The sequence below is a fragment of the Bradyrhizobium sp. TM233 genome, assembly GCF_036247965.1.
Taxonomy (GTDB): Bacteria; Pseudomonadota; Alphaproteobacteria; order Rhizobiales; family Xanthobacteraceae; genus Bradyrhizobium; species Bradyrhizobium ottawaense.
Genome location: NZ_BTIG01000022.1, coordinates 1 through 114,011, shown reverse-complemented (window position 1 = coordinate 114,011; position 114,011 = coordinate 1). Strand labels below are relative to the sequence as shown.

General features: G+C 63.6%; 66 protein-coding genes. 11 read left to right on the top strand and 55 right to left on the bottom strand.

Translation table 11 applies throughout. From position 1 onward, the window contains the following. From AABA86_RS30235 to mdeB, 5 genes are all read right to left on the bottom strand, one after another. Positions 1-461 (bottom strand): biotin carboxylase N-terminal domain-containing protein (locus AABA86_RS30235; protein WP_338309398.1); only part of this gene is annotated, 461 nt, incomplete at its 3' end. Positions 462-469: 8 nt separating this feature from the next. Further along, the gene (locus tag AABA86_RS30230; RefSeq protein WP_338309397.1) at positions 470-1,999 is read right to left on the bottom strand and encodes an acyl-CoA carboxylase subunit beta; all 1,530 of its coding nucleotides are present in this window, start codon (positions 1,997-1,999) and stop codon (positions 470-472) included. A gap of 17 nt (positions 2,000-2,016) precedes the next feature. After that, complete coding sequence (gene lpdA, locus AABA86_RS30225) at positions 2,017-3,732, bottom strand: dihydrolipoyl dehydrogenase (RefSeq protein WP_338309396.1); 1,716 nt, start codon at positions 3,730-3,732, stop codon at positions 2,017-2,019. 8 nt (positions 3,733-3,740) lie between these two features. Then, complete coding sequence (locus tag AABA86_RS30220) at positions 3,741-5,021, bottom strand: 2-oxo acid dehydrogenase subunit E2 (protein WP_338309395.1); 1,281 nt, start codon at positions 5,019-5,021, stop codon at positions 3,741-3,743. Between the two features lie 17 nt (positions 5,022-5,038). Then, complete coding sequence (gene mdeB, locus AABA86_RS30215; RefSeq protein ID WP_338309394.1) at positions 5,039-7,717, bottom strand: alpha-ketoglutarate dehydrogenase; 2,679 nt, start codon at positions 7,715-7,717, stop codon at positions 5,039-5,041. A gap of 371 nt (positions 7,718-8,088) precedes the next feature. Here mdeB and AABA86_RS30210 point away from each other — a divergent pair, with 371 nt between their 5' ends. Further along, positions 8,089-8,949, top strand: coding sequence for an AraC family transcriptional regulator (locus tag AABA86_RS30210; protein WP_173015766.1), 861 nt, complete (start codon positions 8,089-8,091; stop codon positions 8,947-8,949). A 72-nt stretch (positions 8,950-9,021) separates the two neighbouring features. On the opposite strand, the gene AABA86_RS30205 is transcribed toward AABA86_RS30210, so the two are convergent. The 12 genes from AABA86_RS30205 to AABA86_RS30150 all read right to left on the bottom strand — a co-directional run bounded on the left by AABA86_RS30205 (position 9,022) and on the right by AABA86_RS30150 (position 20,354). Then, entirely contained in the window at positions 9,022-10,245 is a 1,224-nt protein-coding gene (locus tag AABA86_RS30205) for an ABC transporter substrate-binding protein (protein ID WP_028140593.1), read from the bottom strand. 77 nt (positions 10,246-10,322) lie between these two features. Continuing rightward, entirely contained in the window at positions 10,323-12,188 is a 1,866-nt protein-coding gene (locus AABA86_RS30200) for an AMP-dependent synthetase/ligase (RefSeq protein WP_338309393.1), read from the bottom strand. Between the two features lies 1 nt (position 12,189). Then, complete coding sequence (locus AABA86_RS30195; protein ID WP_007594449.1) at positions 12,190-12,969, bottom strand: enoyl-CoA hydratase/isomerase family protein; 780 nt, start codon at positions 12,967-12,969, stop codon at positions 12,190-12,192. A 16-nt stretch (positions 12,970-12,985) separates the two neighbouring features. Beyond that, a complete protein-coding gene (locus AABA86_RS30190) occupies positions 12,986-14,119 on the bottom strand; it encodes an LLM class flavin-dependent oxidoreductase (protein WP_338309392.1) in 1,134 nt (377 codons plus the stop codon). Positions 14,120-14,286: 167 nt separating this feature from the next. Further along, positions 14,287-15,078, bottom strand: a complete 792-nt coding sequence (locus AABA86_RS30185; protein ID WP_338309390.1) for a creatininase family protein — start codon at positions 15,076-15,078, stop codon at positions 14,287-14,289. A gap of 4 nt (positions 15,079-15,082) precedes the next feature. Then, positions 15,083-15,877 (bottom strand): enoyl-CoA hydratase/isomerase family protein, encoded by a 795-nt coding sequence (locus AABA86_RS30180; RefSeq protein ID WP_338309389.1) that lies wholly within the window; start codon positions 15,875-15,877, stop codon positions 15,083-15,085. 75 nt (positions 15,878-15,952) lie between these two features. Continuing rightward, positions 15,953-16,672 carry an ABC transporter ATP-binding protein gene (locus AABA86_RS30175; protein ID WP_338309388.1) on the bottom strand — a complete coding sequence of 240 codons (720 nt, stop codon included), beginning with the start codon at positions 16,670-16,672 and terminating at the stop codon, positions 15,953-15,955. Then, positions 16,665-17,390 (bottom strand): ABC transporter ATP-binding protein, encoded by a 726-nt coding sequence (locus AABA86_RS30170; protein WP_028140599.1) that lies wholly within the window; start codon positions 17,388-17,390, stop codon positions 16,665-16,667. The genes AABA86_RS30175 and AABA86_RS30170 overlap by 8 nt, the downstream gene beginning before the upstream one ends. Next, complete coding sequence (locus AABA86_RS30165; RefSeq protein ID WP_338309387.1) at positions 17,387-18,418, bottom strand: branched-chain amino acid ABC transporter permease; 1,032 nt, start codon at positions 18,416-18,418, stop codon at positions 17,387-17,389. Before AABA86_RS30165 ends, AABA86_RS30170 begins: the two co-directional genes overlap by 4 nt. Beyond that, positions 18,402-19,271 carry a branched-chain amino acid ABC transporter permease gene (locus AABA86_RS30160; RefSeq protein ID WP_338309385.1) on the bottom strand — a complete coding sequence of 290 codons (870 nt, stop codon included), beginning with the start codon at positions 19,269-19,271 and terminating at the stop codon, positions 18,402-18,404. The genes AABA86_RS30165 and AABA86_RS30160 overlap by 17 nt, the downstream gene beginning before the upstream one ends. A gap of 114 nt (positions 19,272-19,385) precedes the next feature. Next, the gene (locus AABA86_RS30155; protein ID WP_018316668.1) at positions 19,386-19,910 is read right to left on the bottom strand and encodes a flavin reductase family protein; all 525 of its coding nucleotides are present in this window, start codon (positions 19,908-19,910) and stop codon (positions 19,386-19,388) included. A gap of 90 nt (positions 19,911-20,000) precedes the next feature. After that, on the bottom strand, positions 20,001-20,354 hold the full coding sequence (locus AABA86_RS30150; RefSeq protein ID WP_183233617.1) for a VOC family protein: 354 nt from the start codon (positions 20,352-20,354) through the stop codon (positions 20,001-20,003). A gap of 675 nt (positions 20,355-21,029) precedes the next feature. On the opposite strand from AABA86_RS30150, the gene AABA86_RS30145 reads away from it, so the two are divergent. Both AABA86_RS30145 and ribB read left to right on the top strand, forming a co-directional pair. Further along, positions 21,030-21,587, top strand: a complete 558-nt coding sequence (locus AABA86_RS30145; RefSeq protein WP_240536499.1) for an Lrp/AsnC family transcriptional regulator — start codon at positions 21,030-21,032, stop codon at positions 21,585-21,587. 142 nt (positions 21,588-21,729) lie between these two features. Next, on the top strand, positions 21,730-22,806 hold the full coding sequence (ribB, locus tag AABA86_RS30140) for a 3,4-dihydroxy-2-butanone-4-phosphate synthase (protein WP_338309384.1): 1,077 nt from the start codon (positions 21,730-21,732) through the stop codon (positions 22,804-22,806). Here ribB and AABA86_RS30135 read toward each other — a convergent pair. Further along, positions 22,765-23,523: an AraC family transcriptional regulator gene (locus AABA86_RS30135; RefSeq protein ID WP_338309383.1), complete on the bottom strand. Its 759-nt coding sequence runs from the start codon at positions 23,521-23,523 to the stop codon at positions 22,765-22,767. The two genes, ribB and AABA86_RS30135, sit on opposite strands and share 42 nt — an antisense overlap. Positions 23,524-23,737: 214 nt before the next feature. On the opposite strand from AABA86_RS30135, the gene AABA86_RS30130 reads away from it, so the two are divergent. Then, positions 23,738-23,989, top strand: coding sequence for a hypothetical protein (locus AABA86_RS30130; RefSeq protein WP_338309382.1), 252 nt, complete (start codon positions 23,738-23,740; stop codon positions 23,987-23,989). 249 nt (positions 23,990-24,238) lie between these two features. On the opposite strand, the gene AABA86_RS30125 is transcribed toward AABA86_RS30130, so the two are convergent. The 14 genes from AABA86_RS30125 to aceE all read right to left on the bottom strand — a co-directional run bounded on the left by AABA86_RS30125 (position 24,239) and on the right by aceE (position 45,864). Then, complete coding sequence (locus tag AABA86_RS30125; protein WP_338309381.1) at positions 24,239-25,027, bottom strand: hypothetical protein; 789 nt, start codon at positions 25,025-25,027, stop codon at positions 24,239-24,241. A gap of 95 nt (positions 25,028-25,122) precedes the next feature. Beyond that, positions 25,123-26,793 (bottom strand): PHA/PHB synthase family protein, encoded by a 1,671-nt coding sequence (locus AABA86_RS30120; RefSeq protein WP_338309402.1) that lies wholly within the window; start codon positions 26,791-26,793, stop codon positions 25,123-25,125. Between the two features lie 163 nt (positions 26,794-26,956). After that, on the bottom strand, positions 26,957-28,333 hold the full coding sequence (locus tag AABA86_RS30115) for a sigma-54-dependent transcriptional regulator (protein ID WP_338309380.1): 1,377 nt from the start codon (positions 28,331-28,333) through the stop codon (positions 26,957-26,959). Beyond that, entirely contained in the window at positions 28,323-30,164 is a 1,842-nt protein-coding gene (locus AABA86_RS30110) for a sensor histidine kinase (RefSeq protein ID WP_338309378.1), read from the bottom strand. The genes AABA86_RS30115 and AABA86_RS30110 overlap by 11 nt, the downstream gene beginning before the upstream one ends. 49 nt (positions 30,165-30,213) lie before the next feature. Then, on the bottom strand, positions 30,214-31,218 hold the full coding sequence (locus tag AABA86_RS30105) for a cytochrome d ubiquinol oxidase subunit II (protein WP_338309377.1): 1,005 nt from the start codon (positions 31,216-31,218) through the stop codon (positions 30,214-30,216). Continuing rightward, on the bottom strand, positions 31,215-32,606 hold the full coding sequence (locus AABA86_RS30100) for a cytochrome ubiquinol oxidase subunit I (RefSeq protein ID WP_338309401.1): 1,392 nt from the start codon (positions 32,604-32,606) through the stop codon (positions 31,215-31,217). The genes AABA86_RS30105 and AABA86_RS30100 overlap by 4 nt, the downstream gene beginning before the upstream one ends. A 76-nt stretch (positions 32,607-32,682) precedes the next feature. Beyond that, positions 32,683-34,005, bottom strand: a complete 1,323-nt coding sequence (locus tag AABA86_RS30095; RefSeq protein ID WP_338309376.1) for an NAD(P)/FAD-dependent oxidoreductase — start codon at positions 34,003-34,005, stop codon at positions 32,683-32,685. Between the two features lie 50 nt (positions 34,006-34,055). Further along, on the bottom strand, positions 34,056-36,332 hold the full coding sequence (locus AABA86_RS30090; protein WP_338309375.1) for an NADP-dependent malic enzyme: 2,277 nt from the start codon (positions 36,330-36,332) through the stop codon (positions 34,056-34,058). A gap of 47 nt (positions 36,333-36,379) precedes the next feature. Then, complete coding sequence (gene phbB / locus AABA86_RS30085; RefSeq protein ID WP_212246819.1) at positions 36,380-37,105, bottom strand: acetoacetyl-CoA reductase; 726 nt, start codon at positions 37,103-37,105, stop codon at positions 36,380-36,382. Between the two features lie 122 nt (positions 37,106-37,227). Further along, positions 37,228-38,400, bottom strand: a complete 1,173-nt coding sequence (locus AABA86_RS30080) for an acetyl-CoA C-acetyltransferase (protein WP_212246821.1) — start codon at positions 38,398-38,400, stop codon at positions 37,228-37,230. A gap of 46 nt (positions 38,401-38,446) precedes the next feature. After that, positions 38,447-39,790 (bottom strand): dicarboxylate/amino acid:cation symporter, encoded by a 1,344-nt coding sequence (locus AABA86_RS30075; protein ID WP_338309374.1) that lies wholly within the window; start codon positions 39,788-39,790, stop codon positions 38,447-38,449. 42 nt (positions 39,791-39,832) lie between these two features. Then, positions 39,833-41,566, bottom strand: a complete 1,734-nt coding sequence (gene lpdA / locus AABA86_RS30070) for a dihydrolipoyl dehydrogenase (RefSeq protein ID WP_338309373.1) — start codon at positions 41,564-41,566, stop codon at positions 39,833-39,835. 18 nt (positions 41,567-41,584) lie between these two features. Next, positions 41,585-43,153 carry a dihydrolipoyllysine-residue acetyltransferase gene (locus AABA86_RS30065; RefSeq protein ID WP_338309372.1) on the bottom strand — a complete coding sequence of 523 codons (1,569 nt, stop codon included), beginning with the start codon at positions 43,151-43,153 and terminating at the stop codon, positions 41,585-41,587. A gap of 23 nt (positions 43,154-43,176) precedes the next feature. Continuing rightward, positions 43,177-45,864, bottom strand: a complete 2,688-nt coding sequence (gene aceE / locus AABA86_RS30060) for a pyruvate dehydrogenase (acetyl-transferring), homodimeric type (protein WP_445083433.1) — start codon at positions 45,862-45,864, stop codon at positions 43,177-43,179. A gap of 634 nt (positions 45,865-46,498) precedes the next feature. On the opposite strand from aceE, the gene lipA reads away from it, so the two are divergent. The 7 genes from lipA (at position 46,499) to AABA86_RS30025 (ending at position 55,161) form a co-directional block, all read left to right on the top strand. Next, on the top strand, positions 46,499-47,467 hold the full coding sequence (gene lipA, locus AABA86_RS30055) for a lipoyl synthase (RefSeq protein ID WP_338309371.1): 969 nt from the start codon (positions 46,499-46,501) through the stop codon (positions 47,465-47,467). 872 nt (positions 47,468-48,339) lie between these two features. Next, positions 48,340-49,164 carry a metallophosphoesterase family protein gene (locus AABA86_RS30050; RefSeq protein ID WP_212246826.1) on the top strand — a complete coding sequence of 275 codons (825 nt, stop codon included), beginning with the start codon at positions 48,340-48,342 and terminating at the stop codon, positions 49,162-49,164. Positions 49,165-49,170: 6 nt separating this feature from the next. Beyond that, entirely contained in the window at positions 49,171-50,337 is a 1,167-nt protein-coding gene (locus tag AABA86_RS30045) for an ABC transporter ATP-binding protein (protein WP_338309370.1), read from the top strand. Beyond that, entirely contained in the window at positions 50,334-51,263 is a 930-nt protein-coding gene (locus AABA86_RS30040; RefSeq protein ID WP_212246828.1) for a carbohydrate ABC transporter permease, read from the top strand. The genes AABA86_RS30045 and AABA86_RS30040 overlap by 4 nt, the downstream gene beginning before the upstream one ends. 50 nt (positions 51,264-51,313) lie before the next feature. Continuing rightward, a complete protein-coding gene (locus AABA86_RS30035) occupies positions 51,314-52,138 on the top strand; it encodes a carbohydrate ABC transporter permease (protein WP_212246900.1) in 825 nt (274 codons plus the stop codon). 28 nt (positions 52,139-52,166) lie between these two features. Next, positions 52,167-53,471, top strand: coding sequence for an ABC transporter substrate-binding protein (locus tag AABA86_RS30030; protein ID WP_338309369.1), 1,305 nt, complete (start codon positions 52,167-52,169; stop codon positions 53,469-53,471). A 70-nt stretch (positions 53,472-53,541) separates the two neighbouring features. Next, on the top strand, positions 53,542-55,161 hold the full coding sequence (locus tag AABA86_RS30025; protein ID WP_338309368.1) for an inositol monophosphatase family protein: 1,620 nt from the start codon (positions 53,542-53,544) through the stop codon (positions 55,159-55,161). 7 nt (positions 55,162-55,168) lie between these two features. Here AABA86_RS30025 and AABA86_RS30020 read toward each other — a convergent pair whose 3' ends face one another. The 23 genes from AABA86_RS30020 to AABA86_RS29910 all read right to left on the bottom strand — a co-directional run bounded on the left by AABA86_RS30020 (position 55,169) and on the right by AABA86_RS29910 (position 113,589). Next, positions 55,169-55,546, bottom strand: coding sequence for an NUDIX hydrolase (locus AABA86_RS30020; protein WP_038946233.1), 378 nt, complete (start codon positions 55,544-55,546; stop codon positions 55,169-55,171). 41 nt (positions 55,547-55,587) lie between these two features. Then, entirely contained in the window at positions 55,588-56,607 is a 1,020-nt protein-coding gene (locus AABA86_RS30015; protein ID WP_028145350.1) for a zinc-dependent alcohol dehydrogenase, read from the bottom strand. A gap of 148 nt (positions 56,608-56,755) precedes the next feature. Continuing rightward, positions 56,756-57,703, bottom strand: a complete 948-nt coding sequence (locus AABA86_RS30010; RefSeq protein WP_338309367.1) for a sugar-binding transcriptional regulator — start codon at positions 57,701-57,703, stop codon at positions 56,756-56,758. A 97-nt stretch (positions 57,704-57,800) separates the two neighbouring features. Continuing rightward, positions 57,801-59,330 (bottom strand): alkaline phosphatase D family protein, encoded by a 1,530-nt coding sequence (locus AABA86_RS30005; RefSeq protein WP_338309366.1) that lies wholly within the window; start codon positions 59,328-59,330, stop codon positions 57,801-57,803. After that, the gene (locus tag AABA86_RS30000; RefSeq protein WP_338309365.1) at positions 59,327-60,088 is read right to left on the bottom strand and encodes a glycerophosphodiester phosphodiesterase family protein; all 762 of its coding nucleotides are present in this window, start codon (positions 60,086-60,088) and stop codon (positions 59,327-59,329) included. Before AABA86_RS30000 ends, AABA86_RS30005 begins: the two co-directional genes overlap by 4 nt. Positions 60,089-60,097: 9 nt before the next feature. After that, the gene (locus AABA86_RS29995) at positions 60,098-61,018 is read right to left on the bottom strand and encodes an ABC transporter permease subunit (protein WP_338309364.1); all 921 of its coding nucleotides are present in this window, start codon (positions 61,016-61,018) and stop codon (positions 60,098-60,100) included. A gap of 4 nt (positions 61,019-61,022) precedes the next feature. Further along, positions 61,023-61,976, bottom strand: a complete 954-nt coding sequence (locus tag AABA86_RS29990) for an ABC transporter permease subunit (RefSeq protein WP_338309363.1) — start codon at positions 61,974-61,976, stop codon at positions 61,023-61,025. Positions 61,977-62,056: 80 nt separating this feature from the next. Then, entirely contained in the window at positions 62,057-63,388 is a 1,332-nt protein-coding gene (locus AABA86_RS29985; protein WP_338309362.1) for an extracellular solute-binding protein, read from the bottom strand. 167 nt (positions 63,389-63,555) lie between these two features. Beyond that, positions 63,556-65,181 (bottom strand): FGGY-family carbohydrate kinase, encoded by a 1,626-nt coding sequence (locus AABA86_RS29980; protein WP_338309399.1) that lies wholly within the window; start codon positions 65,179-65,181, stop codon positions 63,556-63,558. 22 nt (positions 65,182-65,203) lie between these two features. Further along, positions 65,204-65,932, bottom strand: a complete 729-nt coding sequence (locus tag AABA86_RS29975; protein WP_338309361.1) for an SDR family oxidoreductase — start codon at positions 65,930-65,932, stop codon at positions 65,204-65,206. A gap of 27 nt (positions 65,933-65,959) precedes the next feature. Next, the gene (locus AABA86_RS29970; RefSeq protein WP_338309360.1) at positions 65,960-67,216 is read right to left on the bottom strand and encodes a sugar ABC transporter permease; all 1,257 of its coding nucleotides are present in this window, start codon (positions 67,214-67,216) and stop codon (positions 65,960-65,962) included. Then, positions 67,213-68,037 (bottom strand): ATP-binding cassette domain-containing protein, encoded by an 825-nt coding sequence (locus AABA86_RS29965; protein ID WP_338309359.1) that lies wholly within the window; start codon positions 68,035-68,037, stop codon positions 67,213-67,215. Before AABA86_RS29965 ends, AABA86_RS29970 begins: the two co-directional genes overlap by 4 nt. Positions 68,038-68,097: 60 nt before the next feature. Then, entirely contained in the window at positions 68,098-69,171 is a 1,074-nt protein-coding gene (locus AABA86_RS29960; protein WP_212246904.1) for an ABC transporter substrate-binding protein, read from the bottom strand. 200 nt (positions 69,172-69,371) lie between these two features. Beyond that, on the bottom strand, positions 69,372-70,256 hold the full coding sequence (locus AABA86_RS29955; RefSeq protein WP_152103146.1) for an AraC family transcriptional regulator: 885 nt from the start codon (positions 70,254-70,256) through the stop codon (positions 69,372-69,374). Between the two features lie 1,002 nt (positions 70,257-71,258). Next, a complete protein-coding gene (locus tag AABA86_RS29950; RefSeq protein ID WP_338309358.1) occupies positions 71,259-103,790 on the bottom strand; it encodes a tandem-95 repeat protein in 32,532 nt (10,843 codons plus the stop codon). A 433-nt stretch (positions 103,791-104,223) separates the two neighbouring features. Next, positions 104,224-104,742: a hypothetical protein gene (locus AABA86_RS29945; RefSeq protein WP_212246851.1), complete on the bottom strand. Its 519-nt coding sequence runs from the start codon at positions 104,740-104,742 to the stop codon at positions 104,224-104,226. Between the two features lie 101 nt (positions 104,743-104,843). Continuing rightward, positions 104,844-105,458 carry a toxin-activating lysine-acyltransferase gene (locus tag AABA86_RS29940; protein WP_212246853.1) on the bottom strand — a complete coding sequence of 205 codons (615 nt, stop codon included), beginning with the start codon at positions 105,456-105,458 and terminating at the stop codon, positions 104,844-104,846. Positions 105,459-106,411: 953 nt separating this feature from the next. Beyond that, entirely contained in the window at positions 106,412-107,068 is a 657-nt protein-coding gene (locus tag AABA86_RS29935; RefSeq protein WP_338309357.1) for an imm11 family protein, read from the bottom strand. 80 nt (positions 107,069-107,148) lie between these two features. Further along, positions 107,149-107,484 (bottom strand): toxin-activating lysine-acyltransferase, encoded by a 336-nt coding sequence (locus tag AABA86_RS29930; RefSeq protein WP_338309356.1) that lies wholly within the window; start codon positions 107,482-107,484, stop codon positions 107,149-107,151. Beyond that, entirely contained in the window at positions 107,481-107,888 is a 408-nt protein-coding gene (locus AABA86_RS29925) for a hypothetical protein (RefSeq protein ID WP_338309355.1), read from the bottom strand. The genes AABA86_RS29930 and AABA86_RS29925 overlap by 4 nt, the downstream gene beginning before the upstream one ends. Before the next feature lie 9 nt (positions 107,889-107,897). Next, on the bottom strand, positions 107,898-109,361 hold the full coding sequence (locus tag AABA86_RS29920; protein WP_338309354.1) for an HlyD family type I secretion periplasmic adaptor subunit: 1,464 nt from the start codon (positions 109,359-109,361) through the stop codon (positions 107,898-107,900). Beyond that, positions 109,358-111,502 carry a type I secretion system permease/ATPase gene (locus tag AABA86_RS29915; RefSeq protein ID WP_445083496.1) on the bottom strand — a complete coding sequence of 715 codons (2,145 nt, stop codon included), beginning with the start codon at positions 111,500-111,502 and terminating at the stop codon, positions 109,358-109,360. Before AABA86_RS29915 ends, AABA86_RS29920 begins: the two co-directional genes overlap by 4 nt. 1,334 nt (positions 111,503-112,836) lie before the next feature. After that, on the bottom strand, positions 112,837-113,589 hold the full coding sequence (locus AABA86_RS29910) for a hypothetical protein (RefSeq protein ID WP_338309352.1): 753 nt from the start codon (positions 113,587-113,589) through the stop codon (positions 112,837-112,839). Positions 113,590-114,011: the final 422 nt, after the last annotated feature.

Below are 114,011 nucleotides of genomic sequence, written 5' to 3'. Positions count from 1 at the left end.
GGATAGCCGATCTCGTCGGCAATCCTGACCGCGTGCTTGTCGTCCTCGATGACGCCGAGATAGCCGGGGACGGTCGAGACCTTGGCCTTGGCCGCCGCCTTCTTCGACTCGATCTTGTCGCCCATGGCCGCGATCGCGCCCGGGTTGGGGCCGATGAAGACGATGCCTGCGGCCTCCAGCGCGCGCGGAAACGCCTCGCGCTCGGAAAGGAAGCCGTAGCCGGGATGCACGGCCTCGGCGCCGGTCTTGCGGCAGGCCTCCACGATCTTCTCGATCAGCAGATAGCTCTCGGCGGCGGCCGGCGGGCCGATCAGCACGGCCTCGTCGGCCATCTCGACATGGAGGGCGTCGCGGTCGGCTTCGGAATAGACCGCAACCGTCTCAATTCCCATGCGGCGCGCGGTCTTGATGACCCGGCAGGCGATTTCACCGCGATTGGCGATCAGAATCTTCTTGAACACAGCTCTTCCTACAACGGCAAGTTGTCGTGCTTCTTGGCCGGAATTTCCATCTTCTTGTCACCCAGCATGGCCAGCGCCCGTGCGATGCGGTGCCTCGTTGCATGCGGCATGATGACGTCGTCGATATAGCCGCGCTCGGCGGCGATGAAGGGCGACAGGAAGCGGTCTTCGTATTCCTTGGTGCGGGCCGCGATCTTGTCGGGGTCGCCGATGTCGCTGCGGAAGATGATCTCGACCGCCCCCTTGGCGCCCATGACCGCGATCTGCGCGGTCGGCCACGCATAGTTCATGTCGGCGCCGATCTCCTTGGACGCCATGACGTCGAAGGCGCCGCCATAGGCTTTTCGGGTGATGATGGTCACCAGCGGCACGGTGCACTGCGAGTACGCGAACAGGAGCTTCGCGCCGTGCTTGATCAGGCCGCCATATTCCTGCGCGGTGCCGGGCAGGAAGCCGGGAACGTCCACAAAGGTGACGATCGGGATGTTGAAGGCGTCGCAGAAGCGGACGAAGCGCGCGGCCTTGCGCGAGGCGTCGCTGTCGAGCACGCCCGCCAGCACCATCGGCTGGTTGGCGACGAAACCGACAGTACGGCCCGCGATACGGCCGAAGCCGGTGACGATGTTCTTGGCAAAACCCTCGGCGATCTCGAAGAAGTCGCCCTCGTCCACGACTTTCAGGATCAGTTCCTTCATGTCGTAGGGCTTGTTCGGATTATCGGGGATCAGCGTGTCCAGCGACATGTCGACCCGCTCGATGGAATCGAAGCTCGGCCATTCCGGCACGCCGTCGGTGTTGTTCGCCGGCAGGAAGTCGATGAGACGGCGCATCTGCAAAATCGTCTCGACATCGTTCTCGAAGGCGCCGTCCGCAATCGAGGAGCGCGTGGCGTGCACCGAGGCGCCGCCGAGCTCTTCGGCGGTGACGACCTCGTTGGTGACCGTCTTCACGACGTCGGGGCCGGTGACGAACATGTAGCTGGTGTTCTTCACCATGAAGATGAAGTCGGTCATGGCCGGCGAGTAGACGTCGCCACCGGCGCAGGGGCCCATGATGACCGAGATCTGCGGGATCACGCCCGAGGCGAGCACGTTGCGGCGGAACACGTAGGAATAGCCGGCGAGCGCGGCGACGCCTTCCTGGATGCGGGCGCCGCCGGCATCATAGAGGCCGATGATGGGCGCCCGCGCCTTCATCGCCAAGTCCTGCAGCTTGGTGATCTTCAGCGCGTGGGTCTCGGACAGCGAGCCACCGAACACGGTGAAATCCTTGGCAAAGACGAAGGTCTTGCGGCCGTTGACGGTGCCCCAGCCGGTGACGACGCCGTCGCCCGGCACCTTGTTCTTCTCCATGCCGAACTCGGTGGAGCGGTGCTCGACGAACATGTCCATCTCCTCGAACGAATGCTTGTCGAGCAGCAGGTCGATCCGCTCCCGCGCGGTGAGGCGGCCGCGCGCATGCTGCGCGTCGATGCGCTTCTCGCCGCCGCCGAGTTTGGCACCGGCGCGACGTTGTTCAAGGGCTTCGATAACGGACATCGATTGGGCCAACTGATCTACCGCTTTCTGGCGATTGGAGGCAGGTCGGTGCAAATGCCCTCATGGACTTCGGCAGCCATGCCGATCGTCTCGCCGAGGGTCGGATGGGGGTGAATGGTCTTGCCGATATCGATAGCGTCAGCCCCCATTTCGATCGCGAGACAGATTTCCCCGATCATATCGCCGGCATGCGGTCCGACGATCACGCCCCCGACGATGCGACCGGTTTCGGCGTCGAACGACAGCTTCGTCATGCCATAGGACGCGCCCGACGCGATGGCCCGGCCGGACGCGGCCCATGGGAATTTTGCCGAACGGATCTTCCCTCCGGATTCGGCGACATCACGCTCGGACTTGCCGACCCAGGCGATCTCAGGATCGGTGTAGGCGACATTGGGGACGATCTTCGCCGTAAAGGCCGCCGGCTTCCCGGCCGCTACTTCCGCGGCGACGTGCCCCTCGTGAACGGCCTTGTGGGCCAACATCGAACCGCCGACGACGTCGCCGATGGCGAAGACGTTGCGCGCCGTCGTTCTCATCTGCTCGTCGACCTGAATGAAGCCGTTCGGATCGACTGCAACGCCGATCCGTTCGAGGCCGAGTTCGCCGCTGTTAGGAACGCGGCCCGCAGATTGCAGCACGAGATGGTAGGATCGCGTCTCAACTGACGCGCCCGTGATAGCAACCGTCACGCCGTCGGGCGTCACCACGGCAGTCGATACGCTGCTTTCAAGGTCGATATGCTCGAAGCGATGCGCGTTGCGCGAACGCCAGATCTTCACCGCGTCGGCATCCACGCCCGCCAGGATATCGTGAAGCCTTTCGACAAGATCGATCTTGGCGCCGAGCGCGCTGTAGACGGTCGCCATCTCCAGCCCGATGATCCCCGCTCCGATCACGAGCATGCGGCCCGGAATGCTTCGCAGCGCGAGCGCGCCGGTCGATGTCACGACCCGCTCGTCCTTGGGAAGCACCGCCAACTGCACCGCGCGCGAGCCCGTCGCGATGATACATTGTCCGAAATCGATCTGCTGCGAGCTCGTCCCGTCGCCGGCAATCTCGAGCCGCGTGGCGGAGACGAATTTCGCGGTGCCGCCGATCACCGTGACGCGGCGCGCCGCCGCCATCTGGCTCAGCCCATCCGTCAACTTCGTGACGGTACCGTCCTTGAAGGCGCGCAGCCCCTGCAGATCGATCTGCGGCGCACCGAAGCGAATGCCCATATCGGCGATCCGCTCGGCTTCCTCTTTGACGGCCGCAACATGAAGCAGCGCCTTCGACGGGATACATCCGACATTCAGGCAAACTCCGCCCAAGGTGCCGTAGCGTTCGACGATCGCGGTCCTCAGTCCAAGATCTGCGGCCCGAAACGCTGCTGAATAGCCGCCCGGCCCGCCTCCGATCACGACAAGATCGTAGCGCGTATGATCTGTTGCGCGCTGGCCAGCATCGGCCTGATCCGCCGAGACCGTCTCGCCTTGCGCGACCGCTTCGTCCGACGCCGACGCCGTGCCAATCATGGAGCCTTGAGACACCTTGTCTCCAACGCGCAGCGAAATGCTCGTGATCACCCCTGCAATCGTCGACGGAATCTCCAGCGTCGCCTTGTCGGATTCCACGGTGATCAACGCCTGCTCTCGCGCGACGACGTCGCCCGCCCTGACGTGGACCTCGACGACTTCGACGTCTCGGAAGTCCCCGATGTCGGGGACCCGGATCTCCTCTGTCCGCATCTGCGTCCTCACAATGCGAAGCGCCGCAGATCGGAGAGCACCGACGCGACAAAGCTCAGGAACCGGGCTCCGGCCACGCCGTCGACGACCCGGTGATCCCACGACAGACTCAGGAAAAGGACGAGCCGCGGTTCGAATTCGCGCCCATTCCAGACTGCCTCGGTGGCGGCACGCCCGGCTCCGAGGATTGCAACCTCGGGCGCGTTGATGATGGGCGTAAATCCCTGACCGCCGACGCCTCCCAGAGACGACACCGAGAAACAGCCCCCCTGCATGTCGCCCGACGCGAGCTGCCCTGCGAGCGCCTTGTCGGCGAGCGAGCGCATCTCCGCGGCGATCTGCCGAAGGCCCTTCTTATCGCAGTCCCGGATCACCGGCACGACCAGACCTTTCGGTGTGTCGACGGCGAATCCGATGTGGACGTAGTGCTTCAAGATCAGCTCATCACCATCGAGCGAGGAATTGAAGCGCGGGTATTTCTGCAGCGCCAAGGCCGCGGCCTTGATCAGCAGCGACACCATGGTGAGCTTCGCCGTGTCCTTCGCGGCCTCGGCATTGGCGAGTTGACGAAAGGCTTCGGCGTCGGTCACATCCGCTCTGTCGAAATTCGTTACATGGGGAATGACGCTCCAGTTGCGCGAGAGGTTCGTACCGGTCAGCTTCTGGATCCGTGTCAGCGGCAGGCGCTCGACCGCGCCGTACCTCTCGAAATCCACCTTGGGCCAATCGACCGGGGCGCCGGGCTCAGGCGCCGTCGCCGGTCTCGATCGCACCAGTCCGTTGACGAAGGCCGCCACATCCTCGCGCAAAATCCGGCCCTTGGGGCCTGTGGGCACGACAGAGTCCAGCGTCACGCCGAGCTCACGCGCCAAAGCGCGGACCGACGGCGACGCATGCGCCGCCCCGCTAAGCTGCGGCTGCTGTGCACGTGCTCGCGAGTCATCGACTGGAGCCACGGGCGCCGGCCGTGACAGCGCCTCCTGCTGCGAGATCCGTTGCTCCACCTGCGGTGCCGACGCAGTCGCCGGCGGAGGCGCGGTGGATTCGCCGCGCCCTTCGAGGACCATCAGAACCGAACCTTGAGAAACCCGCACCCCGACGTCGATCATCAGTTTGGCCACCGTGCCTGCGGCCGGGGATGGCACCTCCATCGTCGCCTTGTCGGACTCGATCGACAGCAACGGCATGTCGATCGTGACCTCGTCGCCGACCGACACATTGATTTCGACTATCGGAACATCCTTGTAGTCCCCAATATCTGGCAGAACGACTTCAATTGAACGAGACATGCGCGCTCCGCCCTCTCTCAGCGCGACCAAGGCGATGCAACGCCGGTCGGCAATTCGTAGCTGGCGATGGCTTCGGCGACCTGCTCACGCGCCACTTGACCCAATTTTGCCAGCGCCGACAGCGCCGCAACGACGATCTGCTTGCGATCGACCTCGAAGAACGATCTCAGCGCGGCGCGTGTATCGCTGCGCCCGAAGCCGTCGGTGCCCAGCACCGTATAGGGCGCCTCGATGTAAGAACCGATCAGTTGCGGATACGCCCGGACATAATCCGATGCCGCGACGATCGGCACCTTGCCGCCCAGGCATTGTACGACGTGGCTCTCGACCGGGGTCGACAGTGGCGAGAGCCGATTAGTTCGCTCCACATCGCGCGCCTCCCGCGCCAGCTCGGAAAAGCTCGTTGCCGACCAGACTTCACAGGCCACTTTCCATTCGCTTTGCAGCATCGCTGCGGCGGCGAGCACCTCCGGGAGAATGGCGCCCGAGCCGACCAGCCTGATCTTCGCCGGCCCGTCAGCGCTCGGCAGAACCCGATAGAGACCCTTGATGATGCCGTCGCGTGCATCGTCGGGCATCGAGGGCTGCGCATAGTTCTCGTTCATCGCCGTGAGGTAATAGAACTCGTCGTTGCCCTGCTCGAGCATCGACCGCATGCCGTGATCGACGATGACGGCCACCTCGTAGGAGAATGCCGGATCGTAGGCCCGGCAGTTCGGAACGGTCGCCGCCATCAGATGGCTGGACCCGTCCTGATGCTGCAAGCCTTCGCCGCCGAGCGTCGTCCGGCCGGCCGTCGCCCCGATCAAAAAGCCACGCGCGCGCTGGTCCGCCGCCGCCCAGATCAGATCGCCGACCCGCTGAAAGCCGAACATCGAATAGTAGATATAGAACGGCAGCAACGGGAAGTTATGGATGCTGTAGGAGGTCGCCGCCGCGGTCCATGACGAAATCGCCCCCGCCTCGGTGATCCCCTCCTCCAGCAATTGACCGTCGATCGCTTCCTTGTAGTACAGCATCGAACCGGCATCTTCCGGCTCGTAGAGCTGTCCCGCCGGCGAGTAGATGCCGACCTGTCTGAACAGGTTCGCCATTCCGAAGGTGCGGGCTTCGTCGGCGACGATCGGGACGATGCGCGGGCCGAGCGTTTTGTCCTTGAGCAAATTGGTGAACAGCCGCACGATCGCCATCGTGGTCGACGTCTCCTTGCCGTCGCCGCGCAGCGCGAACTCCGCGTAGGATTGCAGCGGCGGCACCGGCAGCGCCGCCGAAGCGCGTCGCCGCGCCGGCATGTAGCCACCGAGTGCCGCGCGACGGGCGCGCAGGTACTGAATTTCCGCGCTGTCTTCCGCAGGCCTGAAGAATTCCAGCTCCTCGACTTGCTCGTTGCTGAGCGGCAGGGCGAACCGGTCGCGGAACGCATACAGCGCGTCGACATCGAGCTTCTTGGCCTGGTGCGACGTCATGCGCGACTCGCCGGCGCCGCCCATGCCGTAGCCCTTCTTGGTCTTCGCCAGAATGACGGTCGGCCGACCCTTAATGTCCTTCGCGGCGGCAAAGGCCGCGAACAGCTTCTTGAAGTCGTGGCCACCGCGCTTCAGGCCGTCGATATCCGCGTCCGACATGTGCGCAACTAGCGCCCGGACCTCGGGATCCTCGCTGAAGAAGTGGGCGAGGTTGTAGGCCCCATCCTTGGCGCCGAGCGTCTGATATTTGCCATCGACAGTGTCGGCGAATTTGCGCAGCAGCGCATGCTTGCTATCGCGCGCGAAGATATCGTCCCAGTCCGATCCCCACAGCACCTTGATGACGTTCCAGCCGGCGCCCTGGAAAAGTGATTCGAGTTCCTGAATCACCTGCCCGTTGCCGCGGACCGGCCCATCCAGGCGCTGCAGGTTGCAATTGACGACGAAGGTGAGGTTGTCGAGATTTTCCCGCGCCGCCAGGGCGAGCCCGGCGATCGATTCCGGCTCGTCCATCTCGCCGTCGCCGAACACACCCCAGACGTGGCGACCAGCCGTCTGCACCAGGCCGCGATGCTGCAGATACTTCATGAACCGCGCCTGGTAGATCGCGCTGATCGGCCCAAGGCCCATCGACGCCGACGGCACCTGCCAGAACTCCGGCATCAGCCAGGGATGCGGATAGGACGACAGACCGGGGCCGCTCAGTTCCTGGCGATACAGCTTCAGATTTTCGTCCGACAGTCGGCCTTCGAGATACGCTCGTGCATAGACTCCGGGGGACGAATGCGGCTGGAAATACACCAAGTCGCCCTCCGACTCGGAGCTTGACGCGCGAAAGAAATGATTGAAACCGACTTCGAAAATCTCCGCGGCCGAGGCGTAGCTGGCGACGTGCCCGCCGAGCTCCCCATAGGCCTTGTTGGCACGGACCACCATCGCGAGCGCGTTCCAGCGAATGATCGCCGTCAGGCGGGTCTCGATCGCGATGTCGCCGGGGTAGGGCTTCTGCTGCTCGAGCGGAATAGAATTGCGATAGGGCGAAAACGGCGGAGAGTCCGGCAGAACGCCGAGCTCCTTCGCGCGCCGATCGAGCGCAGCCAGGATGTATCGCACGCGCTCGGCACCGGCGCTGTGGTGGAGCGATCCAAGCGAGGCGAGCCAATCGGCGGTTTCGACCGCATCCTGATCGGCGTTGACGGCCTTGCGTGGCGGATCGATGTGTGCAGTCATGCGTCGGGCTCCGAGAAAGCCCGCACTTGGTAGCATCGGGTGCTATGGCACGTGCTGCTGAATACGGCCGCGTTCCGACGGATTGGTCGGCTCCGGCGGGACGCCGAGGCTAGCATCGCAGCATTCTCTGCTGTTGGTTTAATCGGGCGAGTGATCGAGCCGTCGGCCGCCTGACAGGTGCTCCCGCTTGGTCACGGCGCAGCATGCCGCATCGCTCAGCGCTCACGCCGCAGTAGCGGGCATCTTGTCGCAGATCAGCGAACTCGACGGCTCGCCGCGACTAGTGACCTGACCTTTCAAAACAGCTAACCTCGGCTAGCAGCAGGATCTGCATCAAGGCTTGACTGACTTGACGAATTGGCAGGATTGAAATGCCGCCCGAGACCGAGTTCGATCGCGATTTTGCGCGAATGGATCTGCCCGATCTTCGGATCAACTATGATCCTGTCGATCCGGATCAGTTCGATCGTCCCGTCACTTCATTCTGTCTCGAAACCAGCAAAGACAACGACGACCTGCCGCTGCACTCACACCGCAAAGGCCAATTGGTCGTCGCATCTCACGGCTCGGTGATGTGCCGGGCGCCCGGCGGCTTGTGGATCGTGCCTCCGCAAGGCGCGGTATGGATCCCGGCCGGCGTGCAGCACAGCAATTGCGTGGCCGATTTCGGCAAACTCTACACAGTGTTCATCGATCCGCAGGTCAGCATGCTGCCGCGGACCTGCTGCACGCTGATGATCACGTCGCTGGTGCGGGAATTGATCCACCGCCTCTCGGTGTTCCCACCGCTCTATCCGCTGGAAGGACCGACCAGCCGTCTCGGCCGGGTTTTGCTCGACGAACTCGTGCAGATGTCGACGACGGATGAAATGTATTTGCCGATCTCCCCCGACGCCCGTCTTCAACACCTCGCGACCTCCTTGTTGAATAATCCGGGCGACCGCAGCACGATGGACGAAGTCGCCTCGCGCTACGCGATGAGCGAGAGTACCTTCGCACGCTTCATAGCCAAGGAAACGGGGATGACCTTCGGGCGCTGGCGCCAGCGTCTCCACATTCTGATCGCCATGCAACGCCTCACGGCGGGCACTTCGGTCCAGGCCGTGTCGCTGGAACTGGGGTACGAAACCCCCAGCGCGTTCATCACGATGTTCAAGAAGACGATGGGAAAGAGCCCCCGCCGCTTCCTTGCCGAGCGGTCGCGCCTGATTAATTCGGACAGTTTGCCCTAGCTCGCACGTCCCTGCCTGGGCACTTGACGACCGCGACCCCGCGACGCTTTCGCGGGGCCGCCCGTAACGACGTCAGCGTTTGCTGTAAGGCGCAAGCGGATACTCGAGCGACGCTTCCGCAATGGCCTTTGGAGCCACCACCCGAGGCCTGCCTTTCAAACCCTGCAGCATCACCATCGAACAGTGGATGTTCTGGCCGGTCTCGTCGAACTTGGTGTTGTCGCCGTACATCAGGATCGGCTTCATGTCGGTCTTCTTGAGCGCGCCGTGAATCGCCGCCGACTCCGGCGAAGCCGCCCGCGTCACGGCGTCTGCGACGATCTGCACCGCCTCGAACGCGCAGCCCGCATTGGCATCGAACCAGTCGTTCGGGTAGTCGGCCGCGAACATCTTCATGATCTTGTCGGTCTCGGCGCCCTTGGGATTGAGCCACAACGCCGACAGAACCGGACCGTCACCATACTTTCCGAGCGCGTCGTGATACGCCTTGTCGGACACGCCGTTGGAGTTGGGCGAAAACACCATCTTCGGGTCCCAGCCCTGCTTGATGCATTCGCGCGCGATCATGATCGCGTCGTTGACGCGCGTGACCGAGATCAAAGCATCGGCACCCGACGCTTTCGCCTTGGCAACTTCCACCGACAGATCCTTGGCCTTCTCGTCATAGGCAACGTGCTGCGCGATCTTGAGCGGAACATCCACTTCCTTCCACGCCTGATCGATGCTGGCCGCCGTCGACTGCCCCATCGTGTTGTTGAGATGGAGAACGACGGCGCTGCTCGGCGGATCCTTCAGCGTGCCGAGCACGGACTTCAGCTCGGCCAACGATTGCCGCACGATGGTCAGCGACGTGGGGTAATAGCGGAACACCTGGGTGAAGCCCTGTGAAGTTACCTGGGTGGCGCTCGCGATGTGGACCACCATCGGCACCTTGGCGGCCTCGCAGGCCTGCAGCGCCGAAATGGTGGCACCGGAATCCCACGCGCCGATCAGCACGGTGCAGCCCTGCCGGATCAGGCTCTCGGCGGCAATCCGGCCGTTCTCCGGACGGCTTTGCGTATCGGCGTGAACGATCTCGATGTCGAGGCCGAACTTCTCACGCGCGAATTTGGCGCCGAGATCGATGCCGCGCACGCAGGCCTGACCGGGAAACGCCAGCACGCCGCTGCTGGGCATGATCGCTCCGACTTTCACTTTCGTGTTCGCCGCAAACGATGGCCTTGATACCAGGCCTACCGCAATTCCCAATCCGCTTCCGACAATCGTCCGCCGCGTGATTCCGCTTCGCTTGGTCATCTCGATGTCCTGTTGCTGAAGGAGTGAAATCTTATCTCGACTGGTAGCTTCGTACGCTTTGGGACCGACCGCCGACCTCAAAGGCCCATCTCGGCCTTGATCAATTCTTCCTCGGTTTCGTCGTAGAGCGACGCGATCAGCGACTGATAGCGCTCGTTGATCTGCTTGCGACGCTTCTTCCGCGTCGGCGTCATCACGCCGTTCTCGAGCGACAGCTCCTCTGGCAGAATGCGGAACGCCTTGATCTGCTCGGCTCGCGCCAGCCTTCCGTTGGCCTTGCCGATCTCCGCCTCGATCAGCCGGTTGACGATCTCGGAGCCTGCCAGGTCCGCGTAACTCGCGATCTTGTCGTCGCGCGACTTCGCCCAGTCCATTGTGGCGGTGGCATCCACTTCGATCAGGGCGGTGAGATATTTTCGCCCCTCGCCGATCACAGCCGCCTCGGAGATGAACGGGCTGTGCCTCAGCTCGTTTTCGATCTGAGTCGGGCTGATCGATTTGCCGTTCGACGTGTTGATGATCTCCTTCTTCCGGTCGACAAGCTTGAAGGTTCCTTCCGGCGACACTTCGACGATGTCGCCGGTGTAGAGCCAGCCGTCGCGAAGCGCCGCTTTCGTCTCGTCCGGCTTGTTCCAATAGCCCGCGAACAATCCCGGTCCACGGACGATCATCTCGCCGTCCTGGAGCACGGCGGTTTCCCACGCCGGATCCGGCAGCGGGACCCCGACGTTGCCGGCCTTCGGCCACTCCGCCATCTGCACCAGATTGGCACCGACCAGTTCGGTCTGGCCGTAGCACTCCTTGAGCTGCAAGCCCCACAACTGCCACAGCGACATCAGCTCGGACGGCATCGCCGCCGACGAGGTGAACGCGACCTTCAGTTCGTCGAAACCGACCTCCGCGAGCAGCGGCAGGAACACTTGCTCGCGGCAGGCCGCGAACAGTTTGGAGACGAAGGCATCCTCGTGGCCGCGCTGACGGTCTTCGAGCGCCCTGCGCGCGATCGTCACGGCAAGCGTGTAGTTCTGATCTCCCGCTTCCCCGGCGGGATGCACCTTGCTGAGGATCTGTGTCGCAAAGCGCTGGTAGAACCGCGGCGGCGCCATATAGTAGGTCGGCTTCACCTCTTTGATCGTCTGGGCGAAGTCCGCGGTCGTCTCGCCGAAATATGGAACTGCGTCGGCGATCAGCGGCAACGTGGTCGCCTGCCCGCGCGCCACAGTGTGCGACATCGGCAAATGCACGACCACCCGGTGCTCCTCTTCGTGCATGCTGGGGCCGAACAGGGTGATGCAATGAACGCCGGCGAGAATGGAAAGGTGCGTCAGCATGGCGCCTTTGGGGTTTCCGGTCGTCCCGGACGTATAGCCGATGCTGACGACATCGGACGCCTTTGCTGTCGCGCTCTCCTTCTGCAGATAGTCATGCGCATCGACATCGTGTGCTCCAACAAAGTCGGCCAGCGACTTGATCGACGCCGAGGCCTCGCCGGTCCAATCCGGGTCGAGCACGATGATGCCGCGGAGCTGCTCGGCCCGACCGGAGGCGAGCACGATGCGAAGCTGCGGCTCCCCGCCGACGAACGCGAACTTCGCGCCTGAATCCGTGAAGCAGTAAGCCACTTCTTCGGGTGACGAGGTGAAGTAAACGCCCACCATGACGCCGCCGGCGCACATCGTGGCCATGTCGGCGATCAGCCATTCCTCGGACGAATCGCCCATGATCGCGACCCGATCGCCGCGCTCGAGACCAGCACGCCGCAGCGCGCTGGCCAGGTTCACGACACGCTGCGCATAGGCGCCCCACGTCATGGCGGTCCAGGCGCCGTGACGCTTTTGTTGCAAGGCGATCTTGTCGGGCCGCTCCGCGAGTCGCGCGGCCAAAAGCTGCACGACGGTCGTATCCGCCAACTGGGCGCCGGATGTCATCTCAGCGACGTTCATCTCAGCGCTCCGCGAAACGCTTGCGCTTGGCCGCGAATGCGGCAACCGCCTCGGCCCGCTCGGGCGACTTGAACGTCAACATCTCCAGCGCCGCAGAGGTGTCGAGCAGCAGGTGGGCGTACTGCTTGATGATCTTGTTGACGCTGTACTTGGTCCACACGATCGATTCCTTCGGCCCGCTTGCCAGCAGTTCGGCGTATTCGATCGCGGCATCGAGAACGTTGCCGTCTGCGACCACCTCGTTGATCATACCGATAGCAGCCGCTTTCTCGGCGGAGATGAATTCGCCGGTCATCAGATAGTGCTTCGCGCGTACCGGCCCCATCAGCAGCGGCCAGATCACCGCGCCGCCATCGCCCGCGACGACGCCGGCATTGACATGCGTGTCGGCGAAACGGGCTGTCGAGCTCGCATAGATCACGTCGCAGAACAGCGCGAGCGTGGCACCCAGGCCGACCGCGACACCGTTGACGGCCGCGACGATCGGCACTTCGACTTCCAGCATGTTGCGGATGAGGTGGCGACCGCTGCGCGTCGGGGACGGCAGCGTTCCCTTATCCAGCGACTTCTGATCGCCACCAGAGCAAAATCCGCGGCCCGCACCGGTGAGAACGATCGCGTTGACAGAACTGTCGTGATCCAGCTTGACGAAGACGTCTTCGAGCTCCTCGTGCATCTCCCAGTTGATCGCGTTGAGGATCTCCGGGCGGTTCATCGTGACGATCGCGACGCCAGTGGCGCGCTGCTCGACGATCAGGTACTTGTAGCCGTATTGCGACATTGATTTCACCGTTCGATTACTGCTTCTGGGTCCGCATCAGCCGGATCTGCCCGAGAATCTCCTCGGTCGGCCGCACGACGTTGTTTCCGTCGTTGAAATGCGGGATGACGTAGCGACCGACCATGTCGATCGCCTCCATGATCTTTTCGTGCGGGACGGAGTCCATGTGCAGCAGCACCTCGTCGATACCCATGGCCTCGAACTTCTCGATCTGACGAATGACCGTATCGGGGCTGCCGCACACCGTCGTGGCCGACTCGTTGACCAGATAGTCCCAGTCGTTGGCGGCGCGCTCCATCGACGGCACGCTCTCCCCCATGTATTTGTAGTCGTCGGCAATCGCCGCGAGACGCGGATAGGCATCGGTCGAGATCTTGGCATAGTGCATTAGCGGGCCGGCATAATCCGCCTTGGCCTGTTCGTCCGTTTTCCCGATGCCGATGAACAGCGGAATGCCGATACGCGGACGCTGCAGCGGTCCCTCCGCGTCGCACTTCCAGTTTTTTTGATAGGAGTCGATCAGCTTCTGCTGAGCTTCCCAGCCCTGATAGATGTTGCTGCTCATCACGGCGAAGCCCTGCGAGGCCGCCCAGAGATGACTGCGCTCGCTGGTCGCCGCGATCCCGATCACCGGATGCGGCTTCTGCAGCGGCTTCGGAACCAGCTGGCGCGGAGGGATCTGGTAGTACTTGCCGTCAAACGTGAAAATGTCCTGGCGCATCGCCGTTTTCAGCAGCGCCAGCCCTTCTTCCATCTGCGCCAGCGTTTCGTTCGGATCGACGTTGAACGCCCGCATCGCGATGGTGGTGTTGGCGCGGCCGCCGTAGAATTCCATGCGGCCGTTGGACAGGATGTCGGTCACGGCAAGCCGCTCGGCCGAACGCAAGGCGTGGTTGATGCGCTGCGGCATCAGCGTCACCGCCGCGCGCAGCTTGACGCGCGACGTCACCGCGGCCAGATAGCCGAACACCACTTCGGGCGCCGAGCTCGAGATCCCGCCCAGTGCCACGTGCTGCTCGGAGAGCGCGACGCAGTCGAAGCCGACCTTCTCGGCCAGACGGACTTCGTCGACCAGTTCGTGAAGCCTGCGCGAGTAACTGTGGCCGACCTGGGTTTCCTGTTCAGACCAGAACCCAAACGTAAGTGCCATGTCTCAATCCTTTTAGCTTGCGAGATGGCACAGGGTTTCATAGGCGTGGCGATATTTTCGCCCGAAAGCCGCGTTGCGTAGTAACGCTTTCCGAATTTTATGCTGTCAGCATTCGCAACATGGCAGACGCCCCGGGAAGCTTCGCCACGCAGCGGACGGGCTGACCGTCAACGGCGGGCGCTGGCGGCTCCGGCCTCGCTATCGAAGGTCTTGATCAGCAACTCGGCGACCGCCGCGAGGCACGCTTCGCCGATGGCGTAGCTCGAGCCGATCGGACTTCCGATCACGCCGTTCTGCGAAACCGATCGGATGCCGTTCTTCCACATCAGTTCGAGATCAGCCTCCGACAAGCCGCCAAGATGGCCCACCTCGAAGCGGTCCGGTCTGACGCTGTCGGGCCTAATGACCATCATCAGCGACGTCTCGGCGATGTCGGCGTGGCCGCCGACGGCCAACACGTCTCCTCCGGCTTCGCGCACCGCATCGCGCCACGTGTCGATCCATTTCGTCGAGTCGAAGAACGCCAGGATCTCGACATCCGAGGGGACAGCCTCGCGCAAGCGACCGAGCATGTCCTTCAGGACCGGAAAATTGCCGATGTGACCCGAGTGAATCAGCATACGCTTGAAGCCGTGCCGCGCCAGGCTTGTGCAATAATCGACACAAATCGCTTCCAGCGTCCCCGGCCGTAGCGAGATCGTACCCGCGAATGGCAGATGGTGAGACGAGCAGCCGACCGTGATGGTCGGCGCCACCAGCGTGTTGCCGCGGCTGCGCGCGATCCGCTCGGCCAGAGCATCGGCATGATCCGCATCCATGCCCAAAGACAAATGCGGCCCATGCTGCTCGACGGCCCCCAGCGGGATCACGACCGTCGTGCACCCATCGGCCAGCGCCGCGGCGACTTCCTCGTGGCTCATCTGCTCCAGATAGATCTGATCGGGATATCCGCGCGTCATCGGCTCAACCCTTACTGTTCTTTGATAAGAATCTCGCACGCGCTTTGGTTGAGCTCTCGGCTGTGACATAGGCGTCGAGGTCGGCCACGGTCATTTTTTCGAGCGCCTGATCGCTCATTTGCGCGGTGAGGTTGAGCGATCGCTTGATGGCATGGAACAGCTTGCGGTCTTTCTGCCGCAACACGCCGCACACGTCTCGCGCACGGGATGCGACCTCCTCGGTCGGGACGATCTCGTTCACGGCGCCGATCGCCACGGCGCGCTCCGCGCCGACGAGCTCGCCCCAGTACAGCAGCTCTTGCGCCGCCCGCACGCCGAGCTTCTCGACGGCCCGGCGCATGCCTTTGGTCACCGGTAGCAGGCCATGGTTGATTTCCGGAAATCCAATCTTGCACGCCGCATCGGCCACAACATAGTCCGCATGCAGCAGAAACTCCAGGGCGCCTCCGACCGCATAGCCGCGGACGGCGCAGACGATCGGGCCCGGATAGTTCTCCATCGCCACGAGGAGTTCGTGGAAGAACCGGATGCGCGGCCTCGCGACGTCGATCCCGACGACTTCCTTGATGTCGCCGCCTGCGCTGAAGAAGCGGTCGCCGCTTCCGGTGAGCACGATGCCGGGCGGATTCTCGTCGTCGGCAAGGCGCCGGATCGCCTCCAGCAACTCGACGATGAGTTGCGCATTCAGCGCATTGGCCGGCGGCCGGTTCATCGTGATCGTGACCAGGTCTTGATCACGCTCGATCAGGAGAGAAGTGGCAGTATTCATCAATGAGACCCAAGCGAGAGGCGGCTGCAACAGCCGGGGAGCGGTGGACCGAACGGCGGCGAGACGAGAGCCGCAACGCCCGACGCCTCGCCGAGACGGCGCGCCTCACAATCCCAGATAGGCGCGCTGGACATCGGGGTTCTCGAGCAGATCGCGGCTAGATCCATGCAACACCACGGAGCCGTTCTCGAGCACATAGCCGCGGCTGCTCAGAGCGAGCGACTTGGCGACATTCTGCTCGACGAGAAGGACCGTGATGCCCTGCTCGTTGAGGGATTTGACGACGCCGAACATCACATCGGTCAGCGCCGGCGACAGTCCGATCGACGGCTCGTCGAACATCACGATTTCTGGCTTCGACATGATCGCCCGACCGATCGCCAGCATCTGTTGCTCGCCGCCGGACAGCGTGCCGGCGAGTTGGTCGCGGCGCTCGCGAAGTCGCCCGAACAGCTGATAGACGGAATCAAGCGTATTTGCCAGGTCGTGCCTGGCCCGCTTCAGCGAGCCGCCGATCAGCAGATTGTCCTCGACGGAGAGCGCACTGAAAATCTGGCGGCCCTCGGCGACCTGAGCGATGCCCATTTCGCAGATGTCCCACGGCGGTAGCCGCGAGATTTCGACTCCGTTGATCCTGACGGAACCGCGCGACGACGGCACGATCCCCGCGATTGATCGGATCAGAGAGGTCTTGCCGGCGCCGTTGGCGCCGACCACGCAGATCAGTTCACCCTTGCCGATGCGGAGCGACACGCCGTTCAGCGCATTGGAGCCGTCATAGGCCACGCACAGGTCGTCGACTTCGAGAAGCGCGTCGTCAGGCATGGAAACCGGCTCCCAGATAACTTTCCAGCACCGCAGGATCCGCTACCACCTCTGACGGCTTGCCCTCGGCGATCTTGGCGCCGTGGTGTAGCACCACCACGGTCGACGCCACTTCCATCACGATCCGCATCACGTGCTCGACCAGTAGGATCGTCAGTCCACCCTCGGCGAGCCGGTGCAGCACGCCGACGACGCCTGCCGCTTCGGTCGGACGCAGCCCCGCCATCACTTCGTCGAGCAGCAGCAACTTGGGGCGAGTCGAGAGCGCCTTCGCCATCTCGAGCATCTTGCGATCGGGCAACGTCAACTGATCCGTCCGGGCATTCGCCTTGCCGGCGAGCCCGACATTTTCGAGCGACTCATACGCCTTGTCCCGCGCCTCCTTGACGTTCGTCGTCCAGCTGAAGGCGCCCACCATGGCATTCTCGAGCACCGACATATCTTTCATCGGTCGGACGATCTGGAAGGTGCGCGCAATGCCCATGCGGCACACCGCTTCGGGCGGCTCGCGCTCGAGCGAACGCCTCTCGAATAGCACCCGCCCGGCGGTCGGTCTCAGCGCCCCGGCGACGAGATTGAAGCAGGTGGTCTTGCCGGCGCCGTTCGGCCCGATCAGGGCGGTGATGCGGCCTGCCTGCAGTGAGAAGCTGACGTCATTGACCGCGACCAATCCGACGAACGCTTTGGTCAGGTTCTTCACTTCGAGCAGCGCGGTCATTCCTCGACCTTCCGCAATTGTGAGATCCGGCCGCGCGCCGGCAGCTGGATCGCCTCGTAGAGCCGGACGATCGCCGGCCAGATGCCGTCGGGCAGAAACCACACGACCAGGATCAGCACCGCCCCGTAGGCGACGCTGTTCAGTCCGGGGAGCCCCAGGCTGTCGCCGAGCGCCCCCATGGCGTGATGCAGCGGGATCGCGGCCATCGAGCCGACCAGCGGGCCGAACGCAGTGCCCAATCCGCCGACCACAGGGCCGATCAGTACGTCGACCGAGATCGCCATGCCCATGATCGAATCCGGAAAGATCGCACCCTGCACCAAGCCCAGCACGCCGCCGCCGACCGCGGCCGTCGCGGCCGATATCGAGACCACCAGCACCTTGTGGCGAAACGTCCGCACCCCCAGTGCGCGGGCGGCCTCTTCGTCGTCCCGCATCGCCCGCCAGACATAGCCCCAATAGGACTGCGAGATCAGCTCCGTTCCCGCGACGCCGATGGCCGCAAGCGCGAGCGCGACGAAGTAGTAGAACCGCGCGTCACCGCGCAGCATCCCGAGGTCCATCGTGCCGCTCGGCGCCTGATAGAACAGGCCCTGCATGCCGCCGACATAGTCCCACCCGCCGAACATGATCCGGGCGAATTCGGCGGCTGCGATCGTGAGCAGCGCGAAATAGATGCCACGGACCTCGAAGCGGAAGCTCAGCCACGCCAGCACCGCGCCGACGAAGCCCGCAATCACCGCGCCCAGCAGCAGACCGATCCACGGGGTGACGCCGTATTTGATGTTCAGGATCGCCACCGCATACGCACCGATTCCAACGAACAGCGCGTGACCGATGGACAGCTGCCCGCCGATCCCGAGCATCAGGTTCCACGATTGTCCCATGAAGGTGAACAACAGGACGATCGTCAGAAGTGAGATGACGTAGGCGTTGGACATGCCACCCACCACGGCCAGGGCGGCGAAGACCAGAGCGCCGGCACCCCAACGCTTGGTGTCGCTGGCTTGATCAGATGTCCTTTGCACCGAAAAACCCCCTCGGACGGAAAATCAGGATGATGATCAGGAGCGCGTAAGGGAGTGCTGTTTTCATCGACGGCGTGAACATCAAGGCCGCGATCGCTTCGGCGACCCCGATCGTCAGGCCGCCCAGAAGAGCGCCACCGAAGCTGCCGAGACCGCCGACGATCACCGTCACGAAGGCCAGCAGCGTGAAGTCGACGGCGAGATAGGGCTGCGCATCGAACAGCGGCGAGATCAATGTGCCGGCGACGCCAGCGCAGGCGGCTCCGATGCCGAAGGTCACCGCATAGACCCGAGGGATATTCAGCCCGACCACCAGTCCGCCCAGTCGATTATTGGCGGCGCCCCGCAGCGATCGGCCGAATGCGGAATACTTCAGATAGGCTCCCAGTGCGGCGATCAGCAGTCCGGCCGTAGCGGCCGCCTGGATGCGGGCCCAATCCAAGGTGAGCGGTCCCACGCTCACGGTCTGGAAGGACAGCTGAGACGCCGTCGGCCGCGGATCCGGACCGAACGACATCAGCAATACGCCGCTGAAAAGCAGTGAGAGGCCGATGAAGACGATGAACTGATAGTGATGCGGCCGATTGACGAACCGCTTCACGACGAGCGTCTCCAGCAGATAGCCGAACACGAACATGACGACCGCGGCGATCGCGGCGGCTACAACGATCGGGACGTCCCAGATTCGAACAGTCCAGTATCCGATGTAGATCCCGAACACGACCATCTCGCCATGAGCGAAATTGACCACGCGCATGACGCCGAAGATGATCGTGAGACCGAGCGCGACGAGCCCGTAAACCAGCCCGATGAGCACCCCGCCGGCGATGACATTGAGCCAGAGCGACAGCATCAGCGACCGACCGCTGATGGATGCGCGATGGAAAGTCTTCGTCTTCCTTGCATGCTGATCGGATCCATCTTGGCTGTAACGGAAACTTAGCGGCGTCGGACGTCGTCCTGTGTTTCAGACCGCCTTTGGCGCGGCGAAACATCCGTCGATGTAGACGAGCGACTCACATCCGGCCCTCGTGGTCTGAGCCACCACCTCTCCGGTGAAAATGGTGTGACTACTGTCGCTGTAAGCATTCACCACGCGGCAATCGAAGCTGCAGACCGCGCCGACCAGACTTGGTGCTCCGGTTTTGAGATCGCACCACAAACCGTCACCGAAGCGGATATCGCCCTTGCTGCCGTCCTGCCCGGAAAACTTGAGCGCCAGATCGCGATGCTCGACTCCTAGAATATTCCAGCAGAACGACCCACTGCTGAGAATGATGTCGTGCGCACCGGCAGATCGATTGACGCAAACCAGCACGCTGGGCGGAGCCGCCGACAGCGAGCAGCCCGCCGTCAGTGTCAGACCATGGCGGTTCGGCGCCCGGCCTGTCGTGACGATCGACACGGTGCCCGGCACGCTGCGCATCGCAGCACGGAATGCTGCGGCATCGAGTGGGCTCGTTTCGGACAGCGGCGGTGTTGCGGACGGCATGGCTACGACCCTTGGATTCATGGGATGGATGCGCCCTCTTTGTCTGGTTGTGAGTCCGGGCATGCAGCGCTGCCCCGGTGAACGTCTGAGCTATCCGGCTGCTTGATAGAACTGGATGACGTTGCCGCCCGGATCCCGCACCTTCACCGCACGGCCGTGACTTTCCATGTCCCGGACCGCGCCGACTTGCGCCCCCATGGCTGCGGCACGCTCCATGGCGGCATCGAGGTCATCGACATCGAAGACAAGAACGGCATCTTGCAGCTGGTCCGAGACCGACTCCGTCGGTCCGGCGACGCAGAACGCAGCCGCATCGCTCACGAACTGGATCCACTTGCCGGGATCAGCGAAGCGCACCTTCAGACCCAGGCCTTCGTAGAACTCGGCCAGGCGTCCAGGATCGTTCGCTGTCAAATAGACTTGCTTCAGTTTCACGCTCGACATCCAAACCGTCGCTACCCAAGTGCGATCGTGGGTGGATAGTCGCCCGAGCCTCTCAGCATTACTGCTTGAACAACGCCTGTCACAGAAGCTTCATCAGCATTTTATGCTGTAACGACTTGTCGAGTCGCTAGATCCAACTCTGCATCCGGCCGATCTTTGCCATTTTCTGGTTGACGAGGTGGGCGTCGTTGCTGCCGAACCTTTTGTCTCGCGCAACGCCCGCGGCGTGGTCAGCGACGTGGGACCGGGGCCACACGCGACGACAGGCGGTTGTACGAAACAGGGCAGCTCTCGACATCGATCTCTTCTGCACGTCCCGTCAAGTGACATGGGGAGCCAATCGATGGAGCGGCGGGCATTACATCTTGACCGAATCCGTGGATCAACGTCGGCCTGCATATCGCATAGGCAAAAAATGTTTCGGAAGTAGGCAACTAACCTCCTGATCGCAATGCACAATGCAAAGGTTGACGGTTTTTCGATACAAATCGACGATTTGTCGAAATCCCACAAGCGCAATTGCGGTTAGCTTTTACCACGCGATTGTCATCACCGCGCAAACGACGGTGATACGCGCCGCAGAAGACTGCCATACTTGGGAGATACGCGATGTCGACAACCTCTCTCGACAGAATAGATATCAAGATTCTCAACGAGCTCCAGCAGAATGCGAGCTTGACCAATGTCGAGCTCGCATCACGCGTCAATCTCTCGCCGTCGCCGTGTCTGGCACGCGTCAGAACACTCGAAAAACTCGGCGTGATCGATCGACGGATCGCCCTTCTCGATCCCGCCGTGCTCGGCATTGGTGTAACGGCTTTCATCCAGATCAAGCTGGAAAAGCAGGTCCAGACGTCCCTCGAGAATTTCACCCGATCCATCGACCGGCTGGCCCAGGTAATGGAATGCTATCTCATGACCGGTGAGAGCGACTACATGCTCCGCGTCATGGCGGCCGACATCGAAGATCTCGAAGACCTGATTGTCAACAAACTATCCCGCATTCCCGGCGTCAGCAGCATTCGATCAAATCTGGCCCTCAAGCGCATTTCGCACAAGACCGTGCTGCCGATCGACGCCAATCGGCCGGTCACCGTCAAGGCTTGCGCCACCCCCTCGCGCCCTCTGGAGCGCTCACCAAGACCCCGATACGACCCAACCGGTCCTTTGCTGTCCGATGCGCCGATCGGGCTCGACACCAATCGTCCCAGCTACAGCGTGGAAAGGCTATGAGGCGCCCCGCCATGGGCTCCGGCCAGTTGGCAATAATGGTGAAGTTAAGATCGGCAGAGTGCTCGATCGGCGCTGCGAGCCTGACAATCCGCACACGACCCAACGCGAGCACCCGTCGGTTCCAGCGAGCAGAGCGACCGAGATGACGGGATCGATCGAAGCGGCCCTGCAGGCGCTCGCCGACGGCGAAATCGTCGTGGTCACCGACGACGACGATCGCGAGGGCGAAGGGGACCTCGTCGTTGCCGCCTCGCGGTGTACGGCTGAGAAGATGGCCTTCATCATTCGCCATACATCGGGAATCGTCTGCGCTCCGATTACCCTCGAAGACGCGAGACGCCTGCGGCTTGACCCGATGGTTGTCAACAACGACTCGGCTCACACCACGGCTTTCACCGTGTCAGTGGACTACCGGCCGGATAACGGTACGGGCATCTCGGCCGAAGAGCGGGCCTCGTGCTGCCGTGCACTCGCCAACCCCAACGCCGGCGCCGGCGATTTTTGCCGGCCGGGACACGTTTTCCCGCTGATCGCAAAAGAAGGGGGCGTACTCATGCGCTCGGGTCACACCGAGGCCGCCGTCGACCTGTGCAGACTGGCAGGTCTCGAGCCGGTCGGTGTCATCAGCGAACTGATGAACGACGATGGCTCGGTGATGAAGGGTCCGCAAGTCGCGGCGTTCGCCGACAAGCACAAGCTGAAACAGGTCACCATCGCAGACCTCATCAGCTTCCGGCAGGCCCGCGAGACGCTGATCGAGCGCGTCTCGAGCGTCACGGCGGAGAGCTCGATCGGCCCGCTCCAGGGCTATTCGTATCGCTCGCCGTTCGACCCCATTCATCACGTCGCCTATATCTACGGAGAACTGGGCGACGGCACCAACGTCCTCACGCGCTTCTACAAACCCAACATCCTGCGCGATTTGTTCTCGGGTCAGGAACAGGCCAAGATGAACGTCATTCTGCAACGCTTCAAGGATAATGGCAGCGGCGTGCTCGTCTATCTGCGCGACGGCGCGGCGGGCGTTCCGCCTGCGCCGCTAGGCCCGATCGGTTCGCGCGAAGACGACCGCAATCGGCAATGGCGCGAGATCGGCGTCGGCGCCCAGATCCTGCGGGATCTCAAGATCAGCTCCATCCGTCACCTCACGTCGTCGACGCATCACTTCAAGGGGCTGTCAGGCTTCGGCATCGAGATCGTCCGAAACGAAGCGCTCTAACTCCAGCCATCGGCGTTTCGAAAGTCCATTGAGCGCGTCCCGCACCTCAGGCATCCGGCGAAGCTTGCAGTTCGTCTCGCGGCAGGTCTCCCCCGGGCCAGTCTGGCCGGCCTCGCGCTCGGAGAAGTAGCGCGCCGGCGATTTGCCAAGCGCCTTCTTGAACATGGTGATGAACGCGCTCACCGACTCGTAGCCGAGCGCCTCGGACACAGACTGAACCGTGTTGCCAGCAGACAACTTCTGGATGGCGACGATGATCTGAAGCTGCTGACGCCAGCGACTGAAGGTCATGCCGGTCTCGGCGAGCACAATGCGCATCAGCGTCCGCTCGCCGAGCGCGACGGCTTGCGCCCACTCCGCCACGGTCCTACGGTCGGCCGGATTGTCCATCAAGGCATCGGCGATCATACGCAGTTTCGAACTCCGCGTGATCGGAAGATGCAGCCGTTCGGTCGGCATGGCGATCGATCTGCGCGGGCGGGCCGTCGGGATCGTAGAGCGGGGCAGCGTCGCCATCCGATGGATCAGCTCGTGCAATAGCCGTGAGATCGACAGCGTGCAGCATTCCTGCGGCACGCTCGCCGCATCCATGTCCACATAGAGAAACAGCAGGCTGGCGCTGCCGCTGACGCGATTGCTGTGGGGCATGCCGCCGGGAATCCAGACGCCGCAGCGCGGTGGGACCATCCACGGGCCGCTCGGCACTTCGCACGTCACACGCCGCGCCGGGCGAGGACGAGCTGTCCCTTGCGATGGATGTGAACCGGCAGTTCGTCCGCCTGCTCCCGGGTATCCACCATGCCGGCCACGATCGGACGGTCCAAGATGTCGGGCTCGGTCGACCACAAGCTCGTTTACGATCCGTCCAGCCTACTCATGCTATTGTATGCGCATGGCCTGCCCGAGAAGCGCCCTAGAGTGCGAGATTGCCATGTTGCGACAAACGCTGAAATGCGCGCTTCTGGCGATGGCTATCTTTAGCAGCGCCGCCCTGCTTCTCGCCATGCATCGGCCCAGGCCCGCAAGAGAGGACGCCTGTGTGCACCTGACGCCGCCAAGCCGTAACCAGATTGCGATGAACATCATGTCGCCGAGCAACCTCGACAATACTGGCACTCCACAATCCGAAGCTTCTCGGCACTCGTCCACCGCCGCCGCCGTTCAGGACCAGATAGAACCGTAACCGTCGTCACGTTTGCTCATTTGCTTGCCAATTAATGAGCAAATCATCTCACCCTCAAACACCATCGGGGAAGACGGCCTTCACCGGAGGCTTACCCGGCATCCTATGGCCAACCGTGACCAGGGCGAGAGCGAGACCGCCGGGAATGGCATTCTGAAGGATTCCGGGCGGTCGCCAGATTTCAGCACGCGAAGGCTCGAGACCTCCAATGTCTGGAATTGCGACATCGGATGATCGTCATCCCGCTTCTCAAGCATGCCAAGCCGCCCCGATTGCGTTTCGCAGGCCTGCGTCGTTTGGAGCGACGGTATTACCCGGTGAGGTCGGATCAAAGCCCGGGTTGCTTGCCGAATAGATCGCCATCGCCTGCACCAGTTGCGAGACCTGGCTGTCAAGGTTGAGGCCTCCAGCCGAGATCTCCTGGAATTGGTTGGCGCTGCCCGAGAACCAGCCCGTGGCGGTCACGCTGGTGTTGGTTCCCAGGATGTCGATTTTCAGGTCGTTGCCCGACTGCAGGAACCACAGGTTGTGGTCGGTAATGCCTCCGGTGAAATCGAGATCGTTGGTCTTGCCGGCCTGGGCCGCGATCGTGATCTGACCGCTGCCCGTGGTCGCGAGATAGGTGTTGTTGGTATTGCCGTAGCTGTCGGTCACGCTCGCAAGGATTGCATTGTTGGCCTGACCCGGCAGCTTCACCGAGGTCGAGAAGGCGCCGTTGGACTGCACGACCGCCGTTCCAATGGCGTTGCCATTGTCGGTCAAGGTCACGATCTGTCCGACCACCGCCGCCGCACCGCCCGTCGCAACGGTGCCGGAAACGGTCTGCACCCCGGTGTTGCTCGGCACCGGCGCGCTGGTGATGCAAGGCTCGGAGGACGATATTTGCATGAATTGGAAGCAGAAATCGCTTCTCCGGATTCTCAATGCACACGTCAGACGGAGGCCGAGGTGTGCATGTGCAGTCAAAGCGCTTCGCTCGCACTTTTCTGGGGCAACCCTCAACAACTTATCGATGTCGCCAAACGGTACGAAGAGCAATCCATCATCTAATGATGAGGTCGCCTCGCTCAGCGATTGCTCGAACTGCCAGCTCTTCCGAGATCTTCCAATCGCTCCATGACCGTTCAGCGAAGTCAGTTTGCCTTCGCTTTCACATATCGGCCTGGTGCCACTTCCCCCGGAGGATAGAGGTTGCTGCCGAGTTGCGTCCGGGCGGGCACCTGATCTTCAGCCCACGGCTTGAGCCACGCGATCCAATCGTTCCACCAACTGCCTGGCTTTTCGTCAGCGCTCGCAAGCCACGCCGCCGGGTCTTCGCATCGCTTGTCCGACAGCCAATAGCTTCGCTTGTTCTTCGACGCAGGGTTGATCACGCCGGCAATGTGCCCACTCGCTCCGAGCACGAAGCGGGTGTTGCCACTGAACAGGCCTGTGGTGCGATAGGCCGATCGCCACGGCACGATGTGATCTTCAACGGTCGCCAAGACATAGGCAGGCAGGTCGACTCGCCCCAGATCGACGGACGTGCCGCACATCGTCAACTGGTTCGGCTCCCGAAGTCTGTTCTCCAGATACATGTTCCTGATGTACCAGCAATACATCGGCCCCGGCAGGTTGGTCACGTCGGCGTTCCAGAACAGAAGATCGAAACGCTCAGGCGATTTTCCCTTCAGATAGTTGTTGATCACGTTCGGCCAAATCAGCTCCTTGGAACGCAGGGTTTGGAAGACGAACCCGAGCTCCGAGCCGCGGTAAATGCCGCCGTTGCCGATGGTCTGCTCGCGCTGCCGCACACCCTCCTCGTCTACGAACACGCCGAGGTCCCCCGGTTCGCGGAAGTCGAGCATCGTGGTCAGCAACGTCACACTGGCGACCGACTCGTCGCCGCGCGTCCGCAGGATCGCCAGCGCAGATGACAGAATGGTTCCTCCGACGCACCAGCCGACCACGTTGACCTTGTCGGCACCCGAGATCGAGCGGGTCACCTCGATGGCGCGCATGGCGCCCTGCCCGACGTAATCGTCCCAGCCAAAGTGCCCGCACGAGGCATCCGGATTGCGCCAGGAGACCATAAAGACGGTCAAGCCGTGCTCGACCGCAAAGCGGACGAAGGAGTTGGCCGGTTGCAGGTCGAGGATGTAAAACTTGTTGATGCATGGCGGCACGATCAGCAGCGGCCGGGCCGTCACCTGCTCGGTCGCGGGTTCATACTGAATGAGCTGAAACAGCTCGTTCTCGAACACGACCGCGCCTCTGGATGCGGCGACGTCTTTTCCGACCTCGAACGCCTCCTCGTCCGTGATCGTCAGGCTGCCTCGGCCGAGATCAGCCATGAGATTGTCCAAGCCGGCCTTGAGGCTCCGCCCCTCGCTGTCCGTCGCAAGCTTTATGACGTCAGGATTGGTGGCGAGAAAATTAGTCGGGCTCATCGCCTCGACCAGCTGGCACGTGAAGAAGCGCAGCCGATGCTTTTCCTTCTCGTCGAGATCGAGTGCTTCGACGAAGTCGACGCAATAGCGCGCATTGAGTAGATAGCATTGCTTGAGCAGGCTATAGGTGGCATTGTCCCGCCATTCCGTCGCGTTGAACCTGCGATCGCCGCGCGCGGGCTCGATTCCTGCTTCGCTCTGGACGCCGGCGGCCGATTTGAGGACATGCTCGGTGAGCTTGTACAGCCGCATCATGTGGTCCGCCTGCAATTGAGCGAGGCCTGACGAATTCAGAGCCGGGCCGGGATCGGCCCCGTTACGATCGCCCTTCGGCGCCCATCCGAGCGAGCGCCACAGGCTTTCACCCGCCTTCATGAAGCCCTCGACAAATTCGTCAGGCATGTTGAATGGCCGATTCATGGCGTTCCTCGCTTGGCAAGATTGATCGGTTCGTTGACGTCCGGTTTTTGGGCCGCTTCTGTCTGGCGCCCTTTGCCCCCGCATGCACCGAGAGCTTGCCGTCTCATCCGCCGCGGCCTCAGGATCCGGAGCGGACGGTCGCGCCCTCCCTGATTCCGTCGACATTGACGCAGAGGCGCTTGATCTTGTCGTACAGTGTCTGCTTCGGAATGCTCAGAAGGGCAGCCGTTGCCTGGACGTCGCCTTGCCTGCGCCGCAGCGCATCCTCGATGATCGATCGCTCGATGTTCTCCAGTTGCCGCGGCAATGACATATCGGAGGCGCCGAAGCCCGACTTGTTGATCGACTTGCCGTCGAGGACACCGAGCACGAAACGGTCGGCGACGTTACGAAGCTCGCGCACGTTGCCCGGCCACGAATAGGCCAGGAGGTGAGACATGGTCGGGTCGTCCAGGATCGGGGCGTCGCGCTCGAAACGCCTGGCGGCATCCAGAGTGAAGTGCTCGAACAGCAGCGGGATGTCTTCCCGCCGTTCGCGCAGCGGCGGCAGCTCGATGAAAGCGACGCCGAGGCGATAGTAAAGATCGGCACGAAACAGCCGCTTTTCGCTGAGCTCTAGCAGATTCACCTTGCTCGCGGCCACGACACGGCAATCTACAGCGATCGGCTTGTTGGTGCCGACGCGCTCGATCGAGCGATCCTGCAGCGACCTCAGCAACTTGACCTGCACGCTGAGCGGCATGCTTTCGATCTCGTCGAGGAACAGCGTTCCGCCGCTGGCGTATTCGATCTTTCCGATCCGCTGACGCGTGGCGCCGGTGAACGCGCCGACCTCGTGGCCGAACAGCTCGCTCTCGACCAGCGATTCCGGCAGGCCGCCGCAGTTCACCGCAACGTAGTTGCCGCCGCGGCGGCCGCTATGATTGTGCAGGCAGCGCGCCACCACATCCTTGCCCGTCCCGGTCTCACCATAGATCGTGACGTCGACATTGGTCGCAGCCAAGGTGGAGACCAACCGGCGCACCTCCTGGATCTGCGGCGACCGACCGAGCAGGCTGGCCTCGATTCCCTGGCGGTCCGCCAAGGCGGATCGCAACGATCGCACCTCGAGCGTCAGCCGCCGCTTCTCCGCCGCCCGGCGCACCACCGAGATCAGCTGCTCCGAGGAGCAGGGTTTCTCGATGAAGTCATAGGCGCCGGTCCGCATTGCCTGCACGGCCATAGAAATATCGCCGTGACCGGTGATCAGGATCACCGGCAGATCCTGATCCAGCCGACGCAGATCAGACAGCCAATCGAGGCCGCTGCGCCCGCGCAGGCGCACGTCGCAGACCACGACAAAGGGCATGTCGGCGCACACGGAGCTGTGGGCGGTCTCGACCGAGGCAAAGCCCGAAACGGAAAATCCCGCAAGCTCGAGCGCCTGGACCCCGCCGATCCGGACGTCGTCATCATCCTCGACATAGATCACGCCGATCGATTGGTCATCGCCCATGCGGAGCCGCCTCTGTAATCTCAGCCAATGGAAGGGTCACAACAAATTCGGCGCCGCTCGGCGTCAGGTTTCGCGCATGCAGTTCGCCACCGAACGAGCGTGCAATGTGGTTGGACAGCATCAGGCCCAGCCCAAGCCCCTTGCCCGCGGGCTTGGTCGTCACGAACGGCTCGAACATGCGCTGCAGGACGTCGGGGGCGATCGCGGGCCCGCTGTTGCTGATCGCAATGCGGCAGCGCGCGCTCTGCGCCTCCTCCCTGCCCGCCCGGACCAGGATCGACTTCGGCTCGACATTCTCCACCGCATCCAGCGCATTCGCCACGATGTTGCACAACAGCTGCTCGAGCCGCGTCTGATCGGCGATGACGCAGAGTTTTGCGTCAATGTCCGTCGCGACGGCAACCCCGCCCTCCTTGACTCGCCCGGACAATATTTTGAGCGATTCAGCCACGGCCTGCTCAACGGAAACCGCGCCAAGCGGGCTGCTCGACTTATATGCGAACACCCGCAACTGGCCGGTCAGGCGTCCGAGCCGCCGCACCAGCTCGCCAATGCGGGTGAGATTTCCACGGGCATCTCCGATTGATCCGCGGTCGACCAGCAAGACTGCATTGTCGGCGGCGGTCTGCAAGGCCGCCAACGGCTGGTTCAGTTCATGAACGATGCCCGCCGACATCTGGCCGAGCGCGGCCAGCTTGCCGGCATGAACGAGTTCATCCTGCGTAGCGCGCAATTCGGCTGTGCGCTCCTGCACCCTGGTTTCGAGCATGTCGTTCGCCGCCTGCAATGCGGCCTGGCTCGCCAACCGCTGCTTGATCTCTCTGCGGCGTTGCTCCACAAGTCCAAGCGCCAGCAGCGCGACGAGGGCGGCTAATCCCGATATGACCCCGATGACGAGCGCAGTCTGCCGTATGGGCGCCTCGTCGTCGAGAAGCACGAGTTTCCACAGCCCGCGGTTGATCGGAAGCTCGCTGACGGTATAGGCGGTGCCGTTCTCCGCGGTGATCCGTGCCGTGCCGTTCTCGGACTGGGCGACGAAGGTCCATCCGAGCGGCGCAAGATCGTGGTTTCCGTAGGGCTTGGATCGCGCGATGTCATCGCGCGTTTGAACCGACAGCGGCTCCATCGGGCGATAGCGCCACTCGTCGCGAGAGGCGAGTATCGTGACCTTGCGCTCGTCGACCAGTAGAATGTCGTTGTCGATGTTGCGCCACGCCCTCTCGAACGAATCCAGATTGACCTTGACGGTCGCGATCCCCTTGGTCGTCCCGCTGTCCTTCAGGGCATAGGACAGATAATAACCGGCGCGCGCGGTGGTGATACCGACACCGAAGAATGCACCGCGACCGTTCGCAAGCGCTTCGCTCACGTAGGGACGATACGACAGGTTTTCGCCGAAGGGTGTTCCGGGCTGGTCGAAATCGGCCGCGGCCAGGGTCGCGCCGGTGACACCGAGGACGTAGAGGTTGTCGGCCCCCGCCAGCAGGTTGATCGATTTCAGATAGAGGCTGACGGCTTGCTGCAACGCGGGATCGCCGGGCGCCTCCAGCAGCCGGAACACGCCGGGGGACGTCTCCAGGAGAGACGGGAGATACTCAAATCTCGAAAGATGGCCGTCGAGTCTGGCAGCCTCGACGGCCAGCCGCTGCTGGGCCGCGGTGTGCAGATGGTCCAGTCCCCGGCGGAACATGACCGCATATCCGAGCCACGCCGCGGCGGCGACCAACGCAAGGGCAAATGCACCGCGAATGAACCAACGCGTGGAAGCAGGCGCCACCGAACCAACCTCGGCAGGCTCCTTGACGTTCACCAGGGATGAGAGCTCCGCCATCTTGTGAACCAGCACAAACCCGGGAGCGCCGGCAATTGCGGCAGGCCACTCACGCATAGTCTAACTCTATGGTCTTGCCCCGGAATACGCGATAGGAAAATCCGGTGTAGGCGATGATGACCGGCAGCGTCACGCAGGCCCCGATCAGTATGACTCGGAGCGACTCCGGACTGCTGGCGGCCTGCCAGACCGTGAGCCGGTCGATCACGACATAGGGGTAGATGCTATAGCTGAGACCAAGGAAGCTCAGGAGGAACACGAGCACCAATAGCGCGAAAGGCAGCCAGCAAAGCGCGCCGCGCACGGCCGGTGCACCCAGCAGAAGGCGGACCGTCAGCAGCGCGACGCTGGACGTGATCGGGATCGAGGCCACCGCGATCATCGCCGGCAGGGTGAACCACCTGATGCGGACCGTCTCGCTGATCCACGGCGTTGCCATCGAGATCAGGATCAGACCGAGAACCATGGGTGCGAAGGCGATCTTGCTCCACTCGATCGCCTTCTCCTGCAGTTCGCCATGCGTCTTCATCACAAGCCACGTCGCGCCGAGCAGTGCATAGGCCATCGGCAACGCAATTGCGATTGCGCCGGCGAAGATCGGATAATTCCAGCCTTCGCCGAACCCGCTGATGTAGCGGCCGAGCATCCAGCCCTGGCATACCGACGCCAGCATCGACCCGGCGATGAACATGCGATCCCACATCGCCTTCCGGTCGGCCTTGGCCTTGACCCGGAAATCGAAAGCTGCACCGCGCAGGATCAGGCCGACCAGCATGAGCGCGGTCGGCAGGTACAATTCCGACAGGACCAGTCCATGCGCCTTTGGGAAGGCGACGAGGAGAAGGCCGACGCCGAGGACGAGCCAGGTCTCATTCGCATCCCAGAACGGGCCGATCGAGGCGACCATGGTATCCCGCTCGTCCGGCGTCGCCCGATGCATCAGCATGCCGACCCCGAGATCGTAGCCGTCGCTCACGACATAGACGAGCAGCGATACGCCCATCAGTCCGATGAAGATCAGTGGCAGAAGCTCGTCGAAGGACATCGACATCATGCGAACTCTCCGCGGCTCTGATAGCGAAGCGGATCCTGTGCAAGGTCCTCCGACGTGACCGCCGCCGGACGCTTTTCCGGCTTCTCCGACATATATTTCAGCACGCCGACATAGGCCACCAGCAAGCCCACATAGAGGGTCACGTAGATGACCAGGGTCAGCGCGATGCTCGCCGATGGAACGCGCGAGGCGACCTCGCTCGTTCGGATCAGGCCTGACACGATGAACGGTTGCCGTCCAATCTCCGTGACGTACCATCCGGCGATGGTTGCCACCCATCCGGCAAAGGTCATTCCCGCGAACAACTTGAGCAATGGCCGCGGCATCAGGGAAAACTCCCAACCGTCGCGCCAATGCCTCCAGAGGCCGACCCAGCTGACGAGCAACATCAGGATGCCCGTTCCCACCATGATCCGGAACGACCAGAACAGCGGCAGCACCGGCGGATGGGCCGATGGAAACTCGTTCAACCCCTTGAGCTCCCCGTCAGGATCGTGACGGAGGATAAGGCTCGCGAGTTTCGGCACGGCCAGTTCGAAATAGTTCGACCGGGTCGCATCGTCGGGAATCGCGAACAGAAGCAGCGGCGCGCCGCGCGTGGTTTCCCAGATGCCTTCAACCGCCGCGATCTTCTGCGGCTGATACTTGAGCGTATTGAGCCCGTGAAAATCGCCCGCCACCATCTGCGCCGGCGCGGCCAGGGCCGCGAACACGAGCCCGGTTCGCAGCACCCGCGAGGCGCTCGCCGTCGCGACGCCCTTGAGGAGCTGCCAGGCGCTGATCCCGATCAGCAGGAACGCGCACGTCAGTGACGACGCAAGCACCATGTGGACGAAACGATAGGGAAAGGAGGGATTGAAAACGATCTCCAGCCAATTCCGTGCATGGAACTGGCCGTCGACAATTTCGTATCCCGCCGGTGTCTGCATCCAGGAATTGAGGGCGAGGATCCAGAACGCACTCATCAGAGTGCCCAGCGCCACCAGAAAGGTCGCCCCAAGGTGAATTGCTTCGCCGACGCGGCGGTGGCCGAACAGCATCACGCCAAGAAAGCCCGCCTCGAGAAAAAAAGCGGTCAGCACCTCATAGCTCAGCAACGGGCCTGCGATATTGCCGACCCGCTCCATATAGCCCGGCCAGTTGGTGCCGAACTGGAAGCTCATGGTGACGCCACTGACGACCCCGAGCGCAAATGTCAGGGCGAATACCTTGGTCCACAGCCGATAGGCGCGAAGCCAGTCCAGCTTCTGCTGTGGGTCGGTTGCGCGCAGATGCTTCAGGCGGAAGAACAGCAGCACCCAGCCCAGGGCGATCGAGATCGATGGAAATAGAATATGAAACGTGATGTTCGCGGCGAACTGGATACGCGCAAGGAGCACAGCGTCCATCAGCATCCCCTCCGGGCTCGAGCCGGCGCCGGGTGCGCAACGGCCGACACGACATCCATCTCCTTCGCGACCGCAATCAATGAAGCTTGACGTGCGGCTCGGTCCGCCGGGTGATCAGGCGAGCCAGCGTGTCGAGCGCCACCTTGGCCGGACCATGCAGGGCGTATTCGTGCATCTTGTAGAGCGACAGGTACATCATCCGCGCGAACAGCCCCTCGAAGACCAGGCTGCCGCCCACCAGCGCCCCCATCATCGAGCCGACCGTGCTGAACTCGCCGAGCGAGACCAGGGATCCGAAGTCCCTGTAGCGGTAGTCCCTCAGCGCTTCGCCTCGCAGATGCCGCGGGATCTGGGAAGAGAGATGCGAGGCCTGCTGATGGGCCGCCTGTGCGCGCGGCGGCACATTGCCCCGCTCGCCCCATGAGCAGGCCGAGCAGTCGCCGATGGCAAAAATGTTGTCGTCGCGCGTGGTCTGCAACGTGGGCCGCACCACCAGCTGGTTGATGCGGTTGGTTTCGAGCCCGGCAATGTCCTTCAGGAAATCGGGCGCCTTGACGCCCGCGGCCCAGACGATCAGTTCGGCGGGAATGGTTCGCCCGTCCGTCAGGCTGACGCGGTCGGACCCGACTACGGACACCTTGGCGCCGACCAGCAGATTGACACCCAGCCTGAGCAGCAGTTTCTCCGTCTCCTTCGAGACGCGTTCCGGCAATGCGGGAAGCACCCGATCCGCCGCTTCAATCAGCGTGATCCTGATGTCCTTCTGCGGATCGACCTGATCGAGGCCGTATGCCACCACTTCGCGCGTCGTCCGGTGCAATTCCGCCGCAAGCTCGACACCGGTCGCACCGGCGCCGATGATCGCGACCTTCAACTGATGTTCGCCGAGCGCTGACGATTGGGCATGGGCGCGGATGCAGGCATTGACCATGCGTTCGTGGAACCGCTTGGCATCGACCTGCGATTCGAGCTTGATCGCGTGGTCCGCGACGCCCGGCGTGCCAAAATCGTTGTTCTGGCTGCCAATAGCCATGACGAGGATATCGTAGTCGAAGCTCCGCTTCGGCGTCACCTCGCGCCCTTCGCCATCGAGATAGGGCGCCACCAGCACTTGACGCCGCTCCCGGTCGATCCCGATCATCTCGCCGATCCGGTAACGAAACCCGTGCCAGTAGGATTGCGCGAGATAGTCGACCTCGTGGGCACCGATATCCATGCTGCCGGCCGCGATCTCGTGCAGCTTCGGCTTCCAGACATGCGTGCGGTTGCGCTCGATCAGCGTGACGTCGAGCTTGCCCTTGCGGCCATATTTGTCGCCGAGGCGGGTCGCGAGTTCCAATCCTCCCGCCCCGCCTCCGACGATCACGATCCGGAGCTTTCCCGATTGCGCCTCACTCATGATGGCCTCGCCCGATCGCGTTCACAGTCCGCCCAATCGTGTCCTTCCGATCAGGCTCTCTCCGACACCGCATCCGCGGCTGCGACGGCAGCCATGTTCACGATGCGGCGGACGGTCGAGGATGGCGTGAGAATGTGGGCGGGCTTGGCCGCGCCGAGCAAAATGCCGCCGACCGTCAGCCCCTGCCCCGCAGCCATCCGCAAAAGATTGTACGAGATGTTGGCCGCGTCCAGATTGGGCATCACCAGCACGTTCGCCGGACCGACGAAACCGGAATCGGGAAACTCGTGGTCACGCACCGACTGCGACAGCGCCGCGTCGCCGCGCATCTCGCCTTCCACGGTCAGATCGGGCGAGCGCGCGCGGATGATCGTGCGCGCCTCCCGCATCTTGTGCGCCTCCGGCACCGCCGAGCTGCCGAAGCTCGAATGCGACAACAGCGCCACTCGAGGCGTGATGCCAAATCGCCTGACTTCGGCGGCCGCCAGCAGCGCGATGTCGGCAACCTGCTCGGCAGTCGGATTGAGATTGCAATGCGTGTCGCAGATGAACAGCTGATGCTGCGGGAGAATGAGCATTTGCATTACGGCGAGCGTCCGCACGTCGTCCCGCGTTCCGATCACGTTCTTGATCGCCGCCAGGTGATCGGCGGTTCGCCCGATCACTCCGCAAAGCATCGCATCGCCGATCCCGCGCTCGAGCAGGATCGACGCCAGCACCGTCGCATTGCTCCGCGTCTCCGACAGCGCGAGGGCCGCCGATACGCCATCGCGCCTCCTGCGCGCATGATACACGTCAGCGCATTTGGAATAGACCTGCGCATCGTGCGGATCGATGATCTCGCAGTCCTGGCCGGGCCTGAGCCGGAGACCGAAAGCCTTGATCTGCTGTTCGATGGTGGCTGGCCGGCCGAGCAACAACGGCTTCGCGATCCGCTCGTCAGCGATGACCTGTGCTGCCCGCAGCACGCGCTCATCCTCGCCTTCGGCCAGAACGAGGGATTTTCCGCTCCCCTTCGCCACCGAAAACACCGGCTGCATCGCATTGCCGGACTGGTAGACAAAACGGCTCAGCTTCTGCCGATAAGCGTCCATATCGGCGATCGGACGCCTTGCAACACCGGTATCGGCGGCCGCCTTTGCCACCGCCGGCGCAATCATCTCGATGAGACGTGGATCGAACGGCTTTGGAATGAGATAGTTGCGCCCGAAGCGAAGGTCCTCGCCCTTGTAGGCGGTTGCGACCACCTCAGGAACCTCGGCCATGGCGAGGTCTGCGAGTGCGCGGACCGTCGCAAGCTTCATCTCCTCGTTGATGGTGGTCGCACCGCAATCGAGCGCGCCACGGAAGATGAACGGGAAGCACAGGACGTTGTTGATCTGGTTGGGATAGTCCGAACGCCCCGTGCCGATGATCGCATCGGGACGAACCGCCAGCGCGTCTTCCGGCATGATCTCCGGAACCGGATTGGCCATCGCGAAGATCAGGGGATCGCGGGCCATCTTCTTGACCAGGTCTGATGTCAGCACCTTGCCGGCCGACAGTCCGAGGAAGATGTCCGCATCCTGGATGATATCGTCCAGCTTCCGCGCATCCGTCTTCACGGCATAGCGCGCCTTGTTGTCGTCCATGCTTTCGGTACGGCCGGCATACACGACACCCTTGGCGTCGGTCACGATGATGCGATCGCGGCGCAATCCAAGGCTCACGATGAGATCGAGGCAGGCGAGCGCCGCAGCACCCGCGCCGGAGCAGACCAGCTTGACCTCGGCGATGTCCTTGTTGACCAGCTTCAGCCCGTTGAGGATCGCGGCTGCAGCGATGATCGCGGTGCCGTGCTGATCATCGTGGAAGACGGGTATCTTCATCCGTTCGCGGAGCTTCTTCTCGATGTAGAAGCATTCCGGCGCCTTGATGTCCTCGAGGTTGATGCCGCCGAAGGTCGGCTCCATCCGCGCGATCGTCTCGATCAGCGCATCGGGATTCTCCTCGGCGAGTTCGATGTCGAACACGTCGATGCCTGCGAACTTCTTGAACAGACACGCCTTGCCCTCCATGACCGGTTTTCCGGCCAGCGCGCCGATATTGCCGAGTCCGAGCACGGCGGTGCCGTTGGTGACGACGGCGACGAGGTTGCTGCGGGCCGTCAACACGTCCGCTTGCAACGGATCCTCGGCGATGACCAGGCAGGGCTCGGCCACACCAGGTGAATACGCCAGCGCCAGATCGCGCTGGGTGGCCATCGCCTTGGTCGGCACCACGGAGATCTTCCCCGGCGTCGGCAGGCGATGATATTCGAGTGCGGCTTCCCTGAGATCCTGGTCCATCGTGTTCCTCGACTTGATTCTTCGGTTCGGGAGGCCGGCATGCGGCCTCAGATCATGTGCTGGCCGCCATTCGCCGATATCGTCGATCCCGTGATGAAGCCGGCATCGTCGGAGGCGAGAAACACCACCGCGCGCGCGATCTCCTGCGGTTCACCCAGACGGCCGACCGGAATCTGGGGCAGAATGTTCTTGGCCACGATCTCCGGACTGATCGCCTTGACCATCTCGGTGGCGATATAGCCGGGGCAGATCGTGTTGACGGTGATGCCGGCGCGGGCGCCCTCCTGGGCCAACGCCTTCACGAAGCCGATGTCGCCGGCCTTGGCAGCGGAGTAGTTGACCTGGCCCATCTGGCCCTTCTGGCCGTTAATCGAGGAGATGCAGATCACGCGACCGAACTTGCGCTCGCGCATGCCTTCCCACACCGGCCGCGTCATGTTGAACAGCGAGTTCAGATTGGTGTTGATGACCGCGTACCATTGCTCCGGCGTCATCTTGTGGAACATGCCGTCCTTGGTGATGCCGGCGTTGTTGACCAGCACATCGACCGGCCCCAGGTCGGCCTCGACCTGTTTCAAGCCGGCGACGCAGGCCTCGTAGTTCGAGACGTCCCATTTGTAGACGTTGATGCCGGTCTGACTCTTGAACTTCGCAGCTGCCTCGTCGTTACCGGCATAACTCGCCGCCACCTTGTAGCCGGCCGCCTTGAGTGCGACCGAGATCGCCTCGCCGATGCCGCGCGTTCCGCCGGTCACCACCGCAACTCTGGACATGATTTCCTCCTGATCCTGATCGGTTATTCTTCTGCCGGCGCACGGCCAGCCGATGTCGTTCGCGGATGGTGTGGTGCCGTCCGCGTTCATTCTGCTCCGGCGCTTATGGCCGGTGTTCTCTGCTACCGTTCGACCGTCAGGGCGACGCCCATGCCACCCCCGATGCACAACGTTGCAAGCCCCTTCTTCGCACCCCGCTTCTGCATCTCGAACAGCAGCGTCGTCAGCACGCGGGCGCCAGACGCACCGATCGGATGACCGATGGCGATGGCACCGCCGTTCACGTTCACGATCGAGGGATCCCAACCCATGTCCTTGTTGACGGCGATGGCCTGGGCCGCGAAGGCCTCGTTGGCTTCGACGAGATCGAGATCCCCGACCTTCCAGCCGGCCTTTTCCAGTGCCTTGCGCGAGGCCGGGATTGGCCCCGAACCCATTACCGCCGGGTCGACGCCGGCGGTCGCCCAAGAGACGATTTTTGCGAGCGGCGTCAGGCCGCGCTTGCTGGCTTCCTCCGCGCTCATCAACACCAGCGCGGCCGCGCCGTCGTTGAGGCCCGACGCGTTGCCCGCAGTCACCGAGCCTTCCTTGTTGAAGGCGGGCTTAAGTTTGGCGAGAGCATCCTGCGTCGTGCCGGCACGGATATACTCGTCCTGGTCGACGACAACGTCGCCCTTCCTGGTCTTGACGGTGACGGGAACGATCTCGTCCTTGAACCGGCCGCCCTTTTGCGCGTCCTCGGCCTTGTTCTGCGAGCGGGTGGCGAAAGCGTCCTGCTCCTCGCGGGTGATCTGCCATTTGGCGGCGATGTTCTCCGCCGTGACGCCCATGTGGTAGCCGTGGAAGGCGTCCATCAGGCCGTCCTTCAGCATGGAATCGACGAATTTGACGTCACCCATCTTGGTGCCGCCACGCATATGCGACAGATGCGGCGCCATCGACATCGACTCCATGCCGCCGGCAACGATGACCTTTGCGTCGCCATTGGCGATCTGCTGCAGCCCAAGCGCCACCGACCGCAGACCCGAGCCGCAGAGCTGGTTCATGCCCCACGCTGTCTTCTCCTGCGGAATGCCGGCCGCCATAGCGGCCTGCCGCGCCGGATTCTGCCCCTCACCGCCGGACAGCACCTGGCCCAGGATGACCTCGTCGACATCTTCAGGCGAGACCTTCGCGCGTTCGAGGGCACCCTTGATCGCGACGGCTCCGAGCTCGTGCGCGGTCAGCGATCCAAGTGCACCGTTGAAGGAGCCGACCGGCGTTCGCGCGGCGGACACAATCACCACATCAGTCATGACCATTTCCTCTTGTCTGTCTGTTAAATCTCTCGCAATCCAATCGCTAGATGCCCCTGCCCTCTGCTACGGCGGTCTCGAAGTCTGTCGGATCGATGTCGCGCTCGAGACCGACACGCAGCTTCTCGCGATCGAGCTCGCCCTCCCACCAGGCCACCACCACGCAGGCAACACCGTTGCCGCAGAGATTGGTCAGCGCGCGGCATTCGCTCATGAACTTGTCGATACCGAGCACGATCGCCATGCCGGGAAGCAGCTCCGGCCTGACGGCGGCGAGCGTGCCGGCCAGCGTAATGAAGCCGGCACCCGTGATCCCCGATGCGCCCTTCGAGGTGAGCATGGCAACGACGAGAATCGTCAACTGCTCGCCGAAACTGAGCTGCACGTTCATCGCCTGGGCGATGAACAGCGTCGCCAGCGTCATGTAGATGTTGGTGCCGTCCAGATTGAAGGAGTAGCCGGTCGGCACGACGAGGCCAACGACCGGCTTGGAGCAGCCGAGGCGCTCGAGCTTCTCCATCATCTGCGGAAGCGCGCTCTCCGAGGACGACGTGCCAAGCACGATCAGCAATTCATCCTTCAGATATCGGAGGAACTTGAAGATCGAGAATCCGGCGAAGCGGGCGATCAGACCAAGGACCACAAAGACGAACAGGAGCGCAGTGACATAGAAGGTTGCGATAAGCCCAGCGAGATTGCCCAATGCCTGCGGACCATATCGCCCGATCGTATAGGCCATCGCACCGAACGCACCGATCGGGGCCGCCTTAACAATGATCGAGATGACGCCGAACATCGCGTGAGCCACGTCATCGATGAACGCCCGCACGGTATGGGCGCGCTCGCCGAGCCCCATCAGCGCAAAGCCGAACAGGATTGCAAACAGCAGGACCTGCAGGATTTCTCCCTGCGCAAACGCTCCCACGACCGTGTCCGGGATGACGTGCAGGACGAAATCGATCGACCTCATTTCGCTCGCCTGCTTGGCGTAACCCGCGACAGCAGCGGCGTTGGATTGACCCTGAAAGCCTGCTCCAGGCTGCGCCACATTGCCGACGATCAAGCCGAGTGCCAGTGCAAGCGTCGACACGATCTCGAAATAGATCAGCGCCTTGATCGCGACCCGACCGACCTTCTTGACTTCGGAGATATGGGCGATGCCGGAGACGACGGTACAGAAGATGATGGGCGCAATCACCATCTTGATGAGCTTGACGAAGCCGTCGCCCATCGCCTTGATCCACTCGTTCTTGCCGAGTTCGGGCGAGACCCAACCGACGATAATGCCGAGCACGATAGCTGCGAGCACCTGAACGTAGAGCACCCGGTAAAATGGCTTCTTCTGCGTCACGGCCTTCTTATCGACCGTCGCACTGGTCGCTCCAGACATTATGTCTCCTCCCTCATTTCGCTGCGTTCCGCGCGGGCAGTCCTACTTTTTCTTCTGCGGCGGCAGATCGGTGCAGTGGCCCTCAAAGACCTCCGCCGCCATGCCGATGGACTCGCCGAGCGTCGGATGCGGATGAATGGTCTTGCCGATATCCGCGGGCTCGCAGCCCATCTCGATCGCGAGACAGACCTCGCTGATCAGATCGCCCGCATGTGTGCCGACGATGCCGCCGCCGATAACGCGTTGCGTCGCCGTGTCGAACAGAAGCTTTGTGAAACCCTCGTCGCGACCGTTGGCGATGGCGCGGCCGGAGGCTGCCCAGGGGAAAACCGCCTTGCCGAACTTGATGCCTTCGGCCTTGCACTGATCCTCCGTCTTGCCGGCCCAGGCGACTTCGGGATCAGTGTAGGCCACGGACGGAATCTGCCGCGCGTCGAAATAGGATTTTTCGCCATGGGCGACTTCCGCGGCCACATGACCTTCATGCACGGCTTTATGGGCCAGCATCGGCTGCCCGACGATGTCGCCGATCGCGAGAATATGCGCCACGTTGGTCCGCATCTGCCTGTCGACGTCGATGAATCCGCGATCGGTCACCGCGACACCCGCCTTCTCGGCGCCGATCTTCTTGCCGTTCGGGCTGCGGCCGACCGCGACCAGAACCAGGTCATAGAGTTGGGGCGCCGACGGCGCCTGCTCGCCCTCGAAGGAGACCTCAATCCCGGCCTCGGTGGCCTTCCCACCGACCGTCCTGGTCTTCAGCATCACCTTGTCGAAGCGACGCGCGTTCATCTTGTCCCAGACCTTGACCAGGTCGCGGTCAGCGCCCTGCATCAGGCCGTCGAGCATCTCGACCACGTCGATGCGTGCGCCGAGTGTCGAATAGACCGTCGCCATCTCCAGCCCGATGATGCCGCCGCCGATCACCAGCATGCGCTTCGGGATCGATGTCAGCAGCAGGGCGCCGGTCGAGTCGACGATGCGCGGATCCTCGGGCAGGAACGGCAGCTTCACGGCCTGGCTGCCGGCGGCGATGATAGCCTTGGCGAACTTGATCGTCTTCTTGCCGCCTGCCGAGGTAACCTCGAGATGGTGCGGGTCGAGGAAGGCGCCGACGCCGGTCACGACCTCGACCTTGCGGGCCTTTGCCATTCCGGCAAGACCGCCGGTCAGCTTCTTGATCACGCCGTCCTTGAACGCACGCAGCTTGCCGAGATCGATCTGCGGCGCGCCAAAGGAGATTCCGTGGTCCGGGAGGTGTTTGACCTCGTCGACGACGGACGCCGTATGCAGCAGCGCCTTGCTCGGAATGCACCCAACATTGAGGCAGACGCCGCCGAGCGTGTCGTAACGCTCGACCAACACGGTCTTCATGCCGAGATCGGCGGCTCGGAAGGCGGCGGAGTAGCCGCCGGGACCGGCGCCGAGCACCAGCATGTCGCATTCCATATCCGCCTTGCCGGAATGGAATGCCGCGACAGGAGTCGCTGCCGGTGCCGCGGCGGCGGGGGCAGGCGGCGGCGTGGCCGCAGCGCCCGCGGCTTCCAGCATGAGGATGACGGCCCCTTCGCTGACCTTGTCGCCGACCTTGACCCTGACCTCCCTGACAACGCCGGCATGCGAGGACGGAATCTCCATCGACGCCTTGTCGGACTCGACCATGATCAGGCTGGTGTCGACCGCGACGGTCTCACCGGGCTTGACCATGACTTCTATCACCACGACGTCCTTGAAGTCGCCGATATCAGGCACCTTCACTTCGACCTGCTGAGCCATGCTGCCCTACTCCCGATCTCAGAACAGCACGCGCCGCAAATCGGCGAGCACGCTGGCGAAATAGACGTTGAAACGTGCGGCCGCCGCACCGTCGATGACGCGGTGGTCCCACGACAGCGACAGCGGCAAGGTCAGGCGTGACGTCCAGGTCTTGCCGTCAGGCGAATGCTGCTTCCAGTATCCCTTGCACACGCCCATGATCGCGACTTCCGGCGCGTTGATGATCGGCGTGAAATAGATGCCGCCGATGCCGCCGAGCGAGGAGATCGAGAAGGTGCCGCCCTGCATCTGGTCTGGCTTGATCTTGCCTTCGCGCGCAAGCTTGGCGAGCGCGTTCATCTCATTGGCGATGTCAGGCACCGATTTCTTGTCGGCATCGCGGATGACGGGCACCATCAGGCCGTTCGGCGTGTCGGCGGCAAAGCCGACGTGCCAGTAGTTCTTGTAGACCAACGTGTCGCCGTCGAGGCTGGCATTGAATTCCGGAAACTTCTTCAGCGCCGCGACGGCTGCCTTCACCATGAACGGCAGCAGCGAGAGCTTCACGCCGCTCTTCTCCAGCTCCTTGTTCATCTTGACCCGGAACTGCTCGAGCTCGGTGATGTCGGCCTCGTCATGGGTCGTGACATGCGGGATGACGACCCAGTTGCGATGCAGATTGGCTGCCGAAATCTTCTTGATGCGACCGAGCTCCTTGCGCTCGACCGGGCCAAATTTTGCGAAATCGATCTTGGGCCAGGGCAGCAGATCGATGCCGCCGACACCGCCCCCGCTTGCGGGCGCAGCCTGCGGCTTGGCGGCGGACGCCCCGCCCTTGGCAACGGCCTCGACGTCTTCGCGAACGATACGGCCGTGATTACCGGAGCCTTTGACCTTGCCGAGATCGACACCCATCTCGCGTGCCAGCTTGCGCACCGCCGGTCCGGCATAGGCGAGCGCAAAGGCCCTTTCGTCGACCCCGCCGACTTGCGCCACGGGAGCCGCTGCGGGCGCCGACGACACTGCTGCAGGCGCAGGCGCCGCAGAGGCGGCCGTCGTGGACGCATCGCTGGTCGCGAGCACGAGAATGATCGCGCCCTCGCTGACCTTGTCGCCGGTCTTGACCTTGATCTCGCGCACGGTCCCCGAGAGGGGCGCCGGCACTTCCATCGTCGCCTTGTCGGATTCAAGCGCGATCAGCGGATCCTCAGCCTTGACGCTGTCGCCGGGCTTGACGAAGATTTCAATGACCGGAACGTCCTTGAAGTCGCCGATATCCGGAACGCGCACCTCGGCGACACCGGCCGGCGCGCTAACCGGCGACGGCGGTGCGCTGACGACGGGGCGAGTCTCGACCTGCTCGGCGCCCGCGCCCTCGAGCTGCACGATCACCACGCCTTCGCTGACCTCGTCGCCAACCTTGACGACCACGGCCTTCACCACGCCATCGCGCGGCGACGGCACTTCCATGGTTGCCTTGTCGGATTCCAGCGCAACCAGCGGGTCCTCCGCCTTCACCTTGTCGCCCGGCTTGACGAATACTTCGATCACCGGGACGTCCTTGAACTCGCCGATATCCGGAACTTTGATGTCGATCAGACCACTCATCGCTCTGCCCTCGGCTCCCTGGCTCAAACAGTCCAAGGCGCAGCGCGCCCGGCATCGATTTGATATTTGGCGATGGCCTCGGCCACGATTGCGGGCTTGATCGTCCCCTCATCGGCGAGCGCCTTGAGCGCCGCGACCGCGACGTAGTGCCGGTCGACCTCGAAGAACTTTCTAAGCTTCACGCGGTAGTCGCTGCGGCCGAACCCGTCGGTGCCGAGCACGACGTAGCGACGCCCGGCCGCCTGGACATATTCCCGGATCTGGTCGGGGTAGTTGCGCATGTAGTCGGTGGAGGCCACGACCGGCCCTGGATGTCCCTTGAGCTGCGATTCCACCCAGCTCTCGCAACGCGGCTCGGTCGGATGCAGCAGGTTCCAGCGCTCCGCCGCCATGCCATCGCGGCGTAGCTCGTTGAAGCTGGTTGCGCTCCAGACGTCAGCGGTCACGCCGAAGTCTGCCTTGAGCAAATCGGCGGCCGCGATCACCTCGCGCAGGATCGTGCCCGACCCGACAAGCTGGACGCGGAGGCCCTTCTTCGCGGTCTCGCCTCCGTTCTTCAGGAGATAGAGTCCCTTGAGAATCCCCTCCTCCGCCCCTTCGCCTGCATCGGCAAGCGCGGGATGCGGATAGTTCTCGTTCATCAGGGTGAGGTAGTAGTAGACGTCCTCCTGCGCCTCGTACATCCGGCGCATGCCTTCGCGGACGATCGTCACGACCTCATAGGCGAAGGTCGGATCGTAGGAGATGCAGTTCGGGATGGTCGCGGCGAGCACGTGGCTGTGGCCGTCCTCGTGCTGCAATCCCTCGCCGTTCAGCGTAGTCCGGCCGGCGGTGCCGCCGAGCAGGAAGCCGCGGGCCCGCATGTCGCCCGCAAGCCAGGCGAGATCGCCGACGCGCTGCAAGCCGAACATCGAGTAGTAGATGTAGAACGGGATCATCGGCACGTTGTTCGTCGAGTAGGACGTCGCCGCAACGATCCAGCTCGACATCGCGCCGCCCTCGTTGATTCCCTCCTGGAAGACCTGTCCGCTCTTGTCTTCGCGGTAGTACATCAGCTGATCGGCGTCCTGCGGCCTGTAAAGCTGGCCGACCGACGAGTAGATGCCGAGTTGCCGGAACATGCCCTCCATGCCGAAGGTGCGGGATTCGTCCGGTACGATCGGCACGATGTGCTTGCCGATCACCTTGTCGCGCACGAGCGCACCGAGCAACTGCACGAAGGCCATCGTCGTCGAGATCTCGCGCTCGCCGGTGTTTTCGAGCAGCCGCTGGAACGTCGAGAGCGGCGGAATTTGCAAGAACGCGGATTTCCGCCGGCGTTGCGGTAGGTAGCCGCCGAGCTTTTCGCGCTGCGCCCGGAAATACTTCATCTCCGGACCATCTTCCGGCAGCCGGAGGAAGGGCACCTTGGCCAGGTCCGCGTCGGCGACCGGCACCTGGAAACGGTCACGAAAGCCGCGCAGCGCGTCTTGCGTCATCTTCTTCGCCTGATGGGCGATCATCTGGCCCTCGCCGGACTCGCCCATGCCGTAGCCCTTGACGGTCTTCGGCAGAATGACCGTGGGCTGGCCCTTGTGGTTCACGGCCGCGGTGTAGGCGGCAAAAACCTTCTCGGGATCGTGGCCGCCGCGCGCAAGCTGCCAGATCTCGTCGTCGCTCATGTCAGAGACGAGTTGCTTGGTTTCCTCGTACTTGCCAAAGAAGTGTTCGCGAATGTAGGCGCCGCTCTTGCTCTTGAAGTCCTGGTATTCGCCGTCGACGCATTCTTCCATGAGCCTTAGCAGCAGCCCACTCTTGTCCTTCTCCAGCAGGCGGTCCCAACCCGAGCCCCATAGCACCTTGATGACGTTCCAGCCCGCACCGCGGAAAACACTTTCGAGCTCTTGCACGATCTTGCCGTTGCCGCGGACGGGCCCGTCTAGCCGCTGGAGATTGCAGTTGATGACGAAGATCAAATTGTCGAGGTTCTCGCGGCCGGCGAGCGAGATCGCGCCGAGCGATTCCGGCTCGTCGGTTTCGCCGTCGCCCATGAACGCCCAGACCTTCCGGTTGGACGTCTCGGCCAGCTTGCGGTTCTCGAGATATTTCAAGAACCGCGCCTGATAAATCGCCATCAACGGCCCCAGCCCCATCGACACCGTCGGGAACTGCCAGAAGTCCGGCATCAGCCAGGGATGCGGATAGCTCGACAAACCCTTGCCGCTGGTCTCCTGCCTGAAGCTGAGGAGCTGCTCCTCGCTCAGTCGCCCCTCAAGGAAGGCGCGCGCATAGATGCCGGGGGAACAGTGCCCCTGCACGAAGATCAGGTCGCCGCCATGGGTCTCGGTCGGTGCGTGCCAGAAATGGCCGAAACCGATGTCGTAGAGCGTGGCGGCAGACTGGAAGCTGGCGATGTGGCCACCGAGCTCCGAGCTCTCCTTGTTGGCGCGCAGAATTATCGCCAGCGCATTCCAGCGGATGATGGAGCGAAGCTTGTGCTCGATCGCGCGGTCGCCCGGCAGCGCCGGCTGCTGCTCTAGCGGGATCGTGTTGCAATAGGGTGTCGTCAGCGACTGCTCGATCTGAAGGCCACCGCGTCGCGCGGCGTCGAGCATCGTATTGACGACGAACTCCGCGCGTTCGTTGCCGCGGTGCCCCCGGACCGCCGACAGGGCATCGAGCCATTCCCGGGTTTCCTGCGGGTCCTGATCGTGAGCGTCCGCGATCGTCATTACCTTCTCCATTGCATGCCAAGCCGCAGTCGCGTGCCAACGTTCATTGCGGTCCGCATTCATGCGGACACGCGCAATGCCGATCGGGTGATGTCCCGGTCGTTTCAGGTGATGGGTTGTGCGTTGGCTGGCATCTGAACGTCCCCTCGCGCTGCATGTTCTGAAGCTGTCGCTTCTTTTGGCAGATGCTTAAGCAGCATTCATGCCAGACCGCGAAAGAGAACGGCATTCGCGTCGATGTCGTTCAACTTGCTCGGTTTTACCGGGCGGGTCGGAGCCCCCCGCCCATGCATCCGGGCTCGATCCGTCTGAAGCTCCGGAAAACCGGCTAGAGCATCGCCCGAAATCTCGGATCAGCAGATGGAGGGCTCCGAATGCCGCGCGCAATGCCGGTAGCCGGCCTTGCACGTCGGGAACGAAAGTGCCCGCGCAAGGCAGCGCGCCCGGTCACCGCGTGAATCAACGCGGGACTACAAATCATGTTGACGTGCTTCACCGTGATAGATGAATGTCGGCGACCGCGCACGGGACGGCGTCGTTGTCGCGCCACGGCTCGCGCAAGACGGAACGTGTCGCACAATCTGAGCGAAGCCGCCGCCATGTTCGGCTCTCGCACATCGCAAGGGGTGGGCGCATGACGGTGCTACTTGATTTCCTCAACGACGATCCGCGAACGAAGCTGCGGACCGATCGGCCGCGCCATCCCGAAAAGGTCAACCGCCCGGACACGCCGCTACAAAAAAAGCCCGCATGGATCCGCGTGAAAGCCCCCGGCTCCGCCCAATGGACCGAGACGCGACGTATCGTGCGCGAAAACAAGCTCGTGACCGTCTGCGAGGAAGCCGGCTGTCCCAACATCGGCGAGTGCTGGGCGAAGAAGCACGCGACCTTCATGATTATGGGTGACACCTGCACGCGCGCCTGCGCGTTCTGCAACGTGCGCACCGGCCTGCCCGACCCACTCGATGCCGACGAGCCCGGCAAGGTCGCCGACGCCGTCGCCAAGCTTGGGCTCGAGCATGTGGTCGTGACCTCGGTCGATCGCGACGACCTCGCCGACGGCGGGGCCGCCCATTTCGCAGCCACAATTGCGGCGATCCGCGCAATGAGCCCGGCGACCTCAATTGAAATCCTCACGCCTGATTTCCTGCGCAAGCACGGCGCACTCGAGACGGTCGTTGCCGCAAGGCCAGACGTGCTCAACCACAATCTGGAAACGGTGCCGTCAAAATATCTCGCGGTGCGCCCAGGTGCGCGCTATTTCCATTCGATCCGACTCCTGCAACGCGTGAAGGAGCTCGACCCGCGCATCTTCACCAAATCGGGAATCATGGTCGGCCTCGGCGAGGACCGCAGCGAGGTGCTGCAGTTGATGGACGATCTGCGTTCCGCCGACGTCGATTTCCTGACCATCGGCCAGTATCTCCAGCCGACGCGCAAGCACCATGCCGTGATGCGCTTCGTGCCCCCTGATGAATTCGAGGCCTATCGGAAGACCGCCTATGCCAAGGGATTTCTCATGGTCTCGGCCACGCCACTGACGCGATCCTCACACCACGCCGGTGACGACTTCCGCAAGCTGCGCGAGCGCCGAAGCATTTAGCTATCTATGCGGCTCGATCGCGCTTCTCCACAAACCAACACCTAGCGCAAACCGACGCTCAGATTCACAGCCGTAGCTCAGGCTGAGCGGATTGGCAGGCAATATACGCTCGTCGTGCTCTCAAACGGATGGAGTCCGTTGGCGCTCTCGAGATTTTCTTTGATCTCCCGGTGCACACGTAGTGCGCACGCCGCTTCCTAACCGATTGAAAAACTAGAACTCTCGCTCCAATCATGATCGGGGCCATGGAAAACTTCCGATCTAACCCGTTAATTTTACTGAGATATTCCGCCTCTGCCCGACCCTTGATGTGATTGGAACGATTAAGAAATCTGGTGTGACGAGGCTTCCGCAACCTGGCTGTTCTAGAACCACATATGCACGAATTGGAAGTGGAAATCGCGTCTTCGGAGTCCCGGTGAACGCGTCACGCAAACGCTCAGCGAGAGGGCACACGCCACTCATAGGACACGCATCAAAGGCCCTCGAGCACTCAGCTTGGAGATATCGGCTTCGATCATGTCGGTCGGTCATGTGAATCCAGGTTGCGCAGACGCTGCGCCATTCAATCGCGACCGCGCAGACCGAAGTTTCCGTCCCTGGTCAGACGACACACCCGGTTGCTCACATCCGCGCATGATCCGCTTGTCTTGCGTGAATTACATTTGTCACAATGACAGATCATATGTATAGTTGATTGAGATGACACAAGCGGCTTAAGCGGCATCGTCAGCCAGGGAGGGCGCCGGAAGCTTCAGATCTCACGACTACAATGACCACTCCGCGCGGCGCGGGGCAGCGCATTCGATTCGAGCGACAGACCGCTGCGCGCCCGACGGACGGCATGACACGCGACCCAAAGCAGAGGCGTCATGGTCCGAGTTATTCAGATTTCCGATACGCATCTCAGCCCGAGCAAGCAGCACTTCGACGCGAACTGGGCGCCACTTGCCCGTTGGATCGCGCAGCATAAGCCAGATCTCGTCATACATACCGGCGACGTGACGGTCGATGCAGCCGATCAGGAAACCGACGCAGCATATTGCGCGACCCAACTGGCCTCGCTCGGCGTCCCTGTCGTGGCGGTTCCGGGAAATCATGACGTCGGCGAGGTCGGCAATCCGCATCAGCCGGTAAATGGCGAGCGGCTCGATCGCTTTCGCCGCCACTTCGGCGACGACCGCTGGCTACGCGATGTGGACGGTTGGCGCCTGATCGGCCTCAATTCAATGATCTTCGGCGGCGGCCCCGAAGAGGCGCGGCAGACCGAATGGCTCGAGGCCGCGATGGCCGATGCAGCGGGGCGTCGCCTTGCCTGGTTCACCCACCGGCCGCTGTTCATCGAGTCACCGACCGAGGCCGACACCGGTTACTGGTCGGTCAAGCCGGAGCCGCGCCGCGCCCTTCTCGATCTGCTGCAACGCTACCAGGTGGAGATCGTGGCCAGTGGACATCTGCATCGCTGGCACGAAATCCGGCTGAACGGCACGCACTACATTTGGGGGCCGGCGGCCGGCTTTCTGGTCGGTGAGAAACTGGCGCCGCCGATGGGCGGCGCTGCACGGCTTGGGGCGGTGGTCTACGACATCGACGGCGAAAATATCGACGTGAGCATTCGTCCGGTGCCCGGCCTCACCGATTACTGGATCGACGACGTCGTGCACGAAGTCTATCCACCGCGCGATGCTGAGGCGTGATCTGCGATGGCCGGCCTCACATTGCGCGGCATCCATAAGGCTTTCGGCGACACATCCGTCCTCAACGACATCGACCTCGATATTGCGAACGGCGAATTTCTGACGCTGGTTGGCCCCTCCGGCTGTGGCAAGTCGACGCTCCTGCGCATCATCGCCGGCCTCGAATCGCAGGACCGCGGTTCGGTGTCGATCGGCGGGACTTCGGTCGACCATATGCGGCCTCACGAGCGCAGAATCGCCATGGTGTTCCAGAATTACGCGCTCTATCCCCACATGTCGGTGTTCGACAACATAGCGCTGCCGCTCACCATGACGCGCCTCAACCTGTTCGAGCGCCTGCCCTTGATGCGTCATTTGTCGCTCCGCCGCAGGCGCGTCATGGACGAGATCGCGCGCGAGGTGCGGGCCGTCGCGGAGCAGCTTCGAATCGACACCTTCTTTCACCGCCGCCCCGGACAGCTTTCGGGCGGTCAACGGCAGCGCGTCGCGCTCGGCCGCGCAATGGTGCGTCATCCGCAGGCCTTCCTGATGGACGAGCCCTTGTCGAACCTCGACGCCAAGCTGCGCGTGCACATGCGCGGCGAGCTGACCGAGCTGCACGCGCGTCTCGGCGTCACGATGATCTACGTGACACACGACCAGATCGAGGCGATGACGATGTCTGATCGCCTTGCCGTGATGGATCACGGCGACATACTCCAGCTTGGCACCCCCGCCGATGTCTATGAACGGCCCGCCACGACCGCGGTCGCGCAGTTCATTGGCAGTCCGGCGATCAATCTATTTCAGGCCCATGTGGGGCCCAGCGGTCAGGTCGAGCTGCTCGGCCGGACGCTGCCGATCGATGTTCGCAACGCGCCGGCGCCGGAACTGACGGTCGGCGTGCGTCCGGAAGCGATGCGGATCGGAGGCGGACCGTGCGCCGTCACGTGCAGGCTCCGTCGCCGCGAGAATCTGGGCTCGGAAAGCATCCTTCACTTCGATCTCGTGGCCTCCCCGGAAGTGGCGGTGCTCTGCCGGGTCGACAACAGCATCCCGATCCCCGAGGGCGAAGTCCCGCTAGCCTTCGAGCCAAGGGATTGTCACGTGTTCGACCACAACGGTCAACGCATCGAGGTGGAAAGCCGCAATGCAGCCGGTCGAGACCTGCGCCGCGCGAGCGAGGTCCGATGACCACGGTCGCGGTTCAAATCACTCCGCTCGACGCGGCGCCGCCAGCCGGCCGCCAGCGATGGGTCGAGCGGTTCGCGGGCTTGGGCTTTGCCGCGCCGGCCTTCATCCTGCTGGTCCTGACGAATCTGGCGCCGCTGGCTGCTCTCGCCTTCCTGAGTTTCACCAACTACGAGCTGGGTGCGCTCGACTTCTCGTTCGTCGGCTTCAAAAACTTCGGCGCGGCGCTGCAGGATCCCGTGATTCGTCGCTCGGTGACCAATACCCTGCTCTACGTGGCGATTGTCGTGCCCGGCGGCGTCCTGATCTCGCTGCTGGTCGCACTCCTGATCCACCAGCGCAAGCGCACGCGCAGCCTCTATGAGGTTATCTATTTTCTCCCCGTCACCTCGACGCTCATCGCAATGGCCACGATGTGGCAGTTCCTGCTGCACCCGACCCTGGGGCTCATCAATCAGGCGCTCAAGGGACTGGGGTTCGCGGAGACAGCTTTCCTGAGCGAGCCGCGCCTCGTCATCCCGACGCTCGCCGCGATCGGCATCTGGCAGCTCGTCGGCTTCAACATGGTGCTGTTTCTCGCCGGCCTCTCGGCTATTCCCCGCGATCTCTACGAAGCCGTCGATATCGATGGCGCGAGCCACCCCATTGACCGCTTCCTGAAAGTGACGTGGCCGATGCTCGGTCCGACGACGATGTTCGTGACCGTGACGACCTTCATCACCGCCTTCAAGATCTTCGACACGGTTGCGGTGATGACGCGTGGAGGCCCCGGAGGCGCATCCGAGGTGCTGCTGTATGCCATCTATCTGGAGGGGTTTCAGTACTTCCACATGAGCTATGCGGCGACGCTCACGCTGGTCTTCCTGGCGTTCACCCTCGTGTTCTCGGTGCTGCAGACCTTCATCCTCGACCAACGGGTGCACTATTGAAGCGCACATCGGCCACGATCACTCGCCCGCCGACGCCGGTGGCGATCCGGATGCGGCGCCTCGTGTCGCTTGCGCTCGTCCATGCGGTGCTGATCGGCGGCGCCGTCTTCATGCTGCTGCCGTTCGTTTTCATGCTGACGAGCGCGATCAAGCCGCCGGGCGAGATCTTCGAGGCGACGTTCCGGCTCTGGCCGCGCCAGTTCTACGGATGGCAGAATTTCGAATCTGCCCTGAGCACCGCGCCACTGCTGCGTTTTCTGCTCAACGGACTCATCGTCTGCGGCGGAATCCTCGTCGTCCAGCTGCTGGTCGCGATTCCCTGCGCCTATGCGCTCGCCAAGCTGAAGTTTCCGGGACGGCCGATCCTGTTTTCGCTGGTCCTGCTCGGACTCTGCATTCCGGTCCAGGCGCCCTCGCTCCCGCTCTACATCGCGTTCGCCGAACTCGGCATCCTCAACACCTACCTCTCGATGATGATGCCCTTCTTCCTGTCGGTGTTCGCGATTTTCCTGTTCCGCCAGTTCTTCAAGTCCTATCCGGATGAGATCATCCAGGCCGCGCGGCTCGACGGCGTCGGTGAGTTCGAAATCGTGTGGCGCATCGTCGTGCCGAGCGCATGGCCGGCGATCGCGGCGTTTTCGATCTTCTCTGTCGTGGCGCACTGGAACGACCTGTATTGGCCGCTCATCGTCGTCTCCGACACCAAGCTCGCGACGCCGCCGCTCGGCATGATGTATTTCGCCGATTCCGAGTTGGGCTCGAATTACGGGGCGCTCGCCGCCGGCGCCACCATCATCACGGCGCCGCTGGTCTTCGCGTTCCTGATCGCGCGGCGGCATTTCCTTGCCGGCATCACGATGACCGGAATCAAATGACTTCAACAACCGCTAGGGAGACACCGTCATGCTGCATCGCCGAGACCTCCTGAAAAGCGCCGCGGCCGTTGGGACGACCGCGCTTTCAAGCCCGCTCCTGACGCGATCGGCCCACGCGCAGGACGTTACGCTGGATGTCCTTTATGCCTTTCCTGCCTTCGCGAAATTCCATGAGCCGATCGCCCAGGAGTTCATGAAGCGGCAGTCGGGCATCAAGATCCAGTTCCGGGCGCCGGCGGCGAGCTATGACGAAGGTCATCAGACTATGCTGCGGCAGGCCGTCACCAACCAGCTGCCCGACGTCTACTATTCGGGTTATCACCTCCTCGCCGAGCTCGTGCGCACGCTGGTGAAACGCAACCAGATCACCGAGGTCGCCTCGCTGCTGCAGAAGGAGGACGCCGCCTGGCGCAAGGCCAACTATTCCGACGGAATCCTGGCCCTCGGGGCGGTCGACGGCAAGACCTACGGCCTCGCATTCAATGCGTCGCTGCCGGTCATCTATTTCAACACGCAGCTCGTGAAGGAGGCGGGCGGCGATCCGGACAGGATGCCCGACAACTGGACGGACATGATCGCGCTCGCCGTCAACATCAAGAGCAAGGGATCCGATGTCGCCGGCATAGCCTATAACATCCATGACTGGCCCGACGACTGGCTGTTCCGTTCCCTGATCCTGCAAGGTGGCGGGCAGATGCTCGACGCGTCGGAAACCACTGCCGGTTTCGGCAAGGATGCCGGGCTGAAGGCTCTGGTCCACTGCCGGCGGTTCGTGGCCGATGCCAAGATGCCGCTGATCGATTGGGACTCCTCGCGCCAGCAGTTCATCGCCGGGAAAATCGGCATCTTCGCCGACACGCCGGCCCGGTTGCGCCAGGTCACGGATCTGATCGGCGACAAGTTCACCTTGCGCACCTGCACCTTCCCGATCGACGACAAGCAGAAAGGTGGGCTGCCCACCGGCGGCAACGCGGCAATCATCACGGCGAAAGATCCGGCGAAGCAGCGGGCCGCCTGGGAGTTCCTGAAATTCGTGAGCGGACCTGAAGCGCAGAAAATCGTGGTGGAGACTACGGGCTACATGCCGACCAATTTGCGCGCCTCGGGGCCCGACTTCCTGGCTCCGTTTTACGACAAGAACCCGAACTTCCGCACCGTGTCGCAGCAGATCGAGCGCGCGAAGCCATGGCAGGGCTATCCGGGCGGACAGTCCGTGAAGATCTGGCGCACGCAGCGCGAGATCATCCATGCCGTCATGCGCGGCGAGACGACCGCCGAGGCCGGGCTCGATCGCATGGTCAAGGAAAGCAACGCCTTGATGAAGAGTTCGTAAGCAACGGACAGTCGGCCGCAGCAGGTGACCAAGCGCTGTTAAAGGCCCTTCTCCCCGGAACAGGACTCCCGTGTTCATCATTGCCCAGCTGAGCGATTTCCATGTGCGTCCGCATGGCAGGAAAGCTTACGGCGACATCGATACCAACGCGATGTTTCACGACGCGATCGACGCCGTGCTGAACCTCGGTCCGCAACCCGACTGCGTCGTGGTCAGCGGCGATCTGACCGACTGCGGGCTCGAGGAGGAATACGAGATTGTCGCCGCCGGCCTGGCAAGGCTGCCGATGCCGGTATTCGTCATCCCCGGCAACCACGACCGGCGCGGGCAGTTCATACGGTCGCTGCGACCACGCCACCGCTATCTTCCGTCCGACGGCTTCATCAACTTTGTCGTGGATGAGTTCCCTGTCCGGCTGATTTTCCTCGACAGCGTCGAGGTCGGGCAGATCCACGGGACCTTCTGCGCGGCGCGGCAACAATGGCTGCGCGAAGTGCTCGCGGAAGGCCCCAGCAAGCCGACGGTCATTATCATTCATCATCCGCCGTTCCTCGTCGGAGCCGACGGAATGGACGAGCTGGGTATCAGCGACGCTACAGCGCTCAACGCAATCATCAAGGACCATCCGGACACCGAACGTGTGCTGTGCGGTCACTATCACCGCTCGATCACGGTGCGCTACGCGGGGACCGTGGGCTATGTGGCGCCGAGCACGGCGCACCAGGTCGCGCTCGACCTGCGGCCAGGTCGTGGTAACCGCTTCATCAACGAGCCGCCGGGATTTGCCTTGCACTGTTGGCGGCCGGACATGGGCATCAGCAGCCATCTCGTCCCGATCGGAGACTTTGGTCGTCCGTTCGACATCGCGCCCGATCGGGACGATCCGGGAACCGAGGAGCGCAAGAGCCTTCCGACGCTGCTATGGCGCGCAGAGGCCGTCGTTGCTGAGGCTGCAGCCAGGCTGGTCGCGATGCAATCCACGCCGCTACGCACAGAGCGCAAGGACGGGCTCGATATCGTCACCGAGGCGGATCTTGCCTCCGAGGCGATCGTCGTCGCGGGCTTGAAGGCGCTGACGCCGGCTGCCGGCATCCTGGCCGAGGAGAGCGGCGCGAGCCAAGGGGACAATGCGGCGCGCTGGATCATCGATCCGCTCGACGGCACGATCAACTACGCGCAGGGACTGCCGTGGTTTTCCGTGACGGTCGCCTACGAGGTCGACGGTGAGACGAAACTTGGCCTGATCAACGCTCCCAAGATCGGACTGACTGCGCGCTATCTCGCGGGGGAAGGCGCAACGATCGATGGCGTGCCCGCCCGCGTCTCCACGACGCGTTCGCTGTCAGATGCGGTCGTCTCGGTGATTCTGACCTCGCATTTCTCGCCCGACGAAGTCCAGCGGACGACGCGTGTAATCGAACTGCTCGGCAAAGTGGCGCGCGGCGTGCGTATCGTCGTCTCGGGCGCCTTCGAGACGACGATGGTGGCCTCGGGTCGCCTGGACGGCTTTGTCTCATTGAAAGCCGACATCGTTTCGCACGCTGCCGCGTTGCCGATGGTGTGGGCCGGCGGCGGGAAGGTCACGACACTGACGGGGCGTCCGTGCAGCAACGACGATCTCGACAAGATCGCCTCCAACGGATTGATCCATGAGGAACTGCTGACTCTCCTGCGCCAGGCGCTGCGATGACGGAGTTTTATCTCGGAAACAGCTTATCGCGGATGTAGCGCGACGTCGGGGTCAGTCTGGCGCCGCGCGGCTTGCGCCAAACCGCTCGATCGATCTCCTTCTTGTCGCCGACCTTCAGGCGCCCCGACACCTTCTTGGCCAGGAAGATCGCATCACTCATCCGCCGGCCGGTTCGGCTCTTTCTCGCCTTCACTTCCTTCCATAGTTTCAACGGCCCGAGCTTCAGCTTGGGAAGCTCCTCCTTGATCTCGCGACGAAGGCATCTCCTGTCGCTCTCGCCTGCTCGCCTTCGGCCGCCGGGAAACATCCAGAGCCCGTCGCGCCTGCGCCTGACCATCAGGACGCGTCCCTTTCTTGCGACGACCAGCTTCGACGATTTCGCCATTGGCACCAGTCCTGCCGAGCACCTGCGAGAGAGCGCTCAATCTACGGGCAGATGATCGCCTTGATGATGCCGTCGCGCCGCGCGACCTGCTGCTCGAACGCGGCAGGCGTCTGGTCGAGCGAGAAACGATGCGTGGCCAGCGGCGCCAGCTTGACCTGCCCGCCTTGCGCAAGCGCGATGGCGCGCGGATAAACTTCCGGCATGCGCCGTGAAAACTTGATCGACAGGCCCTTTCGACGCGACTCCGCGCCGCTGAGGACGTACTGATTATTCTCCGGGATGCCGACGAGGACGACCCGGCCACCGATGCGGGCGCAACGCGCCGCATGCTCGAAGCCGTGCGATGAGTCGGTTGCCTCGATCACCAGATCGACGCCGCGGCCTTCGGTGGCGTCCCCGACCTCGGCGTAGCTGCGGCACGCCACGTCCGCCCCGAGATCACAGGCCAGTGCAGTACGCTGCTCGACGGGGTCGATCGCGATGATCTTTCCGCTACCTGCAAGCCGCGCCAGTTGCACGAGCAGCAATCCCACCGGCCCGCAGCCGAGCACCGCCACGCTTTCCAGAAGCCGCGGGCGCGCCAGATCCATCGCATGGATCGCGACGCCAAGCGTCTCCAGGATCGCCGCGCCGGCCGGGTCGATGCTGTCAGGCACCAGATGCACGGCGGATCGGGGCACACAGACGAATTCGGCCATGGCGCCATTGTGAGGCGCGTAGCCAAGGAATTTCACGTTGGGGCAGAGATTGGTGTGACCGCGGTGACACCATTCGCAACGGCCGCAGGGAATGGAAGGATCGACCGCCACCAACGCGTCGGCCGAGAACCCCGCTTTTCGCGCCGAGTCCGGCGTGAGGACACCCGAGAACTCATGGCCCAGGACGAACGGCCTGACTTGGGTCGGGCCAGTTGTTCCGCCCTCGAGATAGGAATGCAAATCGCTGCCGCAAACGCCGACAGCCTTGACGCGGATGATGAGTTCGTCCTCCGCGAGCGGCTTCGGCTCGGGGATATCGAGGACGCGGATGTCACGAATGTCCTGGAGCACCGCAGCGCGCATGTCGACGCCATCCTTCTGAGCAGTTGTCTCCCTCATATTACATATGTAATCCTTAAGTGACAAATGCTTTTGCGCGCCGTTCGGCGCGCACGGGGCCTCGCGCCCTCGGTGTCGAAGGCGTGGATCCCTCTTCGTTGTGAGAAAACGGCTATTTCTGCTTGTCGATCAGTTTCAGCGCGGCGACGGCGGTGTTCTCGTCCGTCACCAGCACCTTGCCGATCCGCCCGCGCAGCACCGCGGCGATGATCGGCGCCTTGTTGAGCCCCCCGGCGATCAGCATCGACGTCGGCACGCGCGCCAGCTTCTCGAGCGGCAGCGCAATGGCGCGGCTGTTGATGCCGTGATCTATGGGCCGGCCGGTCTTGTCGAGAAATTGCGCCAGGACGTCGCCGACGGCGCCTGCCGCCCGCAGGTGCTCGGCACGAACGTCCGGCGGCAGCCCATGCCGCATCAGCAGCGAGCGCGGCGTCAGATCTCCCATGCTCAACAGCGCTAGATCGATCTTCTCAACGCTGTTCAGCACCTCCTGATAGACCTCCTGGGCCAGGAAGGTGTCGCGCGAGCGCCGGCTGCTGACAAAGATCGGGGCGGCCAGATAGCTGCACTGGGCGTGCAGCCGGTGCGCGAGCTCACCCGCAATCTCGAAGGTGTTGAGCTCGAGTCCACGCGACAGGCCCCCCATCATGGAGACGATGGAGAGCTCGGGATAGTCCGCCGGCGTGACGTAACGGATGGTCTCACGCAAGGTCGCGCCCCATCCGATACCGATGATGCGCGGCCGCTTCTGTTCGAGGAATTTCGATAAATACGCGCCCGCCGCCATCCCGATCAGGCTGCCGACCTGCTCGGGATTCTCCGGGCTCGGGATGACGACCGCGTCCTCCAGACCGCATTCCCGGCGCAGGCGGTGCTCCAGCTCCGTGCAGCTCGCAAAGGCGGAGTTGAGGCGGATGCTGACGATACCGGTCTGCCGGGCATCCGACAGCATGCGATTGACGCGGGCGCGGGTCAGCCCGAGCCGCTCGCCGATCTCGGCCTGGGTCAGGTTCTCCATGTAGTAGAGCCAAGCGACCCGCAGGATGGTTTGATCAGTCACGGCGCAGCCCCCCGCAGCGGCCCCAAGGCACAGTCAGACGTCGGAGCATTTGAGGCGATCTTTCGTTGGTCGTCAAATCTCTGCGATGCGGATTTCGTCATGCGGCCTTCGCGCCCGGCACGCCATCCTCGACCACAAAGCTCGTCAGCCGGCGCACCGCGCTCGCGGCATCCTTGACGTCGTCGAGCGCCTCGAATCCCACGGTGCAATGCCGGGCGTCGAGCTCCACGGTCGCATAGCCGCGCTTGTCGCCACGCGCGTAGACCAGATGCGGATTCTCCGCCAGCGCCTTGCGCACGCTGGCTTCGCTCGGACCGTCTGAGGTGATCGACGTGCCGACGAACTCGGTCGCAACGGTCGGTCGATCCGGCCGGGCGAAATCATGCTTCAGATCAGCGGCAAAGAAGGCGTGACGGTCGCCGCCGATCACGATCGGATTGCGTCGGCGTTGCGCCACGAGCGAATCGAGGAGACGGCGGCGGGCGTTGGGATAGCCGTCCCAGCCGTCCATCCAGAAGTGAGCACCATCGTCCCCTTCCCGCTTGTCCTGCGCCATCAATGTCTGCTGCGCGACGATCGTCCAACGGCCGCGACAGTCGCGCAGGCGGGCATCGAGCCACTGCTCCTGTTGTTCGCCGAGCATCGTCCGCGCTTCATCCGTCCGGCTCACACAGTCAGCCACCCAGGTCGGACGCCCGCTTCCGACGCAGGCCGATGCCGAGCGATATTGCCGGTCGTCGAGCAGCAGCACGTCGAGCGTCTCGCCGAAGCGATAGTGTTCATAGATCGTGGCATCCGCGCCGCGCGGGCGCGCCGAGGGTGGCAGCGGCATGTGCTCGTAATAGGCCTGATAGGCTGCCGTACGGATCTTGAGGAACTGAGCGGCATCGCGCGCCGTATAGGAGCGATCATTGGCATAATCGTCCATTACCTCGTGGTCGTCCCAGACCGAAAGCCAGGGAAAGGCAGCGTGCGCCGCTCGCAGGTCGGGATCGCTCTTGTAGAGCGCGTAGCGGTTGCGGAATTCCTCGAGCGTCGTCGGAATTCCGACGCCGTGCTGGCGGACGTGGCGCGATCCCCAGGATTTCTCGTAGATATAGTCGCCGAGATGCACGACCAGGTCGAGATCACGCGCGGCGATGTCGCGGTAGGCGGTAAAGTAGCCCTGCTCGTATTGCTGGCAGGATGCGAAAGCAAAACGTAGAGGCCGCGCCGCCCTGGCGGGCGCGGTTCGGGTGCGTCCGACCGGGCTGAGCGCCGGGCCGGCACGGAAGCGATACCAGTAGACGCGGTCTGGCCGCAGCCCCGTCGCCTCGGCATGCACGGAATGCGCAAGCTCCGCGGTCGTCCGCACGACGCCGCGGGAGGCGATGTGCGAGAAGGCCTCGTCGTCAGCAACCTGCCATTCGACGTCCACAGTGGCGTCCCGCACGCCGCCGCCGTCGAGCGGCTGCGGCGCAAGGCGGGTCCACAGGATGACGCGATCCTCCCGCGGGCATCCGGACGCAACACCGAGCGTGAACGGATCCGCGCTGAACGAAACCGGCGCTCCCCGCACGAACCCGGCGGGTGCAGCCAAGGCGGCGCTCGCCAGCGATCCCACGAGAAAGCGGCGGCGGGGAATCATGGGCGCGCCGGCATCGTTTCGAGCCTGCGGCGAATGCTCACGGCGATATCCGGCCGATCGGTCGTGATCTGCCGCACCGGTTGCGAGAGCCAATAGGCGATATCCTCCGGCTCGTTAGTCACCCATGCGCCAAGGCGCTCGGACCCGAGCACCTTGAGGGCGAGCGGCAACGCGAGCCCCAGGAGTGATTTTTCGACCGCGACAATGCAGCCGGGAATGGCGGCCAATCGCGTCAGCGCAGGCTCAATTCCGCCCATCATCTCCGCCGAACGACGGTCGAGCGAAACGAGCACCCGCGCCTCCGGCCACAGCCGGAGCACGGTCTCGATCACGCCGGGCACGAAGCAGGTGATGATTGCACGCCGTTCCAGGCCCCGGCGCCTGATCTGGTCGATCAGCCTCGCTTCGAGGCCCGAATAGGAATTGCCAAGCGCATCCGTCTTGATCTCGATGTGGAGCTCAAGCGTGGTGTCGCTGAACACGTCGAGCACCTCGTCCAAGGTCGGAATGCACTCATCGCCCGCATCACGAAGACGCATCGCCGTCAAGCGCTGCAGGCTGCGCTCGCCCACCGGTCCGCTCTCGAATGTGGTGCGGTCGAGCAGCGGATCATGGATCACGACGACACCGCCGTCCGTGCTCTGATGGACGTCGAACTCGACTGCGTCGACCCCTTCCCTGCACACATTGCGGAAGCCCGTCAGGCTGTTCTCTGGCCAAAGATTGCGTCCGCCGCGATGCCCGGCGATGAAAACCATGATCAGTCCCTATTTGCTGCTGTCGACAAGACCCTTGATGAACCAGCGTTGCAACAGCAGGACGACCAACACCGGCGGCAACATCGTGAGGAGCGCACCACTCATGGCGATGTTCCAGGCTGGCTCGCTGTCGGAGCGGGGAATCAGGCCCTTCAACGCAATGACCGCCGTTGCCATGTCCTTATCGGTCGTGAACAGCAAAGGCCAGAGATATTGATTCCAGCCGAACAGGAACAGGATGATGGCGAGCGCCACCATGTTCGGAACTGACAGCGGCAGCAGGATGCTCCAGAAGAAGTGCAGCGGCGAGGCGCCATCCAGCCTCGCCGCCTCGCACAGCTCCTCCGGGATCGTCAGGAAGAATTGGCGAAAAAGGAACGTGGCGGTGGCCGAGGCGATCAGCGGAAGGATCAGCCCCGGATAGGTGTTGACCATGTTCCATTCGAGCGCGATCGCGACCTCGTGCCCGCTGATCCAGTGCCAGAGATCGGCGACACGCAGCGTATCCAAGAGCCATTGCAGCGGCAGCGCCGCATTTGCCACGGCTTCGAAGGTCGGCACGATCCGGACCTCGATCGGCAGCATCAGCGACATGAAGATCAGCCAGAATGCGAGCATTCGATAGCGGAATCGGAAGTAGGTGATGGCGAAGGCCGAGAGCAGCGATACCGCGATCTTGCCGGCCGTGATGCCGAGCGCCACGATAATCGAATTAGTGAAGGTGCGGCTGAAATTGCCCTTGCTCCAGGCCAGTTGCAGATTGTCGAAGAACTGGCCTCCCGGCAGCCATGGCAACGGCACCTTCTGCACCTCGGCCACCGTGAGCGAGCCGGCCACGAACGCGAAATACAGGGGTATGCAGACCGTCAGTGCGCCCGCGATCAGGATCGCGTGGCAGAGCATGTTAAGGACCGGTGAGCGTTCCACCATGCGGCTAGACCCCGTAATTGACCTTGCGGTCGAAGTAGCGGAATTGCAGCAGCGTGCAGATCAGCGCAAAGCTCATCAAGAGAACCGACTGTGCAGCCGAAGAGCCGAGATCGAGATTGACGAAGCCGTCGACGAAGACCTTGTAGACCAGAATGTTGGTTGCACCGGCCGGGCCGCCTTTGGTTACGGCATCGATGATGGCGAAGGTTTCGAAGAAGCCATAGATGAAATTCATCACCGTGAGGAAGAAGATGGTGGGCCCGAGCATCGGCAGCGCGATCGAGACGAAGCGGCGGATCGGTCCCGCGCCATCCACGGCGGCAGCCTCCATCAGCGACACCGGCACCGTGAGCAGCCCCACGACCAGAAAGATATAATCGTAGCAGATGTGCTTCCATGACGCGGCCAGCGTCACCAGGATCAGCGCATCGGTCGGATTGAGGTTGGGGTCCCATGCAATACCGAGCCCGTGCAGCACCTGCGCGAGCGGGCCGACCGCCGGATTGAACAGGAAGGCCCACAGGATGCCGGCGATCGCGGGCGCAATGGCATATGGCAGCAGGATGATCGTGCGATAGGCCGAACGGCCACGCACGATCCTGTCGGTGGCAAAGGCCAGCACGAGCGCGCTGCCCAATGTGAGCACGTTCTGCGCCACCGTGAACCAGAACGTCACCGCGATCGACTGGCGGTAATCGCCGCTCGCAAGCAGCGTCTTGAAATTATCGAACCACACGAACTGAACGTTGGTCCCGAACGGATCGCTGAGCAGAACGGACTGCATCAGCGCCCGCAGCGACGGAATGAAGAAGAAGAACAGCAGGATCAGCAATTGCGGCAGCAAGAGCAAAGTCGGCAGGCCCGGACTGTCGCCGAAATTGGCGCGCTTCAGTCCGGCCTCCTCACGCGGCCGCCTTCTGTCCGACCGACGCGAGCTGCCGGCGACTGCCGCCGGCACGGCCTTGAACCCACCGCCCCCGTGCCTTCCCTGAAGCACGGGTGCGCGTGCCTCGCGCCATGGGATGGACAGGCGCAACGTCATGGACGCTCGGTTTCCGGAGTCTTCCCGGCATTCAGCTTCTCGAACTGCCGCAGGATCTCGTTACCCCGCTTGACTGCGTCATCCATGGCCTGCTGCGGCTGCTTCTGACCGGCTAACACCGCCTCGACCTCCTGGCGCTGGGCCAGCATCGTCTGCACGAAGTTGCCGAAGCGAAAGCCGCGGGAGTTCTCGTTCGGCGTGCCGCGCGAGAGCTGCAGCACCGCGATCTCCCTGGTCGGATGATCCTTGTAGTAGCCCCGCTCCCGCGCGACCGCATAGGCGCGATTGGTGGCGGGAACATAGCCGGTTGCGCCATGCCACCAGACCTGGGTTTCCGGCTGCGCGACGAAATCCAGAAAGGCTGCGACGGCCTCGTATCGCTCCGGCGTGTGGCCCTTCATGACCCAGATGGCCCCGCCCCCGATGGTGCTGTTGAGCGGCGGATTGATATCGCTCTCGTGCGGCAGGAGAGTGGCGCTCCAGCTGATGGTCGCATTGCGCTCGATGTTGCCATGCGAGGCGGTCGAATTGACGAAGGTCGAGCACCGGCCCGAGGTGAACAATTGTTCGGGGCTGAAGCCCTGGCCGGCGATCTGCATCACGCCGTCGTCGAGCCATTTCTTGAGTCGCGCGACCTGTGAGACCACCTTCGTCTTGTTGTAGACGAACTCGGTGCCGAGCCCGTCGAATCCGTTCGCCAGCGTACCATAGGGCTGGTTGTTGATCGCGCTGTAGTTCTCGAGCAGGCTCCAGTAGAAGTCACCGGGCAGCACCGTGCCGCACTCGCTGATTCCCTTGGACTTGATGGCGTAGAGCTGCTTCTCCAGCTCTTGCCAGGTGTCGGCCGGCTTGTCGAAGCCCGCCTTCTGGAAGTGGTCCTTGTTGTACCAGAAGATCGGCGTCGACGAGTTGAAGGGCATCGCCGACATCCGTCCCTTGTAACTCCAGAAGCTCGCCACCGGCTTGATGAAGTCGGTGAAGTCGATCTTGTAACCCTTCTGCTCCACGAGGTCCTGCACGGGCACAATGGCCCCCGACAACAGCATCGTCATGTAGCCGCGCTCGGCGATCTGCACCATCTCCGGCGGCCGCTTGGCCCGATAGGCGGCGATCACCCCGTTGGTCACCTCGTCATAGTTCCCCTTGGCGACCGCGACGACCGTATACTTGTCCTGCGACTTGTTGAACTTCTCGACCAGCTCATTGAGCCGATCGCCGAGGACGCCACTCATGGCGTGCCACCACTGGACCTCGACCCGCGCCTGCGCCGGACCAACCAATGCCAACGCGCCGAACAAGGCCGCAATGAATGCGACTTTCCTACCCATGGGCAGCCCTCCCTCGCCGGGCAAAACTGCCCGTCTTATACATTTGTATTTCTATCATGACATATGTGTCGAGATCATGAAAGAGGGTCGAGCCCCCCTCTCCTTCGGGCAGTGCCGGCGTAGAAGGCGACCCGTGCCTGGGGACGCGGGATCCGGTGGCAAAGGGGCTATGAAGCGCTTCGAATTGCCCGACCGACCTTCTGCAGGGCCTCGAAAGCTCGAAAGCGCCAATCGGCCCAGTCTGCGAGAGCGGCCTGGGGTCGAGAGATGTCTCCCAGAACCGACATCGCCTCCATCGCCTCGCCGAGATCGGCATGGTCGCCCGATGCAACTGATCCAAGCATCGCGGAGCCGAGCAGGACGGCCTCCGGGGATGCCGACGCAGCCACCGTCAAACCCGTCATATCGGCGAGGACCTGCCGCACAAGGCGGCTCTTTGCGGCGCCCCCGCTGACCACGATCGTATCGACCGCGATGCCCTTGTCCTGCTGGGCGCGAACGATCTGCCTGGCCCCGCAACCGAGACCGCACAGGCCGGCAAGATAAAGCGCCAGCAGGCTCTCCAGATCCGAGCGCATATCGAGCCCGGCAATCAGCGCACGCGCTTCGGGGTCCGCGAACGGCGCGCGATTACCGAGGAACTCGGGGACGACATGAACCTCGCCGACCAATTGCGGAATCATTCCGTCACCGCCGCGCGATTCGGTTTCCGAAGCGAGCCAATCGGCAAGCGTCTGCTCCTTCTGGCGTGCCGCCTGCGTCGCTTGCGCGGAATGCGGATGCATCTGCAACAGATGCTCGATGGCAGCGCCGGCGGCCGACTGCCCGCCTTCATTGAGCCAAAGCCCGGGCACCATGGCGGAGAAATAGGGTCCCCACACGCCGGGGACGAAGGACGGATCCGGCGTGGTCGTCATGGTACAGGCGGACGTTCCGAACACATAGGCCATGCGCGTCAGCACCGTGCCCGCCGTGCCGCGCGCGCCCACCGTACCAACACCGCCGGCATGTGCATCGATGAGGCCGGCAGCGACCGGCGTACCCGTCGCGAGTCCGAGATCGGCCGCAGCCTCCGCCGTCAGGCCCGCCGCAAGCCTCGTTCCGCCGGGCACGATCTCGGTGCCGATCCTGCGGAACTGCTCGTCCGCTAGCACGCCGAGGCCGACCCTGCGGAAGAATTGATCGTCCCAGCGGTTTTCGTGGCCCAGATAGGTCCACTTGCACGTCACGGTACAGATGGAGCGAGACAGGCTCCCCGTCGCACGCCAGGTGAGAAAATCGGTCAAGTCCATGAATTGCCACGCACGGGAAAACGTATCGGGCATGTTTTCGGCGAGCCACAACAGTTTCGGCGTCTCCATCTCGGGGGAGATCGTTCCGCCGACATAGTCGAGAACCGTCTCGCTTGTCTGGTTGATCCGGCGAGCCTGATCGGCGGCGCGGTGATCCATCCATACGATGACATTGCGAGCAGGATCGCCGGACGGCCCGACGGGCAGCGGCGCGCCCCCTTCGCCCAGCACCACCAGCGAGCAGGTCGCGTCGAAGCCGATGCCGGCGATGCAGTTCGGCGCGATGCCGGCCTGCGCCACCGCGCCGCGCACGCTGCGGCATACGGCACGCCAGATGTCCTCGCTCGAGTGCTCGACGATGTCGCCTGCCTCCCGCCAAAGTGCGATGGGAGCGTTGTCACTCGCAAGGAGCTTGCCCGAGCGATCGAACACGCCGGCCCGCGCGCTGCCGGTGCCGACATCGATGCCAAGAAAATGGCGGTCATCGGATTGTTTGGTCATCTGGATCGCCAATCGGAGAACGCTACAGATCGTTGCTCTGCGGCAGAATGACGAGGTCGCGGATGGTGACGTTCCTCGGACGCGTCAACATGAAAAGCACCGCCTCTGCGACCTCCACCGGCTGCATCAAGCCGCCTGCCGCCATTTCTTCCTCGATCTTCTCTTTGGGCCAGTCTTTGATGAGCGCGGTCACGACCGGACCGGGTGCAACGGCGCCGACGCGCAAACCGTGTTTGGCGACCTGGCGGCGCAGCGTATGCACGAAAGCCTGCACTGCGTGCTTGGAGGCGGTATAGATCGGCTCCCAGACGACGGGGACGAGACCTGCGATCGAACTGGTGACGATGATGTCGCCGCTTTTGCGTTCGACCATATGCGGCAGCACCGCATGGATCGACCGGAACAGCGCATTGATGTTCAAATTGAGCATGCGGTCCCAGGCGTCGGGATCGCCGCCAAGCACCTCACCGCCGACATAGGCACCTGCATTCGCATGGAAGATGTCCAGCTGGCCCGCCTTCTCCAGCACCTGCGGCATCACGGCTCGCACGCTCTCGGGATCGGTGAGGTCGATGCGTAACGGAATCGCCTGATCGCCCAGCTCCACGCAGACTTTGCTCAGCGCCTCCTCCGCCCGATCGATCAGCACCACCCGCGCGCCCGCGCCGATCAAAGCTCTGGCGCATTCGAGACCGATGCCCGATGCGGCTCCGGTGATCGCGGCAACTTTTCCTGCAAGTTCCTGGGCCAAGGCTTGTCCTCTTCTTGTTCGAGTTATTCAAGCTCGGCCATGGGAGAGACGCGAGCGCCGTGCCAGCGAATCGACAATGACCGCAATGGCAAGGACCGCGCCCGTAATCATGTACCGTAGCGACGAGGAGAGATCGAGCAGCGTCAGGCCGCTCGCGATGGACTGGATGACGATCACGCCGAGCAGAGCGGAATAGGCGGTCCCGCGACCGCCGAATAGGCTCGTGCCACCGATGACCGCGGCGGCGATCGCGTTGAGGTTCACATCCCCGGTCCCGGCCTGCTGGCTGGAAGATGCCAGCCGCGCCGCGGCAAGAATGCCGCCGGCCGCCGCCAGCGTGGAGCAAAGCACGAACGCGGTCAGATAGACCCGGCGAACGTTGATGCCGGCCCGGCGGGCCGCCTCGCGATTGCCGCCGACGGCAGACATCGAGCGGCCCCATTTGGTCCGCGTCAACGCGTAGTTCATGACCACGCACAGGCCGACGAACAGACCGAACATCCACGGAATGCCGCGGCCGAGATTGAGATAATAGACGACGAATTCGAGCATGACGGTGACCAACAGCGCCTTCAGCACCATGCGGCCGAGCGAACTGGCCGATAGCCCCGCCTGCCGCCGGCGCATCGCTGTGCGATAGCTGGTCACGAACATCACAAGGCTCGCAACCGCCGCCAGCACGTAGGACACGATTGGCGGCATGACGAGCATCTGCCCGAAATTGACCAGTGGCGATCCGTACGGAAGGTTGATCGAGCCCGAGGAGCCGAGCAGATACAGCTGCAGGCCGAGCCAACCCAGCAGGCCGGCCAGGGTCGAGACGAAGCTCGGCATCCCCAGGCGATTGAACAGAAATGCGTAGAGCGCGCCGATGGCAGCGCCCAGCACCAACGCAGTGACGATCGCCACAACGACGGGCCAATCCTGACCGACCCAAAGCACGCCGACGAGCGCTGAAGCGAACCCGCTCACCGAACCGACCGAGAGGTCGATCTCGCCGACCATCAGGATACAGACGATGCCCAGCGAGATCACCCCCACCGTCGAACAATCGAACAGCAAATTGACCAGATTGTTAGGCGCCAGAAAAACAGGATTGAGACTCTCGAACGCCGTGCAGATGACGATGAGCCCGACGACCACCGGCAGCGAACCGAGGTCGCCCGACCGCACGCGGTCCACAAAGGCGCTGATCGTATTGCCGAGCGTGTCCGCGTGCCTGACCCGCTCGTCGCTGCGGTCGTGCAGGCACGCGGTCGAAACCTGTTGCGTGTCGTCGGTCATCGCCCAAGCTCCGGCGACTGATGGGCCCGGCGCCGGCTGGCGCGGCGCGAGACCGAGTTTTCGTCCGCACCGGTGATCGCGGTGACGAGATCCTGGTTGGACGCGTCGGGCTCGAATTCGCCGTTGTTGCGGCCGAGACGCAGCACCACGATCCGGTCGGCGACGGCGCGGACGTCCTCCATGTTGTGGCTGATCATGATGACGCCGAGTCCGCGGGCGCGAACGCGCTCGACGAGGTCGAGCACCTCCGCGGTCTGGGCGACGCCAAGCGCGGCGGTCGGCTCGTCGAGCAGGATGAGCTTCGGCTCGGTCAGCAGGGATCGAGCGATCGCGACCGTCTGGCGCTGTCCGCCGGACAGTGACGCAACGGGCTCGCGCACGCTCGGGATTCGCGCCGACAATTCGTTGAGCAGCGTCCAGGCGCGGAGCTCCATGGAGACCTCGTCGAGCCGCATCGGATTGAGCTCGCGGCCGAGGAAGATATTTGCGACCACATCAAGATTCTCGCAGAGCGCAAGGTCCTGGAACACGGTGGCGATACCAAGACCGAGCGCCGCGGCGGGATCGGATAGGATGACAGGCTCGCCGCCGAAGGCGATCGTTCCAGAGCTGGGCTGGTGCACGCCGGCAAGGATCTTCACCAGCGTGGATTTTCCAGCACCGTTGTCGCCCACGAGCGCCACGACCTCGCCGGCATGCACGTCGAGATCGACGTTGGTCAGGGCGGACACGGCGCCGAAATGCTTGGAAATTCCGCGAAGACTCAAGACCGGCTTGCGCGGTCCACCCTGCGCGTGATCGACATCCGAGATCGTGGTCATGTGCCAGTCCGTCCTCTCGTCGTTCGTCCCGGCCGCCGCGAGCGGCCGGGACGGACGCAGTTACTGCGTGATGCCGAGCTTCTTGCAGCCGGCGGCATAGCGGCCCGTGCAAAGTTGATCGGCCGTCTGGATCTTCTTGTCGATGATCTCCGCCTTCAGGTTCTCCTGAGTGACGACCGCCGGCACGAACAGCTTCGATGGCGCATTGAAGAGCGTGGTTTCCGCCTTGGGTGTCTCGCCGGAGAGGAACTTCACCGCGGCCTGGGCCGCCGCGGCGGCCACGATCTCACTGGGCTTTGAGATCGTGTTGTACTGATCGCCGGCGATGACGAGCTGAAGCGCGGCGATCGTCGCATCGTTGCCCGTCACCGGCGGCACTGGATCGACGCCAGCGGCCTTGAAGGCGGCAATTGCGCCGCCGCCGGTGCCGTCATTGGCCGCCACGACGCCGAGAATCTTCTTGCCAAAGCGGGTGACCTGGCCGCTCGCCCATTGCTGCGCCTTCGGCGGCGCCCAGTCCGGCGTGTCGTATTCGGCGAGAATTGGATAGCCGCTCTTGTCGAGACCGGCGTGAATGCCCTTCTTGATGAGCCCCGCGGCGGCATCGGTCGGCGATCCATTGATCTCAAGCACGCCCTCACCTTCCTTCGCCGCGACGTTGGCGGCCTTCAGATGCTTGATGAGCGATTCGGAGATGGCCTTGCCGATGGCTTCGTTATCGAAGGAGACGTAGAAATCGACCTTGGCGTCCGGGACCGGCCGGTCATAGGCAATGACCTTGATGCCCTGCGACTGTGCCATCTTGACCAGGGAGGCGGCGGCGGTCGAGTCGACGGGGTCGAGCACAATCACCTTGGCGCCCTGCGAGATGACCGAGTTGAACTGCTGTTGCTGCCGTGTGGCATCAGCACTGGCGTTCTGATAGATCACCTTGCAACTTGCGCAGAGCTTCTTCATCTCCGCGGCGAAGCCCGGATAGTCATGTTGTTCGTAGCGGGTGGACGCCTGATCCGGCATCAGGAAGGCAACGGTCGCGTCCTTCACCTCTGCGGCCTGCGAGAACATGGCTGTTGTGCCAAGCAGCGACAGGGCCAGGGCCAGTGTGCCCGTATGTTTCGGGGAGAACCTTTTCATTCGGACTTTCCTTTCCAGAACTAGAGTGCTGTGGTTGATCCTTGAAGACGGGCCTTCGCGACTCCCGTCCCCGGCGGCGATGAGTGCCGGTGCTCCGAAGCCGCGCGGAATTCCTGGACAAGCGATTCCTGTCGCGGGCTGCCATCGGCATGCCCGCGTCATTCTTCCCGTGGTGGTCTCCTCCTTTGCTTTTTCGCCAGCTAGGCCGCGCGTGCCGTATTGATGTTCTGCGCGAGCAATCGCCTGAAGCGCGAAGGCGGCATGCCTTTCTCGGCCAAAAACTGCCGGTTGAAATTGGAGAGATTGTTGAAGCCGACCTCGAAGCAGATGTCGGTGATCGACGCCTGCTCGTCGCTCATCAAGATCTGGCAGGCGAGATTGATGCGCAGCCGCTTGACGTATTGCACCAGCGACATGCCCGTGTGCCGGCGGAAGGAGCGCGAAAACGCGCTCTGCGATTGGCCGGCGATGGCCGCAAGCTCGGCTTCACCGAAAGGCTGCGTCAGGTTCTGCCGGATGAAGGCGAGCGCCTTGTTCATCCCCGCGGACATGTATCCCGAGGGGTCAGGCAAATAGTTCGGGCTCGAGAGCGGACGCGCGCTTCGGGCGCGGGAGAGCGTTCCCAGGATCATCAGGAACAGCTCGATCCGGCGCACACCGTTCGCCGTCGCGATCTCCTCCATGAGTGGGGCGACCGCTTCGCTTGTGCTGCGGGTGAAAAGCGCGCCGCGGCGGGAGAATTCCAGCAGCGAGGCAAGGCCCGAAAGCTCAGGCATGACCTTTATCAGGTCGCCGATGAATTCTTCGCTGAACTGGAGGACGCGTCCCCGCAGCGGAATGGTGGTCTCCGCCGGCAGATCGCTCACCCAATTGTGCGGCAGGTTGGGGCCGGTAAGAACGAGATTGCCCGGTTCGAATTCGCCGATGAAGTCGCCGACGAAATACCGACCGCTGGTCGCCACGACCTGGTGCAGCTCGTATTCTGGATGGAAATGCCAGCGGACCGTGTGGAATGGGTAGCCGTGCGACCACGCCTTGAACGACTCGCCGCGCCGTATCTGGACAACTTCCAGGTCCGGTTCCATATCCGCTCCCTTCGGGCCGGTGCGGTTTTTGATGATCCGCCCCTGTTCCCTTGTCGGCTGAATTTGCTCAGCGCTTCCTCTCGTTAGGGATCGTAGCGACCGGTATCCGGGCCCGCCACCACGATTTCAATGTGCAACTGATACTTTTTTGATGTGCAGCTCACAGCGGCCCCGTAACCGGGTCCGGCGCCTCACAACACCGGCTCGACCGAAAGTGCGGTCTCGCACACGCGCGGCGGTTGCGCACAGCAGGTCACGATTGCGCGGAAGGCTTACGGTGATTGAGCTAACTGTTGCCACTCGCATTCACCCCACGGAATGAGCTGCGACAACCGCGGCCGTGCTCTTCAAAACGTACGCTCACACAAATGATCATGAGTGGATTTTTATGGATCCTCTCGGTGCACACGCCGCGCACACGCAGCCGTCGGTCCAATCCATCATGGGTGCCACGGAAAAGCGATAGTCTCGATATTTCAATGATTTACCTATCCGAGATGACGTGCCGTTTGAAGGTATTACCTGCACCTCCTAGCGATTCCTGACATCATCCTCAAGATCGCACTTTCGAGCAATCTGCTTGAGGATCGCGCCCTCAAGAGAGAGCAATACCGATCACAACTGCCGCAACTGGAAGAAGCTTAATCCCGCCGCAGCACAGTTCATCCAACACATCAACAGACGGTGAGCAGCCGGCTCACATTGAACAGAGCTCCAATAAGGCTGCTCGACAAAATCAGACAAAATCATACGACGAGATTCAAAAGCATGGTGACGATAAGGCGGCATCTCAGGCGAGATCATACTCATCCCGCCAACCGAGTATGAGGGAATTCCTCGTTGGCCGCACCAGGACCTAAGCGACCGGAAAACTCGAGACAGACAGGCGCTGGCAGTCCGCTCTTGTAGCCTTACCTGCTCTCACGATCCGGCAAGGCAAGCGCAGCCAGTTCAGCTGACCTTCCCTCCGGTTGCAGTTTCGCCCGACGGTCGACAGCGTCGTCAGGCGAAGAAATCCATCGGATGCGTGGCCGCGTCCTTGCGCCAGGCAAGGTCGGCGGCGCCCGCATTGGTGCCGAACGCGGACATCTCCTGCCGCATCAGCGCCAGCAGCGCGGGCGACTGATCCGTCGCCCCCTCGCCTCTCGCCACACGCCCGACCCAACTGTCCTCGTTGGCTCCAGGGCGCGACGGGCCAGCCGCGTCCGACTTATCCGGGAACGCCGGCCCTGTCATCGCATCCATCGCGCGCCAGAACTGCTCGCCGATCGAGGGCGCGGGATTTGCGGACAGGATCTCGAGCGCCGAGGCCAGCGTTTGGGCCGAGCTTGCGGCGTTCGCGTCGGCGGCGGCGAGCTGTTGCGGCGCCGTCGCCTGCGTCAATGCGGCATCGACATAGTCCATCGTGTGCCCATCGGTCCGGGTGTAACTGCCGCGATTGACGACCACGGTGCTGCCGAACTCCCAGGACCCTTCCGTCGCCGATGCCGTCAGATTGATCGAGCGCACGCCCGCGGTCGCCAGCGACAGGATCTCGCCGTCCTGGGCCGTGCCGTCACCATTGCGGTCCTGCCAGAGATTGAAGTCTGAGAAGCGAATGTCGTCGGCCGACAGCATTCCGTCGCCGTTGCTGTCGAAGGCACGCAACCCTTCGAGATCGGAGCGGGCGCCCGCCACATCGTCGGCGAAGCTCAGCTCGGAAATGCCGCTCACGGTTCCGTTGCGGTCGCGATCGAGGAACAGGAAAGCTTCCGTGGTCCCGATCCAGCTGGTGTCGTCAGCCGTTCCGTTGCCATCAATGTCGAACCTCGCCGAGGACTGGCTGGCCGTCGTGGTTTCCACGCCCAGGCCGTCGAGATCGAGGATGATCGGCGCTGCCAGCGTGACCGTCTCGCCGTTGCGGAAAATGAGCCTTTCGATGCTGGTGAGCGTATCGACGCCGTCGCTGCCATTGGCCGTGGAATTGTCGGTGACCTGAACCGACCCCGCCGACGTGACGATCGAATAGGTCGACATCACACCGTTATAGTAGGCGGTGTCGGTGCCGTTGCCGCCATTGATCGTGTCATTGCCGGCCATGCCCCAGAACGAGTCATCGCCGTCATTGCCGTTGAGCGTGTCGTTGCCGATGCCGCCGGCCAGACGGTCCGCGGCAGCGCCTCCGGTGATGACGTCGTTTCCACCGGCGCCATAGATGCTGTTCGGAGCGACCGCATCGCCGACCAGCGTCTCGGCGCTGGCAGTCCCCACCACCCAGCCCTCGAAGGCGTTCGAGATGGTGAGGCTGACCGTGGCCGTCGCCGTCGCGACGCCATCGCTGATCGTATAGGTGAAGCTGTCCGTCCCCTCGTAGCCGAAATCGGGCGTATAGCTGACGCCCTGCCCGTCGATCACGACGGTGCCCTTGGGCGGCGCGCCGACTGAGACGATGGTCAGATTGTCGCCGTCGATATCGACGTCGTTGGCGAGCAGGCTTGCGCGCGCGATGGCGAGCGTATCGCCATGGGTGACCGAGAACGGACCGTCATTGGCCGCGACCGGCTTGTCGTTGACGGGCGTGATCGTCAGGGCGAACACGTCGCTGGCCGTGAGCGAGCCATCGCTGGCGGTGACCAGGATGTCGATCGCGCCATTGAAGTTGAGCGGCGGGGTGCCGGCGAACCTGGTGCCGGTCAGCGTCAGCCAGGACGGCAGCGGGCTCCCATCCGCCAGCGTGGCGGTATAGGTGAGCGCATCGCCGTCAGGATCGGTGAAGCGGCCGGTCGGGATCGTGAACGAGATCGCGGCGTCCTCGGCCGAGTTGACGTCGGACAGCGGCACCGAGACCACCGGGGCGTCGTTCACCGGCGTGATGGTCAGCGTAAAGATATCGCTCGCCGACAGCGCGCTGTCGCGGGCGGTGACCTTGATGCTGAGCGTGCCGTTGTAGTTCGCCGGTGGCGTGCCGGTGAAGGTGGTGCCGTCGAAGCTCAGCCAGGCCGGCAGCGCAGCGCCGGTGGAAAGCGTCGCCGTGTAGGTCAGATTATCGCCGTCGACATCGGTGAAGCTGCCGGGCGGGATCGTAATCGCCAGCGGCGTATCTTCCGGCGACGTCACGTCGGGCAGCGCCGCGGCCAGCACCGGCGCATCGTTCTTCGGCGTGATGTTGAGGGTGAAGACGTCGCTCGCCGAGAGCGAGCCGTCGCTGGCGGCGACCTTGATGTCGATGGCGCCATTGAAGTTGAGCGGCGGCGTGCCGGCGAACTTGGTGCCGGTCAGCGTCAGCCAGGACGGCAGCGGACTGCCGTCCGCCAAGGTCGCCGAATAGGTCAACGCGTTGCCGTCGACATCGGTGAAGCGGCCGGCCGGGATCGTGTAGGAGATCGCGCTATCTTCGGGCGAATTGACGTCGGACAGCGGCACCGCGACCACCGGCGCGTCGTTCACAGGCGTGATGGTCAGCGCAAAGGTGTCGCTGACGGACAGTGCACCGTCACGCGCCGTGACCTTGATGTTGAGCGTGCCGTTGTAGTTCGCCGGCGGCGTGCCGGTGAAATTCGTGCCGTCGAAGCTCAGCCAGGCCGGCAGCGCAGCGCCGGTGGAGAGCGTCGCCGTGTAGGTCAGCGTATCGCCGTCGACATCGGTGAAGCTGCCGGGTGGAAGCGCGATCGACAGCGGTGTATCTTCCGGCGACGTCACGTCGGGCACCGGCACGGACAGCACCGGCGCATCGTTCTTCGGTGTGATCGTCAGCGTGAAGACGTCGCTGGCCGAGAGCGACCCGTCGCTCGCGGTGACCCGGATGTCGATGGCACCGTTGAAGTTCAGCGGCGGCGTGCCGGCGAACTTGGTGCCGGTCAGCGTCAGCCAGGACGGCAGCGGGCTGCCGTCTGCCAAGGTCGCCGAATAGGTCAACGGATTGCCGTCGACGTCGGTGAAGCGCCCGGCGGGGATCGTGTACGACACCGCGGCATCTTCAGCCGAGCTGATGTCGGACAGCGGCACCGACAGCACCGGCGCGTCGTTCACCGGTGTAATCGTCAGCACGAAGATGTCGCTGGCCGACAACGCGCCGTCGCTCGCCGTGACCTTGAGGCTGACGGTGCCGTTGAAATTGGCCGGCGGCGTGCCGGTAAAGGTGGTGCCATCGAAGGAAAGCCAGGTCGGCAGTGCAGCCCCGCTGGAGAGGAGCGCTGTGTAGGTGAGCCGGTTGCCGTTGACGTCGGTGAAGCTGCCGGCCGGAATCGCGACCGAGACAGCGGTGTCTTCCGGCGAGGAGACGTCGGGCAACGGGATCGCGACCACGGGCGCGTTGTTCACCGACGGGATCGTCAGGCGGAACACGTCGCTCGCCGTGAGCGACCCGTCGCTCGCCGTGACCTTGATGTCAATCGCGCCGGTGTAGTTGGTGGGCGGCGTGCCGTTGAAGGTCGCGCCGTCGAAGGCCAGCCACGAGGGCAGCGCGCTGCCGTCGGCCAGCGTCGCCGTCAGGGTCAGCGTGTCGCCGTCGAGATCGGCGAAGCTGCCGGCCGGGACCGGGATCGTGACACGGACGTTCTTCGGTGAGACGATATCGGCCAGCGGCTGCACCAGCACCGGCGCATCGTTCACCGGCGTGATGGTCAGGCGGAACACGTCGCTCGCGGTGAGCGAGCCGTCGCTGGCGACGACCTTGATGTCGATCGCGCCGTTGTAGTTCGACGGCGGGGTGCCGGTGAATGTCATGCCGTCGAAGCTGAGCCAGGACGGCAGCGCGCTGCCGTCGGCCAGCGTCGCGGCATAGGTCAGCGTATCGCCATCGACATCCGCAAAGCTGCCGGCCGGGATCGCGATCGAGACCGGAGAATCCTCCGGCGACGACACGTCGGCCAGCGACTGCGCCACGACCGGCGCATCGTTGACCGGCGTGATGGTCACGCGGAAGACGTCGCTCGCCGCGCGCGCGCCGTCGCTGGCCGTGACCAGGATATCGAAACCGCCGTTGAAGTTCGCCGGGGGCGTGCCGGTGAAATTCGTGCCGTCGAAGCCGAGCCATGACGGCAGCACGCTGCCGTCGGCCAGCGTCGCCGAATAGGTCAGTGGATCGCCATTGGGATCGGTGAAGCTGCCGGCCGGGATCGCGATCGACAGCGGCGCATCCTCGGACGAGGTCACATCGGCCAGCGGCACGGACAGCACCGGCGCGTCGTTGGCCGGGGCGATCGAAACCAGCAGCTCCCGCACGGTCTGCGCGGTGCCGTCGGACGCCGCGATCTCGAGCTGGATCGCCCCGTTGAAATTGGCGGGCGGATCGCCGCTCAGCAGGCGCGTCTGCGGGTCGTATTGCAGCCAGGCCGGCAGCGCCGTGCCGCCCTTGCCCCGGATTTCGACCAGCAGCGCGTCACCGTCGACGTCGTTGACGAAGCCGGCCGGCAAGGTCACGCTGAAGCGCTGATCCTCGATCCCCTTGAGCACGGGAACCGCGGAGATGACGGGTGCGTCGTTGACCGCCGCCACGTTGATATTGACGCGTGTCGTCGCGGCGAGGCCAGTCGAATCCTCGATCTCGTAGTCGAACCAGGCCGATCCGTTGACATCGGTGTTCGGCGTGATCTGGAGCTGGCCGAAGCCGAGATCGGTGACCGTCACGCCCGAGGTCGCCACGATCCGGGTGAGCACGAACGCCTGCTGGTCGGCATCGCTGTCGTTGGCCAGCAGTTGGCTCGCAAACAGCGTCAGTGGGGAATCCTCGCGCATCTCGAGCGTGTCAGGACGCGCGACCGGGGCGTCGGCCACCGGCAGCACGTTGATCGTGACGGTGGTCGAGACCGCGAAATCCTGCTCGTTCTTGATGGAATAGTGCAGAACCAGCTCGCCGTTGAAGTTGGCGGCCGGCGTCACACGATACTTTCCGTTCGCGAGCAACTCGGCGCCTTCGAGCCCGACGAAGGTCAAGGTCGATCCTTCAGGCGCAAAGTCGTTCGCCATCAGCGCGAGGGGATCGATGTCGATGAAACCGTCTTCGAGCACCTCGAAGCCGGCATCCGACACCGGAATCGGCAGCGGCACGTTGGGCGCGACCAGCAGCGTCGCAAAGCCGACGCTGGAGGCGCCATGACTGTCGGTGACGCGATAGTGGAAGCCGGCATCGCCGATATAGCCGGCGTTCGGCGTGAAGACCGCGGTCGAACCGACGCGAACCACCGTGCCCTGGTCGCCATCGAAGATCTCGACGATTTCGAAGCTGTCGCCTTCGACGTCGCGGTCGTTGGCGATCAGCGCGGCGAAGTCGATCGTGATGGCCTGGTCCTGGGTCGTCCTGAACAGACCCAGGGGATCGTTGGCCGTCCCTGCTCCGTCCGGATTGGCGATCGGCGCATCGTTCACGGCAGCGACGTTGAACGTGACGGTCCCGGTCGAGGTCTTGCGCCCGTCGGAGATCGTGTAGCTGAAATTGACCGCGCCGCTGATGTTCTCGTTCGGCACGAACTGCCAGCGTCCGTCGGGCAGCTCGACGATACGGCCATTGCCGGCGCTGCGCGACAGCGACTGGAACGTGATGGTGTCGCCGTCGGCATCGCTGTCGTTGCCGAGCAGGTCGGCCGTCGTGAACTCGAACGGCGTGTCCTCCTCGGTCGCGAACACGTCGGTCGCGGCGACCGGCGCGTGGTTGGTCGAGGCGACGTTGACCTTGACCTTGCCGGTGCTCGATCCGTTGGTGTCGTCGGTCACGACGTACTCGAACGTCGCGACGCCCTCGAAATTGTGGTCGGGCGTGAACACGATATGGGTGCCGTCGAAGCTGACGGTGCCATGCGTGGCATTGGCGACGTCCACGAAGCGGATCGGGTTGTTGTCGACGTCGTAGTCGTTGGCGAGCAGCGTCGCCGGGTCGATCAGAAGCGGCGTATCCTCGATCGCCGCAACATTATCCTCGACCGTGGTCGGCGGATCGTTGACGGCGGCGACGTGCACGATGGCCGAGCCGGTCGAAGGACCTTCGCGGTCGTCGGTCACGACATAGCTGAAGCCGTCATCGCCGGAGAAGGCATCCGCCGGCGTATACACCGCGAAGGCCCCGAAATTGCCGTCGAAGCGCTGGCTCAAGGTCGCGCTCTGACTATCGCCGCCCAGCGTCCGGGTGAAACGGATGTCTAGGCTCGAGGCGAACGCGAGCGGGACGTCGCCTGAGAGCGCGCCGGTCGCGCTGTCGATCGTGAGCCAGCCCGGCAGTGCGGAGCCGTCCGCGAGCGTCGCGCTCCAGACCGCACCGTCGAGCTGGCCGAGGCTGGCGGGCGGCGCGATATTGGCATGGGCGAGCTCAATGACCAGCGAGCCGTTGGCCGGCTGCCCCAGCGACAGAATCCGCAACGCATCGCGGTCGCGATCGAAGTCGTTGCGCAGCAGGTCGGTCACCGCGAAGCGCGTGGACTGGCCCTCGCGCCCCGTCAGATTGTCGACCGCTGTGTCCGGCCGCTCGCGCGTCGGCTTCACGTCGTAGAAGATCAGCGCGGGATTGCCGGAGACGCCGCCCTTCTCGTCGGTGGCGTCATAGCTCAGCACCACCGTGCCGTTGAAGTCGGTGGGAACCGCGACGTTGATCTGCCCGGGCGAGACGACCGTGGAGGCCGGGAACGGCGCAATCTTGAAGGTGTCGTCGACCACGGCTTCGGTGATGATCGACATCGCCGGATGGCCGTTGCCGGCAGCGATATCGAGGCGGACAGGTACGGCGCCGACCCAGTTCGCCGGCGGCATGCCGGAGAAGGTGAAGGTGGCGGGGTCGAAGCTCAGCCAGTCCGGCAGCGGCGCGCCGCTCTCGCGGGTCGCGGTGATCGCACCGGCGCCCTTCAGGTCGAGCGCGAACAGGCCCTGGCCCGCGAAATAGGCATCGCCTTCCAGCGCCTGGTTGATCGCCGTCATCTGGCCCGCGAGATCGCCGTGCGGATCGACGACGAATTCCAGCGTGAAGCCCCGGTTGCTCGACGCATAGGTCCCGTCGGGAAGCACGCGCGGCGCCGGCGTGAACACGACCTGCAGGCGCGCCAGCTGCGCATCCGCGTCCGGCGCGAAGCCGCTCGGGCTGACCGTGCGCGTCGCCGCGTCGAAGGACAGCCAATCCGGCAACGGGCGGCCGCCGATGATCGAGGCCGAAACTGTCCCGCTCTTGGTGTCGAGCAGCGCGATCTGGCTGTCATAGGTGACGCCGGCCGGCAGCGTGGCCGGATCCAGCGTCATGCTGTCGGTGAAGGTCTTTGGACTGCCGCCGCCTGCGGCCGAATGCGTGAAGGTCAGCTGGACGTTGATCGGATCCGTCGTCCCCTCGGGCGGCGTTCCCGAGAACTGCAGCGTCTGGGCGTTGAAGCTGAGCCAGGACGGCAGCACGGAGCCATCGGCGAGCTTGGCGGTAACGGTCGTGTCCGCGCCAAGATCGGACGCATCGAATTCGTAGTCGACCGCGAAGGCGGAGCGGATCTCGTAACCCCTCAGGACATCGGTTCTGGCGTCGAAGCCGCCCGAGATCTCGCCGGCCGTCAGCTCGAACCGCGTATTGAAGATCCGCCCATTCGAGGGGTCGCTCACCCAGACGTCGACGGAGAGCGGGTCCATTCCGGCCGGCGGCGATCCCGTGAACCGCATGGTGGCGGGATCGAACTGCAGCCAGGACGGCAGGGCCGAGCCGTCGGCCAGGGCCGCGCTGACGTTGTAGCCGACCGACAGATAGCGGTGGTCGACCACGCCGAGCACGGTGGAGCGCTTGAAGAACAGCACGTCGCCGTCCGCGTCGATGTCGTTGCCGAACGCCTCGCCGGGGATCACGAACAGCGGACCGTCTTCCAGGCCGCTGACATAGTCGTTGCGCAGGATCGGAGCTTCGTTGCGCGGCAAGACCGTGATCGCGACATAGGCGGACGAGGTGCCGCCATGGCCGTCGCTGATCGTGTACTGGAAGCCGGCGGTGCCGTTGTAGTCCGGCGTCGGCCGGAATTCGATCATGCCGTCGTCGCGCAGGCGCACCTTACCGCCATCGGCGAACCGGGCGATGCTGTCGAGCACCAGCGTGTCGCCGTTCTCGTCGGTGTCGTTGGCCAGGATCGTCGCCGGGTCGATCACGAGGATCTGGTCCTCGAGCGTCCGGTAGCCATAGTCGTTGTAGGCCTTCGGCGGATCGTTGAGCGGCTTGACCTTGAAGTCATAGGTCAAGGTCGCCGCCGCGCCGCGCGCGTCGATCACGTCATATTCGATGCTCGCCTGCCCGAGCGAGGCCGGCGTGAAGGTGATGGTGCCGGTTGCCTGGTCGAACACCAGGCTGCCATTGTTGGCGGGGTTGTTGTCGAGACCGCCATGCAGGCCGACGAAGGTGAAGCCGTCGCCCTCGATGTCGTAGGTGTTGGCCAAGAGGTCAGCGACCGTGACGGTGGTATCCTGTCCGAGACGGATCCAGCGATAGGTGTCGCGATCGCGCGGCGCGTCGTTGACGGGCGAGATCGAGATTTCGACCTTGGCGGTCGAGGTCGCGCCGCTGGCGTCGGCCAGCGTGTAGACGAACCCTGCCGCGCCGAAATAGTCCGGACGCAGCTTGAACTGGATGTAGTCGCCATCCAGCCGGGCGGTCACGTTGCTGCCCTCGAACCTGTAGTCGGGATCCTTGTAGCTGTCGATCGCCTGTCCGGACGTGTTGGTCAGCGGCGCGATCGAAACGATGTGAAGCCCTTCCAGACCGGCGTCGCCATCGACGTCGAAATCGTTGGCGAGCAGCGTGTCGATCCGGATCCGCAGGATCTGGTCCTCGACGCCATAGACCAGCGCATCATCCACCGCCGTCGGCGCGTCGTTGACCGGTGCGAGATCGACCTCGACCCGGGCCGTGGACTCGCGGCCGAACTGGTCGCGGACGGTGTAGTTGAAGAAGGCATCGCCGTTGTAGTTCGGCGCGCCCAAGAACTCGATCTTCCCGTCCTCGCGCACATGCACGGTGCCGTTCACGGCATTGCCGACGCCGGCGAGCGTCAGGTTGACCGCGCTGTCAGCGTCGTTGGCGAACAGGGTCGCCGGATCGATCACGACCGGTTCATCCTCGACGCCGAGATGCACGATGTCGTCGGCGGCATTGAAGCGGCCGAGCTGCTGGAGCTGATCGATGCGGTCGCGATCCCAGACCGTTCCGTTAGAGAACACGATCTCCTCGATGCCGCTCTGCGCGCCGAGGAAGTGGTCCGTGACGCGCACGGTGTCGATCAGGAAGCCATCCTGCCGCTCGAATTCGAGCAGGAGGTCGTTGCCCTCGCGGATGACGGAGACGTCCTTCGGCGCGATCGCCGACGACAGCACCAGGCGGTCGGTGTCGGTCTCCGCACCCTGCTCGGTGATGACGTCCTGGCCGTCGTCGAAGCCGAACACATAGGTATCCGAGCCGGCCCCGCCGGCGATCGCATCGTTGCCGCGAAGACCCTGGAACCAGTCGTCGCCGGCGCTGCCGGTGAGCTGGTCGTTCCAAAGCGATCCGACCAGCATCTCGATCGAGGTGAGCTGATCGCCGGCCGCCTCGCCGGCGGTGCCGAGGCCGGTCGCCAGATTGACCGCGACGCCCTCGTCGGCACGGCTGTAATCGGCGATGTCGAAGCCGCCGCGTCCGTCGATGATATCGGCGCCGCGGCCGCCGCGGATGCGGTTGTCGCCGGCGTCACCTCTGATCGTATCGTCCTGATACGAGCCCTGGACGATCTCGATCCCGGAGAAGGTATCGCCGAGCGCATCGCCACCGCCGGCGGCACCATTGGCCATGTCGACGGTGACCCCTTCCGTCGACAGCGTGTAGTCCGCCGTATCGATGCCGTCGCCGCCGATCAGCTGGTCCGCACCGCGGCCGCCGATCAGGGTGTCGTCGCCGGCATTGCCGATCAGAATATCGTCGCCGCGACCGCCCGACAGGATGTTGGCGAGCAAATCGCCTTCCAGCGTGTCGTCGGCGTCGGTCCCGGCCAGGTTCTGGATATTGGTCAGGACGTCGCCCTCGGCGTCGCCGCCATGGGCGGTGCCTGACGCCAGCGAGATCGACACGCCGGTCGCACCGAAACTGTAATCGGCCGTGTTGTTGCCGAGGCCACCGTCGAGCACATCGGCCCCCGCCCCGCCGGTCAGGACGTCGTCGCCCGCGCCGCCGAGCAGGGTGTCGTTGCCGCCGCGGCCCTCCAGGATGTCGTTGCCGTCACGTCCTTCGAGCCGGTTGTCGGCGGCATCGCCGCCGAGCTGATCGGCATATTGCGAACCGATCAGCGCCTCGACGCCGATATAGGTGTCGCCTTGCGCATAGCCGCCCTGGCCGACACGCGACTCGAGGTCGGCGCGCACGAGGAAATCGGAATTCTCGAAGCTGACGGTGTCGTAGCCGTCGCCGCCCGTGATGCGGTCGGCGCCGTCGCCCGCGTCGATCCAGTCGTCGCCGGCCCCTGCATCGATCTGATCGTCGCCGGTGCCGGCCTCGATCCGGTCGTTGCCGCCGCCGCCCAGCACGAAGTCGTTGCCGCCGAGCGCCTGGATCAGATCCGCGCCCTCGGTGCCGACGAGGTAGTCGGCCTTCGCCGTCCCACGCAGCAGGCCGTTATAGCTGTCGGCCACCGACGCCATCGCAAAGCCGGTGTCGGTCGCGCCGTCGGTGTCGGCGATGCGGTACTCGACCGCGACCTGGCCGGTGAAGCCGGCCGCGAAGTGCACGACGATGAACTTCTCGCCGTTCCAGTCGACCACCTCGGCCGTGCCGCGCGGCACGCGCTGGCCGAGCGCGAGCGCATCGGCATCGTAGACGCCGTCGACGCCGACGAAGGTCGGGCGGGCCCGGTTCGGGTTGTCGAGGTCGTCGTCGATCACGCCGTCGCCGTCATGATCGGCCTGCTCGATGTCGTAGTCGTTCTTCAAGAGATCGGTGACGCGCAGCACCAGCGGCGCATCGAGCGGCGTGACGAAGCCTTCGTCCTGGCCGACGGTCGGATCGTCGTTGGTCGGGACGATGATGATGTCGACATAGCCTTCCGCCGAGCCGTCGGCGTCGTCGGTCACCCCGTAGACGAAACCGGAGCTCTGGCTCGCGTCCCGGTTCGGCGTGAACACCAGGTTGCCGTCGGCATCGAACTCGATGGTACCGTTCAGCTTCTGGCCGGCATCGCCGCCGAACACCAGCGCATCCAGCGTCGTCGACAGCCGCCAGCCCAGGAAGCGGAGCGGATCGCGGTCCACGTCCGTGTCGTTGGCAAGCAGTGCCGAAATCGGAATGACGGTCGGGATATCCTCGTTGACATAGATGACATCGCGATGCGCGACCGGCGGCGCGTCGCCGACGTTCTCGAACCACATCGTGACGGTAGCGCCGTCGACCGCGCCTTCGTTGTCGCGGACGAGATAGCTGAACGACGCCTCGCCCCAGAAATCGGCATCCGGCGTGAAGATGATCGTGCCGTGGTCGGTGACCTCGATGTCGCCATGCACCGCGTTGCCGGCACTCTCGAACTGCACCGCGAAGCCTTCGATGTCGCTGTCGTTCTTGAGCAGGTCGATGATCGGGATCTCGATCGAATGGTCTTCCGTGCCGCGCAGGATCGGCAGGCTCTGGTCGGTATAGCTGTCGTTGCGGGCATCCGGCAGGTCGTTGACCGGCTGATAGGCCAGCGTCGCGCGGGCCCAGGCGGTTCCACCGTGACCGTCGTCGACCTGATATTCGAACCAGGCATCGCCGTTGAAATTGGGCGTCGGCGTGAACAGGACGGTGTTGTTCTCGAGCAGCACGGCGTTGCCGCCATGGCTGTTGCGGACGGCGGTGAGCGTCATGGTCTCGCCGTCGTGCTCGATGTCGTTGGCGAGCAGCCGGTCGGCGCCGATCACGATCGGGTTGTCCTCGCGGATCGGGTCGCCGTTGTCGGTGGTCTCGAACCGGTCGTCGTGCAGCTCCGGCGGATCGTTGACGGGCGTCACGGTGAAGCTAACCCGGCCCGTCGAGGTCGCCCCGCTGGGATCGGCGACGACGTAGTCGAAGTGAGCGTTGCCCCAGAAATAGGCGCGCGGGATCACATGGATCAGGCCATCGTCGCCGATCGTCACGGTGACGTCCGCATTGGAGATCACCGACTGCACCGAGAGCCCGTCGTGATCGATGTCGCTGTCGTTGGCGCTCAGCGTGCTCGGATCGAGCGTGAAGCCCGTGCTTTCGGGCGTCGCATCGACAACATCGTCATGCGCCACCGGCGCATCGTTCACCGCGGTGACCTGGATCGTCACCTTGGCTTCGGCCCGGCCGCCTTCGGGCGTGTTCGCGACGTAGCTGAACTCGGCGGTGCCGTTGAAATCGGCGTTCGGCGTGAAGGTGATGTTGCCGTCGCTGGCCAGCGCCACCGTCCCGTTGACGGCTTGATAGACCTGGCCGACGATCATGCGGTCGCCGTCGAGGTCGTTGGCCAAGAGCCGCTCGACGCGGATCACCAGCGAGCCGTCCTCGGCGACGGTGAAGCCCGTATCCGGATAGGCCGTTGCGACCGGGCGCACCTTGAGATCGACCGAAGCCGTGGCAAAGCCGTTGTGGCCGTCGGAAATCGTGTAGCTGATCGAGGCGGAGCCGTAGTATCCGTTGGTCGCGGTGTAGTGGATGTTGCCCTGGCCATCGATGGTGGCAACGCCGGAAGTGCCGGCATCGACCCCGACGATCGTCAGCGCATCGCCGTCCGCGTCGAAATCGTTGCGGAGCAGATCGGTCGCCTTGATGACGAGCTCGACGCCGGTGGTGACCGAGAAGAAGCCGTCGCCGAGGGCCGTCGGAGCACGGTTGCCCAGCAGCTCCCGCAGGGTCTCCTTGGTCCAGACCACGCCGTCGGCGAAGACGTAGCTCTCGATGCCCTTGGCATCGGCCGAGAGCGCATCGAACACGGTCACGCTGTCGGCGCTGTTGCCGGTGAAGCGGATGACGACGGCATCCGAGCCGCGATAGAGCTGCTCGACATGGGCTTCGGCCGAGGTGAAGTCCGCAATCTGGATCCGGTCGGTGCCACCCGTTCCGGAATCGACGACCGTGTCGTTACCAGCCCCGCGCCTGAACTGATAGAGATCGTCGCCGGCTGCGCCCGAGAGCAGATCGTTGCCCGCCCGCGCGGCGAAGGTGTCGTTGCCGTCGAAGCCGTAGACATTGTCATTGCCGCTGCCGTCGATATCCGACAGCGCGCGGGCCCGCATCGCGTCGCGATTCCAGACCGTGCCGTCGGCGAAACGGACCGACAGGCCGAACGCCGGATTGTTGGACGGACTGAGGGCGTCGATCAGCACCACGCGATCGCCCGCGCCTGCGAAGGAGAGCACGAGATCGTTGCTGTCGGGACCGGCGCGGACCGCGGAGACGACGTCCGCGACGTTGTAGTCGGTCAGGCTCAGGACGTCGGTGCCCTTGCCGACCGCGTTGATGCGGTCGTCGCCGTCGCCGCGGCGATAGAGATAGGTGTCGTTGCCGTAACCGCCGTCGATGAGGTCGTTGCCCTTGCCGCCCATCAACGTGTCGGCGCCGTCGGTGCCGATGATGATGTCGTTGCCGTCGGTGGTGAGGCTGGCGAGGATCGCCAGCTTCATATCGGCGACGGTGTACTGCGTGCCGTCGGCGAGTGCGATCGTCTCGACCCCGGCGGAGTTGGCGGCGAGCGCATCGACGATAACGATCTGGTCGGTCGTTCCGGCAAAGCGGATCGCGACATCGTCGCTGTCGGCGGCGATGCGGTGGAAGCTGATCTCGGCGGCGGAGTAGCCGCTGATCTCGAGCCGGTCGGCCGCGGACGACGCCTTGTCGTTGATGACGTCGCTGCCGTCGCCGCGGGCGAAGCGGTAGGTGTCGTTGCCGGCACCGCCGGACAAATGATCGTTGCCGAGACCACCGACCATGACGTTGTTGCCGGCATCGCCGGTCAGAAAATCGTCGGCAAAGCTCGGCGCGCGTGCGATCAGGTCGCTGGCTCCCCACACCGTGCCGTCGGCAAAGCGGATCGATTCGATGCCGCCTGCGCCGAGCGCGCCTTCGATGGTGATGCGCGCGCCGGTCGACTTGACGATCAGCGTGAAATCAGCGCCGTCCTCGCTCTGCGACACCGTGATGTCGTCAGGGACGATATCTGCCGCCAGCAGCAGCGTGTCGTTGCCGGCCGTATCGGCGATGCGGTCGTGGCCGCCATGGGCCGCGAACCGGTAGGTGTCGTCGCCGGCACCGCCTTCGAGGCGATCGTTTCCGGTGCCGCCGTCGAGGTCGTCAGCCCCGCCATTGCCGATCAGCAGATCATCGCCGGCGCCCCCGGCGAGCGTATTGTCGAGATCGTCGCCGCGAATGACGTCGTTGCCGCCCGTCGCCGTGCGGGCGAGCGCGATTAGGGTCGATGCGGTCCAGACCGTGCCGTCGGCGAAGGTGACGCGGGAGACGCCCATGTCCGCCGTCGCCGGAGAGCCGAGATCGACGCGATCACCGGTACCGATGATTTCCAGCACCAGATTGGCCGCGCCGCGCACGACGCGGATATCGCTCGACAGGATACCTGCCGCGAAGCTCAGCGTGTTGGTGCCGGATGCGTCGAGAATGACGTCCTGACCATCGCCGCGGGCGAACACATAGGTGTCGTCGCCGCCCGCGCCCTGCAGCACATCATTGCCGGTGCCGCCGATCAGCGTGTCGGCTCCCGCGCTGCCTTGCAGGGTGTCGTTCCCCGCCTTGCCGTCGAGGGTGACGAGATTACCCTGGAAGCTCGCGGGAACCGCAAGCACGTCGTCACCGCTCGATCCCTGCAGGGATCGCGTCAGCACGTCGTTCCAGGTCCAATTGGTGCCGTCGGCAAAGGCGATCGTCTCGATGGCGCTGGCGCCGTCGAGCGCGCCGGTCACGCGAATCCGACCACCCTCGTTGTTGATGCGCAATTCTACGTCGCGTCCGATCTGCACGACGCTGACGTCGGCCGCCGCGATTCCAGCGGCGAATTCCAGACGATCGGTGCCGCCGAGGTCGGAGATGGTGTCGCGGCCGTCGCCGCGCGCGAAGCGGTAGACGTCCGTGCCGGTGCCGCCGGCCAGCTGATCATCGCCTTGGCCGCCCTCGAACACATCCGTGTCGGTCGCGAAGCTGCCGTCGCCATAACCGGTGATGACGTCATCGCCGGAGCCGCCCGACATGATGTCGCTGCCGCCGCCGCCGACGATCTGGTCGTTGCCTTCCTGGCCCGCGATCAGGTCGTTGCCGAGGCCGCCATCGATCAAATCGTTGTCCGCGCCACCGGCCAGCCGGTCATTGCCGCCGAAGCCGCTGATGACGTCGTTGCCGCCATTGCCGAAAATGCGGTCATCGAGGGCGCTGCCGTTGAGGACGTGGCCGGCATCGTCATCATTGATGCTGATCGAATTGTCGATCGCGATCGGAACGCCGTCGAAATTGGCCGAGGTCAGCGTCGTGGCGTCGACGCCGAGCAGGCGTACCAGCTCCTGGTCGGGCCCCGACGTCGCCCGCATCATGACGACTGCATCGCTGCCCGATTGCGTCAGGAAGATGTTGCCGCCCTCGAACGGATTGGGATTGCTGGTCATCAGGCGGATGACGTCGCCGCCGGCGCCTGCCTGGAAATCGGTGATGACGTCGGCGACGATGGCCGCCGCACCCTGCCGGACCGGCAGGTAGTAATAGGTGTCGCGCCCGGCGCCGCCGGTCAGCGTGTCGACGGAGCTGTCGGCGGAAATGTCGCCGAACTGATCGTTGCCGGCACCGCCCGACAGGATGTCGGCCCCCTCGCCGCCCTTGAGATAGTCGTCGCCGGTGCCGCCGGTGAGCACGTCATCGCCGGCACCGCCGACCAGGAACTCGCCGCTGACGGCGACGTCCTCGACCAGACGGCCGCGCACGTCGGCAAGCGACAGCGTGACACCGTCGGCCGCAATCTCGAAGGCGTCGACGAGATCGCTGACGCTGCTGCCGAGGCCGTTGCGGACGATGATGCGATCGGCGCTTCCGGCGAAGCGGATGATCAGATCCTGACCGACCGCGCCGAAGCGGATCTGCGACAGGCTATAGCCTTCGATCCGCAACGTATCGCTCGTTGCATCGCCGCCGTCGGTGATCGTGTCGTTGCCGTCACCAGCGGCGAACACGTAGGTATCGGCACCGGCGCCGCCCGACAGCGCATCGTTGCCGAGACCGCCGACCAGACGATCGTCTCCCGTCCCGCCATTGAGCGTGTCGTCGCCGGCGCCGCCGAGCAGCACGTCGTTGCCGCCGAGGCCGGAGAGATTGTCGTTGCCGCCGCGCCCGTCGAGGCGGTTCGCGTCGCTGGTTCCGGTCATGGTGTCGGCGGCGTCCTCGCCGATGTACGACTGATCCCTCAGATCGTTCATCGTCCAGACGGTGCCGTCGGCGAAGGCAATGCTCTCGATGACGTTGCCCGTATTCGCGATCACATCGGTGAGCTTGAGCTCCTCGCCGGTGTCGCGAATCCGCAGGACGAAGCTGCGTCCGTCCGGCGAGGTGACCTTGATGTCGCCAGGCGCGACGCCGGCGCCGATCTCGACGCGGTCGGTCCCGCCGGTATCGGTGAGCGTGTCGCTGCCGTCGCCGCGGCCCCAACGGTAGACGTCGTCGCCTTGTCCGCCATTCAGCGTGTCGTTGCCGGTGCCGCCGACCAGGATATCGGCGCCGTTCGCTCCGGTCAGGGTGTCGTCGCCGGCTTCGCCGAGCAGCGTGGCTGCGCCGAAGGCGATCAGGCTGTCGTTGCCCGCCCCGCCCGCGAGGGTCTCGCCGTTCGCGGTGCCGAGAATAAGGTCCGCACCCGCAGTCGGCGTCTTCCAGCGCGCCGCGATGTCGGCGAAGGTCCACACGGTGCCGTCGGCAAAGGTGAATGCCTCGATGGCCCTGCCGTCGCTGGCCGAGCCGTTGTTGATGGTGATGCGGTCGTCGCTGTTGCGGAATGTGACGACGAGCGTCGAGGAATTGCCGACCAGCGCGACCTTGACGTCGGCCGGGTTGATGCCGGCGCCGAATTCGATCCGGTCGGTTCCGTTTGCGTCGGTGATGGTGTCCTGACCGTCGCCGGCTGCGAAGCGGTAGACGTCGTTGCCCTGGCCGTCGACCAGATTGTCGATACCCTTGCCGCCGATCAGGATGTCATTGCCGGCATCGCCGTTGATGGTGTCGTTGCCGCCATTGCCGTTGAGTGTGTCGTTGCCGTTGCCTCCGGAGATCACATCGTCTCCGGCACCGCCCCGGACGAGATCGTCGCCATCGAGGCCGGACAGGACGTCGTTGCCGATCGCCGAGCTCGGAACGGCTTGCGTACGCGTGAGGCTCACATTGTCGAGCGAGGCGCCGACGCCGTCCTGATTGCCGGTGCCGCGGAAGCTGAGTTGGTTGGTGCCGGCGGCTGCCGTCACCAGCACGCTGGAGCGCACCATCGCCGTGCCGGTATTGTTGAAGCTGGCGACCACCGTGCCGTTCCACAGCACGTCGAACGAGCCGTTCCAGTCCCAGGTGCGGTTGGCGTGGTCGAACTGCACCAGGAGCGTCTCGCCCTCGGTGAGACCCGTCACGTCCTGTGCGATCTGCACGTTACTGTTGCCGCCGCCAGTGCCTGTCCCGTCGAGATCAAGCCAGTAATTGCCGTTGGTCGCAGTGACGCCATTGTAGCCGGATGTCATCTGCTCGATGCCCGGCGTCGTCCCCGGCTGCGTGCTGTTGATCCGGGTCCAGCCCGGCAAATTCGTTGCCGAATAGCCCCAGCTTTGCGGGCTGGCATCCGCGGCAAGCTGCTCGAAGCTGCCGTTGACGATCAGGTTGGCGCCCACCGGCTGCCATTGGACCGATCCGCCGCCGTTGATGTCGTCCGAACCGGCCGTGCCGGTCAGGGTGTCGCTGCCGGCAGTACCGACCATCTGCGCGCCACTTGCCGAACTCACGAGCGTCGGCCGGTTCGAATAGGTCAGCCGCGCCTCGATGTCGGCAGCACTCCACACCGTGCCGTTGGCAAAACGGACCTGCGAGATCACGGCGTCATGGGCGTAGCGCGAGACCCAGACGCGATCCTCGGTACCGGCAATGGACAGATAGTAGTTGCTCATGAGATCGGGGGCGTCCGACAGGACGCTCACCTGCGCCGGGTCGATCGTCGCGTCGAACTCGATGACATTGACGTCCGCGCCGTACACGGAGTCGTGGATCCAGTCCTCGCCAAAGCCGGCAGAGAAGCGGTAGACATCGCCGCCGACGCCGCCATACAGCTGATCGGACCCGGTCCCTCCGACCAGGATGTCGCCACCGGAATTGCCGTCCAGATAGTCGTTGCCACCGCCCCCTTCGATGACGTCAGCGCCGACCGAGCCGTACATGCTGTCGTTGGTCGCGCCTCCGACCAACGGCGTGCCGCCTTGATACGGATGCTCGATCTGACTCCAGCGCGCCCTGATATCGTTGGAATTCCAGACGGTGCCGTCGGCAAACCGGACGTCGAAATCACCGGAGCCGAAGCCGCCACCCCACGTAATACGGTTTTCAGTCCCCGCAACGCGCAAGATCACGTCGGCATAGGTAATGTCGCCGTTATAACCGGACTCGTGCTCGATGATGATGTCGCTGGACGAGATAGAGGAGTCGAAGACGATGTGGTTGACCTCGGCGCCCCACTCGTAGATCTGGTCCTGGCCGAAACCGGCCGAGAAGCGGTAGGTGTCGGCTCCCTGGTTGCCCTGCATCTGGTCGTCGCCGGTGCCGCCGTCCAGGATATCGTCACCGGTGGAGCCGTTGAGGATGTCGTCGCCGGCAAAGCCCTTGAGGGTGGACGCGACGCCGTAATTGGGCTCGAGCTTGTCCGAGCCGCTGGTTCCGAAAACGTCGGCGCCCTGGTCGCCCTGCAGGTTGACGCCCAGCCACGGCGCGGCGAGCGCGGCCATGTCGTCATATGTCCAGATCGTGCCGTCGGCGAAATGGATCTCCGTGGACGCATGCAGCCCGTTCAGCATGATCTGGTCGGTGCTGCCGTCGATCGTCAGCAGCATGCTCGGCGGGTAACCATCTCCTTCGAAAGTGAGACGGACATCCGCAGCCGCAATCGTCGCGTCGAACTCGATGACGTCGGTGTCGTCCGCATAGTACGGCGTGACGTAAACCGTGTCCGAGCCGAATCCGGCCGAGAAGCGATAGACGTCGTTACCGTATCCTCCGTCCATTTCGTCGTGGCCAGCACCGCCGATCAGGATGTCGGCGCCGTCTCCACCGTTCAGGATATCGTTGCCGACGCCACCGATGATGGTTTCGTTGCCGGCATCGCCGTCGATACGGTCGTCCAAGGAGGTGCCGGTCAGCGTCTGATCGGTCGCGTCGCCCTGGATCACGCTGCCCGGCAGTGCCACGGCGGCGGCAACGAGCTGGTCGCGGGTCCAGATCGTCCCGTCGTCGAAACGGACCTCATCGACACCAACGGTATCATCGGCATAGGCGCTGCCGATGGTAATGGAATCGTCCGAGTTGACTGATCTCAGGATCAAATCGCCGTACTGCGAGAAGTAGACGGCAATGTCGGAGACCGCGACGGTCGAATCGAAAACGATCGCGTTCATCGCGCCGGCGTCGCGGACATCATTGATGACATCGTTGCCGAAACCGCTGGAGAAGCGATAAATGTCCGAGCCGGCATCGCCGATCAGGAGATCGCTGCCTGCGCCGCCGTCCAAGATGTCGTCGCCTTCCGCGCCCCACAGGAAATCGTCGCCGGCACCGCTGATCAGCGTATCGTTGCCGCCACCCCCATTGAGGGAATCGTTGTACGCCGTGCCGATCAGCGTATCGTCCGAGATCGCGCCCTGCACGTTGATGCCCGGCGCCGGCACCGCGGCGTTGATGATGTCGGCCAGCGTCCAGGTCGTCCCATCCGCGAAGCGGATGCCGGCAATGCTCTGGTAGGGGTCCGTGCTCAGCGTATAGCGGACTTCGATGACGTCCTCGGTGCCTTTCACGTGCACGAGCAAGTCGTCGGTGAGACCGCCGCCCTCGTACCGGTCATCGGGACGCAGCAGCTCGATGTCGTCAGGCGTCAGGCTGGAATCGAATTCGATCCAGTCGAGCCCGGTGTCGCCGGTGTCGATCGTGTCGTGACCGAAGCCCGCCGAGAACCGATAGACGTCGGCTCCAGCGCCACCGGACAGGAGATCATTGCCGGTCCCGCCGCTCAGGACGTCAGCACCGTCGCCGCCATAGAGGCGGTCGTTACCTGCGCCGCCGAGGAGCGTATCGTCGGTGCCATGGCCTTCGAGCAGGTCGTCCTTCGCAGATCCGCTCAGCGGGATCGGAGTCGGGATATCCGACGGCGAGATGGATCTGTCGTTGCTGGAGAGGCTGACCGCGCGGGCCAACATCTGCTGCCTGTCGAGCACGGTGCCGTCGGCGAAACGGATCTGCTGGATCGTATCGAGATCGGCGATCGTGATCCGGTCGTCGCTGCCGGTGAAGCGCAGCCGGGCCTGACCGAAATCGGAATTGCCGTTGCCGTCGGTCGAAACATAGGCTTCCAGCACGAAATCATCGATCGAGAGCGAGGAATCGAACACGATGACGTTGTTGCTGCCGTTCGAGGTCGATTCCTCGATCGTGTCCTGGCCGAAGCCCGCGGAGAACCGGTAGGTGTCCGCGCCGGCGCCGCCCGTCAGCAAATCGTTGCCGGCGCCGCCGGTCAGGACGTCATTGTAAGCGCTGCCCGTCAGCTGATCGTAGCCGCCGCGACCATCCAATATGGCGCCAGTCGCATAGGCTGACGCGTTGAGGAGTTCGGCAGCATCGGTCCCGGCGATGCCGTTGCCGAGCACCGCCCCGATCTGGGTCAGTCCGCTCCGGTCATTGGCGTCGGCCAACGCGAGCATGTCGGTGTAGTTGAGCGTGCTGCCGTCGGCGAAGCGCAGCTGCTCGATCCGGCTCCAGTCGGTATCGAGGCCTCGCTGGATCGTGATCCGGTCCTCGGTCCCCGCGATGGCGATGATCAGATCCTGGCCGTTGCTGGCGCGCGTCAACGACAGGTCGGCGGCGGTGATTCCGGCCCCGAACAGAATAGTGTCGTTGCCATAATTCCAGTCGCTGATGACGTCCTGGCCGTCGCCCCGGTTGAACACATAGGTGTCGTTGCCGTTGCCGCCACGCAGCCAGTCATTGCCGGTGCCGCCGATCAGGATATCGTCGCCGTCGCGACCATCGAGGATCGTATCGTTGCCGGCCCCCCCTGATATCGTATTGGCGAACTGGTCCCCGGCAAACGTGTCGTCGCCGCTGGTCGGCGTCAGCGAGCGGTCGAGCAGCTGCGCATAGCTGAGCGTGCTGCCGTCGCTGAAGCGCAGCAGCTCGATCCGGTTGAAATCGGCGCTGACGCCGCGCTCGATCGTGATCCTATCTTCGGTTCCCGCGATGGCGATGATGAGGTCCTGACCGCCATTGCCTTGCGTCACCACCACGTCGGCGGCCGTGATGCCGGCGCCAAGCTGAATGGTGTCATTCCCATAATTCCAATCGCTGATGACGTCCTGACCGTCACCCCGGTTGAAGATATAGGTGTCGTTGCCGCTGCCGCCGCGCAGCCAATCGTTACCGGCCCCGCCAATGAGGGTGTCGTCGCCTTCGCGAGCGTCCAGGATCGTGTCGTTGCCGACCCCGCCCGAGAGCGTGTTGGCAAACTGGTCCCCCGCAAACGTGTCGTTGCCGATCGTCGGCGTCAGCGAGCGATCGACCATCTGCGTGTAGCTGAGCGTGCTGCCGTCGGCAAACCGCAGCTGTTCGATCCTGTTGAAATCGGCGCTGAGGCCGCGCTCGATCGTGATCCTGTCGTCGGTCCCCGCGATGGTGACGATGAGATCCTGGCCGCTGTTGCCTTGCGTGACCACGACGTCGGCGGCCGTGATGCCGGCACCGAACTGGATCGTGTCGGTCCCGTAATTCCAATCGCTGATGGTGTCCTGACCGTCCCCCCGGTTGAACACATAGGTGTCGTTGCCGCCGCCGCCGCGCAGCCAGTCGTTGCCGGTCCCGCCGGTCAGGATGTCGTTGCCGTCACGAGCATCCGCGACCGTGTCGTTGCCCGCGCCGCCCGACAGCGTGTTGGCCGAATTGTCTCCGTTGAGCGTGTCGTCGCCCCAACCGCCTTGAACGGGGACCGCGCCGGTGGCGGTCAATGTCTGGTTGGCAACCACCGTGAAGGCGGCGCCGGCGAAATTGACGCTGGTGAGGCTCGCCGGCGAGACGTTGTCCAAACGCAACAGCAGCCGCGCGTCGGCAAAACGCTGCGTTCCCTGCTCTGCGAAATAGATCAGCGTGTCGGAGCCGACCGCACGCGCCAGCAGCGTCCCGGACAATCCCTCGCCAATGGCGATGTTGAGACTGTCGCCGGCATCGCCGCTCCTGAAGTTGGTGACGACGTCGACACGATCGCCCCAACGCGAAAGCGGCACAAAAACGTCATATCTGTTCTGTGCGGCTGCACCGGCGAGCTCCCGCGCGAACAGGCCCGAGCCGATCTGCTCGACGGTCCCGACCGTCGACGGGTCGACACCGGCCCCTTGCAGGGTGGTCACCGAGAGGATCTGGACCCGCTGATCGTTGGTCGCGCCGCCCGTGGCCGCGCCGAAGCCGTACCAGACGTCGCCATCGCCGCCGAACAGGCTGCCGACGACATCATAGGTCTTGCGCCCGATCGGCGTTCCGTCGACGCTGTAGCTGAAGGTCTTGCTCGCTGCGTCCCAGCTGATGACGACATCGTGCCAGGCGGCGTCCTCGAGCTGGCTGAAGTCGTGCCGCGGGTCGAAATTGTCGTCGCCGGTCTGGCCGTTGACGACGAACTGGCTGAAGTCGGTCGCCTGCCCCCAGGTATCGAAAATGATGCCGAACGAGCCGGAGACCAGCGTGCCCATCCCGCCGCCGCCCGACCCCGTCAGCTCGCCCGCGCTCTTGTTCTGGACGGCAAAGGACAAGCCGTCGGCACCGCCCTCGTTGGCACCGAAGAACATCTTCGTGGTCCAGATCACGTTCTGCGACAGGTCGATACTGCCCCAGACGGCGCCGGCCCTGCTACCGGCCTCCGGCGTCAATTGATAGGTGCCGTTGCCGAGGTCCGTGGCCGAACCGACCGCGGCAAGGCCGGTGACGGGCCGCGAGACGGAATCGTAGCGGGCAAGGCCGATGGTCGAGGATTCCTGTGATCCTCCCCCGCCGGATCCCGGCCCCGCGCCTGCGAAGACCGGGTCGGCGAACGGATCGGCCGACGGATTGCTCGGATGCAGCACGTGCTCGGCCGCGTCGGGCGTGAGCGCGCGCGAGAGCAGCGTCGCAGCACTCCATTGCGTGCCGTCGTTGAACCGCACGACGTCGATCGGCGGCGCACTCGCCGTGGCCTGGCCGACGATCGTCAGCCGGTCGTCGCTGCCGACGAAGCGCAGCACGATGTCGTTGCCGTCCCTGATGACGACGACATCGCTCGGCACGATCCCGCTGTTCAGGCGCAGCGTGTCGCTGGAGCCGGTTGCGTTCGCCGCCTCGCGGATCGTGTCGCGGCCATAGCCGCGGCCGAAGACGTAGGTGGTGTCGCCGATACCACCGGCGAGCACATCGTCGCCCGCACCGCCATCGAGCGTGATCGCGATGTCGAGCTGCGGACCGAAATCGATCGCGTCGGCGCCTGCACCGGTCGATGCCGCGGCGTGCGAGACGATGTCGGCGAGCTGCCAGACCGTACCGTCGGCGAATTCGAATTGCTCGACCCCGTAGTCGGTGGCGCTGTTCCCGGCGCGGAACATGTCCTTGAGCGTCAGGCGGTCGTCGCTGCCGACGAGGCCGATCACGAGGTCGTTCGGACCGACCGAGAGGAAGCGGATATCGCTCGGCAGGATACCGGCCGCGAAATGGACCTTGTCGACCTTGGACGCATCAGTGATCTCGACATCGGCGATCGTGTCCTGCCCGTCGCCGCGCGCGAAATAATAGAGATCGGCGCCGCTGCCGCCCTCCAGCAGATCGTCACCCTTGCCGCCGGTGATGACGTCGGCGCCCCTTCCGCCTTCGAGGTGATCGTTGCCGAGACCGCCGGAGATCACCGAGCCGATGTCGGGATTGGCGAGATCGGAGGGAACGATGACGTGGTCGTCGCCGTCGGTCGATGCGATCGCGGCGGCAAGCGCCCGGTAGCTGAGGCTGCGGCCGTCGGCAAAGACGATCTTCGCAACCACCGGATCGATGTCGCCGGCGGGATCGACCAGCGTGACGCGGTCATCGGTGTCGTTGATCGACAGCACGATATTGCCGTCGGCATCTCGCGTGGTGACGATGTCCTCCAGCGCGATACCAGCGCCGAACACGAGCGTTCCCTTGCCGTCGGCCGAACCGTTGCTCTCGATACGATCCTGCCCGTCGCCGCGTCCGAACCGGTAGACGTCGTCACCGCCGCCGCCGACGATCACGTCGTCGCCCGTCCCGCCGCTGAACGTCTCGCTGCGCGCGGAGCCGACGATGCGGTCGTCCTGCCAGGTCCCGACGTCGGCTGCCATGTCGCGGAGCTGGTCGAGCGTGAACGATGTGCCGTCGCTGAAACGGACCGCGTCGACGCCGTTCCACCCCCAGACGTAGCGCAGCACGATCTGGTCGGTCGAATCGGCAAAGGACAGCACCAGCTCGTTGCGCGCCGGGTCGATCTGGGAGACGCGCAGTTCGTCGGGTCGATAGCCGGTGATGGCCAGCGTGTCGTTGCCGGAGCTGTCGTCGATCACGTCGCGGCCGTCGCCGCGCGTGAAATTGTAGGTGTCGTCGCCTGCCCCGCCGCTCAGGAGGTCATCCCCCGCGCCGCCGGCAATGACGTCCGCGCGGCCGCTGCCGATGATGATGTCGCTTCCCGCGCTCGCCTGCCCGGCGATGGCCGCCTGCACCAGCGCGGTCCCGTTCCAGGTGACGCCGTTGGCGAATTCGATGTTCGGCAGGCTGCCATTGCCGAGCGCGCCCCTGACGATCAGCTGGCTTCCCGACGAGAAGGAGACGATGAGGTCGGTCGAGTCGGTCGCGACGAGCCTGACCACGGCATCGCTCGAGGCGTACGCTTCGAGCACGATGGTCGCGCTGGTCACGCCGGGGGGCATCTCGACGCTGTCGATACCTTCCGAGGCGCCGATGACGACGCGCGAATCCTGGGCCAGGATCAGGCGGTCATGGCCGGCGCCGGGATGCAGCGTGCTGGCGGCCGGCAGCTCGCGCAGGTCGACGAGGTCCTGGCTGGCGTTCGACAGGCCGTCGCGGATGATGCCGCGCACATCCTCGATCGACAGCGTCGTGCCGTCGGCGAAGACGAAACTCTCGACCGGCCTTGCGCTATAGCCGGACAGGATGGCGAGCCGGTCGACGCCGTTTCCGATTGAGATCAGCAGATCGCCGTCGATGTTGCTGAAATGGACGAGGTCGGGCGTGATGCCTTCGCCGAACACCACCTTGTCGACGCCGCCGGCGTCGTCAACGCTGTCGCTGCCGTCACCAATGCCGAATTTATAGGTGTCGTTGCCGAAGCCGCCCTCGAGCGCGTCTTGGCCGGCCCCGCCCGACAGCGTGTCGTTGCGGTTGTCGAAGCCGATCAGGTGGTCGTCGCCGGCAGTGCCGGTCAGCATGCGGTCGATGATGGCCTCAATGGACAGAATCCGCCCGTCGGCGAACTCGAACTGCTCGACGCGGCTGGTCGACAGGCCGTTGACGATGGTCAGGACATCGAGGCCGCTGCCGAGATCGATAACGAGATCGTTGCCGTTGCGGCTGACCACGATGTCCTCGAAACGCACGGAGGCGCCGAACACCACGCGATCGACGATGCCCGCCGTGTCCGGCCGCTCGATGATGCGATCGAAACCGTAACCGGCGGAGAACGCATAGGCGTCGGCGCGGTTGCCGCCGTAGAGCGTGTCGTCGCCCTGCCGCCCGTCCAGCACGTTCTCCTGCTCGAGCAGGCCCGTGATGATGTTGTCGCCGCGGTTACCCCCGGCGATCTGGAGCAATTGCTCGACGTCCGAGATCTTGATGGTCGAGCCGTCGAAGAAGCGGAACAGCTCGACGCCGTCCTCGGCGTCGCGGAACTGGTTGCGGATGCGCAGCGTGTCGGTGCGGCCGGTGATCGAAATCAAGAGGTCGTCGCCGTCCTTGGTGAAGACGACGTTGTCGCGGGTGATGCCGCCGCCGAACTGGACGACGTCGTCCACCGGCACGTGCACGCCGCGCCGGTCCGACCAGCTCGCGCGCACGCGGCGGTCGACGATGACGTCCTGGCCGTAGCCGGCGTCGAACTTGTAGATGTCGCCGCCGTCGCCGCCGACCAGCGTGTCGTTGCCGCCGCGTCCGTCGAGCGTTTCGGCGAAATTCGAGCCGGTGATGGTCTCGTCGCCGTTGGTGCCGACAAGATCGATGTCCTCCGGATTGACGTCGAGGAACGACACCGTGCGGTCGGTGAAGACCAGGCTCTCGACCGCGTAGGTCTGGCCGTCGTCGCGGACATACTGGTTCTCCAGCACGAAGCGCTGGCCGGTGGCGCGGACGGTGATGATCAGGTCGAGCACGGTGCGGGAGAAGTCGACGTCGGTCGAGGCGATACCGGAGAGCACGAGCTGGTCGTTGCCCGAGCTGTCGAGGATGGTGTCGTTGCCCTCCCCGAGCGCGACGTAATAGACGTCGTTGCCGCCGAAGCCGACGAGACGGTCGTCGCCGGCGCCGCCGTCGATCGAGTCGGACAGCTCGTCATAGCCGTAGATGGTGTCGTTGCCGGCGGTCTTGGCGATGTCGATGTAGTGCTGGGCCAGCTTGAAGCCGGTCCAGACCGTGCCGTCGCCGAACTTGATGTCCTCGATGACGTTGATGAAGCCGAGGATCGGAACGGTGGCGAGGAAGTCCTGCAGCACGACCTCGTCGGTCGTGCCCTTGATGCGCATGCGCAGCGTGTCGCTGGCGCCGTCGCGCAGGAAGTCGAGGTCGGTCCAGCGGATCTCGTCGACGAATTGCAGCTTGTCGTGCTGCGGCGGATCGAACAGGCCGGGAATGGCGTTGTCGAGGACGACGTCGCGGCCGTAGCCGCGGCCGAAGATGTAGGTGTCGTCGCCCTCCTTGCCGGACAGGAAGTCGTTGCCGGCGCCGCCGTCGAGCGTGTTGGCATTGATCATGCCGTAGATCGCATCGTCGTTCGCGGTCTTGGCGTTCTCCAGCACCTTCTGCACAATCTGCGTGAAATCGAGGCTGGAGCCGTCGTCGAAGACGAAACGCTCGATCAGGTTCGGCGCGACATAGTCGAGCCCGTCGCTGCTGCCGAGCGCGTCGGAGAACAGGCCGAGGCCGGTCCTGATGCCGGCGAACTGGCCCTTGATGACGAGCGTGTCGCCGGTCGGATTGCCGTTATCGTCGAGGAAGACGATCTGCAGATCGGGGCTTTCGCCGTCGCGGATCAGCTTCAAATTCTCAAGCTTGATGCCGCCCTTGAAGCTGAGCACGTCGATGCCGGCCTTGACCGGCCCGAACGAGAAATTGCCGAGGTCGTCGATGACGTCCTGCCCGTCGCCGGCCTGGAAGACGTAGATGTCCCCGCCGGCGCCGCCGCTCATGTAATCGTTGCCTTTGCCGCCCCAGAGGATGTCGGCCGAGCCCGAGCCCATCAGGCTGTCGTTGAACTGCCCCGCGGCACGCTCCCGGTCGAGCACCTCCATCGACATGCGGAAGCGGTCCCAGGCCACGCCGTCGGCGAACACGATGGCGCTGACGCCGGAATCGGCCCGCTTGCCGTTGCTCAGCAGCGCGTTGTTCTCGCCGAGGAACTGATCGGTCAGGCGAATGGTGTTGGTGCGGCCGCGGATCTGCAGGATCAAATCTTCGCCGTCGCGGATCGCCTTGACGTCGGTCGACAGCACGTCGGTGAGGCGCAGCTCGTCGCTGTCGCCATAATCCTTGTCGTCGATGACGTCGTCGCCGGAATTGCGCCCGACGAAATAGTAGTCGGCGCCTTTGCCGCCGCGCAGGGTCTGGTTACCCGCGGTCATGTAAAAATAGTCGGTCGCATCGGTGCCGTTGACGATGACGTCGCCGGCCGTGTGGGTAATGATGCGCTCGTCACTGATCCCGAGCGCGTGCGCGACGCCGCGGATGTCGAGATCGACGCCGACGGTCTCGAAGGCCGGCAGCATCATCTGCATAATGAAGGCCTGGTTGACCGCGAGCGTAGAGCCGCCGAGATTGCCTTCGCCGGATGGGTGATAATCCGGATAGACCTGCGCCAGGATGCCGTTCCACTGCGCGAGGTAGTCGAACACGGCATCGCCCGTGTTGCTCGCCGGCGCACCGGCAAAGATCGCCTCGAACATCGGGGCGAGCTCGCGGTTGGTGGTCGGCTTGTAGCTGTCGGAGGCGAGATCGTAGGTGAGCCCCCGGAAGAAATCCTTCAAGCCGCCCTGCATCGCGACGCGCACCGCATAGCGGCGCGAGGTCGCGATGTACTCGGTCATGACCGGCTGCAGCATGTCGATCATGGTCGCGATGCCGGAGACGTAATGCGCCGGATCGGTCGACAGATTGGCGCTGCCGCCGGGGCCGACGGCATAGGCGATGTGCCCGGTCGCATTGTCGAGCTGCGCCGTCAGCATTTCCGGGCGGAAGTCGATGCCACTGAGCGAGGTCGCGAAGTGGAATTGCGCCGGCGTCAGCATCTCGACGCGGTAGGTGGAATCGTCGGTCGAATTCACCTCGTCGAGCGTGGCGAAGTCGATCGCGTAATTGCGCAGGTTGAATTCCCGGGAATCGCCGGTCTTCCACTCCAGCTGCAGCGCACGGTCGAGATTGCGCGCCCAGACATAGAAGGTGCCGTCCTGGTCGGTCACCTTGACGGTGTAGTCGACGGCGATGCCGTCGGTGAAGCGCACGCCGATCTTGTCAACGGGAAGGTTGGCGTAGGGGTTGAAGCCGAGTTGCTCGGTCCGCCACTCGGTGCCGGTGGGATGGGCGAGCGCGAGGATGGCGTCCTTGCTGGCGTAGCTGGTGGCGGCATCGGAGGCCAGCTTCCAGCTGCCGTCGGCCTGCTTGATGCCGTAGTCGAGGACGACGGCGCGCCCGTTGATGACGCTCATCAGATAGGGCGCGGCATCGCGATCCGTCAGCGCAGCGTCGCGGTCGGACGGCGACCAGGTCTGCTCCACGCGCCAGCTCGCGCCGGACGCGGCCGCCTGCGCCAGCACGTCCTGCATGGTGGCGCGCGCGATCGGCTGGCCCTGCGCGTTCAGCACCGGCGCGCCGGAGGCGAGCGTCCAGTGGCCGCCCTGGGCGTCCTCGACATAGACGCCGCGGTCGAGCAGCACGGCCTTGCCGTTCGCGTCGGTGCCGACCAGGACCGGCGTCAGCTCGCGCGTCTGCTCCAGCGCCTCGCCCCAGGCGCCAAGCACGTCGCCGACCTGCGCCACCAGCGTGCGCAGCTTTGGAATCGTCATCGCCGCCGCCGTCGAGGTCACGAGCTCGCCGAACGCGATGTCGTTGGCGGCGGCGACCGCGAGGTTGGTCACCCGCCCAAAGCCCTTGACGTCGAGCGTCGAGCCCGACTGCCAGACCGCATGGCCGGCCTCGCCGGCATATTTGGTGTCGGTGTCGTTCGAGGCCAGGATGGCGTCGTACATGTGCCTGACGGCACCGGTCTGGAAGGTGACGTCGCCGACGCCGGTCAGGTGCGCGCCGTCGGGCGTGGTGATGTCGATCGCGGTGGCGCCGAGATCGATGCTGATGATGCCGAGCTGATCGAGCGTCTTCAGCTCGCCGGCGTCGGTGATGCCGTCGCCATCGAGGTCCTGCCATACCCTGAGTTCAGACCACAGCACGTCCGCGGCCGTGATCTTGCCGTCGCCGTTGGAATCGAGCGTAGCGAGCTGCGCAAAGCCGGACTGCCCGACCCCGCCGAACATCTCCGAGACGTCGTCGATCCCGCCATTGCCGTTGAGGTCGCGGACCAGGAAGCCGTCGTTCCCGCTGAGCCAGCCGGTGCGCTCGGCGAACAGGTCGTGGTCAACGTCGAAATAGACCTGGCTGACTCCGAGGTCGGTTGTCTCGATACCGTTGCCATTGAGATCGATCACCAGCGGATCGGCACCGTCCGCCCATTTCATGCCCTTCGCGAACCGCGCCGCGGCGGCGCCAAGGGTCACGGCCTGATCGATCAGGGTATTGCCGCCATATTGAGCGGCAATGGCAATGCCGTACACCCCGAGCAGCGGCTCGAGCATCGTCATCAGATCGGCGATCGGATTGGGCGCCTTAAACACCATGCCGAAAGTGCCCTGGCCGGTGAGCTCTGCCTGCTGGAATCCGATGTAACTGCCGACGAGATCGAAGTTCTCGATCTTCATCCAGCCCTTCAGGATGCCTTGCGCATCCAGCGCCTGCTGCGCCTTGTAGGCGTCGCTCGCGGTGCCGCCGAACACCGCCGTGAACAACTGATCGAACTGGTTGGTGACGTACATGTCCAACCCGCCGCGGGCATTGGGTCGGAACGCATAGGTCATCCACGGAAGCAAATGATCGAAATAGATCGACTTCGCCGGATCGTATTTGCCGCCGTTTGCAGCAGCCGTTGTCAGAAAGTTGGTGTAGCCGACGACGGCACCGACGCCGCCGAATGCCGCGAGACCCGCAATGCCGCCTTCGGCATTGCCACCGGTTAGGGTCAGACCATAGAACTTGAGCACGTCATGGTGCTGCGCGTCCTTGACGATGGTGTTCGCCGAGTACCAGATGTTGTCGGCGTTGGCGGCGGTGTCCTCGACCTTGGACGGTGTCGTCTTGGGCGTTCCGTCCGGATTGAGGATGGGATTGCCCTGAGCATCGAGAACGGGCTTTTCGTAAGTCCCGCCGACGGTGTCGCCCCAGATGATGCCGCCGTTTGAGGTGTTGTAGATCCAGTCGCGGCCAAGACCGCCGGCAGTCGTCGCCTTCTGTCCACCTGCAGCGATAACCCAATCCTTTCCTTCCCCACCGTCAAGGACAAGGGTCAATTCGCTTTGCGCAACCTTCCGCGTGTCCGGCTGGCCATCTGCCAGAGGGAATCCAATCTTCTCTCCGGCATTGAGAACCTTCGGGAATACGCCGACAAGGACATCGTCGCCTTTTCCTCCGGATGCGAACCCGAAGCCGGAGTGAAAGAGCCAGTCATTGGGATCGCCGCCGAGCAGAACAGCGTCGTCATATCCCCATAGCGCGGCGTTCTTCTCGTTGTATGTGTAGCCCGCACCGCCAGTACCGACGATCTGAAAGGTATCCATGGCGATCTTAGTGATGCCGGCCAGAAGCTCCTGGGCTTGGGTCGCCGATGGCAGAGAACTCACCGCCTGCTTCAAATAGGAGGCCGCGGTCCCCTCGAAGGTCTTCATATAGCCGAGGACCGTCGAGGCGGATTTATAGAGGATCGAATTCGGCTGGTCGGCGTACGCCTCGACGAGATTGGTCGCGACGGCCCGCACGCCCAGATAAAGGCCAGCGCCTGTGAACGCGACGACGCCAACGGTGCCCCAAACCGGTGCGGTCGAGATCGCCAGGCTCGACAGCGCGCCAATGACGGGAATCGCAACCGCCGTGATAAGAGCCGTCTTCGCCGCCCAGGCAAAGAACGGAGCCGTGAATCCGCCAGCTTTCTTGTACTCGGCAATGCCGTCAAAAACCGCGAGCAGCGCACCGGCAGCAACTCCCGTCAGCCTCATCGCGTAGCTTGCGGGGTTGCCGTCGTAGTGGATCAGCCCGACGACATCGTTCCATGCCGCCTTGTAATATCCCAGAACCGACTTGCCCACCCTGACAAGTTCTTCGGGAAGCCCATCGAAATAAGTCGAAAAGACGTCGAAGAACGCGTTCTGCCAACGCGCGAGATTTTTGGTGACCGTTTCGGCCGCAGCCTGCGCGCCTTCAGCGGCCGTGGAAGCGATCTCGAGCGCCTTGCTCCAGGTTTGCGCGACGGTCGTGGTTGCGAAGTCGATGGCTGCGGTCGATTTTTCTGCCGCGCCGAGGATCGCATCGGCAAGGAGCTGGACCGATTTTTCGAATACCGGATTCGCCTTGTTATAGAACGCCGTGAGGTCGGTTCCAAGCTTGTCGAACGCAGTCGTTGCGAGCGACCGCATCGTCTTCCAGAAGCCCTGTTCTCCTGCTGCAAATTCCTTCAGTACCTTGCCCAGCGAAATCAAATTCGAGTCGATCGACGCAAGATTTACGCTGCCGCCGGCGAGCTTGTCGTAGAACAGCGGCTCCGCCACGAAGCCGCCAAGAATCTTTCGGCCCGTTATCGGATCAAGAATGTCGGAGGTGTAGAGACGCGGCTCGAACTGCCGGACCGAATTGTAATAGGAATCGGCGACCGAACTGAAGTTCGCCAACCTCTTGGCGACTCCCTCCGGGGCTCCCGCCGAGGCATCGAGAATTTGCTTCTTCGTCACACCGTCAAACGTTGCGTTGTCTGCAGACGCCTCAAGGGCAGCAGGCAGCTCGATATCCCGCGCAATGGACGGCACCGACATGTCGGTCCGTTCCGGCAGGAACATCACGTTCTTCTGAACCGGAAGGGTACTAGCGTACTTTGCAGACAATTGTTGATTGTAGGTCAGAGAGTCGAATGGACCGTCAATGACATTTTGGAGATTAGAACGAAAGAGAAACTGACCGAGCTTTGTGCGATCAAGCGAAACAGCGCCCGATCCAGCGCGTTCCACAAAGTCATTCGCAATTACGCTATTGAACACTCCATTGGTTCGTCCGTCGTAGAAGACTTTAAGTGTTGGTCGCGTCAGGCTTCCATCTGCATTCAGGCGATAGAGATTCTTCTCGTCAGTTAGAGCGCTCTTGAAAAAATCTTCAAAAGTAGCGAGCGAGACCTTGGTTCCGTTAAAGGAAGGAACACCGTTCGCGTCGAAGGTAACGCCTAGACCATACTTATCCGAAAAGGCTTGCAAAAGGGGATTGGGATAACCACGAATGTCAGTCATGGCGCCCCCCTTTTCCGGCAAGCAAAGTCACGCGGAATTTTTCGTCGAGGTCGTACGGCACAAATTGAATCTTGTCAGGATAGAACCCGACGGGATCACTCGTCTCATCTGAGTTGCTGTATTTGTATGAAGACCAGTAGTCGAGGAACAGCCTGCAAAACTCGTCCCTCAGAATCCGGATGGTGCTGTCGCTCGTGTCGGAGGGCACCTCGAAAATACGTACTACAAACGAGTTTCCGTGCTCGCCGGCGTATTTCTCGACGTACTCTCTCACCTCCGTTGGGTCCAAGGACCAAAGGCTGGCTCCGCCTTTGGCAAACTCATCCGCAGCTGCAAAGCTCGTTGTAATTGCAACCGTCGCATGCACTTCAAAATCGCCGGTCGGCGTCTTGAACCTGAACAGGTAGTCAAGGCCCCCCGTCTCTCGATCCATGTTGACTTTCAAAAACGTGATTGACGCCGTGCCGTCGTCGGTCTGGAAACTGTTGATGCGAGGAAAGGCGAGCCGCATTACGTTTCTCCGAAGGAGCGATCGTGGGCACAACCGCTTGCCACTTCTTGTTCTAGAATATTTCGTTGCTTGTTCCATCGCACCGGGGCTCCGGCCGAGGTTCATTCGCCTTTGGCCTTATCAGTCTCCCCCACCGGCCGTACCTTCATCTTCTCCAGCACCGCCGGATCAACGAGCTGGCTCACGATCGGATGGATCCGGACCGGCTTGTCCTTCACCACCTGCTTGAAATTCGCGAGCACGGCAGTGGCGACCTTCTGCGAGGGGGCGATGACGTCGAGCAGCCAGGTGGTCTCGCCGCTGTTCCAGTCCTCGGCCTTGAGGCGGACCGGGAATACGCGCGCCTGGATCTGCTCGCGGATCTTGGCGTCGACCTCGTCGGAGACGCTGGCCCAGATCGCGATGCCGGCAGTCTCCTCCACCTTGCCCTCGCCACCGGCCTTGGCGATGGCGATGCGGTCGCGGGTCATCGGCTCAACGACGAGGTGCATGACGTCGGCCAGGGTCTGGTTGCGGTAGCGCGGCAGGTTGAGCATGGCGAGGACGACCTCGCCGACGCCGGCCTGGATCCGCATCTTGAACGCGGCGATCTGCGCCAGCACTTGCGGATCGAGCGCGCGCTCTTTCTCTTCAGTCGGCCCGGCCGCAGCCCCGCCCTTGATCCCGTTCAATGCCGGCTTGCCGGCGGCCGCCGTCTCGTTCGCGCTCTTTGCCATAGGTCTCGCTCCCAAATTTCGATCCGCCCAATGGGCGTATTGCGATCATGAGGAAGTGAGCCTGCCGTGGCGGCCCGCAGCCCTGTCCGGGCCGCGTGTCTGCCGACGCAAAAAGACCGGTCACCTGCACACCACCCGCTCCGGTTGCACCAACGATCGGCACGGAAATCGGATGTATAATTCTGTCGCAGATCATCGGAAGCAGCCCCACTGCCCTCCTTCGGCGTTCATAGAACGTTAACCCGCATACAACTTCAAGACGAAATCGCGATATGCCCAAAAAATGTTACGCGATGTGCCTGTCCGTTGCGATTGGTATCTATTGACAAGTGTGGAGAAGGGAACTCGGAGGCTTTCAAGAGTTCGCCCGGGGTCGCTCAGCGCAAAGTGGCGAGGCCCGTAGCAAGCGAGCGACGGCCGCAAACGAAGCTGTGGCGTCACCGTTTCGTCGTACGACAAGGCTCGGCGGCCCGCCGTTGATGAGCCGGTCGAGCCATTCGATCACCGCGCATATTCAGCGACGGATACAAGGCCGCCATGCTCATGCTCAACGGGAGTTGTGTGCACTGTCACCCGCAATTCTTGCAATTCGTTCTGGATCGTTGACTCCGAGGAACTCGTTGTTTAGGCGGCGCTCCAGAACATTCAAATACTTGTTGGATTGTGGCGCGTTCTGATCGTAGAACAGTCCATCGAAAGCATCGACATGATTTCCGAAGTGCTCTGCCGTGCCGAGTACTGCGCCACCACGATTGCCCTCCGGCAAAAGAACGCCGTTGAGGCTGCTATTCTGATTGAAGTCCGCGCCTAGGTTTTGCGTAATCCAGCCGAGAGCCCTGGTCCAAAACTTATCACCTATAATGTGTGCCCCTTGAAATCCGTTGGTGTTGTTCGGATTGCGCGGAGTTATCAGGTCTTGAGACCTGTTGGACGCTGAATGTCGTCGAAGGCCATCAGACCGCTTCCTCTTTTTGAAGCGAAATACCCGTGAAGTGCTCGACCTCAAGTGCGGCACCTAACGCGTCGGACAGATTCGGTCCATAGATTAGGAACATATCGCTCCATGCATGCCTGCCGCCGATCTGCGCGTTGCTGAAAACGAGTTTGGGTTTCGCCTTGACGTCAAACCCAGGCGGGATTTCTTCTGGCTTCCAGCCGACCAAATCGTTCGCCGGTGTCCACCGCATCCCTTTGAACAGAACCATCGTCGTATGCGCGCGATCGACACTGTCAATCCGGTTGCATGCGACGAAGATGTACCGCTTTGCGAGAACGGCTCCATGCCCGTCGACATATTCGACCGGCAGGAACTGATGGACGCCAGGCTCGAATTTGTCGACGATCTCGCGAAAACGATCGGACACTACGAGCAAGCCACACACCGTGTCGACGTCTGGCACCGGACCGCTTTCCTGCCACTCCACCTTGGTAAAGACATGTTTTGGCTGGATCGGGCGACCTTGGTGAGCCGGATAGGTTGAGGCCGTATTCGCATCGAACCCGGCATCCGGCGTCTTGTCTGCCACCTCGATCTTGGAAACATCGCCATCAAGCGTCTTCTGCTGGGCGTAGTGGCCCAGCGTCGGCTTCGATCCCAGTGAGTAAACCATCAAGCAACCTCCAACGCCTGCTGAGTGTGGTCGTTTTCATTCGTCGATCCGCTCGACGATAGCCAACACTTAGCCTGCGCTTAGCTTTCCGTCTCTCCCGCCTCCCCCACCGGCCGCACCTTCATCTTCTCGAGCACGCCGGGATCGACCAGTTGGCTCACGATCGGGTGGATCCGCACCGGCTTGTCCTTCACCACCTGCTTGAAATTCGCGAGCACGGCGGTGGCGACTTTCTGCGAGGGAGCGATGACGTCGAGCAGCCAGGTGGTCTCGCCGCTGGCCCAGTCCTCGGCCTTGAGGCGCACCGGAAACACGCGAGCCTGGATAAGCTCGCGGATCTTGGCGTCGACCTCGTCGGAGACACTGCCCAGATCGCGATGCCGGCGGTCTCCTCGACCTTGCCCTCGACGTCTCATCCTTGACACTCCCATTCGGTTTTGCCGTTGGAACCGGCCAACCGAATCTCGGTGTAATAGGTCGAGATGCGATAGCTGCTGTGGCCTTGCGAAACCAAGTCTCGCCAGACCTCAACGAATATCTGCTTGTTAAAGTTAGCGTTGATACTGGTTGCCCTGTAATTCTTCTCCCCCAGCGATGTGGAAAGGCGGTCGAGCTCCAGCGCGCCAGTATCCGGATGTGCCTTCTTGATCTTGTCCTCGCCGTAGTCGTAGGAAGCGACAAACGGCACTTCGATCCCGTCGACAATCAACTTGAAGTGGGTCGAGCGCTCCATAGGAGGCTCGTCGCGCACCCACTGAACCGCCAGACCACTTTCCAAATGCGTCGAACGTCGTAGGTCCCGATCAAATCTGATCATCATGCAGTCCCCTCACCGCTCCCTCCCGGCCTCATCGAGTGATTGCGTGATCGGCGACAGCAGATATTGGATGATGCGCCGCTCGCCGGTCTTGATCTCGGCCTGCACGGACAGGCCGGGGCCGAGCGTCTGCTGGCGGTCGCGGATGCGGATGCTGGTCTGCAGCAGGCGGATGCGCGCTGCGTAGACGAGGCCGGGCTGGACCGGCCGGCCCTTGTCGTCGCGCTGCGGCTGGCCGTTCGATTGCGACAGGTCGATCGCATCGCGGCTGATGCTCTCGACGATACCCGGCACCAGGCCGTAATCGGTGAAGGGAAACGCCTCCAGCTTGACCCGGACCGGCTGGCCCTCGCGGACGAAGCCGATGTCCTTGTTGAGGACCTGGGCTTCGACCTCGATCTCGGCGCCGTCGGGCACCACCGTCATCAAGGGCTGGGCCGGCTGCACCACGCCACCGATCGTCGCGACCACGAGCTGCTGCACCGTCCCGGCGACGGGCGCACGCAACGCCAGCAACTCACGCCGCCGCGTGGTCTTGCGCAGATCCTCGGCGGCGAGCTGCGCCTTGTCGCGGGCCTGGACCATCTCGGTGACGGCGGTCTTGCCGAACGTCTCGCGCAGCTTGCGGATCTCGGCTTCGAGCGCCGTCATCGCGGCGCGCGCCCGCGTCACATTGGCGAGTTGCACGTCGACGTTCTGGACGTGCTCGATGCGTTGCTGCTCGTATTCGAGCAGCCGCAGCCGCGCGAAATTGCCCTGCTCGGTGAGCTGCCGGCGCGCCTCGAGCGATTGATCGACGAGCGGGAGCGTGAGGCGCAGCTTGTTGATCTCGACCTCGGCGGAGGTCAGCTCGGCCGCGCGCTGCGCGATCTGCTGCTGGAGGCTGGCGACCTGCGCCTCGTATTCGGCGATGCTGGCGCGGACATATTGCTCCTCCACCGCGACCATCGCCGCCGGCGCCTCGTCCGGCGCGACGAAGCCGGTCGGCCGGCCGTCGAGATAAGCGAGCAGGGCCGCGTTGCGGGCCTGGATCAGCCTCGAAGCCTGCAGGTTCTGGCGCGCCTGCGCCTCGTCGGCGGTCGCGAGCGTCGGGTCGAGCTCGACCAGAAGCTGCCCCTCCTCGACGTGCTGGCCGTTGGAGACGTGGATGGCGCGCACCGAGCCGATCTCCATCGGCTGGATGGTCTTGACCTTGCTCGACGGAATGATCTTCCCGCTCGCCACCGCCACGACGTCGACCGTGCCGATGACGGACCAGACCAGCGCGGCCGTGAAGAAGCCGCAGGTCATCAGCAGCAGCATGCGCAGCCCCGGGCTCGGCGGCTTCTCCATGATCTCGAGGGCGGCCGGCAGGAACTCGTGATCGGACAGCGGCCGCCGGTTGCGGTCGGCCTCGTTCTGCATGCTCCAGCTCGCCCGCAGCACGGCCCAGTGCCTGGCGACCGTCGGAAAGCGCGCGGCGACCCATGCCGTCACGTGCTGCGCCCCATCTGCTTTGTGTAGAGCTGGGCATAGCGGCCGCCCGAGCGCAGCAGCGTCTGGTGGTCGCCGGTTTCGGTGATCTCGCCGGCCTCGACGGTGACGATCCGGTCGCACTGCCGCACCGCGGAGAGGCGGTGCGCGATGATGATGACGGTGCGGCCGCGGGCGATGCCGGCGAGATTGTGCTGGATAATCTCCTCGCTCTCGGCATCCAGCGCGCTGGTCGCCTCGTCGAGGATCAGGATGCGCGGATTTCCGATCAGCGCCCTTGCGATCGCGAGCCGCTGGCGCTGCCCGCCCGAGAGATTGCCGCCCCGCTCGTCGATCACCGTGTCGTAGCCGTGCGAGAGCCCGAGGACGAACTCGTGAGCGCCGGCGAGCTGAGCGGCGGCGATGACCCGCTCCATCGGCATCGTGGTATCGGCCAGCGCAATGTTCTCGCGTACCGAGCGGTTGAACAGGATGTTCTCCTGCAGCACGACGCCGATCTGCCGGCGCAGCCATGCGGGGTCGACCAGCGCGAGATCGACGCCGTCGACCAGCACCCTGCCCTGCTCCGGAACGTAAAGGCGCTGCACCAGCTTGGTCAGCGTCGACTTGCCCGAGCCGGAGGGGCCGACGATGCCGATCATCTCGCCCGGCTCGATCGCGAGCGTGACGCCCCGCAAAGCCTCCGGCGCATCGGGACGATAGCGGAAACGAACCCGGTCGAAGTTCACCGCGCCCTTGATCGGCGGAAGGCTCGCCCGGTTGGGATTGTGATCGGGCTCGGCCGGCGCGTTCAAGACGTCGCCGAGCCGGTCGACCGAGATGCGCACCTGCTGAAAATCCTGCCAGAGCTGGGACAGGCGCAGGATCGGTTGCGCGACGCGCCCGGAGAGCATGTTGAAGGCAACCAGCGATCCGACCGAGAGGTCGCCGGCGATGACCGCCTTGGCGCCGAAGAACAGGATCGCAACCGTGGTCAGCTTGGACACCAGCTGGATCAGATGGCTGCCCCAGTTGGCGAGCGTTGCGACCTGAAATCCGGTGCTGGTGTAGCCCGCGAACTGCTTCTCCCATTTCGCCCGCATCTGCGGCTCGACCGCCATCGCCTTCAGCGTGCCGATGCCCGTGACGCTTTCGACGAGGAAGGACTGGTTCTCCGCGCCGCGCTTGAACTTCTCGTCGAGACGGGCGCGCAGCGCCGGCGTCACGATTACCGAGATCGCGACATAGAGAGGAATCGACAGCGTGACGATCAGGGTCAAGAGCGGACTATAGGCGTACATGACGCCGAAGAAGACGATGGTGAAGAAGAGATCGATCACGACGGTGACGGCGTTCGAGGTCAGGAATTCCCTGATACGATCGAGCTCGCGCACGCGGGCAACGCTGTCGCCGACGCGGCGTGCCTCGAAATACGACAGCGGCAGGTTGAGCAGGTGCCGGAACAGGTGCGCCGAAAGCTCGCTGTCGACGCGATTGGTGGTGTGAGCAAACAGCCAGTTGCGCAGCGCCGACAATCCGGTCTCGAAGATCAGCACCGCCGAGAGCCCCACCGCCAGCACGTCGAGCGTCGTCAGCGATTGATGGACGAGCACCTTGTCGATGACGAGCTGGAAGAAGATGGGCGAAATCAGTCCCATCAGCTGCAGGAAGAAGGACCCGATCAGCACGTCGCGCAGCGGCCCGCGATATTTCACCAGCGCAGGAATGAACCAGCTGATGTCGAAGGGCCGCGTCGCCCCCGCCATCAGCTCACGCGTCGTCATGAGGAGCAGCCGCCCGGCGTACCGACCGCAGAAATCGTCCGCCGACAACACTTCGGGACGTCCGCCATCGCCGCGCTGGATCAGGAAGCGCGATCCGGCCGGCTGCTGGTCGACCTTAAGCAGAACGACGGCCTCGCCGCCCTCCAGTTCGGCCAGCGCAGGCAAAGGAACCTTGTGAAGCTCCTCGGGTGCCGCAGGCTTCACCTTGGCGACGATCTTCAGCCGCTTGGCGATCCGGGCGAGGTCTTCAAGCTGATATCGCACGCCCGGCGAGCCATGGTCATGAGCGATCTGGCCAGCGTCGGCCGGGACACCAAGGAATTTAGCTACCAGAATGAAGGAAAGCAGCGACGCCGGAAGATCAGGCTCATTGCCGCCCATTATGTCGGCGGCCTCGTTAGGCGCTTTCGCAACTGCGATGGTCATGACCCAGACTTCACACCCAGCCAGAACAGTCGGGATCCCAACCTGGAACCATTATGCAGAGCTTGCTTGGTCCCTCGGCTATTCATCGACATGCGCAGCAGATCGAGACAACAACTTAACCACGGATGATACAATTACATACATCTAACGTTGTTCAATGGGCAAGCCAAGCCCTCGTTCGTGGCTCCCGACGAAGGTCGAGGTAACCATATGATCGATCCCAGCGGCATGGTGGAGGCGCAGCCGAGCGAACGCGGCCGGTCAGGTCGGACGAGCCTGCCCCGCGATTGACGTTGAGGTCGGGAGTATTCGCAGGGAAGTAGAATGCGTTGGCGATGACGAGCGCGCCAGGACTCGAACGTGGCAGTCGCTGATTTATGAGTCAGCTTGCCTATCCAAGTGCGCCGTGCCTTTCGTCAATGGGGTCGCGACACACACGATGAAACCCGTCGACCACCCTCAGATCTCCGCCACCGACACAACGCTGGCGAAATCGAGAACGCGACGGAAGCCACCCCACACTGAAAGACCTTTTCCTTCTTGCTCGATCAGCAGAGCCACGCGCATGCGCGACGAAGGATGACGCCTTCAACCTTCTGCAACTGCTGGTCGCCAGCATTCTCCTCCCGGCTTTGGAAACATCGATTGTGCTCAGGGGTCCGCCGGGGAGCCACCTGCTCACGTGATCCGCAACGAGATTTTCTTTGATCTCCCGGTGCGCACATCGTGCACACGCGGCCTCCGAACCAATTGAAAAAAATGAACTCTCGCTCCAATCCATCATGGGGGCCACGAAAAACAAAGACCCCTAAGATTCAACGGCTTCGCCCCAAGTATCCGATGGAGTGAGCATAAGAAGCGGCCTCTCTCAGCTATCCGGCTAAAGATAAACATCCATCGCCCAAGCAGAACGGTCCGTTCAACCATTGATCCGAGACTCAATGACTGTGAACCGCCGGCTTAAATTTGGACACCCCACTATGCATCGATCAATAAATCTGTCTGAGTCACTTCATAGGGGGTAACGGCGCGTAAGAATTGACGTCAGAAGGTCGCGCCGCCTTCCGGCTCGTGCGTTGCAAGGAAGCTCACCGCCATCTTCGCGGACGATGCCATAGCCGATCCAGGCCAAGCCCCGTGCTGCCCTCGCCGATCTGCTTAGTCGTAAAGAACGGCTCGAAGAAGCCGCTGATGTGATCCCTATCGATTCCCGGGCCGCTATTCGAAATTAGCGGAGCCGCAAGGACGGTGGACGCGGAAGGCTCCCACATCTGTAACGATGGGACGCTTCAAATCAGCAAGTCATGAGGCGCGGGTACAGCGGCGTGATGCGGAACGTTATGAACAGGGGCGACCGCGTGTTCGTCCAGTGCATTAGGGATCAATTTGCCGATGATGTGGAGGTCCTCTTCCTGACCGGGCGAAACGTGCGGACTGGGCGGAACCTCAGCTACCGCGCCGAATGTGGGAGGAGTCGCATTGTTATCGAAGCGAAACACCAATTCCGCGCCGCCACCCGGCGCGAGGCCAGCCTCAGTCAACTCTGTGGCTGCCGCCTTTGCAGGCCCCGGTTCTGAAACGTGCTGTGAATCACCGCGGCCCTCGCTACCGGCCGTTGCGATGTTCGGCTCAGCGAGCTCAGCTGCTTCAGGTGCGTCTGCAAGAGTTGAGTGCTCCGAATGGCCGCGTTCCACGCCATCGGCTTCTGCCGTCTTCGCTGAAGCTGGCGAAGCATCCGGAGCCGGGAAATGATGCTCGTTGTCGTTGCCGAAACTGTGCTCTTGCATAGAACCAGCTTCAGCCAGCTCTGTGGCTGCCGCCTTTGGAGGCCCGTGCTGTGAGTCACCGCGGCCCTCGCTACTACTGGCCGTTGCGATGCTCGGCTCAGCGAGCTCAGCTGCTTCAGGTGCGTCTGCAAGAGTTGAGTGCTCCGAATGGCCGCGTTCCACGCCATCGGCTTCTGCCGTCTTCGCTGAACCTGGCGAAGCATCCGGAGCCGGGAAATGATGCTCGTTGTCGTTGCCGAAACTGTGCTCTTGCATAGAACCAGCTTCAGCCAACGCCGTGACCGCCTTTGCAGACCCTTTCTCAGAAGCGTGCTGTGAGTTACCGCCGCCCGCACTACCGGCCTTTGCGACGCCTGGCTCGCCAGGGTCGGCTACTTCCGGTGGCTTTGCAGAGGCTGAGTGCCCCGAATTACCGTGTTCCACGCCATCGGCTTCTGCCGTCTTCGCTGCCCCTCGCGAAGCCTCCGAAGCGTGGGGATGATGCTCATTGTCATTGCCGACGCCATTCCCCCGTACGAAACCAGGTTCGGTCAACTCCGCTGCCGCCTTTGCAGGCCCTTTCTCAGAAGGGTGCTGTGAGTTACCGCCGCCCGGGCTACCGGCCTTTGCGATGCCTGGCTCATCAGGGTCGGCTACTTCCGGTGGCTTTGCAGAGGCTGAGTGCCCCGAATTACCGT

What these genes read in the sequence shown, in the direction of transcription:
- AABA86_RS30230 (WP_338309397.1), bottom strand. Translation starts at nt 1,999, where the DNA reads ATGTCCGTTATCGAAGCCCTTGAACAACGTCGCGCCGGTGCCAAACTC.
- lpdA (WP_338309396.1), bottom strand. Translation starts at nt 3,732, where the DNA reads ATGCGGACAGAGGAGATCCGGGTCCCCGACATCGGGGACTTCCGAGAC.
- AABA86_RS30220 (WP_338309395.1), bottom strand. Translation starts at nt 5,021, where the DNA reads ATGTCTCGTTCAATTGAAGTCGTTCTGCCAGATATTGGGGACTACAAG.
- mdeB (WP_338309394.1), bottom strand. Translation starts at nt 7,717, where the DNA reads ATGACTGCACACATCGATCCGCCACGCAAGGCCGTCAACGCCGATCAG.
- AABA86_RS30210 (WP_173015766.1), top strand. Translation starts at nt 8,089, where the DNA reads ATGCCGCCCGAGACCGAGTTCGATCGCGATTTTGCGCGAATGGATCTG.
- AABA86_RS30205 (WP_028140593.1), bottom strand. Translation starts at nt 10,245, where the DNA reads ATGACCAAGCGAAGCGGAATCACGCGGCGGACGATTGTCGGAAGCGGA.
- AABA86_RS30200 (WP_338309393.1), bottom strand. Translation starts at nt 12,188, where the DNA reads ATGAACGTCGCTGAGATGACATCCGGCGCCCAGTTGGCGGATACGACC.
- AABA86_RS30195 (WP_007594449.1), bottom strand. Translation starts at nt 12,969, where the DNA reads ATGTCGCAATACGGCTACAAGTACCTGATCGTCGAGCAGCGCGCCACT.
- AABA86_RS30190 (WP_338309392.1), bottom strand. Translation starts at nt 14,119, where the DNA reads ATGGCACTTACGTTTGGGTTCTGGTCTGAACAGGAAACCCAGGTCGGC.
- AABA86_RS30185 (WP_338309390.1), bottom strand. Translation starts at nt 15,078, where the DNA reads ATGACGCGCGGATATCCCGATCAGATCTATCTGGAGCAGATGAGCCAC.
- AABA86_RS30175 (WP_338309388.1), bottom strand. Translation starts at nt 16,672, where the DNA reads ATGCCTGACGACGCGCTTCTCGAAGTCGACGACCTGTGCGTGGCCTAT.
- AABA86_RS30170 (WP_028140599.1), bottom strand. Translation starts at nt 17,390, where the DNA reads ATGACCGCGCTGCTCGAAGTGAAGAACCTGACCAAAGCGTTCGTCGGA.
- AABA86_RS30160 (WP_338309385.1), bottom strand. Translation starts at nt 19,271, where the DNA reads ATGCTGTCGCTCTGGCTCAATGTCATCGCCGGCGGGGTGCTCATCGGG.
- AABA86_RS30155 (WP_018316668.1), bottom strand. Translation starts at nt 19,910, where the DNA reads ATGCCGTCCGCAACACCGCCGCTGTCCGAAACGAGCCCACTCGATGCC.
- AABA86_RS30150 (WP_183233617.1), bottom strand. Translation starts at nt 20,354, where the DNA reads ATGTCGAGCGTGAAACTGAAGCAAGTCTATTTGACAGCGAACGATCCT.
- ribB (WP_338309384.1), top strand. Translation starts at nt 21,730, where the DNA reads ATGACGGGATCGATCGAAGCGGCCCTGCAGGCGCTCGCCGACGGCGAA.
- AABA86_RS30130 (WP_338309382.1), top strand. Translation starts at nt 23,738, where the DNA reads ATGTTGCGACAAACGCTGAAATGCGCGCTTCTGGCGATGGCTATCTTT.
- AABA86_RS30120 (WP_338309402.1), bottom strand. Translation starts at nt 26,793, where the DNA reads ATGAAGGCGGGTGAAAGCCTGTGGCGCTCGCTCGGATGGGCGCCGAAG.
- AABA86_RS30115 (WP_338309380.1), bottom strand. Translation starts at nt 28,333, where the DNA reads ATGGGCGATGACCAATCGATCGGCGTGATCTATGTCGAGGATGATGAC.
- AABA86_RS30110 (WP_338309378.1), bottom strand. Translation starts at nt 30,164, where the DNA reads ATGGCGGAGCTCTCATCCCTGGTGAACGTCAAGGAGCCTGCCGAGGTT.
- AABA86_RS30105 (WP_338309377.1), bottom strand. Translation starts at nt 31,218, where the DNA reads ATGATGTCGATGTCCTTCGACGAGCTTCTGCCACTGATCTTCATCGGA.
- AABA86_RS30100 (WP_338309401.1), bottom strand. Translation starts at nt 32,606, where the DNA reads ATGGACGCTGTGCTCCTTGCGCGTATCCAGTTCGCCGCGAACATCACG.
- AABA86_RS30095 (WP_338309376.1), bottom strand. Translation starts at nt 34,005, where the DNA reads ATGAGTGAGGCGCAATCGGGAAAGCTCCGGATCGTGATCGTCGGAGGC.
- AABA86_RS30090 (WP_338309375.1), bottom strand. Translation starts at nt 36,332, where the DNA reads ATGGACCAGGATCTCAGGGAAGCCGCACTCGAATATCATCGCCTGCCG.
- phbB (WP_212246819.1), bottom strand. Translation starts at nt 37,105, where the DNA reads ATGTCCAGAGTTGCGGTGGTGACCGGCGGAACGCGCGGCATCGGCGAG.
- AABA86_RS30080 (WP_212246821.1), bottom strand. Translation starts at nt 38,400, where the DNA reads ATGACTGATGTGGTGATTGTGTCCGCCGCGCGAACGCCGGTCGGCTCC.
- AABA86_RS30075 (WP_338309374.1), bottom strand. Translation starts at nt 39,790, where the DNA reads ATGTCTGGAGCGACCAGTGCGACGGTCGATAAGAAGGCCGTGACGCAG.
- lpdA (WP_338309373.1), bottom strand. Translation starts at nt 41,566, where the DNA reads ATGGCTCAGCAGGTCGAAGTGAAGGTGCCTGATATCGGCGACTTCAAG.
- AABA86_RS30065 (WP_338309372.1), bottom strand. Translation starts at nt 43,153, where the DNA reads ATGAGTGGTCTGATCGACATCAAAGTTCCGGATATCGGCGAGTTCAAG.
- aceE (WP_445083433.1), bottom strand. Translation starts at nt 45,864, where the DNA reads ATGACGATCGCGGACGCTCACGATCAGGACCCGCAGGAAACCCGGGAA.
- lipA (WP_338309371.1), top strand. Translation starts at nt 46,499, where the DNA reads ATGACGGTGCTACTTGATTTCCTCAACGACGATCCGCGAACGAAGCTG.
- AABA86_RS30050 (WP_212246826.1), top strand. Translation starts at nt 48,340, where the DNA reads ATGGTCCGAGTTATTCAGATTTCCGATACGCATCTCAGCCCGAGCAAG.
- AABA86_RS30045 (WP_338309370.1), top strand. Translation starts at nt 49,171, where the DNA reads ATGGCCGGCCTCACATTGCGCGGCATCCATAAGGCTTTCGGCGACACA.
- AABA86_RS30040 (WP_212246828.1), top strand. Translation starts at nt 50,334, where the DNA reads ATGACCACGGTCGCGGTTCAAATCACTCCGCTCGACGCGGCGCCGCCA.
- AABA86_RS30035 (WP_212246900.1), top strand. Translation starts at nt 51,314, where the DNA reads ATGCGGCGCCTCGTGTCGCTTGCGCTCGTCCATGCGGTGCTGATCGGC.
- AABA86_RS30030 (WP_338309369.1), top strand. Translation starts at nt 52,167, where the DNA reads ATGCTGCATCGCCGAGACCTCCTGAAAAGCGCCGCGGCCGTTGGGACG.
- AABA86_RS30020 (WP_038946233.1), bottom strand. Translation starts at nt 55,546, where the DNA reads ATGGCGAAATCGTCGAAGCTGGTCGTCGCAAGAAAGGGACGCGTCCTG.
- AABA86_RS30015 (WP_028145350.1), bottom strand. Translation starts at nt 56,607, where the DNA reads ATGCGCGCTGCGGTGCTCCAGGACATTCGTGACATCCGCGTCCTCGAT.
- AABA86_RS30005 (WP_338309366.1), bottom strand. Translation starts at nt 59,330, where the DNA reads ATGATTCCCCGCCGCCGCTTTCTCGTGGGATCGCTGGCGAGCGCCGCC.
- AABA86_RS30000 (WP_338309365.1), bottom strand. Translation starts at nt 60,088, where the DNA reads ATGGTTTTCATCGCCGGGCATCGCGGCGGACGCAATCTTTGGCCAGAG.
- AABA86_RS29995 (WP_338309364.1), bottom strand. Translation starts at nt 61,018, where the DNA reads ATGGTGGAACGCTCACCGGTCCTTAACATGCTCTGCCACGCGATCCTG.
- AABA86_RS29985 (WP_338309362.1), bottom strand. Translation starts at nt 63,388, where the DNA reads ATGGGTAGGAAAGTCGCATTCATTGCGGCCTTGTTCGGCGCGTTGGCA.
- AABA86_RS29980 (WP_338309399.1), bottom strand. Translation starts at nt 65,181, where the DNA reads ATGACCAAACAATCCGATGACCGCCATTTTCTTGGCATCGATGTCGGC.
- AABA86_RS29970 (WP_338309360.1), bottom strand. Translation starts at nt 67,216, where the DNA reads ATGACCGACGACACGCAACAGGTTTCGACCGCGTGCCTGCACGACCGC.
- AABA86_RS29965 (WP_338309359.1), bottom strand. Translation starts at nt 68,037, where the DNA reads ATGACCACGATCTCGGATGTCGATCACGCGCAGGGTGGACCGCGCAAG.
- AABA86_RS29960 (WP_212246904.1), bottom strand. Translation starts at nt 69,171, where the DNA reads ATGAAAAGGTTCTCCCCGAAACATACGGGCACACTGGCCCTGGCCCTG.
- AABA86_RS29955 (WP_152103146.1), bottom strand. Translation starts at nt 70,256, where the DNA reads ATGGAACCGGACCTGGAAGTTGTCCAGATACGGCGCGGCGAGTCGTTC.
- AABA86_RS29950 (WP_338309358.1), bottom strand. Translation starts at nt 103,790, where the DNA reads ATGTTCCTGCCGGAACGGACCGACATGTCGGTGCCGTCCATTGCGCGG.
- AABA86_RS29945 (WP_212246851.1), bottom strand. Translation starts at nt 104,742, where the DNA reads ATGCGGCTCGCCTTTCCTCGCATCAACAGTTTCCAGACCGACGACGGC.
- AABA86_RS29940 (WP_212246853.1), bottom strand. Translation starts at nt 105,458, where the DNA reads ATGGCAAAGAGCGCGAACGAGACGGCGGCCGCCGGCAAGCCGGCATTG.
- AABA86_RS29935 (WP_338309357.1), bottom strand. Translation starts at nt 107,068, where the DNA reads ATGGTTTACTCACTGGGATCGAAGCCGACGCTGGGCCACTACGCCCAG.
- AABA86_RS29930 (WP_338309356.1), bottom strand. Translation starts at nt 107,484, where the DNA reads ATGAGACGTCGAGGGCAAGGTCGAGGAGACCGCCGGCATCGCGATCTG.
- AABA86_RS29925 (WP_338309355.1), bottom strand. Translation starts at nt 107,888, where the DNA reads ATGATGATCAGATTTGATCGGGACCTACGACGTTCGACGCATTTGGAA.
- AABA86_RS29915 (WP_445083496.1), bottom strand. Translation starts at nt 111,502, where the DNA reads ATGGGCGGCAATGAGCCTGATCTTCCGGCGTCGCTGCTTTCCTTCATT.
- AABA86_RS29910 (WP_338309352.1), bottom strand. Translation starts at nt 113,589, where the DNA reads ATGCAAGAGCACAGTTTCGGCAACGACAACGAGCATCATTTCCCGGCT.